The following is a 115,343-nucleotide window of genomic DNA, read 5'->3' as shown; positions in this document are numbered from 1 at the left end:
GCGAATGGGGCAGTTCCAACAACGGTTGCCGCACCAGAAGAAGTATTGAGAACATACAGACGACTTGTACTTCCTAAACCGTATAATTGACCCGTAGCAGGACGGAAATCAATGCCTAAAATCATTTCTCCCGTTTGTAAACCTGTGATTGTTTTGCTAACAGGTGTACCAATATTCATTGGATTGAAAATCAATAAATTGTTAGTTTCATCAATCGCATAAGCCACAGGTGATGTTGGAATTGCCAAGCCAGTGATATTGCCCGTTGGTAAATTACCTAATTTTGTTAATTTGCCCGTTGTTAAATCCACTTGGTGTAATTCCCATTTCCCAGCAACCATTACAGCGGTAAGAGCAACGTCTCCCGCAGGATTAATATCAAAACCTGCCGACATGGTTACATCTACGCCCAATGCTCCAACTTCTACCAATGTTCCATTATTGGGTGGGTCTTGCTTGTAAAGTTTATCAGATTTTGGGTCAATGTCATATAAAACGGTTGTTGCCGCACCCGCTACGTTGTTTGTATAAGCTACTGATTCAATCGTTGGACTTGTTCCTCCATTAATTGCTCCGTCAGTTGCAGCAACGGCTCCTGTTTCTGGATGCAAACGTAAATTTTGTCCTGTGTTTGTAACCAATCTAATTCTATCAACGGTTGGATTGAAGTCAAGACCTACGGCAGTTCCACTGATTGTTGGATTCAGTGCTGCTGCACCGATAACTCTTGCCATTCCTGTTTCTTGATTAATAACGTACAGACGATTCATAGCACTTACTCCGTATAATTCCCCAGTAGCAGGACGGAAATCTATGGCAGTCAAGACATCATTGGTCATTAAACCAGTAATGGGCGTTGTTACCGTTGCCATTTCAGAATTCATGGCATTTATTTTCAGTAATTGTTTGCCATCAGCGAGAGCATAAAAAGTTACGTCTGGTTTAGCAGGCGTAATAACAGAATCGTCTTTTTTGCAAGATGATACAACAGAAGCCATTGCAAAAGCGGCTATCAATAAGGTGATTTTTGGTAATTTCATGTATAAAATCTTTTAAGGTTTAACATTTAAAATAATATACGAGACTATCACGTGTTCGGTTTGCTTCGATTTGAAAAACCTGTAAATTAGGTACTTGGCTGGGAAAGATTTTTTTAGCCAAAGCCTATTCCTTATTTTTGTTAAAACTGAATCAACATTTATGAAACCAACTATTCAAGTACACGATAAACATTTTGAAGTTTTTATTGAAAAATCAGTTATCGAAAACCGTGTTGTTGCCTTAGCAGCAAGTATTAACAAAGATTACGAAGGCAAAAAACCGCTTTTCTTAGCTATCCTCAATGGCTCATTTATGTTTGCCGCTGAACTGATGAAGTCGGTAACGGTTGCCTGTGAAATCACTTTTTTGAGAGTATCATCTTACCAAGCCACCGAGTCGTCGGGGAAGGTGCATCAAATTTTGGGATTATTAGAAAATATTGAAGGAAGAGACGTTGTAGTAGTTGAGGATATTGTAGATACAGGCTTAACCATGATTGAAATTAAACAACAACTAATGGCTCAAAATCCTGCTTCATTGTCGGTAGTGACACTTTTTCAAAAACCAGAAGCTCTAAAACAACCGCTTGAAGTTGAATACGTAGGTTTTGAAATTGAGAATAAATTTGTGTTAGGCTACGGATTAGATTATGATGGTTTAGGCAGAAATTTATCAGATTTGTATGTCCTCTGTAGAGACGTTGCCTGCAACGGCTAATCCAATGTTAATGTTTTGTTAATAGATAATTTCTACAAAAAAGCCTCGTTAAACAGAAAACCAAACAAACCAATACAATGAACAGATTAATAAAAACGCTTACAATGAGTACCTTAATGCTCGCAACAGCTTTTGTGGGCAATGCACAAACTATGGAAAAACCGCTCGTTAAGAAAATCGAAGTAAATGGCAGTGCCGAACAAGAAGTTTTGCCTGACGAAATCTATGTGAGTATTTCTCTTCGTGAATATTTCAAAGACAAAGACAATAAGAATAAAATAGATATTATGGTTTTGGAAAAGCAACTTCAAAAAGCCGTAGAAGAAGCTGGAATTCCGAAAGAAAATTTCTCTATCGGAGCAATCAATGGCTACCGTGAATGGTGGGGAAAAAAGAAGCCAACGACGTTTTTAGAAACCAAAAATTATATCTTGAAAGTGTCAAATTTGTATAAAATTGATGGTATTGTTTCTAAAGTTGAAGAAAAAGGCGTGGCAGGAATTAATATCGACCGTTATGAATTTTCAAAAATAGAGCAACTTCGTCGTGATATTAAAATTAAGGCTTTGCAAGCGGCTAAAGAAAAAGCTAAATATCTTTTGGAAGGCATAGGCGAACAATTGGGAGAGGCAATCGAAATTACTGAAATTGACAATGGTTATACGCCACAACCTGTCTATTCAAACATGATGATGCGTAGTGCCAAAATGGAAATGGCGGCTGATGCAATGCCTGAAAGCACTATTGACGTACAAAAAATTAAAGTTCGTTATGAAATGAAAGCAGTATTTAAGATAAAATAATATGAATTAATCTTATCTTAGTAGCACGATTCTTTGAGTCGTGCTATTTTTATTTATTACCTTATTAGATTTCAACCCAAGACTATGTTTTTAGAAAAAGATTTCACACAGATTCATGAATTAGGAATTGATTTAGAGACTGTTTACCAACAAATCAGCGATTTTAAAGAGGGCTTTCCTTTCATGCAATTACAAAAAGCTGCTACACCAAATGACGGCGTAACGCAGTTATCAGAAGAAGAATTATCAGAATTGAAATCTCTTTATGAAAGTAAGGTTGCTAAATTAAGTCCATTAAAATTTGTACCAGCTTCAGGAGCAGCCACAAGGATGTTCAAATCTTTATTTTCTTTCTTGGAAGAAGGTAAATCAGATAAATCAACCGACCAGTTTTTCGATAAATTATCAGATTTTGCTTTTGCCGATGATTTACAAAAAATAGTTCCAGAAGGTGCTGATAATACAACAGTTGCTGATTATTATCTTACCAAAAAAGGCTTGGAATATGGTTCTCTGCCAAAGGGATTATTGAAATTTCATAAGTACGAAGATGTTTCAAGAACTGCATTAGAAGAGCATTTAGTAGAAGGAGCAAACTATGCAAATAATAACGGAAAAGTAAAATTACACTTCACCGTTTCTCCTGAACATTTGAGCCGTTTCTTGAAATTATTGAATAAAGTTGTGCCTGATTATGAGGCTGCTTATGATGTAAAATACGATATTTCTTTTTCAGAACAACGCCGTTCTACGGATACCATTGCGGTAAATATGGACAATACGCCTTTCCGTGAAAAAGATGGTTCGTTGTTGTTTCGTCCAGCAGGACATGGTGCTTTGTTGGCAAACTTAAATGATATTTCGGCAGATATTGTATTCATCAAAAACATTGATAACGTCGTTCCTGACCGTATTAAACAGCCAACAGTTGCTTATAAAAAAGCATTAGCAGGTGTTTTGTTGAAATACCAAGACCGTATTTTTGACTATCAATACCAACTGAAAGAATGGGCTTCAGAGCCACTTTTGTTAGAGCTTTCGCACTTTTTTGAAGATGAACTTTGCGTGTTGCCTCCAATTGGCTACGAAGGTTTTAATCACAATGAAAAAGTGATGTATTTCCAGAAAAAATTGAATCGTCCTTTGCGTGTTTGTGGTGTTGTGAAAAATACGGGCGAACCTGGCGGAGGTCCTTTCTGGTGTAAAAATCCTGATGGAACAACCTCTTTGCAAATTGTAGAATCGGCACAAGTTGATATGGATGATGAAGCACAAAAGGGCATTTTTAATAACTCAACGCACTTTAATCCCGTTGATTTGATTTGTTCGATGAAAAATTATCGTAACGAAAAATTCGATTTATTGAAATATCGTGACCCTAAAACTGGATTCGTTACTCAAAAATCAAAAGACGGAAAAGACCTTAAAGCACAAGAATTGCCAGGACTTTGGAATGGCTCAATGGCTGATTGGAATACCATTTTTGTGGAAGTTCCTTTGATAACATTCAATCCTGTAAAAACGGTAAACGATTTATTAAGAGACGAACATCAGTAATTAGGGGTTAGGATTTGGGTGTTAGAGTTACCCACCTAAATACGTCTCATTTTATAAGAAACAATTCCCAAAACGTACCATAATGTATCATTGTGGTACGTTTTGATTTTTATTACTGCTGAATTCCATTGGTTCAAACGCCTACGTTTGAACTAATTTGAGCGTCCACGCTCACGTAAACTATGAATAAATCCTCTCTCCGAAAATATTATCTCACAAAACGCAAAACGCTTTCTCACGTAGAAGTTCAGGATAAAAGCGAGCAAATTAAAGACTTATTTTTTCAAGAAATCGACATTGAAACGGTAAAATACTTACACGTATTTCTTCCCATAAAAAAACAAAATGAAGTAGATACATTTTTGATAATCAGAGAATTGCAAAGTAATTATTCTGAAATTAAAATTGTCATTTCAAGAATTATTCCTTCTACTTTTGAAATGCAGCACTTTCTTTTTGATGAAGAAAATCTAACCGAAAATAATTGGGGAATTTTAGAGCCATCTGGAGAAACTTTGGTGGAAATTCAGCCTAATCAAATTGACTTAGTAATTATTCCACTCTTAATTTTTGACCAACAAGGCAATCGAGTTGGTTATGGAAAAGGCTTCTATGATAGATTTTTACAACAATGTCGCCCCGAAACCTTAAAAATTGGCATTTGCCTCGAAGAACCAATCGAACAAATTGAAGATGTAAATAATTTTGATGTAAAAATGGATTTTTGTATTACTTTCTCAAATATTTATAAATTTTAAAATGTTTTAACGTTCTGATAATCAATTGATTATATTATTCGTCTTTAAACTCTAAACGCTAAACGCTAATTTCCCTTTTCTCTTCCAATTTTATAGAGTAATTTTGCGGACTTTTTCAGCAATCGTACAGCCGTGAAAATCAGGATATTAATTTTCTTTTTAGTTTGTTTTTATTCACAGTCATTCGGTCAGATTGAACGAAAAGGGTTATATCCCATAGTGATTAAGCAAAAGATTTTCAGTACACGGTTTATTTATGACCGTCAAATTCTCGAAAATCCATTAGCCTTGCAAATTCCATTATTGCAGGCAAAAGATACAGAAGTAAATGTAGCGTTTTTGACTTTTAAAAAGCAAAGAAAAGCTGTACAAATTATTAATATGCTCTCCGCAGGGTTTTCACTTTATACCGTTTTTAATCGTGAAAAAGTATCCAATGGAGTCTATTGGGGAGCATTAGGAACAAGTGTATTGATTTCGGGTTATCTAAATATAAGGTCGAATCAACATTTGGGAAAAGCGATAAAACGCTACAATGAAGTTATTACAGACAACAAAGTAGGCTTGGTTTTTGATAAATCTTTTAATAATCAAGCGATAGTAGGAGTAGGGCTGGTGCATAGTTTTTGATAATGTAGGACAGGTTTCTAACCTGTCAAATTAGGTGCTACTTCCTTAACAGGTTGGAAACCTTCTTACATTTAACAACTTATTCAATTAAAGTATTTTATATAATCAATTCATAATCAATTAATTACAATGAAAGTAGCAGTAGTCGGAGCCACAGGTTTGGTCGGTGGCGAAATCCTTAAAGTATTGGCGGAACGTAATTTTCCCGTAACAGAACTTATTCCAGTTGCCTCTGAGCGTTCAGTGGGTAAACAGGTTGAGTTTAAGGGTAAACAATATACCGTAGTAGGTTTTGACGATGCTATCAAGATGAAACCTAACGTAGCAATTTTCTCAGCGGGTGGTGGTACATCATTAGCATTAGCCCCAAAATTTGCAGAAGCAGGTATCACAGTAGTTGATAATTCGTCAGCTTGGAGAATGGACGAAACTAAGAAATTGGTTGTTCCAGAAATCAATGCTCACACACTAACGCCAGAAGATAAAATCATTGCAAACCCTAACTGTTCAACAATTCAGATGGTGGTAGTAATGAATCCATTACATAAAAAATACAAAATCAAACGTGTTGTTGTTTCTACGTATCAGTCAGTGACAGGTACAGGAAAAGCAGCGGTTGACCAACTTTTTGCAGAGCGTGAAGGTCGTACAGACGTTCCTGCGGTTTATCCTCACAAAATTGACTTAAACGTTTTACCACACATTGACGTATTCTTGGATAACGGTTATACCAAAGAAGAAATGAAAATGGTGAATGAAACGAAGAAAATCATGATGGATGACTCGATTCAGGTAACTGCAACTACGGTTCGTATTCCTACGATTGGTGGTCACTCAGAATCAGTAAATATTGAGTTTGAGAACGATTTTGATGTAGAAGAAATGAAGAGCATTTTGGCAGCAGAAGAAGGTGTAATTTTACAAGATGACCCTAAAAATGCTGTGTATCCAATGCCAATCAATGCACACGGAAAGGATGAGGTTTTTGTAGGACGTATTCGTCGTGACTTAACGCAACCAAACACCGTAAATATGTGGATTGTAGCTGATAATTTACGTAAAGGAGCTGCTACCAATGCAGTACAAATTTGCGAAGCATTAGCTAAAAACGGTCTTATTTAGTGATTAATAAGGTTTGATTTATTTATGAAGAGACAAAGCACTTTGCTTTGTCTCTTTTTTTGTGGTTTTGAGATAACGAGAGACGAAATTGATTCTTTAAACCTTTTCCTATTTTTTTACGTTAAAACGATACTAAATATTCAGCAAATGGAAAACGAAGAAATTCAAGATAATAAACTCGACCGTATCATTGAAGCCCGCATGAAATTGAAGGCTCGGTTTGAGGAAAAAATGAAATTGACCCCTTCAATGGCGGATGAAAAACCGCAAGGAAAAGGGGCAATTAATCGTCATGGAATGCCAAATACGCCCGTCGGACAAACGCTTACAACCAAATGGCCTGTGTTAGATTTGGGTTATCAACCGAAAATTCCTTTGGATAAATGGCGTTTGATTATTGATGGAGAAGTGGAAAACCCTGTGATTTTGACTTGGGATGATTTCATGGCTTTACCCCAAACGGAAGACGTTTCGGATTTTCACTGCGTAACAACTTGGTCGAAATTGGACATGGCTTGGAAAGGCGTGAGTTTGATTGACTTGGCGGCATTGGTACAACCCAAAGAAACCGCTACGCATATTATGTGTTATGGCTACGATACTTATACAACAAATGTATCTTTGGAAGAAGCCTTGAAACCTGATGTTTTATTAGGGCATACCGTTGATGGTGAGCCACTTGCCTTAGAGCATGGTGGACCTTTACGCATGATTACGCCACAATTGTACGCATGGAAAGGCTCGAAATGGATAAAAAGATTGGAATTTATGCCTAAAAATAAATTAGGTTTTTGGGAGGAAAGAGGCTATTCAAATACGGCTTATCCGTGGAGAAATGATAGATATTCGTAGAGACGTTGCCTTGCAACGTCTTTGGGATTGCGTTGCCTTGCAACGTCTTTGAGATTACATTGCCTTACAACGTCTTTGGGATTACGTTGCAAAATCGTTACATTTTTTTGATAGAATAAAAGAGACGTTGCAGGCAACGTCTCTACATATTTAACTACCGTTTTTTTCTTCTATCAGAATCTCTTGAACTTGGGCGTTTTCCGCCTTTTGATGACCTCGAATCGCCTGATTTATATCTTGAATCTCTGCCTCTTGAATCTTTCGATTTACTTTTTCTCATTTTTTCTTCACCACCGACTAAAATCAAATCCATACTTCTGCGAGCCAAATTACATTCTTTTACTTTTACTTGTAATTTATCGCCAAAAGTGAACACTCGTCCGTTTCTTTGTCCGACAATTCTATAATTTTCACGGTCGTAATCGTAAAAATCGTCTTTCAAATCTACCATTCTGACTAATCCTTCTGAAGCCGTTTCTGTTATTTCTACGAAAATTCCGAACTCCGTAACGCCCGAAATAATACCGTCCCAAACTTTGCCTTCATCCATCAAACTCATGTATTCCACTTGTTTGTATTTGATAGAAGAACGTTCTGCTTCGGCTGCCATTTTCTCTTGCTCAGAACTGTGCTTACAACGTTGTTCCCAAGAGGCACGTTCTAAAGGTTCGCCACCGTCGAGATAATGTTGCAACATTCGATGAGCCATCATGTCTGGATAACGTCTGATTGGACTCGTAAAGTGCGAATAAAATGGAAATGCCAAACCAAAGTGACCGATTGGGTCGGTACTATATTTAGCTTTTGACATGGTTCTAACCGCCAAATTCTCCAAAATATTCTGTTCTGGTTTTCCTTCTACGTCGTGCATTAATTCATTGAAAGAAGCACTTATTTTAGTAGTGTCAGTATCAACTGTATAGCCAAAACGCTTGGCGAAGGTTGAGAAATTTTTGAGTTTTTCTGGGTCTGGAGCGTCGTGAGTACGATAAACCATCGTGTTTCTTGGCTCAGATTTTTTCAAATTAAACACATATTCTGCTACTTTTTTATTGGCAAGTAACATGAATTCTTCAATCAATTTATGGGAATCAACTCGTATTTTTTGATAAATTCCTAAAGGTTTTCCGTTTTCATCTAATTGGAATTTTACCTCTACCGTTTCAAAATTTACAGCACCTTTCGCAAAACGCTCATCTCGTAATTTATGAGCGAGTTGGTTTAAGATGTTGAGTTCTTTTTTGTAATCAGGTGTTAGGTTTTGGGTGTTAGGTTTTGGTGTTTCAACCTCTTCAACTTTCTTCTTTCTACCTTTTTTCTTCGGTTCTTGTTCTATTGAATTGTCCGCATTATTGGCTGTTTTGTCCTCAATGTTATCAACTAACGCCACATTATCAGTAAGAATATGAACATCATCGTTGTTCTCCTCTGTAATCTTTTCTCTATTCTCTGTTAATTGCTCCTGTGCTTCTTCGTAACTAAATCTTTTGTCGGAGTGAATAACAGTTCTTCCGAACCATTCTTTTACGACTTGTGCATTGGGTGTAATTTCAAAAACGGCTGAAAATGTCAATTTATCTTCATTTGGACGAAGTGAACATAGTCCGTTCGAGAGTTTTTCGGGTAACATCGGCACAACTCTATCTACCAAATAAACCGAAGTAGCACGCAAATATGCTTCTTGTTCCAATACAGACTCAGGCGTAACGTAATGCGTAACATCGGCAATGTGAACTCCTACTTCGTAATTTCCGTTTTCCAAGAATTCAAAACTCAAGGCATCGTCAAAGTCTTTTGCATCAACTGGGTCAATGGTAAAAGTGGTTATTTTTCTAAAATCACGACGCTTTTTGATTTCGTTAGCGGTAATTTTTACTGGAATGGCATCGGCAGCTTTTTCAATTTGTTCTGGAAAATGATTTGGTAAGCCAAATTCTGCTAAAATGGCGTGCATTTCAGTATTATTTTCGCCCGATTTTCCTAATACTTCTTTGACGAAGCCTTCCATTTTACGCTCACCTTCAGCCCATTTCGTGATTTTTACAATAACTTTATCACCGTGTTGAGCATCTTTTAGGTCATTTTTAGAAATGAAAATATCGCCAAAAATCTTCTTTGAACTTGCCACAACGAAGGCGTAATTTGGCATAATTTCGATTGTACCAACCAATTCTGCACGTCCTCTTTGTAGAATTTCTATTACTTCGCCTTCGGTACGGTCCGAGCCTTTTTTCTTTTTTGCCCAAACTAATACTTTTACAATGTCGCCGTCGATAGCTCCGTTTAAATCACGGGCATTGATGAGAATATCACCTTCACGACCGTCCACAATGACAAATCCGAAGCGAACATTTACATGGTCGATACGTCCTTCCACAAATTCGGTGGTGGTATCTGCTAAATAATGACCGTCTTGTTGACGAATCAATTTTTTGTCTTTTTGAAGTTCCGTTAATAAATCTCCAAAAAGGTCTTTTGTTTTGCGGTCACGAATGGCAAACGCTTTATGTACTTGGTTCAATGACCAAGCAGTATCTTCATTTAGCTGAAAGAATTCAAGGATTTCAGCCTTAATTCTACTTCTAAAATTTTGTTCTTTTGATGGTTTTAATTCTGTCATTTTTTGTTTTGGTTATTTAGGTGTTAGTGAAATGTTTTGTTGTTTTGAGCAACAGTATCAATTGCTACTATCTCGCAAGGTCGCTATTTATTAGCCAAATTCCAAAATATCAGTCGATTGACGGCAAGAACGGAGTAGATGAGAAGGAATGATTTTGAGGGAAATAATTTGTTTTTTCATTGATAATATACCGAGAAAAACGCTGGCAGGGTTCAAAATCCTGTCAGCGTTAGCCCATATTCAGAATTACCCTATAAAAGGTTCTAAACGTTCCTATCTTACGCATTCCAACGTTTTGCCACTTCTAAAGAATAGTCAATAAACGCTTTTACGGTATTTTCATAAATAGCATTTCCAAGTGAATCTGCGTTTTCATCAAGGTTTTTATGCGTTTCGTGCGACTCGTATATGCGGGGTGAAACGACAGAATATTGATTGCTGAAATTGATAATTTTATTAATCACCGTTGTTAATTCTAAACATGGAACTTTACCGCCTCTGCCACTTGATACACCTGCCAAAGCAAATGTTTTATTGTTGAAAAGGTGAGCAAAATCCTTTGAACCTAACTGATGAAGGGCGTTCAATAAATCGCCATTTACGGTAAAATTGTATTCTGGTGTTACAAAAAATACTAAATCGGCTTTTTCCCAAGCAGTAATCAATTCACTTTGAAAAGTGCTTAAATCATCTTTTTTCACCGTACCACGTCCCACCGATGGAATGTCGTAATGATGAAAATCCACTACGGTAACATTTTCATAGTCAGATGCTTGTAGTGTTTTTTGGATATATTTTGAAAAGCGTAAAGAGTTACTATTTTGTCTTGGAGATGTGGCAATTATGGCAATGTTCATGTTTAAATATTAGTTTTTATTGGGGAATACCTATTGATAACCAAAGCTCGTACCAAAAAGTTACAAGTTATAAAACAAAAGGAAGTCTTCGCTTTGAGCAAAGACTTCCTTTTCTATAATAAATTAATTTCTCTAACTGGTTCAAACGCCTACGTTTGAATTAATTTGAGCGTCCACGCTCACGTAAGCGAAGACACTTTGTTGTACAATTGTGGACAATTATACCAGTTACTTAAATTTACGGAACTATCAACAATTTGTCGCAGAATAAAATTAGACCACAGATTGTACTGATTCAACGGATAAATTTAAAGAAAAATCAGTGTAAATCTGTTTTATCTGTTCTATCCGTGGTCTAATTTTGTCTTGCGACAAATAGTAGATAATTCCGTAAATTAATAACCAAAAACCTCTTCCAAAGTTAATTTCTTAACTTCTCCGTATTTTTTTAGGTCTTCCAAATTCACTTTTTTCTCTGAAGCCACAATACACATATTGTATGGTTTTTTGGCAAATTCAGTGTCTTGAAATTTCTTTAAATCTTCAATCGTTAATTTGTCCAAAGCCTGATAAATCGCTTGACGCTCATCGCCCGAAACGCCTTTGTCTTGATTATTCAAATACGTATTGATGATATTATCTTGGGTGATTCTTTCGGTTTGATAATTTTTCTTCATGCTGGCTTTTGCCGTTTCCAAATTTTTAGGAGATTCTGGAAAAACGTTCAATAATTCGTTCATTCCTGCAATAGATTCATGAATTTTATCGGCTTGCGTTCCTACATAAGCTACCATTCGGTATTTTTCATCTTTGGTACTTGGCGTGAAATAATACGCATACGTTGAATACGCCAAAGCTTTTGATTCACGGATAGTTTGGAATACAATTGATGACATTCCTCCGCCAAAATAATTATTGTACAATTCTACGATTGGCGTTTCTGCTACGCTGTATTTAATGGTTGGACGAACCCAGTTAATTTCCGCTTGAACCATGTCGTAATCTGTAAATAATACAACTGGTTTTTCTGGAGAAGTCGCTTCAAAATTTGCAACAAGTGGTAAGTCAGCTTTGAAAGTAGCAGATGTTTTATGAATACCATTCACCGAAGACGCTAAACTTTCCATTGTTTGTGGGCCGTAATACACAATTGAATGTTTGTACGAAAACAAGTTTTGCAAGAAAGCAATCAACTCATCTGCGGTCAATGCTTTCAACTCTGCATCGGTGAATTGTAAGGTATTTCTTGGGTTTTTCGCCCCAAAAGTTGCGTAAGCAGTTAAGCCTTGCAGAATTGCTCCTTTGTTCAATTTGGCATCATTTCTTTGTTTCAAAAGTCTGCCTTTCAATAATTCTAAAGCGGCATCATCCTTTTTACATTTTGTCATTAAATCTTCAAAAAGACCAACGGTTTTGGCAAAGTTTTCATTCAGACCAGACATTCCCAATGTAATATGGTGGTCGGTATAATTTTGCGTGAAGCTACTTGCCAAACGGTAAAACTCCGTGCTAATTTGCTCAGCGTTCATTTTGTCCGTTCCCACAAATTGTAAATATTGTAAAGCAATTGGTAAGATTTTGCTGTTCCAAGAACCCATGTCAAAACGATATGACATTCTGAATAAATCGTTATCCGTATTTTGAACATAAAATGCGTCCAAATTCCCAATTTTACCTTTCTTCATGTCTTTCGAGAAATCTAACCATTTTGGCTGAATGTTTGCCATTGGGGTTTCATTGACATCTTTCAAAAATGCAGATTGAGCCTCACGGTTTACTTCAACTGGCGTGATGGTTGGCTTGTCAACTTTGCTGATATTTGGGTCAGTTCCTTTGCGTTTGTAAACAATTACGTAGCCGTTGCCACAGTATTTTTTGGCGAAATCCATCACGTCTTGTTTGGTTACTTTGCCCAAAGCGTCGTTAAGTGCTACGCTATTGTTCCAGTTTGTAGCTTTTGAGGCAATAAAACTATCCATCAAACCATACGCACGTGATGTATTATTTTCTAAACCTTGAATAGCAGTTAATTTGTAGTTGGCAGCAATTGCTTTGATGATAGATTCGTCAAAATTTCCTGTTTTTAATTTATCTAATTCTCCTAATAACAAGGCTTTTACATCGTCTAAACTTTGGTCTTTTTTAGGGGTTGCCGTCATCGACCAAGTTGAATAATCTTTGTTCCATTCTGGATTTGAACCTGCCCTTAAAACCTTTTGAGCTTTTACTAAATTAAGGTCAATTAAACCTGCTTTTGAGTTCGACATCAATTCATCCACAATTGTTCCAACGATTTTCTCTTTTGCATTTACCGAACCTAACCAACGCCAAGAAATTGTAAGATTGTCAGGCGTAGGTCCAAAAACTTCACGCATGACTGGAGCGGTGATTGGAGCTTCTGGAGCAGGCTTGTATTCTGTAACTGGCTTGGTAACCATGTACTTAAACGAAGTCTCAATTTTCTTGATAAGTTCATCAGAATTGAAATCTCCTGCCATGATGATTGCCATATTGTTTGGCACGTAATATTTTTTGAAATAGTTACGAATTTCAACCAACGAAGGGTTTTTCAAGTGTTCAATCGTTCCAATGGTTGTTTGTTGTCCGTAATTGTGGGTTGGATAAAGGGCAGCGTTACGAGCTTCCGAAACCTTCCAGTTATCATTGTCAAGGCTACGGTTTTTTTCTTCGTAAACGGCTTCTAATTCAGTATGAAAAATTCTGAGAATTGGATTGCGGAAACGTTCAGCCTGTAATTTCAAGAAACGTTCGAGAGCATTGGCAGGAATATCTTCTGTGTAAACGGTTTGTTCGTACCACGTGAAGGCATTTGTACCTTGTCCGCCCATCGAAGCCATCATTTTATCGTATTCGTTGGCAATGGCAAATTTGGCTGCCTCGCCAGACTTCTGGTCGATTTCCTTGTAAATGGCTTTACGCTGAGTAGAGTCAGTTGTTTTGTTATACTTTTCGTAAAGAGCGTCAATTTGGTCGAGTAATGGTTTTTCTTTTGCCCAATCCAACGAACCGAATTTATCCGTTCCCTTAAAAAGCATGTGTTCTAAATAGTGAGCCAAACCTGTATTAGTACGTGGGTCAGTGTTTGAACCCGCACGAGTTGGAATCAGAGCCGCAATGCGTGGTTCTTTGTGATTTTCACTCAGAATAACCGTTAAACCGTTTGAAAGCGTATAAAAACGGGCTTTCATGGGGTCGTTGCTCACATATTTATACGAATATCCGCCCGAAGTGGCAGTTTTCCATTCATACGTTTTTTGTGCAAATGTTGATGAGAAGCATAACAAAACTGCTAATGCTAAGAGTTGTAAGCGAGCTTTAATCATTGTAAAAGTAGATTTTAGATTAGATTTAATAATGCAATAAAGTGATATTTTTTGAAAAAGTCTTGCTTTTTTTGATAAACGGCTGGATAAATAGAATGTTGTATGGCTATTATTTGAATGTCAATTAAGAAATATTTTACTCTATTGGTTTGATAGAGTAAATAGAATTACTATATTTGTCAAAAAAATGAGTTGTACCCACGCAAAAAATGTTTAACCTCAAGAATATTCAATAACAATATCATCAAATGAATGTAGAATCCCCATCGCAACCAAGAGTTAACCGTGTTGCAAAAAAAAATATTTACTCTTCCAAATTTCTTTGGATTGGCATTCCTGCCTTCTTATTGGTAGGGCTTGCGAGTATTTTGATTTACAACTATCATACATTGTTTTCGGTTGATAAATTAGTAGCAGGCATAAACCAAGACTTTTTTGTTTATTTGTTAATTGGTGTTTTTGCTCAATTAGTTGATGGAACTTTAGGAATGGGCTATGGAGCAACTTCTACCTCATTTTTATTGTCAGTGGGTGTTCCGCCAGCTATCAGTAGTACAGGTGTACACGTTGCCGAAATGTTTACGACGGGAGCATCGGCACTTTCGCATTATAAATTCAAAAATATCAATAAGCGTTTAGTTACTTATTTATTAGTTCCAGGTGTTATTGGTTCTGTGGTGGGGGCTTATTTGCTTTCAGATGTAATCGATGGAAAGATTATTAAGCCATTCATTGCGGTTTATATGATTGTGTTGGCGGTTATGATTATTATTAAAGGTTTAAGAAATAATAATGTTAAAAAGAAAACCAAAAACTTAGGTGTTTTAGCCGCTTTTGGTGGTTTTATGGACGCTATTGGTGGAGGTGGTTGGGGACCAATCGTAACTTCTACGCTTATTGGTCGTGGGCGTGACCCCCGCTATACTATTGGTTCTGTTAATGCGGCTGAATTTGCTATTTCGTTTGCAAGTGGTATCACATTTTTACTTTTCGAAGGCATCAATGGCTGGCAAGTAATTGCAGGTTTAATAATTGGGGGTGTGGTTGCTGCTCCGTTTGGAGCGTTTTTTGTCAATAAAATTCAAAGAAGACCAATGACAATTGTAGTCGGGTTATTGATTATTTATTTGAGTGGACGCACGTTAATGAAAACTTTTTTTTAAGATAAAATTTATTGAATATCAAAAAAGGTCAGCATATTTGCTGACCTTTTTTGATATTATTGCTTACCATAAAGTGAAACTGTTTAATAAGTTTTAAGATAAATTTTATCCTAAAAATGTTTGACTTGGGGAAGTTCTCTCAGAGAGTTAAAATTCCCCAGATAACTTATTAAACACTGTATTCATTACCAAAAGATAAATCATGGAATAGTTTTAGCTCATGAAATATATCTTTCTAAGATTTTCAATCTACTTTTGAAATTATACAAAATTCTCCCTTCTATCATTTACTCTCCCTAAGTAGTTTTCATACAGTCTCATTGAAGCAGTTAATCCCACTAATTTAAAGCCTCATATTTTATGAAGTACCACTTTACGTATTATTCAGGTAAGCCCCGATTGCCAATAATGTTGTTTTTGAGTTTTTTCATTTCTTCTCTTACCCTAAAAGCTCAAACAGAAATAGAAACAGCAAAGCGTTACCTTACAGATAATACTACAAAACATCAATTAATTTCTTCGGATATAGATGAAATGGTAGTTTCCAGTGCATATTTATCGCCCACAACAGGTTGGTATCATGTGTATTTTAACCAAACGTATCAATCTATCGAGGTTTATAACGGAATGCTAAACTTGACCTTGAAAAATGGTCAGGTAGTTTATGTTGCTAATAATTTTGTGCAAAATATTGCTCAAAAAGCAACGATTAATCTAAAAGCAATTAGTTTGACTCCAACGCAAGCTTTGAGTAAAGCTCTGATGAAAGTGGGTTTAACTTCAAGTAATTTACAGGAAATTGAAGTTAAACAACTCAATGGAATAGCTACTCAAATGGCTTTTAAGGATGCTAATATTTCGAATAATCCAATTGAAGTGAAACTTTATTGGCTTCCTGATGATAAGCAAGAAAATAAAGGAACCAAGCCAAAATTAACACTTACTTGGAATGTCAAATTCTTATCAAAAAACCAGCAAAATGGCTGGAATATTCATGTTGATGCTATTTCTGGTGAGATTTTACGACAAAATGATGATGTGATTCATTGTAATTTTGGAACATCCGAACATCTTGAACCCCATGATTGTTTGGAACATCATAGGCTGACAAATGATGAAAAACCACGGCCTTCTGTGGCAGAAAATACTTATCGAGTTTTTGATTACCCTCTTGAAAGTCCCAATCATGGAACAAGAACAGGCGTAATAAGCCCCTATAACAGATTTTTTCCTGCTTTGAGTGGCCCTGGAACTACCAATGGCTGGCATAATGACGGTAGCACTGACTATACAACCACACGTGGCAATAATGTTTGGGCGGTGGAAGATACGAATGCCGATGACGCTACTGGGGCAAGTCCAACATCGGCTACTTTAGAATTTGACTATGCCTACACAAAAGGAGTTTCTACTGCTTCGGGGAATCAGAATGCAGCAATTACCAATCTTTTTTACTGGAATAATGTAATACATGATATTCTTTGGCGATATGGTTTTGATGAACCAAGTGGAAATTTTCAGAATAATAATCAACAAAGAGGAGGCTTAGGAAATGATTATGTTTTTGCCGATGCTCAAGATGGGGAAGGGGTTAATAATGCCAATTTTTATCCCCCTGCTGATGGTATCAATGGACGTATGCAAATGTTTTTATGGAGTAATACAGGGTCACCTTCTTTTCAACCTGATGGAGATTTTGATAACGGAATTATTGCTCATGAGTATGGGCATGGTTGGTCGATTCGACTAACGGGAGGTCCTGCTAATTCAAATTGTTTGGATAATGCCGAGCAAGGAGGAGAAGGTTGGAGCGATTATCTTGCCCTGATGCTTACCACCAATTGGGCTACACTTACACCAACGGTTGCCAATGCAAATATTCCCAGAGGAATCGGTACTTATGTTTTAGGGCAAACAACTTCTGGTGCTGGTATTCGTCCTTATCGTTACTCTTATGATATGGAAAATATAAATGCACCTGTGACGTATGCAAAAGTAGGAGATTCTAATTTTTCTCAACCACACGGAATAGGCTCGATTTGGGCAACGATGCTGTGGGATATGACTTGGGAGATTATTTTACAGGATAACCAAATTGTAAGTAATATTTATGATACTCCTGCCATCATTACCGATTTGAGAGGTAATACCGCAGCATTGAAATTGGTAAATGAAGGTTTGAGGTTGCAACCATGTAGTCCAAGTTTTGTAGATGCCCGAAATGCGATTTTGAAGGCTGATTCATTATTATTTGGAATGCGTTATCGTTGTGCCATTGGGCGTGCATTTGCCCGTAGAGGTTTAGGAATAAATGCCTCGACAGGCGTGTCTGCTAATGACCGAATTATCACAGAAGATTTTACCCCCATCGGAAATATCCCGTTGACTTCTGCAAAATCTATTAGTATTTGTACCAATACGACATTTAATTATACAGCAACTTCATCAACCAATGGCGTATCTTTTAGCTGGACTCGTCCCGCAGTAGTTGGCATCAGTAATGCCACAAACTCTGGAAATACCCCTAATATTAGCGAAATATTGGTCAATACCACCAATGTTCCCATTGTGGTTAAATATTATTTTACATTAAGTCCAAGTGTTTGTCCATTAGCTCCACAATTGGTTTCTGTTACGGTCAATCCGTCGGTAGTACCCACTACGTCATCTTATGCAATATGCCAAAATGGAATCGTGCCGAATGGACAAGGTTTAGTAGTTCCTGCGGTATCAAGTAGTCTTGTCGATGGCTCAATTGTGATAGGTGCTACTTATAGAAGAGGTGGAGGCGATAATGTAACTACTTATGTTACGGAGTCAGCGGGTACATCGGTTTATTATAAAACTTATACTTTTGTCGCTCAAGCCAACGGAGCTGCTACTTTTGAAATTACACAAGCACTTTTAAGTGGTAGTTCAAACACAGATGATACCTACATGACACTTTATCAGACATCATTTAATGCTACCAGTCCTGCTACTAATTTTTTAAGAGGAGATGATGATTCTGGCATTGGACTTTTGTCAAAATTTACCCATACACTTGTTCAGGGAACAACTTATATCATTGTAGTAAGTACCTATACTAACCTAAAAACAGGAAGTTTTAGACTACAAACAAGCATTCCTATTTTCTCTGGAATAAACAGTTGGTTTAAAGATGCCACTGGTGGGGTTTCACTATTCAATGGAGAGGTTTTTAATCCCGTTGGACTGGCTGGCTCAGGCATCGGCAATAGTGCTACCGCAGGAACAAGCACTTTTTATGTCACCAATAATTTATATGGAGCTTGTAGAGTTCCAGTGACTTTTACTATTAATTCTTTACCGACCATTTCGGCAGGTTTAGCGACAAATCCAAGTTTATGTAATACGAATAGTGGGACAATTGCCTTTACTTCTACCAATTTATCAAATGGCTCATACGCCATTGCATATACAGGTGAAGGCTCGCCTAAAAATGTGAATGTTTTTAATAATACTTTTAGTCTGAGTGGCTTGAGAGCAGGAACGTACAGTAATTTTTCAGTAAGCCAATTGGGTTGTGCTGGAAATCATATTTCAGCCAAAACTTTGATAGACTCTTTGCCAACAGATGTATCCAACGTTACAGTTTGTAATAATACAATTGCCTCTTTATCAGCAAATTGTGGTAATAATTCTGTAAAATGGTATGATTCAACAGGAACAATCTTACAACATATAGGCTCTTCATTTATCACGAATGCACTTACAACAGACACAACATTTAAAGTTCGTTGCGAAAATGCCCATTGCCAAAGTGCTTTTATGAATGTATTGATAACGGTAAATATTGCTTCAATTCCTGTTATTCAGGCTGATACTACAATACTTATTGGAAGCAGTATTTCTTTGAAATCAACAGGTTGTACTGGAAATAATAATGTTTTGAAGTGGTACAATTCGTCGGATAATTCCTTGATAACTATGCCAATATCTCCTTCCATGACAACTCAATATTATGCTAAATGTGAAAAAATACAGAACAGCTTCGTTTGCCTTTCAGATAAAAGCAATGTTGTAACGGTCAACGTATTTTCGCTGATAAAAAGTATCATAAGTGGCGATTGGGAAAATCCATTAACTTGGGATATGGGTCGTGTTCCTCAAACAGGAGATATTGTTATTATTGACCAAAACCATACAGTAACTATCAACGGAATAGCTGATGCAAAGAGTATAGAATATAAAAATGCTGCTAAATTGGTGTTTAATACTTTGAATAGTAAGCTGAATGTTGGGCTTTAAAACATTTATTTTAACAAGTTTTTAAGTATTTATTAATATTTATTTAAGTATTAATAATTTCTTGTAAAGGTTTGACGTTTATTTTAGACAACAAAACCTTTACAAAAATGAAAAATCTCCCAATGCTCATGGCTATTGTTATGATAGCTTTTTCACTTACTAATTGCTCAGAAAAGAAAGGGGAAAGTTCTTCCGAATTTGCCGAAACGGATACTTCCATTGTTGACACCCCTGCGGCGGATGCAGGCGTACCACTTTCTCTCGAAGACCGCAAATTTATCCGTACTGCTGATGTTAGATTTAAGGTTAAGAGTGTACAAACTGCCACGAATGTTGTGGAGGATTTGGTGGATAAGTACAAGGGTTTTGTTGTTCGCAACGAATTATCGACTCAGGTTTTTAATATCAATGAAATAGAAATTAGTGAAGATTCGATTTTGAGAAGCAAATCGTATGAAACAAGCAATGAAATTACGCTTAGAATCCCGAATGAATATTTTGAAAAAACGCTTCGGGAATTGCAACCTTTGATGGCATTTTTAGATAATCAAACTGTTTCTGCCGATGATGTGAGTTTGTCGCTAATGAGTAATGAGTTACAGAAAAAACGCTTCACTAAATTTGAAAAAAGATTTGAAAAAAACATTGATGAGAAAGGTAAAAAGCTGACAGAAACTTCATTAGCGGAGGAGAATTTACTCAGTCACCAATCTTCAGCCGACCAAAATCAGTTACTAAATTTAAAACTCAAAGACGAAGTAAATTATAGTACCATCACTTTGCATCTTTATCAGCCAATGGCAATTATGCAAGAAAAATTGCCAAATATTGAAAATATACACGCCTTTAAACCTAATTTATTCCTTAGAATTTGGCAAAGTATTCGTGAAGGTTGGTATTTTTTAGAAGAGATAGTCGTGCTGATTTTCCGACTTTGGTTTGTGGTCTTGTTGGCTTTCGGAGGATTTTGGCTGTACAAAAAACGAGTAAAAATGAATTTGTAACACAGACTTTAGTCTGTCGTCAATCAAACAGGCTAAAGCCTGTGTTACTTAAAATTATCACTCATAATTTTTGCAGAAGAAAGTGCCAACGGAATACCACCTCCTGGGTGAACGCTTCCACCTACAAAATACAAATTTTCTATTTTTGAAGAGAAATTTGCGTGTCTCAAAAATGCCGCAAAACGGTTATTTGATGAATTTCCGTATAAGGCTCCTTGTGCTGAGGAGGTTTTTGATTCAATCGTTCTTGGGTCGAGAATCTCCTCACATTCAATTAGTTCTGCAATATTCTGCCCTAAAATTTTACCAACTTTCTGCAACACATTTTCTTTAGTCTGACGAATAATTTCATCCCAATCTTGCCCTTCATTAGCAGGTGCATTTATCAGCACAAACCAATTTTCGCAACCCTCTGGGGCATCGTCAGTTTTATGTTTTGAAGTAATATTGATGTAAACCGTTGGGTCGTGATAAATTGATTTCTTATCAAACATCGTCCTAAATTCTTCCTGATAATTATCGCTAAAGAAAATATTATGTAAACCCAATTCGGTAAACTGCTTTTTTATTCCCCAATAAAAAATAACTCCAGAACTCGATTTAGGCTGATTTAACAGGAAATTTGGATGTTTTTGGTGCGGTAAAAGTTTGCGATAAGTATGTGTAACGTCCATGTTGGAAACAATGGCATCGGTAGGAATGAAGTTAGCGTTATGAGTTATGAGGTCGTAGTTATGCGTTATTTGGTTAACAGAACCACCTTTCGCATTTCTTATCTCTCTTAACTCTTCACTTATAAACTCTTTTCCCATAACTCTTAACTCTTCACTCGTAACCTCTTTACTCATAACCCATTCACCCATAATCCCTTTACTCATAACTCCTTCACCCATAACTTTTACCCCCGTCACTTTTCCATTTTTCACTACAATTTCCTCCACCTTCGTTTCATAATAAAACTTAACGCCCACACTTTCCGCCAATTTTACCAAAGAATTCGTGATAGAAACCATGCCTTTTTTGGGGAAAAATGCTCCGATATTATACTCCAAATGTGGAATAATATTCAAAGTGGCAGGCGTTTGGTAAGGGTCAGAGCCATTGTAAGTGGCATAACGATTGAAAAGTTGGACAATTTTTGGGTTTTTGAATAACTTTTTATTGGCATCATTCATCGTTCCGAAAATACCTAATTTAGGAAGATTCAAATAACCTTTTAAGGCTTTTCGAGATGTCCATGTAGATAATTTATGCAGAGAATCTTGTAAAAAAAGTCCGTCTAAAACTTCATATTTAAAGGCACTATCTTTTAAAAATTGCGTAATTTTTTCGGCAGGTTCACCTGTGATTTGTTCAACTTCTTCGGCAAATTTTTGAGGTTCAGCCCAAGCTGTTAATCGAGTTTGGTCTTCCCAAAAATACCGACAAACTTCGTTAAGTTGTTCATATTCAAAGAAATCAGCGGGATTTTTACCCACTAATTCAAATAATTCAGTAACTAAATCGGGAAGTGTAAAAAGTGAAGGCCCTGCATCAAAACGATAACCGTTTAGGTCAAAACTACTCAACTTTCCGCCTGCGTAGGCATTGGCTTCATAAACCGAAACCTCAAAACCTTTATGAGCCAAACGAATAGCGGAGGCAATTCCCGCAATACCTGCTCCGATGATAGCGACTTTTTTCATTTTTTATTTTGACTTTATGTAGAGATAACACAAAATTATTTTTTTTGTTAAATTTTCAATTGTTATAAAATGCAGAATGCAGAACAAGGAATTAAGAATGTAGAAGTTTAGTTAAACCCGCTTCTACATTCTCAATTCCTTGTTCTGCATTCTAAAATCTATTTTTACAATTACTAAAAAAACAGCCACTCCATTGCTTTCGGAAATTCTTTGCCCCATTGGTCTTCGCTGTGGTTTCCTTCTGGGTCGAGTGAAATATTGATTTCTGTCTTCTTAACGCCTTGACGTTCAAAGGTTTGTTTTAGTTTTTCAACATTTGGAATCATTGCGGCACTTTCTTGCCCTCCTGCATATACATAAATACGAGTTGGCAAATGCGAGAGGAAATCAATAGCATCGAAGTAAATATTAGGAGAAATCCAGAGAGCGGGAGAGAAAATCATCAATCGTCCAAATGCTTCAGGAAACATCAATCCCGCATAAATACTAATCAAACCGCCCAAAGAACTTCCTCCAATACCTGTCGATTCACGGTCGGGAATGGTGCGATAATTTTTGTCGATGTACGGTTTTAAAGTCTTGGCTAAAAATTGTGCGTATTTTCGTCCTTGTCCTTTCCCTAATTTTGGATTGCTATATGGAGAATATTCTTCAAAGCGTTCATCGCCACCGTGTGCAATGGCTACGACGATAACGTCTCCGTGTTCACGAGCTGCCAAAACGGCTAATTGTTTATCAATACCCCAATTGCCAAATTCAGAACCATTGCCAAAAAGATTTTGGGCATCTTGCAAATAAATAACAGGATAACGCTTGGTTGATTTTTCGTAATTATGAGGCAAAAGTATATAAACGGCACGTTTTTTACCTAACTGCGGTATCTCAAATTCATCAGAAATTAAGCGAACTTCTGGCATAAGATTTTCAGAAAGGTTCTCGCCGTCAAGTCTCCAGTGAGGGACAAAATCATGAAAAACGCCTGTTTTATTCTTAGCGACACGGTTTCCTGTTGGATTTCCGAATTCATCTAATTCCACTTGATTCCAACCACCTTTTGTGTATTTGTACTCAAATGTCTCGGGCAATTTTATATTTTCAGGGAATTTTAAAGCGTATTTGCCATCCTCAACTTTATCTAATCTAAGTTCTTCTTTATCAGGTAGCCAAGCGTTAAAATTTCCAGAAATATACACAGGGCGTTCATCTTCTACTGGCGTGGTTAGTTCAAAGTACAATATATTCTTACTCATTTAATTTATCGTGGTTTTATCAATCTGCAAAAGTACGCAATAATATCTTTAGGTTATCCTGATTTTTACTTAAAACTCATTTTCAAGAATAAGGTTTTAAGATTTTTTTTATTGATGGACTAAAAACGCTATTGTTTGGGCGTTTGGCGGTATGAGTGTTCGGGTATTTATTTGGAAATTTGTAGGGTAAAATACTTATTTGGTTAAAAATCTTCAATTAGTTCGCTTCTGATAAGCAAAACCTTAAAACAAATGGCAGATGTTTTCTCACAACTATATATTCATCTTGTATTCTCACCTAAAAATAGAGAAGCATTAATTAATTCAGATTGGGAAGAACGCTTGCATAAGTATATAACAGGAACGATTCAGGAAAGAGGGCATAAATTATTAGCTATTGGAGGAATGCCTGACCATATTCATATTTTTGTGGGATTAAAACCTGCTGAAGCAATTTCAGATTTAGTAAAAGAGATAAAAGTTGCCTCAAATGATTTTATAAAAAACGAAAAACTGTCAAAATTTAAGTTTGAATGGCAGAATGGTTATGGTGCTTTTTCACATAGTCGTTCACAAATAGATGCAGTTTGTAAGTATATTCTGAATCAGAAAGAACATCATAGTAAAAAGACGTTTCAAGAAGAGTTTTTGAAATTTTGTGATGATTTTGGGATTGAAATAGGTAGGAAAGAATTTTTTGAATGGTTTTAATAGTTAAGAGCGTGAATTTTAAGGTTAAACTTCTCCGAAGTTTCTCGTTCGTTTCTATCGCTTTTGCTACAAAGGTTAAACCTCTCCGAGGTAATTCCATAGACAATTTTAATAATTCAATTAATTAAGTATGCTTCGGAGAAGCAGGACATTTGTAGCTAAGGGAAGAGGTTTTGCTAATGCTTCGGAGAAGCAGAACATTTGTAGCTAAGGGAAGAGGTTTTGCTAATGCTTCGGAGAAGCAGAACATTAAATAGAATAATCAAACAAGAATATAGAGAACAAATTTTTAAATATGAATAATCCAAAAACTTTATTCGACAAAGTGTGGGACGCACACGTTGTTCGTAAAATCGAAGATGGTCCAGATGTATTTCTGATTGACCGCCACTTTATCCACGAAGTAACCAGCCCAGTTGCATTCTTAGGTCTGGAAAGTCGTGGGATTGGTGTCCTTTATTCAGAGCGTACTTTCGCTACTGCTGACCACAATACGCCAACTATTAACCAACATTTACCTGTTCAAGACCCACTTTCTGCAAACCAATTGCAACAGTTGGAAACGAACTCGGCAAAATATGGTATTTCTCACTGGGGATTAGGACACGCTAAAAACGGTATTGTCCACGTAGTTGGACCAGAAAATGGTATCACTCTTCCAGGTATGACCATCGTTTGTGGTGATTCTCATACTTCTACGCATGGTGCTTTTGGTGCAATTGCGTTTGGTATTGGTACTTCGGAGGTTGAAATGGTGCTTTCTTCGCAGTGTATTATGCAACCGAAACCAAAGAAAATGCGTGTAAACGTAAATGGTAAATTGGGTAAAGCAGTTACACCCAAAGACGTTACTTTGTATATTATTGCTCAACTTTCGGCGGCAGGTGCTACGGGTTATTTCGTAGAATATGCGGGTGATGTGTTCGAGAATATGTCAATGGAAGGACGTATGACGGTTTGTAATATGTCAATCGAGATGGGTGCGAGAGGTGGAATGATTGCTCCAGACGAAACGACTTTCAATTATTTGAATGGTCGTGAACAAGCTCCAAAAGGTGAAACTTGGGAAAAAGCAATGGCTTACTGGAAAACCCTTAAAACGGACGATGGAGCTACTTTTGACCTTGAATATACTTACAATGCGGAGGATATTGAACCACAAATTACTTATGGTACAAACCCAGGTTTAGGAACGGGTATTTCTAAAAATATTCCTTTGGCAACTGATGTAATTGACGGTGAAGCAAGTTATAAAAAATCATTGGGCTACATGGGATTTGCCGAAAATGAGTCAATCATCGGGAAACCAATTGATTATGTTTTCTTAGGTTCATGTACAAACGGACGTATTGAAGATTTCCGTGCTTTCGCTTCAATCGTGAAAGGTCGCAAAAAAGCAGATAACGTAACGGCTTGGTTAGTGCCAGGTTCACACATTGTAGAATCACAAATCAAAGAAGAAGGTATTTTGGATATTTTGACAGAAGCAGGTTTCTTACTTCGTCAACCAGGATGTTCGGCTTGTTTAGCGATGAACGACGATAAAATTCCTGCTGGAAAGTATGCCGTTTCAACGTCAAATAGAAACTTCGAAGGTCGTCAAGGCCCAGGAGCAAGAACGCTTTTAGCTTCGCCATTAGTGGCAGCAGCAGCAGCGGTGACGGGAAAAGTTACTGACCCTCGGGAATTTTTATAGGTGTATTTGAGGGAAAGAGGTTACACAGAGAGCCAAAGAGTTTTAAAATGAGAACCACAGAGACAAAATCTCTACGTCTTTCTCATTTTCTCTAAAAATCTCTGTGGCTCTCTGTGTAACCTCTCAACGACAAAGCAATTAATTTCTACAAATCAATTTTTTTAACTACACAAAAATCAACAAATGGAAGTAAATGATATAACCAGAATAATCATTGGTTGTGCGATTGAAGTACATAAACAACTCGGTCCAGGTTTATTAGAATCGGCCTACGAGGAATGTTTAGCTTTTGAATTAGAAGAGAAAGGATTACTTTTTCAACGTCAAAAAGCATTACCAATTCAATACAAAGACATCCAGTTAGAATATGGTTATAGAATAGACCTCTTAGTTGAAAATACAGTAGTAGTTGAATTGAAAAGTGTTGAAGTATTGCATCCAGTGCATGAGGCTCAAACGCTGACATACATGAAATTCTCAGACAAAAAAGTAGGTCTTTTAATTAACTTTAATGTACTTATTTTAAAAAATGGTGTGAGAAGATTTATGAGATAATTACAAATAGGTGAAAAGAGAGAAGTAATTATTCTCAATCAATTAGCCTGTTTTCAAAACAAAATAAAATAATGGCATACGATAAATTTACGGTACTTCGTTCGACAGCAGTGCCACTTCCAATAGAAAATGTCGATACTGACCAAATCATCCCTGCTCGTTTCTTGAAAGCTACGAAACGTGAGGGTTTTGGCGATAATTTATTCAGAGATTGGCGTTATAATAACGACGAATCTCCAAAGCAAGATTTCGTTTTGAACAACCCAACTTACAGTGGAGCAATCCTCGTAGGCGGTCGTAACTTCGGTTCAGGTTCAAGTCGTGAACACGCCGCTTGGGCGATTTATGACTACGGTTTCCGTTGTGTAATTTCAAGTTTCTTTGCAGATATTTTCAAAGGTAACTCATTGAATATCGGTATTTTACCAGTAACGGTTAGCCCAGAATTTTTAGATAAAATCTTTTTGGCAATTGAAGCTGACCCAAAAGCAGAAATTGAAGTAAATCTTCCAGAGCAAAAAGTGACCATTGTAGCATCAGGAGAAAGTGAAGACTTTACCATCAATGGCTACAAAAAGAACAATATGCTCAACGGTTTTGATGATATTGATTATCTACAAAGCATGAAAGGAGAAATTGCAGCATTTGCAGAGAAGAGTCTTTACTAAGAAGTGATGAATGATGAGTTATAAGTGATGACTTTTGTCGTCATTCATAACTCATCACTTATAACTCATCATTAAATATGCGACACATAGAAATAATGGACACGACGCTTCGTGATGGTGAACAAACCAGCGGAGTGTCTTTCTCGGCTTCTGAAAAGCTAACGATTGCTCAGTTACTTTTGAAAGAAGTAATGGTGGATAGATTAGAAGTCGCTTCGGCAAGAGTATCTGCGGGCGAATTTGATGCGGTTAAGAAAATTACCGAGTGGGCGGCTGAAAATGGTTGTTTGGATAAAATTGAAGTTTTAACCTTCGTTGACGGTGAAACTTCAGTCAATTGGATGTTGGAAGCAGGGGCAAAAGTGATGAACCTTCTCACAAAAGGCTCATTAAATCACCTCACGCACCAACTCAAAAAAACACCCGAACAACACTTTTCTGAAATCGCTCAGGTGATTGCTTTGGCTCGTTCTAAGGGGATTTTGTGTAATGTTTATTTAGAAGATTGGAGTAATGGAATGCGTAATTCTCCCGAATACGTTTTTCAATACCTTGATTTTTTGACGAAAGAACCCATCGAAAGAGTGCTTTTGCCTGATACTTTGGGGGTTTTGACACCAAGAGAAACCTTTGATTTCTTGGATGCTATCGTAAAACGTTACCCAAATACGCACTTCGACTTTCATGCTCATAACGATTATGATTTAAGCATTGCAAACGTCATGGAAGCTATTCGTGCGGGTGTACAAGGCTTGCACTTAACCGTAAACGGCATGGGCGAACGGGCAGGAAATGCTCCTTTGGCAAGTACCATAGCGGTAATCAACGATTTTATGCCCGAAGTGAAAACGACGGTAGTTGAAAAATCTTTGTATTCGGTAAGTAAATTGGTAGAGACTTTTTCGGGTTTCAGAATTCCAGTGAACAAGCCAGTTGTAGGTGAAAATGTTTTCACGCAAACGGCTGGTATTCATGCGGATGGCGACAATAAAAAGAATCTTTATTTCAATAATTTAATGCCCGAACGCTTCGGGCGATTGCGTCAATATGCTTTAGGGAAAACCTCAGGAAAGGCAAATATTGAGAAAAATTTGCAAGAATTAGGAATCACTTTAGCCGATGCCGATTTGAAAAAAGTAACGCAAAGAATCATCGAATTGGGCGACCGCAAAGAAGCCGTAACTCGTGAAGATTTGCCGTATATTATTTCGGATATTTTGGATAGCAGTGCCATTGAAGAAAAAGTTATCGTATTGAATTACGTTTTGACACATTCTAAAAATCTAAAACCTTCTGCCACTTTACAAGTACAAATTGGCGAAGAAATTTTTGAAGAATCTGCTCAAGGAGATGGACAATATGATGCCTTTATGAACGCTTTGAAAAAGATATATTGTCAAAAAAATATCGAACTTCCCCAATTGACAGACTATGCCGTAAGGATTCCACCAGGAGGAAAAACCGATGCCCTTTGTGAGACGATTATTACGTGGGTCATTAACGGCAAAACTATGAAAACCAGAGGATTAGATTCAGATCAGACAGTTTCTGCAATTCAAGCGACGCAGAAGATGCTCAATTTGATTTAGAGTTATTGCCTTCGTGGCATAAAATAAACAAAAAATGAAAAAACATATCTTAGTAGTCCCAGGTGACGGAATTGGGCAAGAAGTTACAACCGTTGGTAAACAAGTTTTAGAGAAAATCGCAGCGAAATTCGGACATGAATTTACGTATGACGAAGCACTTATCGGTCACGTAGCAATCGAAGCGACTGGCGACCCGCTTCCAGAAGAAACTTTAGTAAAAATGCGTGCTTCTGATGCCATCCTTTTCGGAGCAGTTGGACACATCAAATACGATAACGACCCACACGCAAAAGTTCGTCCAGAGCAAGGATTATTGAAAATGCGTAAAGAATTGGGTTTATACGCCAACCTTCGCCCAATCAAATTATTTGACGAATTGTTAGAAGCCTCTTCTATCAAACCAGAAATTTTGAAAGGTGCAGATATTCTTTTCTTCCGTGAATTAACGGGTGACGTTTATTTCGGAAAAAGAGAAAGAATCGAAGACGGAAATACCGCTTACGATACCATGATTTATAGCAAATATGAAGTTGAGCGTATTGCACGTAAAGCTTTTGATGCAGCAATGACTCGTGGTAAAAAATTGATGTCAGTTGACAAAGCAAACGTATTGGAATCAAGCCGTTTGTGGAGAGAAACTGTACAAGCAATTGCTCCAGAATATCCAGAAGTAGAGGTTACACACCAATTTGTGGATTCTTGTGCGATGATGTTAATCAAAGACCCAAAACAATTTGACGTAGTCGTTACGGGTAATTTATTCGGAGATATTTTGACGGATGAAGCATCTCAAATTGCAGGTTCAATGGGAATGTTGGCATCAGCTTCAATCGGTGATAGTACAGGTGTTTATGAGCCAATTCACGGTTCTGGACACGATATTGCGGGTAAAGGTGTAGCTAATCCAATGGCTTCTGTTCTTTCAGCAGCATTATTGTTAGACATTTCATTTGGTTTGAAAGCAGAATCAGAAGCAATTATTGCAGCAATTGATTCAGTCTTGAAAGCAGGTTTCCGTACAAGAGACATCGCTTCAAAAGATACACCAAAAGATATGATTTTGGGTACTGATGCTATCGGTGCAGAGATTTTGAGCAGAATTTAATTGAATTAAGATTAGCCAACTTTCAACAGTTGGCTAATCTTATCACTCTATTTCTTCCCTTCCAAACCTTCTTCTTCCATCCATTCTTCAAATGCCTCTGGCGAGTTCATTGCCGAAGGAATCATTACTCTTCTTGAACGTCTTTCGGGAGCTTTTATCTCAAAATTTTGTTCTGATTTTACACCGTTAGCGGTTTCAAAAGTGATTTTGTATTTACCCGCTTTGATGTAAAAAGCTTTGTCTTCACCTTCTTCAACCTTGATAACTTTATCGTCTTTTTTCTTGGTGTCGTTTAAGTGCTTTTCGTAATCTTTTACAGTCGCAGGATTAATAGTATAATCCCACGTAACGGTATTTATTCCAGTTTCGCTATCATCGTTTAATTCTTTCAAAACTAAGCCTTTATCGGTAGCAATTGTTACTTTCGTTTTGCCTGCATTTTTAGTGAAATAAGCAATTGGCAATTCTCTTTTTTCAGGTTCATCATATTTTCTTGAAGCGTCAACTTTACCCCAACGTGAATTAAAATTGATAGTTTTCATCGTAAATAAATGCAAATCTTTATTCATTAACGAATCCGTCAATTGTTGTACTAAATTTACATCAGCAATATAAATTGAACGACCGTGTGTTCCCACAACTAATTCATTATCACGTGGATGAACGATTAAGTCATGTACTGCCACTGCTGGCATATCGCCCGACATACGCATAAATGATTTTCCTTGATTCACGGAAATATACAAACTGTGGTCTGTCCCAACGTACAATAAATTAGGGTTCTTAGGGTCTTCTTTTACTACGTTTATGGGTTCAGCAGGAAGGTCTTCGCCTAATTTTTGCCAAGTTGTTCCGTAATCTGTTGAACGATACACATAACTGTTAAAATGGTCGTCACGGTAGCCGTTTAATGACACATAAACGGTTCCTTCAGCGTGATTTGAAGCGTTTACTCTGCTCACCCATAAATTTTGCGGTAAACCGTCCGAAATTTTCGTCCAAGTATAACCACCATCTTTTGAAACATGAATTAAACCGTCGTCTGTTCCTACATATAAAAGCCCAAATTTTAAAGGAGATTCATCAATGGTTGTAAGGGTTCCGAAAGGTACATCACCTTCTTTTCCACCTTTTGTCAAATCGCCCGAAAGTGCCTTCCAAGTTTCACCTTTATCTAAACTTCTGAAAAAACGATTGCCGCCAAAATAAATAATGTCTTGATTATGACGTGATAATAAAATTGGACTTTGCCAGTTGAAACGGTTTTTTATGTCGCCAATTTCTTGTGGCATTTGGAGATATTTTTGCGAGCCGTTTGAAGTATTTAGTCTGAAATAATTTCCGAACTGAAAACCTGTATAAACCGTCTGATTATCACGAGTATCGACTGCAATTTGCATTCCGTCACCACCCATAATTGACTTGAACGGATAAGCTCCTTCTGCGTACCATTCATAGTTTGGTTTATTCGTCGAAGAACCAAACCAAACGCCATTATCCTGCAATCCAGCGTAAACATTATACGGTTTTGCCATGTCCACTTGCAAGGCATACAATTGCCCAACGGCTGGCGTATTGGCTTTAAACCATGTTTTTCCGTCGTCGTAAGTGATGTTGATACCGCCATCGTTACCTAAAATTTGGTGTTTTGAGTTAGTCGGATTTATCCAAACAATATGGTGGTCAGCGTGAACATTGTCTGCATTCATCGACTTGAAAGTCTTTCCACCATCGTCAGATTTAACGAGTTGGTAACCTGGAATAACAATTTTGTCAGCATTGTCAGGAGCAACGAAAACTGTTCCGAAATAATATCCATACGTATTAAAAACCCAGTCCAAATAGTCTTTGTGCGTGCGTTTCCAAGATTTTCCACCGTCTTCCGAACGATAAACTTCTGCCCCTGTAATGGGCGTATCGAATAAATCATCATTGGCATTTTCCGTGAATTTCACAATATCCATCACTTGGATTTTTCCAGCTTTGATGTCTGCTTTCAAACTCTTGGCATTGTATTTTTCTGGAAAACGTTTTTCGTCTAAATATTCCGAAATTTGATTGTCTGATAAAGCTAAAAATTGCTCTGTATTCATGCTACGCAATTTTTTGGCAGTCAAAAGATTTTCGTCTTCTTTCTTTTTTCCATCGTCAGGACGGTTCTTTTGATTATCCAAAACGGCATAGACAATATTTGGATTTTGCGGAGAAGTCCCCACGCCTACACGCCCATTGCCATCGCCTTGTGGAAAGCCTGAACCTTCACCTGTGATTAATGACCAAGTATCGCCACCATTGGTTGATTTATAAACGCCTGAGGTTTTTCCTGATTCTACAAAATTCCAAGCAGAACGAGTTTTATGCCACATTCCTGCGTATAAAGTATTCGGGTTAATGGGGTCGATTGTGAGGTCAATTCCGCCTGTGTTTTCGTCAATGAAAAGCGTTTGTTTCCAAGTTTTTCCGCCGTCAGTTGTTTTGAAAAGCCCCCGTTCTTTGTTGGCAGAATAAAGACTTCCTAAAGCCGCCACCCAAACCGTATTGGGGTCGGTTGGATGTAAAATCACTTTCCCGATATGGTGCGTTTCGTTCAAGCCTTTGTGTTGCCAAGTTTTGCCGCCGTCTTCGCTTTTGTACATTCCCACGCCAGAATACGATGAGCGTGAAGAATTTGCTTCGCCCGTGCCAATCCAGATGGTTTTGCCGTTGTTTTTCCAGTCAACCGCAATATCACCGATGGTCATAACTGCCTCATTGTCAAACAAAGGCGAAAAGCTAATGCCATTATTTTCAGTTTTCCAAAGTCCACCCGAAGCATAAGCCACATAAAATTCCGTTGGATTTTGGTTATTTACGTCCACATCCACTACACGCCCCGACATAACTGTTGGACCAATTGAACGAAATTTGACATTATTAACTAAAGATTTAGCTTCCAGAGCTTTACGAATTTCCAGAGCTTTGAAACGTTCGGAAGCGGGCGTTGCTTTGAGTGATTGAGTGACAAGAGGAGCGGAGATTTCCTTTTTCTTTTTTTGAGCATTTGCCGAAAAAGTCAAAGCAAGTCCCACACAGAGTAAAATTCTATTTTTCATTTTGTGATTTTAGGTTGATGATTTTTTGTAAAGATAATAGAAAGTAGATTTTTTTATTGATAATTTTACCATACAAGTAAATCCATTTCAATGCAATATTTCCTAATCTTTTTAGCCTTTCTTTGCGGAGCAGTTTTCCCGACTCAGGCAGCCTTAAATACTCAAATGACCAAGAACGTTGGGCATCCAGTTTTGGCGGCTTTTCTGTCTTTTTTTACGGGTTTAATTGCTTTGTTCCTTTATATTCTCATTGCACGAATTCCACTTCAATCGTTAAGTTCTGCCAGAAATGTGCCTTGGTATGTTTGGTTTGCGGGACTTTTAGGGGCGTTTTATATTAGTACGGTCATTGTGCTGATTCCTCGGTTGGGTTTTGCTCTGACTTTTGGCTTAATTGTGGCTGGGCAAATGGCAATTTCCTTACTCTTCGACCATTACGGTATTTTACATACGCCTATTCGGGAAATTTCAATTGGTAGAATTATCGGAGCGTTATTTTTAGTGGCGGGTGTTATTCTAATCAGAAAGTTTTAGGTTAGATGCAACCTTTTACTGATTGAGAGCATCTGATTGATATCATTATTGTCAAACTTATTTAAAATATTTATCATGAAAACATTATTCAAGACCGCATTTGTTTTTTTATTGGTAAACCTTTGCCAATTGGCTACTTACGCTCAGAATTCAGAAGAAATTCGTAGGGTTTCAAATTTTAAAGGCATTCATATTTCCAGCGGAATAGATTTGTATTTAAAACAAGGTTCGACAGAATCAGTGAAAGTAGTAGCCGATAAAGATAGAATGGATAAAATTATTACTGAAAATGAGGGTGGTGTTTTGAAAATTTACGTGGAATCTTCAAAAAGTTGGTTTGATTTTGAATGGAAAAAATCAAAAGCAATGCGAGTGTACGTGACCGTTAAAGACCTTAATGCACTTTCGGCTACGGGTGGCTCTGACATTTATACGGAAAATAAATTGGACTTAATTAAACTTGAAGTAAAAGCTACGGGAGGTTCTGATGTTAGGCTTACTTTAGATGCTGATGAACTAACTTGTTCAACAACAGGAGGTTCTGATGTGATTTTGGCAGGAACTGCTACGGTTTTTAAGGCAACATCAACGGGAGGAAGCGATTTAAAGGCAAGTAACTTAAAAACTAATTTCTGTACAGTTTCTTCAACAGGTGGTTCAGATGCTTATGTTTGGGCTGAAAAAGAAATCAGTATTTCTGCAACTGGTGGAAGCGATGTTTATCATAAAGGTGGTGCAAGAGTGGTAAAATCAAGCTCTACGGGTGGTTCTGATATTCATAAGCAGTAATTTTTAGATGTTAGAGAATAGATTTTTTTAGATGATAGATTATAATAGATTATAGAGAACAGAGTATAGATAGTAGAGAACAACTTTACAAGTTATATTCTCTATTCTCTAACATCTATTCTCTATTCTCTAACATCTATTCTCTTTCCTCTAACATCTATTCTCTAAAAAAATCACTGTTCATAATAATACCCAAAAATAATGTCCATTTCATCATCAGACGTTAGTCCAAATGAAACTTTTTGATTTGATGTATTATTGAATGTAACTACCGAAGTTAGTCCTTCGTTTTTGTTTAAAGATATTGGTGTAATAAAGTTTTTTATTGCTGGATGTTCCCAATCTAAATTTTCATAAACCACTTCTCCGTCTCTTGTTCCCCCTTTTATCTTAATCACAAACTTTTCGCCATATTTGTGTGTATGCGATGTTAACATCACGATTTTCACGCTTTTATCAAAGGTAAAATCTTTGCTGACTATTGTTTTTGTATTGGCAGGTAAGCTAAAATTTGTGTGATTTAAATCAATTGTTTTGACTACATTTTTGACCTTCGCTTTGTCGGTAGTATATAAATTCACGTAGTTTTCACCGTAAAGATTCCCCGTAGTTTTATTGAAATAATGCGGATTCAAATCAATTGAATAATTAGTAGGCAATAAAAGTGCAGTACCTTCTGGGAAAGTATATTCTTGATTAGCTTGTGTACCGCCACCCAAAAAAATATGGTTTGCCATTTGAAAAATGGTTGCTCCATTCAGTGTATTGTCGGCGTTGCGTAAGTCTCTCACTTGGTCAATTATTGGTAATGTTGTTCTATCTCTGAAATCATACAAAACCATGTGGTGGCTATTGGCACGAGATTGTAATTTGATACGATTTACATAAATATCTGCTGTATTTCCAATATTTCTTCTCACAAATAATTCACGTTCAAAATTGGGTTGAATCGTAAATTTGTCAACCTTTAATTGATAACCAGCCACCCCTTCTGATTGTGGAGTGCCGATTGCCTTAAAGTCATCATTTGCTGAAACACTCGGTGTTTTATCATCCAAAAGTTTAGCATCAACGACTTCGCCTGTTTTGGGAGCTCCAGCTTCAATCCAACGACGCACAAATTCAATTTGTCCAACCGTTAAAGCGGTACTTCCCAAAGGCATGGGCGAGCCATATTGTTTTCCACCGTGATGAGATGCGTCCCAATTGAGTTTATGATACAAAAGACTTTCTAAAGATTTGTAAGCCTTTACTCGCAAATGCCCATCGCCTTTTGAAAGTGCGTTTAAGGGAACTACTCCGATTAAGTTTTCATAAGCTACCGACTTCTCTAAAACTAAACCATGTTGTTTGAAAGTAGCATCAGACACCGACGCATGGCAACCCGAAGTAGCACACGTAGGTGTAAGGATTCTATCTTGCATCAATCCAAAACTCGATACAGTAGCAGGTGTTGTCTCATCCACTGAATTTTTGGTACAAGCCGAAACAGTGAGTAATCCTCCCAAAAGTATTGTAATTCCTTGGTAAAATATTCGTTGCATAATTGTGTTAGAGTTGAGTCTGTTTTACTTTGATATAACAATCCAGAAATGGTTTAGTTTTACGGCTATATAGAAATCATAGTTATTGGGCTGACCCAAAATCTATCTTCTCTATCGTGCTAAAATTGTTTAGTTTTACCATTTAGGGATGATAGAAAACATAGTTATAAATTAGAAAAATCTATCTTCTCTATCGTGCTAAAATTGTTTAGTCTTACCATTTAGGGATGATAGAAAACATAGTTATAAATTAGAAAATTCTATCTTCTCTATCGTGCTAAAATTGTTTAGTTTTACCATTTAGGGATGATAGAAAACATAGTTATAAATTAGAAAAATCAATGTTAACAATTGTGCTAAAATGGTTGAGTTTATAATCATATAGAAATCATAGTTCTTAGACTGACCAAAATCTATGTTACCTATCATCCCCACATGGTAAATTAACGTTAACGAAGTTCTCCTGACGAAATATATAACGTAATAATACCGCCGACGAGTGTAGGAATCGCAAAAATCATAAAGTTAATAGACATAGATAATCCAAGTCCGATTAAAACTCCTCCTAAAAGTGGTCCAACAATTGCCCCAATTCTTCCTGCTCCAACTGCCCAGCCCACGCCTGTATTACGTATTTCGGTGGGATAAATACGAGCTGCCACCGAGTATAAACCTACAAATCCTCCTTGAATTCCAAAACCAATCAATCCGAAAAGAATTAAAGTCATTGCTGAACCCGAAAAGAATCCAAAAATTAACATTAAACAAGCGGTTGCTATCAAAAAACCGCAAATCGTTCTTTTCAAGCCAAACTTACTGGATAAATAACCTTGTGAAACAATGCCTAAAAATGCTCCTAAATTAAAAATTGTTCCTGCATAAATGGCTAATTCTACTGATAAACCTGTGGCTGATGCCAATTTTGGAATCCAAGTTGTGAGAAAATATAAACTGGCAAAAGCCATGAAAATAGCAATCCAAAGACGAACAGTTGCCGTTTTTGTTTCAGGTTTTAAAAGAGAAGTTACAGAAGCTTTAATCCTTGAATCATTACTAATATTGGGCAAACTTGCTAATATGGGTAAAGCCATCTTAGTCAAAATTGAATTGGCTTTATTTAGGGCATTTTGTGGTTGTGTTTTCAATAAAAAATCAAGTGATTCAGACAAGAAAAAATAGGTAATTGGCAATGTACATAAGGTAGAAGCTCCTGCTATTTGGAACATCGTTTGCCATCCGTACATAGGAATTACTTTTGCCGCTACCATGCCCGATAAAACGGCTCCAATTGGATAACCCGACATCACGAAACTGACCCAAAAGTCTTTTTGTGGTTTTGGAGCATATTCAGCCGTCAATGTGGCGGTGCTTGCTAACATTCCGCCAATCCCTAATCCACTAATTACTCTGAAAAAGATTAATGCTTCGACTGAATTGGCAAAAATGGTCGAAAAAACGCTTATCCCCATCAATAAGCCACAAATTAAAATCATGGTTTTGCGTCCAATTTTGTCAGCAAATGGGGCTAAAAACATCGCCCCGATTGACATTCCTAAAAGCCCAGCACTAAAAACAACGCCTAATGATTGAGGGCTAATTGACCATGCTGACGAAATGTGTGGAGCAACGTAGGAAATTACCATTACGTCCATGCCGTCGAGCATATTCATTAAAAAACAGATTAAAATAGTGGATAATTGTAAATTTGATAATTTCTGAGATTCCAGAATAGTGGTTGGATGTTGCATAAGATTATTTTTGGGATATAAATAAGAGAATAAAGATACCTTATTTTGCCTAAAAAAATCTATAAAATTATTGATATATTACTATGATTTGAGTTGTTTGGGGAAGCCTGACAGGCTTTAGAAGAGCTGAAGGGAATCAGAGAGAATAGCTTAGTGCTAAAAAGAACCTTATGGCGGTAAGGCTCAGGAATTCATCTACTTAGGCAATTGTTGCTACTTTTTCGTGCTGTTTTTTTGAAAGTTCCTGATAAGAAAGTGTTCTCAACATTCCTATTTTGATTTTCTTTTTCAGTGCTGCGGTCTCAGACTTATACGTGTTATGACCTTTCAATAATTCTTCAGCGATACTCGCTACTAACGCTTCAACTGATTCTGGCGTTAGGATGATTGGAACGTTTTTCATGGGCGGAGTTTTTGGTGGTTAAATAAAACATGGGTTTGTAATAATTTTACAAAGATAATACTCATTGTAATAACTTCATAATCAAGACGATATCATAACATCAAAGTCATTAAATAAGTTTAAAATATGTGTTAATTTTAGCATAAGTTTAATCAATTACTTTCATAAAAACAATTTCTATGTATTGTTCAACTTAAAGTTTAACTAATACTTTACCTAAAGCACCTCCTTTTAAGATTAAATCTAACTTTTCGGGTACTTCTTCCAGACTGATTTCTGTTGCTAATGATTCTAAATCAAGTGGTTTCCAATCATTAGCTAATTTTTGCCAAATTTCTTTGCGTAAAGTCATCGGACATTCGGCAGAGTCAATGCCTAAAAGAGCATTTCCACGAAGAATAAAAGGAAAAACAGAGGTATGCAATTCGGATGAAGCCACTAAACCACAAGCTGCCGCTGCTCCGCCGTACACTAAAGATTTTAATGCAGTTGCCAAAATATTTCCACCAACGGTATCTACTACACCTGCATAAACGGACTTCAACATCGGGCGACCTGATTGGTCGTCAAGTGCTTCTCTCGTTACAATTTCACTTGCTCCTACTTTCGTTAAAAACTCAACCGCTTTTGGTTTTCCTGTTACGGCAGTTACTTCAAAGCCCAATTTTTTTAGGATTGCTACCGATAAAGTTCCTACGCCACCAGTTGAACCAGTCACTAAAACCTTTCCTTTTTCGGGAGATAAACCATTATTTGTCAAGGCATTAATACATAAACCTGCGGTAAAACCTGCCGTTCCATAAATCATGGCTTCTCGCATGGATAAACCTGTGGGCATAGGAACAACCCAACGGGCAGGCACACGAATGTACTCCGCCAATCCGCCAGAAGTATTCATGCCTAAATCATAACTGGTTACAATTACTTCATCACCAACTTTAAAGTCTGACGAATTACTCTCTGCAATAACACCAGTGGCATCAATACCTGGGGTATGCGGATAGTTTCGGGTAACGCCTTTATTTCCGATTGAAGATAAGGCATCTTTATAGTTGAGGGTTGAATAATGAACTTTTACCAAAATTTCCCCCGCAGGCAAATCTCCAACTTGGCGTTCTATGATGTTTCTAAGATATTGTTTTTCAGTATTTTCTGAAATTTGAAGGGCTTTGAATGATGTGTTTTGCATAATATTAATATCTGATTGTTTTGTTTGTCGTTGTTATACAACAAAACCAACTCGGCAAGAGTTGGTTTTGTTAATTCTTGTACTACAAATATGAAAAAAAACATATAAAATGCAATCAGAAACTATCCAATATTACCAAGTATATCGAACAGAGAGGGCGATTTCATCACTCAAAAAATTTGAATAATTAATAATATTAATGGCTGGTTTCCAGTCTAAACTAACTGCCAATGGTACATTTCTTAATTTGGCTTCCAATCCCAATATTCCGTCTAAACCTAATACTGTTCTTTGGTTATTATCTAAATAACTCGGGCGGTTGTCTCCCCATACATAAACGTGACCACCGCCACCAATAAACCAATTGAAATCTCTTGAATTGAAGGCTCTTCCGTGTACTTCATAAAGTCCAGTAAGCCCAAAACCTCGACTACGGAAAGTTCCGATTGCCTCAATGGCTGCATTTCTTTTTACGAAGGTTTTGTAGGTGATTCCATTCGAAAGCCCTAATCTAAGCCCCAAAGCAGATTTATATAACTGAGCATTTGACAAAAAACTAATGCTTAAAAATGAAATCAATAAAATGATAGTGTGCTTTTTCATGTGTTGTGTTGTTTATTCCTCATCAGGTAAACCCTTATATTTTGAAGCCTCAAATATTTTTTGAGCGTCAGATTGTTTCATCAATTCTTGAATGGTCAAATTTTCATTTTCATCAAAATACTTTCCCACAATTCGCCAACCTAACCATCTTCCAATACTTCCAGGACAGTCTTTGCCAATTTCTGGGGTTAATGGTCGTTCTCCAACATATTTGGCTTTTATGGGGTCTTGCGTATTATAAAGTAATTGACTATCAATGAAATGAGCCCAAATGTTTTTCTGAAACTCGTAACTTCCTGCTAATTGCTCGCCAGAATAACCGATGAATAAGGTATCTGCTTTTTTGGGCAACATGGTATGGGCAAAGACGTAACTTTTTCCGTACCAAATCATGTCAGACAATAAGGATTTATCTTTCGGATTTGTAAGATTATACTTCTGTGATAATAAAAGTATGCTAAGGGGAGCAATGGATTCGGGTGTGGCTTTTCGGAGTTGATAATCATAAATATCGGGGATGAATTTCCCCTTTTTGCCCATAAAATAATCCAAACCAATATAAATAGCTGTATCCGAAATGATTAGTTCACGGTTGGGCAAAACGCCTTGACCGAAGAAACCCGAAAAAATGGTATAGATTTTGGGTTCTTTAAAATCAGGATAGTAGTATTTGAGATGTTGGAAAGCAGTACGAAAGTCATTTTCCAAATTTTGATTTCCAAAAAATCCTGCTTCTTGCGACTGATTGTAAAAATCTCGCAAACCTTGATTTTGGACTAAAGGTAAAAGTTGGTCAGCCAATTTATCAAAACCTTCAGGAGTAACTTGAAAGTAATTGGTAAAAAAAGTAGGTTGTTTTTTGAAGAGTGATAATAATTCATCCTTGCTTTTACACACAAATAAATCTTTGTCAAGTCGTTGAATATTTACCGTAACTTTTACGTTATTAACATCGGGGTCGGAACTGCTTTGATTGTCTTGTGTTTGGGTACACGCACATACAAGGCACGTGAAGAGTAAAAAGAGCGTATATTTCATCGTTGTATTGTGCCTTATCCAGACTGTAAGGCAATATTTTATAAGAGTTAATTTTATCGTTAAATTTCAATAAGTACATGGCAAGTGCCAACCTTACTTTCGCAAAATTATGAAGAATAACGTATTCCTAAGTCTTTTTATTCTCCTGATAGGATTCGAGGGCTTTTCACAACGGTATAATGCCGATGCTAATTATGGAGGGAATTATGGAGGAGGTTTTTTCAGTAGATTTTATAAACTGAAAATGGGTTTTAGATTTTCTCCAGGCATTATGATTAATTATGTTGAGGCTTCTAAAAACTTTAAGGGATTTGAGTCAAATGGAGCAAATGTGCGACTGAGTTTAGGACCAATTGCGGATTTTTATATCACCGATAAATACGCTTTTAGCACGGGACTTTGGTACACCGTCAAAAGCGTGAATTATTCTATGCACGGGACTTTTTACGATAATGAACTCTTTAAAACAACGCCATTGACTGCCGATGAAATCAGGGGAACGGAAGCCAATTTTAATTTACAATATTTGCAATTGCCTTTGACGATGAAGATTTTTAGCGATAATATCTTGGACGACACTCCCGTTTATTTGCAATTTGGGGGAACGGTTGATATAAAAATTGCTGAAAAAGCGTTAGACAAAACTCGTAATGCTTTGTTTCAATATCAAGAGCGTTTGGCAAGTTCGCAAAGCATATTCAGTTTTGGCGATGTCGGATTATTATTAGGAATTGGAGGTGAAAAGTCAATCAGTAGAGGAGGAGACGCTTTTTTCTTCGGACTTCAATATCAAAGAGGATTTGTAGAAATTAATAGAAGCCGTACTTTTGGCGATTTAATCACGAAAAATGGGGCGTTTTATTTAGATTTTGGGGTGAAGTTTTAATGAAAAATAGACCACAGATTTTACGGATTATACAGATTTACACGGATAAGGTTTAAAATCGGTATAGTTTAGTTTGGGAAATATAGAAAATTTGTCGCAAACGAAAATAGACCACAGATTTTACGGATTTTACAGATTTACACGGATGGGATTTAAAATCGGTATAGTTTAGTTTGGGAAATATAGAAAATTTGTCGCAAACGAAAATAGACCACAGATTTTACGGATTTTACAGATTCACACGGATGGGATTTAAAATCGGTATAGTTTAGGAAATATAGAAAATTTGTCGCAAACGAAAATAGACCACAGATTTTACGGATTTTACAGATTCACACGGATGGGATTTAAAATCGGTATAGTTTAGGAAATATAGAAAATTTGTCGCAAACGAAAATAGACCACAGATTTTACGGATTTTACAGATTCACACGGATGAGATTTAAAATCGGTATAGTTTAGGACATATAGAAAATTTGTCGCAAACGAAAATAGACCACAAATTTTACGGATTTTACAGATTCACACGGATGAGATTTAAAATCGGTATAGTTTAGTTTGGGAAATATAGAGAATTTGTCGCAAACGAAAATAGACCACAGATTTTACGGATTTTACAGATTCACACGGATTAAAATTAAAAAATCTGAGTAAATCTGTAAAATCCGTACTATCTGTGGTCTATTTTATTTTAAGAAATCTTTACTTAAACTCAATCACTTCGGGCATTAGCATCATTACGCCTTCACGTGCTTTTAAGTCTTTCAATTGCTTTACGTAAGGAGCCAAATCTCCGAATTGTGCTTGTAAGATTTTAGCTTCAGCTTCGTCTCCTTTCTTGTCAAAAAGCTCTTCAAAGAAGTTTTTAGGTTGTGGATAAAATCTTGTTTTGAAGTCGCCGTCTTTCAATTTTGCTTTCTTGGCTGCAATTTTCACGGCATCTTCCAAACCTCCTAATTCATCAACTAAGCCATTTTGTTTTGCTTCAATACCAGACCAAACTCGTCCGCCCGCAAGCGATTTCAATTTGTCGATACTCATTTTACGTCCTTTTGCTGCTTTTGAAGTAAAGGTTTCGTAACCGTTTTCAATGCTTTTCTGAAACCATGCTTTTTCAAATTCATCCATTTCACGAGTAACCGTTGGGAAGTCTGAGTGAGCGTTGGTATTCACACGGTCATTGGTGATGCCTAATTTATTTTTCAAGAAATTTTCAAAGTTGAAAAACTGAGCAAAAATCCCGATTGAACCCGTAATTGTTGTGGGTTGAGCCACAATTTCATCGGCAGCCATTGCCATATAATATCCACCCGAAGCAGCATAGTCGCCCATTGAAGCAATCACAGGTTTTACTTTTTTAGCTAATTCAACTTCTCTCCACATCACATCAGATGCTAAAGCTGAACCACCTGGACTGTCAATTCTCAATACAATCGCTTTTACTTTTTTATCGTCACGAGCTTTACGAAGTTCAGCCACCCAGTCGTCAGAACCAATATTTCCTTTGTCGGCTTTTGCACCAACAATGGCACCTTCGCCCACAATTACCGCAATTTTATTATCAGAATCATTGTAAGAAATAGCCGATTCTGCTTTCAAAAACTTACTTAAACCCACAAATTCAATTTTATCATCTTCGTCAACTTTTACTTCTTTCTTCAATGCAGTTTCAAATTCGTCGTAATAACCTACGTTACTAACCAATTTAGAAGATAAAGCACCTTGTGGTTTATAAGCTGTTAATTCGTTGGCAACTTTCTTTAAATCAGACACTTGTATATTTCTTGATTGAGCGATTTGTGCAAAAATATGGTCGTTTAAAGAATTCAAAAGTGAAGTATATTGTGCTTTGTTAGCATCACTCATATTTTCACGTAAATATGGCTCAACGGCTGATTTGTACTCGCCCACACGGAAAATAACGGGTTTAATATCTAATTTATCCAAAGCTCCTTTAAAGAAACTTACTTCTGCACTGATACCGTTAAAATCCATTCCACCCGATGGATTCAAGTAGATTTTATCCGCAACAGAGGTTACGTAATATCCTTTTTCAGAGAACATTTCTCCGTAACTATAAATGAATTTTCCTGATTTTTTGAATTCGATAAGAGCGTTACGAATTTCTTCTAAAGTTGAATAACCTGCTTGTGGATAATTAGCTTGAAGATAAATTCCTTTGATATGACTATCAGCAGCAGCACGTTTCAAACCATCTCTGAGTTGAACCAAGCCCATATCTTCTGCATTATCGGCAAAAGGTCCACCTAAACTTTTGAAGGGATTTTCATCGTCAGAAGCATTTTCTACGATTGGACGATTGAGGTCTAATTTTAAAACAGATTTATCTTTCAAAGAAGTAGCGTCACTCGAAGAGCCTACTGCTGCTCCAATGCCTGCAAGAATGATAAATCCGACAATAGTAAATAGGAATAATCCTACAATGGTTGCAAATACGTATTTCAGAAATTGTAACATATTATTTTTAAGTTTTGGTTGTACAAATTAAAGTGAATATCGCTATGATTTTACCCACTCATTACTCGTATCTATAACTCAAAAATAAATTATTCAGTTTTGAAAATTGTTTTTATGTGTTCAAAGGGATATTGAATGGATAGGAGGTTTTTATGGCTTAAACTTCTCGTAAACTTCTTTGTCAGTATTGACATCACGCCCCCAAAGCTCAATATAAATTACTGAAGGCATCATGCCACTTTCATCTACTTTTACGAAGACTTTTTCTAAAATTTGCATTTTTCCATTGATAGGAAATAAAGCAATTGGCTCACCTTTACTGTTTTGTTTTACAACAAATCTACGTTTACGATAAGCGAAAAAATACCCATCATAACTATTTGTTTCTCCTGCCATTGGTTTGGTATGTAAACCATAAGCCAATGAGCGTTGAATACCTGTTAGTTCTTGTTTTTTCCCACCTTCTGTATAACGAACCCAATAGGTATGGACAGGATTTTTTGGGTCTAATTTTTTGTCAGAACCTAAGTTTGCATCATAAAGAATGGTATTAATATTAGAACTACGCTGAATATAAAATAATTGATTGGGAGTTTTGGCAGGAATCGGGAATTGCTCAGCAGAACTGGGAGTGGTATTTCTGTTTTTTTGTGCTAAAGTATTGAATGACAATAAAATAGATAAAATAATGATAGTTTTGAAAAATCGCATTTTAATAGAGTCTTTTCTCCTTATGAGTTTTGTATTTTACAAAGTTACGGAACGTTAATTAGTTATTTTAAAATTCAGGCTATAATCATTTTAGAATCAACGTTTGTTTGTTGCTTAATATTTGAATTTTCATATAATCTTTCCTGTCTAAGAAAAGATGACTTACACAGGAAAGACTATACGAAGCTATAATTTGGGATGTTTTAAATGAAAATCGGTAGCGTCTTGATAGATTTTGGCTACTTGTAATAATTTCCCTTCGCCAAATAATTTACCCATAAAAGTGATACTTGTCGGACGACCTTCTGGGCGAAATCCATTTGGTAAAACCACACAAGGATGTCCTGTTAAATTTGTCATCGTCAAGTTTTTACTGGCAAATGCAGGTGACAAATAGACATCTATTTTTCCCAATTTTTTATGAAAATCTTGAATCAATAACGAACGGTGACGATTGGCTTGTATATATTCAACCGCAGGCACAAAACGGGCTGCTCTGAAAGCATTTGGCCAAGCGTTTTTAATTTGACGAACCATCAAGTCATCTTTTCCTGAGCGAGTTAAATCATCAAAGGCGGCTGCTCCTTCAACGGTTAAAAGAAAACTGATGTCATTAGAAGGTAAACTTGGTAATTCCATCGGGATTAATTCTGCTCCCAATTTTTTCATCATTACTAATGTCAAAGAATCCTGTTTTTTGTTTGGATATTTTCCTTCAAAATCATTCTTTAAATAACCAATTTTGATGCCTTTCAAGTCTTTTTTCGTACCGTCAAATTGAAAAGGAGCGTCCATTACGGTTAAATCTTTTCCGTCTTTTCCGTAAATATTATTGAAAACGATAGCACAATCTTCAACTGTTCTACAAATGGGACCTAATTTGTCCATCGACCAACTCAATGCCATTGCACCCGTGCGAGGAACACGCCCGAAAGTGGGACGCAAGCCTGTATCGCCACATTCAGACGAAGGCGAAACAATAGAACCCAACGTTTCAGAACCAATGGCAAAAGGTAAAAGTCCTGCCGAAACTGCCGATGCCGAACCCGCCGAAGAACCCGAAGAGCCACGTTTTAAATTCCAAGGGTTTTTGGTCATTCCGCCAAACCAAACATCGCCCCAAGCTAATTCTCCCAAAGTAAGTTTTGCACACAAAACTGCTCCTGCCTTTTCTAATCTTTCCACCACAACGGCATCATAATCAAGAACTTGACTTTTGTAAGGCACTGAACCCCAAGTAGTTTTGTAGCCTTTTTTTGCCAACAAATCTTTTGCTCCGTAAGGAATTCCGTGTAATAAACCACGATATTTTCCTGAGGCAATTTCTGCATCGGCTTTAGTGGCTTGAATGAGTGCTAAGTCTTCTGTTAGCGTTATGACACATTGTAGTTGTGTGTCATATTTTTTGAGTCTTTCCAAAAAGAACTTGGTTAACTCGACTGATGATATTTTTTTAGTGCGAATCAGCTCCGCCAATTGTCGGACACTGTAAAAAGCTAAGTCATTTTTGTCTTTTGGTAAAGAAACGCTCGTTAAAACCGAAGCTTTAAAATTTGAATTACCCTTTTCAAATTCAAAACCTACGGGAAGTGGATTGAAAAGTAGGGCAGGAGCAACTTCGTTTTTGAGTTCTACTTTGCGAATATCCTCAAAATTTTTGCGAGTATCCGTTAATTCTACAAGCATCGAATCCGCCTCGGCAGGCGTGAATTCTAAACCCATAATTTTTTCGGCATTTTTAATAATTTCTACGGTAAGGTTTTGATTTTCAATGCTTTTTGTAATGAATGCACCCATTGCCATACTGACCAAACAAAGAGTAGGAAGAAGTAAATGTTTTTTCATGTGTTTGTTGAGTTTTGATGTTTTTGTAATATTACACCATAATCGAAGGCATTGTTTAGTATCTTTGAAAAAAAATAATAAATCAAAATCCTCAATATTATGTACGAAATTTTTCAACTTATTCACAAGGCACTTTTCTTTATTGTGATGATATTAGGTTTGGCTGTTTTGGTGAAAGCCGCAATGGGTCTTAGTTCAAAATCAGCATTTACAGAAACTGACCGCAAATTGGGTCTTTTCTTCTTGATTTCGAACCATACACAATTATTGATTGGCTTGGTTTTATATTTATTTTTAAGCCCTTTTGGATTAAAAGCATTTACAGAACTTGGTTCGGGAGTCATGAAAATTGCGGAATATCGTAAAATTGCGGTTGAACATATTTTAACGAATATCATTGCCATCGCTTTAATTACAGTCGGTTATTCTACAAATAAGAGAGCCATTGATTCAGCGGTAAGACACAAAAATGCTTTGATTTTCTTCGGTTTAGGACTTGTACTTTTATTGAGTCGTATTCCTTGGGATAAATTATTCTAAACGGTGAATGGTGAACGGTAAAAGGTAAATGGATTTGACGGTAATTTTTCCGTGTCTCTGTTTTGAAAACTACCGTTCGCCGTGTACCGTTCAACCTTTTACCGAAAAGCCATGAGCGAAGTAAAAACCATACTCAAAGACTACAAACTCCGTCAAACAGATTGTCGGGAGGAAATCTTACAAGTATTCATGAGCAAGCCTCATGCACTCGCTCATGCGGATGTGGAAGGACAATTAACTGAACAGTTTGACCGAGTAACCGTTTATCGAACCCTAAAAACGTTTTTAGATAAAGGGATTATTCATAAAGTTTTAGATGATGAAGGTGGCGTGAAATATGCGATTTGTAAAGCAAATTGTCATACCGAAGACCATAAACATCATCATGACCACGTACATTTTAAATGTATAACTTGCGGGCTAACGACCTGTTTAGACCACGTAACCATTCCAAGTATTATCCTACCAGAAGGTTATCAGCGTGTTGAAACCAATCTTTTAGTACAGGGCGTTTGTAAGAGTTGTAACTAACAATAAATGTGAAATCAGATGGAAACGATACAAAAAAGTACCTCAATAAACGCTGATAATTTCATTAAAAAATGGAAAGAACGCAAAAAACAAAATGAACAAGAGAGTAAAGAATTTGCCCTAACACCAGAATTTCAAGAATTAAAAAATAGACTTCGGGAAAAAAATGCAAAAAGAGGAATTGTCATACCAAGGATATGAATTTGAATTTAGAGGAGGGAGAAGTAATAGCTATTTTTTTGAAACTGATAAAGAAATTTTTTACGAAGTAAGATTTACCCCAACAGATTATTTGTTTAACGAAGTATTGTTTAAATGAAAATACTTACGAGTTTTCAATTATCGTTGCAGACAACCCTACAAGTAAAAACCCAATATTTGACGCAAGAACCTCTTATACAATTGCTGGAATTTTTAGAGATTTTTATGAGCAAAGCGATGAATATTTAACGATTTATATTTGTGATTCTTCTGACGAAAGGCAACTTGTTCGACATAGAAAATTTAGACAATGGTTTTTGTATTTTACTAATGATGATTTCCTGAAAATGGATGCCATTATTGAAGATGAAAATCATCAATTGTTTCCTGTCTCAATTATCTTCAAGGAAAAAAATCCTTATAAGGTAGAAATTTCTACCGCTTTCTTAAAACTGATAGAAAGCTATAACAGAGGGAAATAGCTTTTATAAAATTCCTTCAAAATCAAATGATACAAATTATTCCAGCCATTGACCTTATTGATGGCAAATGTGTTCGTCTTACACAAGGCGATTATTCTCAAAAAACAATTTATAACGAAGACCCATTAGAGGTTGCGAAGTCTTTTGAAGATGCAGGTATCACTCGCCTACATTTAGTGGATTTGGACGGAGCGAAACAAAAGAAAATTGTTAATCATAAAGTGCTTGAAAGAATTGCTACTTATACCAAACTTCATATTGATTTTGGGGGCGGCGTACAATCAGATGAAATGATTGAAATTGCGTTTAATTCTGGAGCAAAACAAGTGACAGGTGGAAGTGTTGCCGTAAAAAATCCAACATTATTTGAAGGTTGGTTGAAAAGTTACGGAGGTGAAAAAATCATTTTAGGGGCAGATGCTCGTAATGAAAAAATTGCTATTTCGGGTTGGGAAGAAGCTACTACGACATCAATTTATGATTTCGTGGGTGAATATATAGAAAAAGGAGCAAAATATGCCATCTCAACGGACGTTGCCAAAGATGGTTTATTGCAAGGCCCAAGTTTTGATTTGTACCAAAATTTACAAGACCAATTTCCTGATTTACAAATTATTGCCAGTGGTGGCGTCGCTGTTTTTGATGATATTGTGAAGTTGAACGACATGAATGTTTTCGGGGTAATCGTCGGGAAAGCCATTTATGAAGGAAGAGTTACGTTGAAACAATTGGCAGAGTTCATGTAATACGGGATTTTTTCCCGTAAAAATCAATTTTGTACCCAAACACGGGAAGGATTCCCGTGCTACATAAATGCTTACAAAAAGAATAATTCCCTGCCTTGACATAAAAGATGGCAGAACAGTAAAAGGAACAAATTTTATTAATCTTCGTGATGCTGGCGACCCCGTAGAATTGGGAGCGATTTATGCAGAACAAGGAGCTGATGAGTTAGTGTTTTTGGACATCACCGCAACGGTAGATAACCGAAAAACATTGATTGACTTAGTCAGAAATGTAGCCCGAAACGTAAATATACCCTTTACCGTTGGCGGTGGTATTTCATCAATTGAAGACGTTTCAGCTTTATTAAATGCAGGTGCAGATAAAGTTTCTATTAATTCATCGGCAGTTAGAAGACCAGCATTAATTGATGAATTGGCTCTAAATTTTGGCTCGCAGTGTATCATTGTAGCCATTGATACTCGTTTTGTTGAAGACGAACACATTGTACATACACACGGCGGACGTAAGCCAACCGAATTACGGACTATTGCATGGGCAAAAGAAGTAGAAGATAGAGGAGCAGGAGAAATTCTTTTGACATCAATGGATACCGACGGTACAAAAGCAGGTTTTGCCAATGAGCTAACTTCTATTATTTCAGCTAATTCATCCATTCCAATTATCGCTTCGGGCGGTGCAGGAACGATGGAACACTTTTATGATGTTTTTACAGAAGGAAAAGCCGATGCAGGACTTGCTGCCAGTATTTTTCACTTCAAGGAAATAGATATTATTGATTTAAAGACTTATTTGAAGGAGAAAGGCGTTGCGATAAGATTATAATTTAAGGAAGTAATCACAAAACCTTTAAGGGTTTTAATTAATATGAACATAGATTTCAATAAACAAGGTGGGTTAATTCCTGCCATCATTCAAGATGCCAAAACAGACAAAGTGCTGATGCTTGGGTACATGAACCAAGAGGCTTTTGAAAAAACTCAGAAAGACGGAATCGTTACGTTTTTTAGTCGTTCAAAACAACGTCTTTGGACGAAAGGTGAAACGTCAAATAATTTTCTTCGTGTGGTAGAAATTACCAATGATTGCGATGAAGATACGCTTTTAATCAAAGTTAATCCTGATGGACCAACGTGCCATACAGGTGCGGATACTTGTTGGAATGAGAAAAATAATCCTGGACAAGCTGGATGGTTAAATCATTTGAAAGCCGTAATTCGTGATAGAAAGAATAACCCTTCGGAAAAATCATATACTGCGAGTCTTTTTGAGAAAGGAACTAATAAAATCGCCCAAAAAGTAGGAGAAGAAGCCGTTGAATTAGTAATTGAAGCAATGGATTCAAACGATGATTTATTCAAAGGAGAAGCCGCCGATTTATTGTTTCATTACTTAGTTTTACTCGAACAAAGAGGTATTGATTTTGATGAAATTATAGAGGAACTTCGTAAAAGACACAAATAAAACCTTCAAATAGTTATGGTAAATTTTATTATCAAGTATTTAATTATTGCCGCAGTAATAATGTTTGGTACGAAATACATTGTTGGCATTAAAATTGATAGCTTCCAAACTTCAATTTTGGTGGCTTTAGCCATGGGTTTCGCTAATACATTTGTCAAGCCAATTTTAAAATTTATCAGTTTCCCTATTACTATTCTTACGCTTGGACTTTTTTTGCTGGTAATTAACGTAATTGTCGTGTATGTGGTTGCTCATTTTGTTCAAGGCTTTACTGTTCAGGGCTTTATCCCTCCATTAATCTTTAGTTTTGGACTATCTTTTCTTTCAACTGTATTAGGATGGTTTTTAGATAAAGATTGATTTCTTGAAAAAGTTCAAGTAAAAACTTTAAATTCTCAATAAAAAGCGTGTTTAAAACGGTATAAACCTATTTTAAACACGCTTTTTATTTACACGAACACGGAATATTTCTATTTTTTATTTTCAATAAAGCCCTTTCTCCTGTTTTGAATTAAATAATAAATTTAGATGAAATGGCTTAACTCATTGTTTTTCAATAATATAGATAAAAAATATTTTTCGATAAATGTTTGCATATATGATTTCAAATTTTATATCTTTGTACACCAAACAAAAAGTTGGCATACTTTTTGAAAATCCTTACTTTGTGAAGTTATTCCTATTAAGCCATGATTTGGTATAAGAAAAATTTTCACGTTAAGATTGCTTGACCGTAACCGCCATGAAAGTCGAGAATCCAAGTTTGTTTAAAGTTATAATATTCAATCTTGTTTTCGTTCCAAGTAGTTACGTTTCTCAATGCTTAATTGTGGAAATTTTTAAACTTATAAGAGTCATGAAAAACTTTACCTTAATGATGCTACTTTTTGTAGTATTCTCTGGCAAATCACAAAAGAGTGTATTGGTGCCAACCACTTTTTCTGATAAAGATAAAGCATTAATTGCAAGTGTATTAGATGGGGATAGTGAATTGAGTCTTCTGGTAGATAAAGATAAAGCCAGAGCAAGTCGTTTTAAAAATATGACTGTTGATAGAGATTCAACGTATTATGATGTAGAATTGCCAGCGTCTTTTCCTGATGGACAAGATGGATTGAAAAAATTCATTAGCCAAAATATTGTACGTCCGAAAGGCTCAAAAGGAGAAACTGTTTTAGTTAGATTTATGGTTGAACGTTACGGAGAAATCAGTAAAGTTCATGTTTTAGCCAGTAGCTCTGACCCACAATTAAGTGCCGAAGCCATCAAAGTGGTGAAAAAAATGGGTTCTTGGAATCCTGCAAAAATTCAAGGAATTGAGGTAGCATCGTATTATGTGTTGCCAATCAAATTCTAAGTAGTCGAAAATCCTTACTTTAAATAAATATCAGTAGTCCTCATGTACATTGTACGTGAGGACTTTTTGCTTATTGATGCCTTTTATTTTGGCACGCCTCTTTGAAAGGTCACTTCGGTAGCCATGCCCATCGCAGAGAAACGCAAAACCATAGATTGGGCATCTGATTTTTCTTGTAATGTTTCACAATGCTTTCCTTTTTCCAAAAAATAAACATAATATTCTTGATTTCGGTCAGCTAATTGTTGTACATCTGGTCTGCCCAAATAGTCGTCAATATCGTTGGAACTAACGCCTTTAATTTCTTCTTTTAAAGACTTTAATTTGTCGATATTTTGGGTGCGTTCTCCCAAACAACCACCTTTGTCGGCTTTCCATTTTTCAAGGTCTAATCCCTCTAATTTAGGTTGTTTGGTACAGGCAGTTGCCAAGCATATTATTGGTAATATGTATTTTATTTTCATTAGCTTAATTTTGCTTTTTTAACATTCGCAAAGGTAAGTAAAGCAAAGTAAGCTTTATTGTTTGACCATCTATTTATAAGTAGAATTCGTTGTGAGATGGATTATTTTTTTAGTGTAATGGCAATAACACCGTTGGCACCACGAGCTCCATATAAACTACAACTTGCTGCATCTTTCATGACTGCTACCGACTTGATGTTATTTGCATTGCATAAATAGTAAACAGTAGAAAAGTTACTCATTGCTTGACCGTTGACTAAAAATAATGGTTCTATATTTGATACAAACGAATTAACGCCTCTAATTGTAACGCTTGCACTTGCTCCAGTTCCTGTAATATTTACACCAGCAACTTGTTGAAGATAGTAGTCCATTGTGGCATTTTGCATCGTATTATTTTCTTCTATAACTACGGTAGAACCTGTATTGTTTCTGGAGTTTTGACCTTCCCCATACATTGCTGTACTATTATTTGTATTAGAGCTTGAAGTAACGTTTTGTTTGCTACAACTCAACGTTAATAGTAGTATTGATAAAAAGATACCGTTTTTATATAAGAGTTTCATGATGCTATTTGGTTAAATTGTATAAAAATAATATAAGTAAAGATAAGATTTTTTATATATTTTAATCCAAATTTTACAATCTTTTTAGAGTTTGCTTAACCGTTCGCCTGCACGTTCTAAGGTTTCATCATCTTTGGCAAAGCAGAACCGTAAAATTTTATAGTCATTTTTCTGATTATAAAATACTGAAACAGGAATACTTGCTACACCAATTTCACGGGTTAATCTGATGGCTAAATCATAATCACCTTCATCTGTAATATTTTGATAATTAACACATTGGAAAAAACTGCCGTGTGCGGGCGTGTACGTAAAACGTGAAGATTTAATACATTCTAAAAACTTATCTCGTTTCTCCTGATAGAACTTTGGAATGGATAAATAATTATCGGGTTCTTGCAGAAAATCAGCCAAAGCGTATTGAATAGGCGTGACTGTGCTAAATGTTAGCCATTGATGGACTTTCCTAAATTCTTCGGTAAGAGCTTTTGGAGCGAGACAATACCCGATTTTCCAACCTGTTATATGAAAGGTTTTTCCGAATGAACCGCAGATAAAACTACGTTCCTGTAAAATAGGATTTCGAAGCAAAGACCAATGTTCTCTTTCGTCAAAAATAATGTGTTCGTAAACCTCATCGCCAATCAAAAAAATGTTGCTATCTTTCACAATATCAGATAATTGTGTTAAATCTTCTTCGTTCAAAACCGTTCCCGTTGGATTATGTGGCGTGTTTAAAATTATTAGTTTTGTCCGTTCCGTAATTTTAGATTTTACAATGTTCCAATCAATTTTATAGCCATTTTCGGGCGTGAGAGTCACATATACGGGTGTGCCTCCATTGAGCGTAATGGCAGGAGCATAAGAATCGTAACAAGGTTCGAGCAGAATAACTTCATCGCCCTGATGCACAACGGCTACAATAGCAGCGTAAAGAGCTTCCGTTGCTCCCGAAACGACGGTAATTTCCGTATCAGGATGATAATTTACTTGATAAGCATCACTAATTTTCTGAGCAATTACCTCACGCAAGGGCTGAATACCCGCCATCGGGGCGTATTGATTCATACCTTTTTTGAGATAATGCGTAACTAAATCGGTCAATTTTGGAGAACAATCAAAATTAGGAAAACCCTGAGATAGGTTTAATGCACCGCAATCTGCGGCTAATTTTGACATGACGGTAAAAATAGTGGTTCCTGTGTTGGGTTGTTTTGAGGTGATGTTCATTCGTAATTTTTATCTGTTAAAACCATTCAAGGCAGCCATGTTCAATAATGCCTTTCACCACAAAATTATCATCAAAAATGACCATATTTGCTTGATAGTCAGGTTTTATTTTTCCGAGATAATGGTCTGCTTTTAGCACTTGAGCAGGATAAGTAGATGCCATTCGTAGAGATTCTTCAAGGGAAATACCAACCTGTTCCACACAATTTTTAACACCCTGCATCATGCTCAAAGCTGAACCAGAAAGAACGCCTTTGATATCAGTATAATGTGTTCCTGCATGAATAAATTTATAATCACCCGAAACATCATTGGTTACGGCATCAGTGATGATGAATAGTCGTTTACCCATTACTTTTTTTGAAATCCTAAGGCTATTAAAATCCACATGAATTCCATCGGGAATAATACTTGACCAAACGTCAGAATCGTAAGTTGCTCCAACCAAACCTGCTTCACGACTTTGGAATTGTGACATAGCATTAAACAAATGTGTAACTCGTTTGATGCCTTTCCCAAAAGCACTCATTGCTTGATGATAGGTGGCAGAACTATGACCCGCCGCTACAATAATATTACTATTCAAAAGCATTTGTAATTGCTCATCTGTAAATTCTTCGGGAGCGATAGTCATATAAGTAGGCAAACCATTACAGGCTTCAATAATCGTTTTTAGCTCCTCATCGGTAGGTTTTCGGATAAATTCTGCTACGTGAGCTCCACGCTTTGGAAAACTAAAAAAAGGACCTTCAAGATGTAAGCCAATCAAGCCTTTTCCTCCATTTTTCAGATAATCTTTGGCTACTTGAATAGCTTCTAATATTTTATCTAAAGGGGTTGAAGAAAGAGTTATTTGAAAATAAGAAGTTCCTTGACGACGAATTTCAAGATAGGTTTTCCGAATTGTCTCTTCGCTTGTTTTTGAGTTGTACAAGCTTCCGCCACCCCCATAAATTTGGATGTCTATGAATGAAGGAGCTATGTTAAAGTGTTTTAAATCAATAACTTGTAAGTCTGGATAGATTTCTTCAATGTCTTCTTCTTCAATAAACTTACTAATTCTATCACCTTCTATTAATATGATTTTATCGTGAATAATCTCTTCTGAAGTGAATATTTTTCCATTTTTTAGTGCGTACATAAGATGATTTAATAAGGTTTTAAAGTAAATGTTTTTGTGTTCTGATTCTAACTCTAAGTTAAGGGTTTTGCCTAATAGTTTTCTGCTTTACTACATCAGAATAAAGTTTTGATGTAGTAAAGCAGGAATTATCCTTATCTTTGACGATTGAAATGAACGATTATTTTATTAATTACCATGAATATTTTTGAAAGACAACAAGGACACATGAGAGAAATTTTGAAGGCTGAAATAGAAAGAGGACAAGCTTTTTTGACAGAAAATAAAAAAAGACCAGAAGTTATCGAAACTGAAAGCGGTTTACAATATGAAGTTATTGTAGAAGGAACGGGGGCAAAACCAAGTGGGCCAAGAGCAAAAGTGCTTACACATTATCACGGAACGACTATCGACGGAGTTGTTTTTGATAGTAGTGTTTTGCGTAACGAACCAATAAGTTTTGGCTTAAATCAAGTAATTACGGGCTGGACAGAAGGTTTGCAATTAATGCCAACTGGTAGTAAATATAAATTGTATCTTCCTCATCATTTGGCTTATGGCGAGCGTGGTGCAGGTGCTGATATTCCTGGAGGAGCAACTTTGATTTTCGAAGTTGAATTATTGAAAACGAATTAATACAGGTGTTAGAATTAAACCCAATGTTGTTTAGTTAAGAGAATTTATGAAACTTCCCGAAAGTTCTAAAACTTTCGGGAAGTTAATCAAAGGCTTTAAAAATGAATAAAATCATTTTTAAAGCCTTTTTTATAGTCAATGTCTTAATTTCTACCTTTATATGCAGGCTTCTCTATGCTTGTACTTCCGTAAGCAGGACAATTGTTTTTTCTTGCACATGATGCCAATGAAAGCACTGCTAATAATCCAAAAATGATGGTCGATTTTTTCATGATTCAGTATTAGTATGGGTTGTGTAAGGATTAATTACACAACAAAATTACGAAAAACCTTTTTAATTATTGTTCTACAAGTAATTAATTTTCAATTGGTTAGTGCTAATACACTTTCTTCTCTCTTTGTTATTGTTCGACCAATGAGAATTTCTCAGCCAACTCCATATCTTCTTGACTAATTACTAATATTTTCTCTTCTTGCTCTTGCACTTTGTCGCCGTAGCCCAAAATCGTCATCATTCCTTCTCTGCCTTGTTCGTCGGCAAATAAGCGAGTTGTGATGGTTCCGTCTTCCAATCTGTCCACAATTACGTGTTTTGGAGCTGGAATCAAACAGTGTTGAATTCCACCGTAGCCACCCAAAGATTCTTGGTACGCTCCTGTATGGAAAAAACCCACAAATTGACGCTCTTGACCTTCTTCGTAAATTGGTAAATATAAATCTGAACTGTGTGCTTCGGTATTATAGAAATCCATCGAGTCGCAAGTCAAACCACCTAAATTTACTTTTTGGTATGGACTTCCCCAGTTATTGACAGGCAACATGATGTATTTTTGGTTCATTCCCCACGAATCTGGTAATTGCGTAATAAAAGAACCGTCAATCATGTACCAAAGCTCTTTATCGTTTTGTAATTTTTGGTCGATGATTTCATATAAAACGGCTCCACTTTCACCAACAGTATATGACCCAAATTCTGTAAACAAATTCGGAACTGGAACGTTATTTTTATTACAAATCCATGAAATAGATTCAACGATTTCATCAATCATCGACTGATAATCATAATTGAATTGTAGCGAAGTTTGAATTGGTAATCCACCACCTAAATCAATAGAATCAAGGTCTGGACAAACCTTTTTCATTTCGCAATATTTATAAATAAAACGGCTCAATTCTGACCAATAATAAGCACTATCTTTAATGCCTGTATTGATAAAGAAATGTAACATTTTTAATTTATAACGTTCGCTATTTTGGATTTTGTTTTTGTACAAATCCATGACATCAGAATATCTGAGTCCAAGACGTGATGTATAAAAAGCAAAGTCTGGTTCTTCATCCGTTGCAATACGAATTCCTAAATTTACCGTTTCAGCGGTTACCGATTTATCATAAAAATCAATCTCTTTTAGGTTATCTAAAATGGGAACGCAATTAAAGCCTTCGTTGATTAACTCGCTGATATACTGTGTATAAAGGGGTAATTTATATCCGTTGCAAAGAATATAAGTTGACTTAGAAATTTTATTTTTTGAATATAAATCTCTAATAATTGAAATATCAAAAGCTGATGATGTTTCGAGGTGAACATTGTGGCTCAAAACCTCTTCAACAATAAACTTGAAGTGAGATGATTTTGTACAATAACAATAAGTATAATTTCCTTTGTAATTGTACTTTTTGATGGCATTCTTGAAAAGTCTTTTTGAGTTTTCTATATGCTCACCAATTTTGGGAAGATACGTTATTTTGAGGGGCGTACCATACTGTTTGATAATGTCCATTAAAGGTACATTATTGAACAAAAGTTCATTATCTTGGTCAATATTGAATTCTAACGTTGGGAATTCAATCGTTTGGTCAATCAGGTCAATGTAGTTCTTCATCCTAAGCTAAAAAGCATAAATTGTTTGTTAGTATAGCTTACGGCATTTTGCGTTCAGCTACTGGATTTTAATGTTTTGTGATACAAATTGTTACTGAAATAGACAGTCGATTGCTGGTAACCGATTGCCAAGTATTCCCACAAAAAGCGTGCAAAAGTGCAATAAAAGTATGACCTTTGCAAGTAAATAAATTGTATTTATTTTATATTTAACGTTCTGATTGTAAAATTAGTTTATTGAGAGTGAAATGCAATTGACGAATGCGATTCTATACTCTACTTATCGCTATTCGCTTATCGCAAATTCGCTAATTTTTTTTATGCAAAAAATTCACTTCATTGCCATTGGCGGTGCTGCCATGCACAATTTAGCTATTGATTTACACAATAGAGGCTTTGTCATTACGGGTTCAGATGATGAAATTTATGAACCTTCACGAACATTATTGGCGGATAAAGGATTATTGCCCGCTGAAATGGGCTGGTTTCCCGAAAAAATCACGGCTGATTTGAGCTGTGTAATTTTAGGAATGCACGCTCGTGCGGACAATCCCGAATTGGCAAAGGCTCAAGAATTAGGCATAAAAATTTATTCTTATCCTGAATTTATTTATTCACAAAGTCTTCATAAACAAAGAGTTGTCATTGCGGGAAGTCATGGGAAAACAACCATAACTTCGATGATTTTACACGTTCTGAAATTCCATAATCGTCAGTTTGATTATATGGTTGGAGCAAGAATTGAAGGCTTTGACACGATGGCGAAACTCTCGGATGCACCCGTTATCGTGATTGAAGGAGATGAATATTTATCGTCGCCAATTGACCGTCAGCCTAAATTTTTGCATTATCATCCACACGTAATGTTGATGTCAGGCATTGCTTGGGATCATATCAATGTCTATCCAGATTTCAACGATTACGTTCATCAATTTGAACTTTTAGCCGATGAATTACCCAAAGCAGGAAGTTTTATTTATGATGAAACAGATGCTTTAGTAGCCAAAATTGGCTCGGTAGAACGTGAAGCAATAAAACGATTACCTTATCAGGCTCACGCAAGCAAAGTGCTTGATGGTAAAACATTCTTGATTTTACCGAATAAAAAAGAAATTGAAATAGAAGTTTTTGGAGAACATAATCTCAAAAATTTGAACGGTGCAAAGTTTGTTCTTTCTCAAATTGGCATTGAAGATGAAGAATTTTATGCAGCCATTCCATCATTTAAAGGTGCGGCAAAACGCTTGGAATTAGTTGGTCAAAATGAAGAAACCGTTATTTACAAAGACTTTGCTCATGCTCCTTCTAAGGTTGAAGCAACGACCAAAGCAGTAAAAGCCCAGTTTCCCAACCGTCAATTAGTGGCTTGTTTAGAATTGCATACCTTTAGTAGTTTGAATAAAGATTTCTTGGGAGAATATGCCAATAAACTCAATTCAGCGGATGTTCCAGTAGTGTATTTTAGTCCAAAAACCTTAGAACATAAAAAATTACCAGCCATCACGCCCGAAGACATTAAAGTACATTTCAACAATCCAAATCTTCATGTTTTCACGGATAATGAATCGCTGAAAACTTTCCTTCTATCACAGCGATGGCGTGGCTCGAATTTACTGATGATGTCGTCAGGGACTTTCAATGGGTTGGATTTTGGGAGTCTGGCAGGGGAGATTCTTCAATAAAATCTTTACAAAATAATTATATATTGAAGTGGAAATAACAGATTTAGAAGAATTAACTATGCATTATGGAGATTTTACGGATGCAAAAATTTATAGAATCGTATTTGAGCAGAATGAATATAGGACAGATGTAGTTTTACATCTTAGTACTCGCCTATTAACGTCAACGCAAGTTCAATATGATAGTATTATTTTAAAACTAATTGATGCAAAGGATATTAAATTTATTCAGCACTTTCAAGGCGAAAATTTTTACCCTTGGGCAGGAAATGTTTTAAAGTTTGAAGACAGGTATATTTTTGATTTTTCACCTTTCGATGAAAATTTAACATCTGTTGAAGAAATAAAGAAGTCAAACTTTTACATTATTTGTCAAAATTTTTTATTGGAAAGTAGTCCTAAGTGTTCGGTTTTATCGTAATTAATAATCTAAAATTGCTTTGAGTAAAACAGTAAAAAGTAAATTGACTGCAAAAAAAGAAAAATGTAGGTGAATTGGTTAATCAAAATACCCCTGATAGTAAATTCAAAGAATTATTACCACTTTTAGAACCTTTCTGCCGTCGTCTGTGTCTTCACAGACGACTTCATCGAAAATTTTAGTATAATGAAATTCAAAATCCTCCCATCCGATACCCTTTTACCTCATTTCTCTATACAAGAAGATGAGTTGGGAAAACGTATGGCTAATTTTCAAGGATTTCAGAATACTATTCAAGATTTTACTTTTTATACATCCAGTTCTGTGGTGTATTCTTCCAAAATTGAGGGCGTTGAAATTGAGTTAGATTCTTACTTAAAACATAAATTATTGGGTGTTAAATTTTTGGTGGATTATACCAAAAAAGCCGATGATTTATTTGAAGCCTATTCGTTTGCGAGAAGTAGAATTTTGAATGAAAAAAGCCTTTTAGAAGCTCATAAATTAATCACTAAAAACTTCCTAAGAGCCTCAGAAAGAGGACGATGGCGAGTTTCGCCTATGTTTGTAATGGGTGGAGAAAGAATATTGTACGTTGCCACCAATCCCGAACAAGTGAAGGGGGAACTTGTAAAATTTTTTGCCGATTTATCATTGCTTTTGAGAACAGAATTAAGCATTCGAGAGACGTTTTTTTATGCTTCGTTATTACATCTCATTTTCCTAAATATTCATCCGCTGAATGATGGAAATGGACGTACTGCAAGACTTTTAGAAAAATGGTTTTTAGCTTCAAAATTAGGCGATAAGGCTTGGCAAATCCCCTCAGAAAAATACTATTATCAAAACAAAAACGAATATTATCACAATCTACAACGCATTGGTTTTGAATACGATACAATGGATTATTTAAAAGCCTTACCTTTTGTAAATATGCTTGTAGCTTGTGTATAATACGAACTTTTAGTTCGTTCGTTAAAAATAAATTCCGATGCGGAAGCGTCGGGCAACAAAAAAATGAACCGTATTAAACAACTTTTCCAAGAAAAAACAAATAACATTCTTAACGTTTATTTTACCGCAGGTTTTCCTAAAATAGACGATACCACCGTGATTTTAAAGGCTCTTCAAGATGGCGGAGCAGATTTGGTAGAAATCGGAATGCCGTATTCTGACCCTGTGGCGGATGGTGAGACTATTCAGCAGTCAAACCAAGTGGCTTTGGACAATGGAATATCAGTAAAATTGCTTTTTGAGCAATTGGCAGGAATCCGTGAATCTGGTATTACCGTTCCTGTTTTATTGATGGGTTATGTAAACCCTGTGATACAATTTGGCGTTGAAAATTTCTGTCAAAAATGCCAAGAAGTTGGCGTGGACGGCTTGATTTTACCCGATATGCCAGCGAGTGTTTACGAAGAAGAATACAAAGCAATTTTTGATAAATATGGCATTTTAAATACCTTTTTGATTACGCCACAAACTGCCGACGAAAGAATTAGACACATTGATAACATCTCGGATGGTTTTATTTACATGGTGTCTTCGGCAAGTACAACGGGTGCCAAATCAGGTATTTCTACTGACCAAGAGGCGTATTTTGCTCGTGTAAATGCTATGAATTTGAAGAATCCTCGCTTAATTGGCTTTGGAATTTCAGATAACGAAACCTTTAAAAAAGCAGCTTCACAGGCAGCAGGAGCAATTATTGGTAGTGCTTTTATCAAATTGATTGGTCAGTCGGTAGATTTAGCAAGTGATATTAAGGCTTTTGTGAGTAGTGTGAAAAATAGCTAAATTTTGACCAATGGATTTTGGAAAACTTTCAAAATATGATGTAGAAAAAACAGATTTTACCTTGAAACCCGATAATGCTTTTAATGCCAAAGCATTGTCGGGAACAAGGGTTATAAATCCTGTCATCAAAGTAGGTTGCCCCGTTTGGTCGAATAAAGATTGGAACGGGAAAATATACTCTCACAATGCTAAAACGCCTGATTTTCTGAAATTATATTCACAACAATTTAACACAATTGAGCTGAATGTTACGCATTATCAAATTCCAAATGATGAAACAATTGAGCGTTGGAAATCTGAATCAAGTCCTAATTTTACTTTTTGTACAAAATTTCCCCAAGTAATTTCTCACGATAAATTATTGCAAAATGCCGATGGTTTGACGGATGAATTTTGTCGCCAAATCTTGAAATTAGACAATAAATTAGGAATGCCCTTTTTACAATTAGCTCCTTATTTTACGCCCAAACAGTTTCCTGTTTTTGAGAAATATTTGAGACAATTGCCTGAAAATCTGAAAATTGCGATTGAATTTAGAAATGAAGATTGGTTCAAAAATGAAATGATTTGGCAAGATGCTTTAACACTTTTGAATAGTTTGGGACACGCAACGGTAATTACTGACGTGGCTGGTAGGAGAGATGTTGCCCATCAAAGTTTATCCATACCAAAGGCGGTTATTCGTTGGGTTGGTAATGAACATCCTTCTGACTATCAACGGATTGATGAGTGGGTTCAAAGAATCAAATTATGGCTTGAAAATGGTTTAGAAGAACTGTGGCTTTTTGTCCATATTTGTGAAAATACCATTGCCCCAGAAATGGCTAATTACTGGATTCAACAGCTTAATTTGCATTGTGGATTGACGATTAAAGAGCCGAAGTTTTTGCCTAAAGTCGAGCAAATGAGTTTATTCTAAGTAAAATGTAAATTTAAAAGTACCAAATATTAGTCGCTGAACTTCCCGAAAGTTTGTCCAAGTCAAATGTGGTACATTATTTTTGCAATTACCCTTAAAAACAAAATAGCCAACTTCAAAAAGTTGGCTATTTTGTTTTTATCGTTGTTTCATCAATTTCGCTTCAATTGTCTGTTGTGTATGAGGAACGGCTCTGAGGCGTTCTTTCGGAATTAATTTTCCCGTATCAATACACACGCCATACGTTCCGTTTTTGATACGGATAAGGGCATTTTCTAATTGCGTAGCAAATTTCTGCAAACGTGCTGCTAATTGGCTCATGCTTTCTTTCTCTGAACTATCAGCTCCGTCTTCCATCAATTTTGAACTTCCACCTGTTACGTCAGTACCTGGGTCATTACGTTTATGAAGTGCTTCACGAATGTAGTTTAATTCAGCTCGAATATCGTCCAATTTTTTAGTGATTAATTCCTCAAACTCTTTAAGGTCTTCACTCGAGTATCTGGTTTTTTGTTCTACTAATGTCTCCATCTTAACTTTCGAATAGGGTTTATGGGTTCAAAAATAAGGATTCTGTCGACTTTGAAATCGTCTGTCCGTAAAAATTTTCATAAAGATAAAATCAAATTATTTTAAATATCAATATTTCAAGAATTAATTAAATTTTTTTAAAATTTTATGATTTCTTAATTCGTGTATTTTACCAATGATTATTTGGTGAAATCACCAATCTCCCATAAAGTTAAAAAGTAAAATACAAAAACACTTCAAATTTGTGCTTTTTGCCTGAAAATCAAGTATTTCTACTTAAAATAAAAACACTTGATTTATTCATTTCAAAGGTTGTAAGTTTGTGCAAATCATCAATAAACGCATCTAAAATGGCTTGTTTGTAACCTTTGGTCTATTAGTCGAAAAGTTTTAATAATAGATAACGACCGTCTTGAATTATGATAATTTATGGATTCCCATTTTCAAATTTCATGAATTATTTATTTAGGAGGTAACAAATAAGCGATTGCAGATGGTTTTCTTTAAACATGACATACATAGAACCTGCTCCAATTAAGGACAAAGAAAATCCATTGGAATCCATGATGCAACGCTTTGATAAGGCGGCTGAACTTTTGGGAATTTCCGATGAAATGTATTATATCTTGAAAGTACCAGCTCGTCAAGTGACCGTTGGACTTCCTATCACAATGGATAATGGCTCGATTCGAGTTTTTGAAGGGCATCGAGTTTTACATTCCAATATTTTAGGGCCGGGAAAAGGCGGTATTCGTTTTGACCCAGATGTTAATTTAGACGAAGTTCGGGCTTTAGCTGCATGGATGACGTGGAAATGTGCCGTTGTGGATATTCCTTATGGTGGTGCAAAAGGCGGAATTGCTTGTAACCCACGTGAGATGTCGGCAGGAGAAATGGAACGCCTTATGCGTGCTTATACCGTTTCGATGTTGGACGTTTTTGGTCCTGACAAAGATATTCCTGCACCCGATATGGGAACTGGGCCACGTGAAATGGCTTGGTTGATGGACGAATATTCAAAAGCGAAAGGAATGACGGTAAACGCAGTAGTAACGGGCAAGCCTTTGGTTTTGGGTGGTTCATTAGGGCGTACCGAAGCAACAGGGCGTGGTGTGATGACTTCGGCTTTGGCAGGAATGGATAAATTGAAAATTAATCCCTACAAATCAACGGCTGCCGTTCAGGGTTTCGGAAATGTAGGTTCGCACGCAGCGGTATTGTTGCACGAGCGTGGCGTGATGGTAAAAGCTATTTCGGATATTTCGGGAGCGTATTATAACGAAAATGGGATTGACATTGAAGGGGCAATAAAATATCGTGATTTGAACAAAGGAACGTTAGAAAATTTCCCAGGAGCTGAGAAAATCACCAATGAAGAATTACTTACGCTTGATGTGGACGTATTAGTTCCTGCGGCAAAAGAAGACGTAATTAATAATGAAAATGCTCCTTATATCAAAGCGAAAATGATTGTTGAAGGGGCAAATGGCCCTACTTCGGCATCAGCAGATGATATTATTAACAACAAAGGAATTTTGGTTGTACCTGATATTTTGGCAAATGCAGGAGGCGTAACGGTTTCGTATTTCGAGTGGGTACAAAATAGAATTGGGTATAAATGGACTTTAGACAGAGTAAACCGCCGTTCGGATAGAATTATGAAGGATGCTTTTGATAAGGTATTTTTGACTTCTCAACAATTTAATGTGCCAATGAGAATTGCAGCGTATATCGTAGCGATTAAAAAAGTTTCGGATACTTATAAATTTAGAGGGGGATATTAACAGTTGGTTATTGGGGATTGGTTACTGGTTATTAGTTTATCTCAAATTAGTAAAGTAATCAAATCCCCAATAACTAATAACCAGTAACCGATAACTGATAACTGTTAACTGATATGGCTATTTCTTTCAATAAATCAATATTTTGTTCAATCCCATTTCCTACCACAATGACATCAGCACCTGCGGAAAGAGCGTTTTTTGCTTTTTTTGCGGTATTAATTCCCCCACCCACGATTATTGGCGTATCAACTGATTGTCTGACTGCGGCAATCATTTCTGGAGAAACAGGGTTTATCGCTCCCGAACCTGCATCAAGATAAGTTAATTTTAACCCCAACATTTCACCTGCCATTGCGGTGCAAGCCGCAATCCCCGCTTTGTCGTGCGGAATGGGTGTTGTATTTGAAATATAAGAAACCGTTGTTGGTTTTCCGCTATCAATTAACATATAGCCTGTTGGGAGGATTTCTAAGCCACTTTTTCGTAAAAGAGGAGCGGAAATAACGTGTTGACCAATTAAAAATTCTGGATTTCTACCTGAGATGAGCGACAATAATAAAATAGCATCTGCTTGATTATCAATGTGTAAGCTATTTCCTGGAAATATAATAACAGGGATATTCGTTTGTTTTTTGATTTGGGTAATAACTTCTGAAATTACATAATTGGTAATCAGACTGCCACCCACAAAAATATAATCAGCACCGTATTCCGTGCAGAGATTCAATAGATTTGAAAAGTTATCAAGATTTACCTTGTCGGGGTCAATCAATACGGCAAAAGATTTTTGACCTTGAGCTTTTCGTTTGTAAAGGTTATTTAGTAGATTTTGGGTCATTATTTTCTTTTAAAATCGCCAACGCTTCCATGATTTTGTCTTTGGCAATAGCCATTACAAAGGCAATCATATAGCTTTTGATTGACGAAACTAACCACGATTCTTTATCTTTTTCTTTCTTAACAACTACTGGTAAATTCGGATTTTCAACCACAACTTGGGCTGTCTTTTTCTTTTTTGAATCGGAGGTAAACAAACTAAAAATCACATAAACTCCTGCCAATGCCGTACCCACAATGAGGGCGGTTGTGCCAATACGTGCGGCTTCAGATTTGAGGTCATTTACTTGACCATCAATCGTTTTTTTATATGCTTGTGCCTCTTTATGTAGTTGTATTTTACGTTCTGAGGTCTTTTTCGGACTTACTGTTGGAAACATAATTGTAATGGTTTGAATCTCTGTATAAGATAAAAACTATCCAAAAGTACAAAAATTGCCTTTTCGATGGAAAAAAAGTTTCGATTAACGCTTGTAAACAGGTTTTAACAATTAGTATTCTTCATCTTTCAGAATATCATCTTCCTGTTGTGCTGTTGGCAAAAAACGTTTTAAAATCAAAAATGCAATGCCTATAATGATAGCTAATAGGATAGTAACAATCAAAAAACCGAGATAGTTGCTTGCTAAAATATGGTTCAAAAATAAAGCCAATGTTAGCAAAACAAAAATGAAAAACATTGCTCCTGACAATACCAAAATAGCAATAATCGCTACTTTTTTGATGGTATCTTCAATTCTTTCTTGAACCTCAACCTTTGCAATTTCGATATTGGTTTGGACGTATTTGTACAGATTGTCAACCAATCCGTTTGGGTCTAATATTTTCATCTGATTAAATGTATAGTTATTTTCAAAGGTATCAGATTGAGACACATAGTCGGAACGTCTAAATTTCTTTAAACTTCAAAATTCTTTCAGATAGCCGTTTCATGGAATAAAATTAATTAAAAAAGCGTATCCCACAGCAAATATCCATTCAAACTAATGATAATGACGGCAATAATCCAAGAAGTAATCTTCAATAGATTTGAGTTTACAAATTCGCCCATTTTTAGTTTATCGCTCGTAAACATGACTAACGGCACAACCGCAAAACTCAGTTGAAGTGACAAAATAACCTGACTCAATACCAATAACTCTCCTGTGCCTTGTTCTCCATAAAGAACCGTAACAACAAGGGCAGGAATAACGGCTACTAAACGAGTAATCAAGCGTCTGAGCCAAGGTTTTAGACGAATATTCAAAAATCCTTCCATCACAATTTGTCCTGCCAATGTACCCGTTAGCGTAGAGTTTTGTCCCGATGCCAAAAGAGCAACGGCAAAGAAAATTCCTGCAAACTTTACGCCCAAAACGGGGTCAAGTAAATGATAAGCGTCATGAATATCAGCAACATTTTGATTTCCCGAATGATGAAATGTAGCTGCCGCCATAATTAAAATGGCTGCGTTGATAAAAAAGGCAAGCGATAAAGATAAAGTAGAATCAATCGTTGCGAAATATATTGCCGAACGTTTACCTTCTGAGTTTTTTTCAAAATTTCGAGTTTGTACAATACTTGAATGAAGATACAAATTATGAGGCATCACGGTTGCTCCCAAAATCCCGATAGCCACATAAAGCATCGCTGGATTGGTTATAATTTCGGGTTTCGGTAAAAGATTACCAAATATTTGAGAAACAGACGGTTGAGAAACAACGATTTCATAAGCAAAACAACAAAAAATCATGAAGATTAATGAACCAACAATGCTTTCCAAAGTTCGAAAACCCTTTCCTTGAAAATAGAGTAAAACCAAAACATCCAATACTGTAATGATTACGCCAACTGTTAGAGGAAGTCCAAACAATAGATTAAGAGCAATGGCAGAACCAATAACTTCGGCTAAGTCGCAGGCAGCAATGGCAATTTCGCAGAGAATCCAAAGAATGATTGCAGTTGGTTTTGAATACGCATTTTTACAAGCTTGAGCTAAATCTTGCCCTAATACAATGCCTAATTTTAAAGAAAGATGTTGAAGTAACATCGCAAAAAGATTAGAAATTAGAATAACCGAAATGAGTGTGTAGCCAAATTTTGCACCTCCAGCAATGTCAGTTGCCCAATTTCCAGGGTCCATATATCCAACCGCCACCATTAATCCAGGGCCAGTATAAGCCCATAATTTACGCCAGAATGAGCCATTTTTAGGTACATTTATCGACGCATAGACTTCTGGTAATGAATGATTTGTATCGTTATTTTCTATTTTCATTTTTCATCAATCAATTTGTATTACTGTAAGTTACGCAAAAGTATTTTCAAATATATTCAATTCAAAACATTTTTTTAGACTAATCTAAAATTTATTTATTATGTTGAAAAATAATATCTTTGTCATAGGTAGGTATTAGGTTGTAGGTATGAAGTATTGAGTAGTAATCTGTTTTCTACTTTATAGTTCATCATTCATACCTCATAATTCATACCTAAATCCTAAACACGAAGTCATGATTTCATTTACTGAAGAAAATTACTTAAAGATTATTTACAAACTGTCTGCTGAAACTGAAAGCGAAATCAGTACGAATGCAGTTGCTGAGCTAACACAAACGAAGGCAGCTTCTGTAACGGATATGTTACGAAAACTGTCAGAAAAACAGTTGGTTAGTTACCAAAAATATCAAGGAGTTCGACTAACTGAAAAGGGGGAAGAAGTGGCGTTGAAGGTTATCAGAAAGCACCGTCTTTGGGAAGTTTTTTTAGTAAATAAATTAGGTTTTAATTGGGATGAAGTTCATGAAATTGCGGAAGAGTTGGAACATATCAATTCGGAGGAATTGGTACAACGTTTGGATGATTTTTTAGATTGTCCACAGTTTGACCCACACGGAGACCCCATTCCTGATAAAGATGGGAAAATGCCAGAATTGGGCTATAAAAATCTATCGGGTATTGCTGTAAATCAGCCAGTGGTAATGATGGGAGTGGCACAACATTCAACGAGCTTTTTGCAATATTTAGCAAAAATTGGTATGAATTTGGGCGTGAATATTACCATTTTAGAAATTAATGATTTTGACAAATCAATGACCATAAATAATGGAGGAAACTCAAATTATTTTATTAGTAATGAAGTTGCCAAAAATATATTGGTCAAAAAGAAATAAGAAATTTGACATAACAAAAAAAAGACCTAATAAAGCCGCCACTTTATTAGGTCAAAAAATTTGCGTTGTTAAAACGCATGACAAAAATATGAAAAGTGAGACTTAAATCAAGGTCTTTTGAAGTAAAACTTATGTAAATAAAGGAAAAATTACATGAGTAAAGAATATAAACGATAAATATGTCGAAAAAAAAGGATGAAATTGTATAGAGAATGTTTTTCTCGCACCATAAATTATATTTTTATCTACTATATTGACAAATTTAAGTTAAACCCAAAGAATAAGTAGTTAATCTAAGTATTTTAGGTCGTTAACTTCATCTTTTAAGTTCACTCCGCTTATTTTCTTTGTTTTCATTTCAGTCAAAAGATACAATATTTTTTGTGAAGCGGCTTCTGAACTCATGCCTTCAGGACGAATGTTGGACACACAATTTCTGCTTTCGTCAGTTACTCCTACTCGTGGGTGAAGTGTGAGATAAGCCCCCATACTATTGGGAGAAGTTAGACCAGGACGTTCTCCGATAAACACAACGACAATCTTTGATTTTAGTAAAAATCCAATCTCATCTGCAACTGCTACTCGTCCTTGTTCTACAAGGCAGATAGGAGCAATAGTCCAATTTATTTTCTTGAGTTTTGCTATGATATTTCCTAAGACATTTGTGATGTTTTGATTAATTGCTTCAGCAGAAAGTCCATCAACAACGACAAAACAAATGTCTGATTCTTCTACGTTTATTTCCTGTAAAATCTTCCGAGAATCTTGGCTCAATGTTCGTCCCAAATCAGGTCTTTGTAAATATTCAGAACGATTCTCTACCCTGCTTTTAAGAGTAATAATTGGCGAGTCTAAAATTATTTTTAGTGATTCTTGTAATACTGGAATATCCAAAACTGAATAAACGGCATCACGAGCTTGGGCGTGGTCTGCCTGAAATTTTAAAAGTTCAGTCGTTGGAAAACTATGTCCTGCACGTCCACGAGCAATACGAGCGGGCGTATAATTTTGGAGAAATTGCCAATGGTCAATTTGCATGAAATTGGAGTTAAGTTTCGGAACTATAAACTATTTGTCGCAGACAAGATTAGACCACAGATTTAACAGATTAGACGGATTTACACTGGGACGCACAGTCAGATTATTCTTGATTTTATCAGACTGTGCGTCCCAGTGAAAATCTGTATTATCGGTGGTCTGATTTTATCTTCCGACAAACTCTTTACAGTTCCGTTAGGTTTTGGGGTGAGGAATGCAATCTATACGGTCATAAATATTGAAACGACTCCTTAATTTTAAAGAATTAAGAATGATATTCAAATATAGTGATTTTCGTGGAATCTTGCCTGAGTCATTATGGATAACAACGGATGAAAATGGTTGGCTTGAGTAGATTTTCTTTGTATATTTGACGAATTTCTTAACAATAAAAACACTGCAACTATGCTCGCTAAAACCTTCGGAAGTGCCGTTCACGGCGTTGATGCTACAATAATTACTGTGGAAGTTAGCGAAGGACAAGGACAACATTTCTACATTGTGGGACTGCCAGACGGAGCAGTCAAAGAGTCGGAACAGCGTGTGGAATCTGCCATTAAACAAGTCGGATATTTTTTCCCAAGAACAAAAGTCGTGGTTAATCTTGCCCCTGCGGATATTCGTAAGGAAGGCTCTGCTTATGATTTGCCCATTGCTTTGGGTATTGTTCACGCTTCCGTTCAAGCCAATTTGAAAGAATTGGAAAACTATGTAATTATGGGAGAATTAGCCCTTGATGGTTCACTTCGCCCAATTAAGGGAGTTTTGCCAATTGCCATCGAAGCTCGTAAAAGAGGATTTAAAGGTTTTATTTTACCAACTGAAAATGCAACGGAAGCATCAATTGTGAATAATTTAGACGTTATTGGCGTAAAAAATCTAAAGGATGCGATTGACTTTTTACGTGGTTCTCTGCAAATTGAACCTTTAATTACGGATACAAGAGATATTTTTGCCAGTTCCCAAAATGATTACGATGCCGACTTTTCGCACGTGCAAGGACAGGAAAATATCAAAAGAGCCTTAGAAATTGCAGCCGCAGGTGGACATAATGCTATTATGATTGGACCTCCAGGAGCAGGGAAAACGATGCTGGCAAAGCGTATTCCATCAATTTTACCACCACTTACACTGCATGAAGCTCTGGAAACTACCAAAATTCACTCAGTTGCTGGAAAATTGGGAACAAAAGCAACCTTAGTTTCTACTCGTCCGTATCGCTCGCCACACCATACTATTTCAGATGCTGCTTTGGTAGGAGGAGGGAGCAATCCTCAACCTGGAGAAATATCCTTGGCACACAATGGCGTTTTGTTTTTAGATGAATTGCCAGAATTTAAAAAATCGGCTTTGGAAGTGATGCGTCAGCCCTTGGAAGATAGAAAAGTGTCGATTTCAAGAGCAAGATGGGCGGTTGAGTTTCCATCAAGTTTTATGCTCATTGCCAGTATGAACCCTTGTCCGTGTGGATATTATAATCATCCTGACAAAGAATGTGTTTGTGGACCAGGAGTTGTTCAGAAGTATTTGAATAAAATATCAGGGCCACTATTAGATAGAATTGATTTACACGTGGAGGTAACGCCTGTAAAATTTGAACAATTATCGTCCAATAGAAAATCAGAATCATCGGAACAAATACGTGAAAGAGTTATTAAAGCACGTGAAATACAAACTCAAAGATTTATAGATTACCCAGAAATATATTCTAATGCCATGATGCCATCGCAAATGGTGAAAGAAGTTTGTGTCATAAACGATGTCGGTAATTTATTGCTTAAACGAGCCATGGAGCGTTTGCAATTATCGGCTCGTGCTTATGACCGTATTTTAAGGGTTGCTCGTACCATTTCAGACTTAGCTGGTACTGAAGATATTAGAACTGAACATATTGCTGAAGCTATTCAATATCGTAGTTTAGATAGAGAGAATTGGGCGGGATAGTTTTGTTGATTACTTGATGTGTAATAAACATCGAACATCAAGTAATCAACACCTAAATTAAAACATCTTATTCCAACCGAAACGAATGAGTAATAACATTCCGACAAAGCCAATGGCAATGTAATGAAACGGAACGTAAGTAATGGCGTAAATGCGTAGTCTATCTACAAACCACATAATGCCAATCATGGCAAAAACTAAGGTCACAAATCCCGATAATTTCCCGAAAGCAGGCACGTATTCAAAAGGAATATTTCGTTTAATAATGATAAGCGTTCCGACCATCGTGATGATTGGTAAAATCTGGGTAATCAGATTCATATCCCAAATACTTTGACGCTCAAAGAGAAATAAATACATATTCAAGGTAATTGCAAAAATGCCTGGAATACAAGCTAAATAAGCCAAAACGGCATAAAAATGACGGTTTGGACTTTGTTGTGGAAGCGTATTGGGATTTTGCCAAATGCTAATCAGAAATGTCAATAAGGGTACACACAAAAGAAACCACAAAAGTAAAGAAGGATTAGCGGAAATATTGGCAAAAATGTCTCGTAAAGTCATTGTGGGAAAAGTTTAATAATTTTGGTTAAATTGCTCATCTAAAAAGATTTTAGCATGAAAACTATTATTTGATAAAAACAAAAGTATGAAAATTGATATTAAAGATTTTGAATTTTTGGGCAATAAAAAATTCGACATAAAAAAATCTGATACTAAAATTAAGGATTTTTATCAATCGGAAGAAGATTATAATACACTGATGGCTGAACTCCGTGATGAAATGGATAAACACCAAAGCTTGATGTATGCCCACGACCGTTATTCAATGCTTTTGATTTTTCAGGCATCTGATGCAGCGGGTAAAGATGGAACAATTAAAGCAGTATTGTCAGGTGTGAATCCAGCAGGAGTAGAAGTACACAGCTTTAAACGTCCATCAGAGCAGGAATTAGCCCATGATTTTATGTGGAGAAATACCCTCAAAATGCCCGAAAGAGGCAAATTGAATGTCCATAATCGGTCTTATTACGAAGAAACTTTGGTGGTAAAGGTTCATCCCGAAAACTTGACAAATTATCAAAAAATTCCCGTTGAATTTACCAAAGACTTGGATAAAGTTTGGGAGCAACGTTATGAAGATATTTGTAATTATGAAAAATATTTATCTCGGAATGGAACAGTAATTTTGAAATTTTATTTGAATATCTCCAAAGAAGTACAAGCTGAACGTTTGATTGAACGCATAGAAGACCCAACCAAAAACTGGAAATTTGAGGAAGGAGACGTAAAAGAACGTGATTTTTGGAAGAAATATCAGAAGGCTTACGAAGAAATGGTCAATGAGACGGCTTCAAAAAATGCACCTTGGTACGTAATTCCTGCCGATGATAAAAAGAATATGAGATTGATTATCAGTACGATAATTCTGGAAAAAATGAAAGAATTAAAAATGGAATATCCAGAAAATACACCTGAGCGTCAAGTAATTTTGCAAGGATTAATCAACCGAATTAATGAACAGAATTTAGAGTAGTTGTTGATGAGATTATGAGTTAAAAGTTTATCAGTTAGGGGTTTAAGAGTTTATGAGTTGAGGGTTTTAAATTTGCTTTCGGCACATTATCAAATAAGGTCGTATCTTTGCAGTATAAATTTTAATAATCAACAGAAAGCCAATAGCTTAAAGCCGATAGCCAATAGCTATTTTAGAATACCATGCGACTGAATTTCAAAGACTTAATTATATTCGAAAACGACGATTATATCCTTATCAATAAACCTCCTCATGTAGCATCTTTAGACGAACGTCAAGCTGATAATTCCCTGAGTATCTTGCGAATGGCGAAAGAATATGCCGATGATGCACAGTTGGCTCACCGTTTGGATAAAGAGACTTCAGGTGTGTTGGCAATTGCTAAAAATCCAGCTTCGTATCGTCATCTTTCTATGCAATTTGAGCATCGTCAGGTAGCCAAAAGATACCATGCCGTAACCAATGGCACACACGATTTAGACATGATTTCGGTGTATTTGCCCATCGCTCAAAAACGTGATGGAACGCAAGTAGCCATTGACCGTCAGAAAGGAAAAGAAGCCGAGACAATTTTTAATACCCTAAAAGTTTACCGAAATCATACTTTGGTAGAATGTATGCCTATTACGGGACGGATGCACCAAATACGGATTCACTTAGTTTGTTTGAAAGCTCCAATTGTTTGTGACCCCACGTATGGCGGAGAAATGATTTATTTGTCGGATTTAAAACGAAAGTTTAATCTCAAAAAAGAAACAGAAGAACAGCCTTTGATGAAAAGAGTGGCATTACACGCTCGTTCGTTGACCTTTAAGTTAATGAATGATGAAATTGTCACGATAGAAGCACCTTATCCAAAAGATTTTGACGTTTTGGTAAAGCAGTTAGATAAGTTTTCGTAATTTTGTAAGAGTAGCTGGCTTCGTAGTTCAATGGATAGAATGTGGGTTTCCGGTACCTAAGATGAAGGTTCGATTCCTTTCGAGGCTACAATGTAAATCCTAATTGTCTAATTATTAGATGATTAGGATTTTTTATTTTTAAATCATTTTCAATTCAAAAATGTACAATCTAAAACAGGCATTATTGCAACTCGAAAACCCAGAAAGAGCTACTCAAATGGCTCGGTATTTCAAAACGGGAAAAGGGGAATATGCCGAAGGGGATGTATTTCTCGGTTTGTCTAATCCGCAAGTGCAGGCTTTGGTAAAGGAATATTGGAAGAACATGGCTTTTGCTGATATTCAAGAGCTTCTTGATGATAAAATCCATGAATTGCGTTTTGCTGGCTTGTTGGTTTTAGTCTCAAAGTTTCAAAAATCTACTGAAATTGAGCGTCAAGAAATCGTCTATTTTTATCTCAAAAACGTAAAACAAATCAATAATTGGGATTTGGTGGATTGTTCTTGCTATAAAATTTTGGGTAAATTCTTGGTGGATAAAGACCGCCAGATTTTGTATGATTTAGCCGAAAGCGGACATCTTTGGTCGGAGAGAATAGCGGTAGTTTCTACGCTCGAATTGATTCGGAATGGACAGTTTTCGGATATTTTTCAATTATCTGAAAGATTTCTCTCTCACTCTCATGACTTGATGCACAAAGCCTGTGGTTGGATGCTGAGGGAAGTTGGCAAACGAGATGAATTGGCATTGGAAGAATTTTTGGATGAACACATCCATCAAATGCCCCGAACGATGTTGCGTTATGCCATTGAACGGATGGAAGAAGGGAAGAGATTGGGATATTTGAAACAGTAAACAATTAACAGTGAACAGTTATCAACAAACTGAGAAGTTTGAGAACTTGAATAGAAACTGTTTACTGTTAATTGATAACTGTTTACTGAAAATTATCCAATTGCCATTTTTACTAAATCAGCCGTGTTTTTGGCTTGGGTTTTCTTCATCATATTGGCACGGTGATTATCAACCGTTCTGATACTTAGAAACAGTTTATCTGCAATTTCACGACTATTATAACCTTGTACAATCATACCCAGAATTTGTTTTTCTTTAGGTGTGATTTTTTGGAAAATAGGACGATTTTTATCGTCTTGTACCTCAATGGTTGTTTTGGCTAATAGTTCATCTATAATTACTTCTGAAATTTCGGGGGGGAAATATTTTCTACCTTCCGACACAACCTTAATCGCTCGCATTAATTCTTCTTTGCCTGTGTCTTTTAATAAATAACCACTTGCTCCATTCTCAACTGAATTGACAATATATTCTCGATTATTGTGCATTGAAAATATTAGAATTTTTACTGAAGGATAATCTGTTGAAATAATTTTTGCTGCCTCAATACCATTCATTTTAGGCATCGTTAAGTCTAAAATAACGACATTTGGCAATAATATTCCAATTTTTTCAACGGCATCCAAACCGTCAGAGGCTTCTCCAATTACCTTTACATCCTCTTCATCCTCCAAAAGCATTTTCATGCCTTTTCTTACAACATCGTGGTCGTCCGCTAATAATACAGTGATTGGGTTCATAAGTTTATTTTTGTTTTAGTTTGCAATTTGTTTACAGTCAGTATTTTATATCAACTTTTCGTATTTTGTCCATCCAAAGGGATGCTTACATTGATAGTTGTACCTTTGCCAATTTTTGATTGGATTTTGAATGAACCATGCAGTAATTCAGCTCGTGCTTGCATATTTTTTAATCCACTTCCACCAACTGTTTTTCTTTTTTTAGGGAGCTCAAATCCTTCTCCATTATCTATAATAGCTAATTTTACAAAGTTTTCGTTATTGGTTATTTGAACGTTGATTAAGGTCGCTTTTGAATATTTCACGGCATTATGAATTGCTTCTTGTGTAATTCGGTATAAACAAGTTTCAACTCCTTCCGACAAACGAGGAAGTTTAATTGATTGAAAGTCAATTTTAATTTCAGACATTTTAGAAACCTGTTCGCTCAAAATTCTTATTGCTGGCACAACTCCAAAATCACTTAAAACGGATGGGGCAAGATTGAACGAAACTGTTCGAGTGGTTTCAATTGTTTCTTGAATTAACTTTTGTAATTCTTCAAAAGATTTTGCCTGTTTTACATTGGCAAAATTAAAACTTTTTACTTTCTCACTATGTAAGCGTAAACCCGTTAACATTTGCCCGATTCCGTCGTGGAGGTCAGCCGCTAAACGTCTTCTTTCGCTTTCTTGTCCTTCAATCAAAGACGCTGCTCGTACTTTTTCTTCGGCTAATTGAAGTTTATATTTTTCCTCTGTGGCTTGTACTAATGCTTCACGAGTTTTGATGAGCGTTTCGTTAGTTTGGCGAAGATTACTTTCTGAATCCGTCAGTTTTTTGATGACTAATCGAATATTATTTGCCATCGGGCGGAAAATAAATGCTCCTTCTAAAACTAAAATACTGAATAACAAAATGAATAAAAAAAGCTCAACTTTCTTGGTTGTATCTACCCGATTTCTGGATTCTAAATCATACTGAAATACAATTTTATTCATAATTTGCAAAAATGCTCTTTCATTTACAAGTATCTGATTAAGAGAATGTTGTAAGACTTCCTGTTGATTATTTACAGGCTTCTGAATTGCTTTATTTATATTTTTTGCATTTACTAAAATTACCCTAAAAATAGGGTCGATTTCCCGAAACATACTGTCGGTCTTTTCGCTATTTCTTACGGTATAACTTTTGCCGTCGGTTTTGAGGTTTTTGTTTTTTAATCCTTCGTGACTTTCTTCCCAAAGTGATATTATATCTTTAATGTCATTTGAATAATACTCAGCATCAGCTTGAAAAACCTGTGGACGGCACAACAATATTGCCGTTTTTGATAATCTTTGGCTCAACATTCTTTGTCGTCCAGCAATATTGACCACGTGCGAATCATCAAGCAAAGAATTCAAAAATACTTGAATTAGTATTTGCCCTATTAACGACAATAACGCTACCGCTAAAAGTGCGATAACGTATAGTCGTGTTAATCTTTGAAATATTTGAGTATCAAGTGGGTTTGAGCCTTGATATGTGAGTTTATTATATATTTTTTTTATCATAGGACGGCTATGTAAAAAGTATCATGTACTAAATTCTAAGTATTTGGAGAAATACAAACCATTCTGGGACATCTATACTTGATACTTAGGACTTTTACACTACTCCTTATTATTCCATTCCAATAAAAATTTGTCCGTTTTCTACTTTTACAGGATAAGTTTTAATTACGTAATCATCACCACTTAAGCATTCGCCTGATTTTAAAGAGAATGTTTTTTTGTGGAATGGACAAGCAACTTTTGGTTCTGCTTCAGCACCCGTTGAACCAATCATTCCTCTTGATAGAGCCATTTGCTGACGGTGTGGACAAAGGTTTTGAGTTGCATACCATTCGCCACGTCTGGCAAAGTTATAAATCGCTACTTGTTCGCCTTCAATTAAAGCACAAGCACCACCATCAGCAGGAATATCTTCTGTATTGCACGCTAAGTGCCACGTTATTGTTTGTTCTAAAACCATTGATTTATTTTATTTGTGATTTAGTGATTTAGTGAATGATGATTGATGAAAAAACACTCAATCATCATTCACTAAATCACAAATAAAAAACTATTTCCATTCTGCGGCTTTTACCATTTCACGCATTGGTTCAAATTTAGCATTGGGGTCTTTTACTTTCGGAGCGTTTACGAAGTGTGTAAAACGCTTACGTAATTCTGGATTATCAACAACTTCTTTCCACTCGCATTTGTAAGCCTCTACCAAAAGATTCATTTCTGAGTCCCAAGTTTCGCCCATGCCCAAAACATCGTCAATCACTACTGATTTCAAATAATTGATACCGCCTTCCATTTTGTCTAACCACGGAGCAGTACGAGTTAATGGCTCGGCAGTTTTGATATAAAACATCAAGAAACGGTCAATGTATTTTAAACAAGTTTCTGAATCAATATCGGTTGCTAATAATTCTGCGTGACGTGGTTTTACACCACCGTTTCCGCAAACGTATAAGTTCCAACCTTTTTCAGTAGCAATAATTCCGAAGTCTTTTGATTGAGCCTCTGCACATTCACGAGTACAGCCCGAAACCGCTGATTTTAATTTATGTGGTGAACGTAAACCTCTGTAACGCTCTTCAACTTCAATGGCAAAACTTACGGCATCTTGTACTCCAAAACGGCACCACGTTGAACCAACGCATGATTTTACCGTTCTCAATGATTTTCCGTAAGCATGACCCGACTCGAAACCTGCGTTCACTAATTCTTCCCAAATCTCAGGTAAATCACTCACATGAGCTCCAAATAAATCTATTCTTTGTCCACCCGTAATTTTGGTATAGAGATTATATTTTAAAGCGACTTGTCCGATAACAATCAATTTCTCAGGTGTAATTTCTCCGCCTGGAATTCTTGGAACAACCGAATAAGTACCATTTTTCTGAATATTTGCTAAGAAACGGTCGTTAGAATCTTGGACGGTAGCGTTGCCTTTTTCCAAAATCATTTCGTTCCATAAACTTGCAATAATTGAGGCTACTGCTGGTTTACAAACTTCGCAACCATCGCCTTTCCCTAAATTATCTAAAACGTCATTATAGGTTTTATAACCTTTAATTTTCACTAAATCGAATAATTCTTGGCGAGTATAATCAAAGTGTTCGCAGAGAATATTTCTTACAAAAACACCTTGCGACTTCATCGTTTCATTGATTAAGTCCTTCACCATTGGTACGCAACCACCGCAACCCGTTCCTGCTTTTGTGCATTTCTTGATGCCGTCGAGCGTAGTAACTTGATTTTCTACAATTTCATGACAAATTGCTCCTTTCGTAACGGCTTCACAAGAACAAATCAGAGCTTCGTCTGGCAATGCCATCACACCCGATGCTCCGCCTTCTGAACCACCTCTTGAACCCAGCATCAAATCTTCAGGGTCGGCAGGAAGAATAGTTTTGTTTTTGGTGTTTTGCAAAAGCATATTATATTGTTCTGCATCACCTACCAAAACGCCACCTAATAAATATTTGCCATCATTTGAAATATTGATTCTTTTATAGATTCCTTTTGCCGAATTTTCAAATACAATTGTTTGAGCATTTGGTTCTTGAATGAAGGCATCTCCAAAACTTGCTACGTCAACACCAATTAATTTTAATTTGGTTGACATATCAAAAGGCATAAATTCTTTTTCGCCACCCACAATTTTAGTAGCAACTACTTCAGCCATTTCATAACCTGGAGCAACTAAGCCATAAATCATGTGGTGAGCCAAAGCACATTCGCCAATGGCAAAAATATTTGGGTCAGACGTTTGTAAAGCATTATCAACCACAATTCCCCCACGAATACCCACTTCCAAACCTGCCACTCTTGCCACTTCGTCACGTGGTTTAATACCCGCAGAAATCACAAGCATATCAACATCTAAACGTGAACCGTCTGCAAATTGCATCGCTTCAATTACGCCTTCTCCTACAATTTCTTGGGTATTTTTATTCAAATGAATTTGTAAACCAAGCGTTTCCAATTTTGCTTGTAAAACTCTTGAGCCTGCCTCATCAATTTGTCTTGGCATCAATCTCGATGCAAATTCTATCACATGAACTTCTTTTAAGCCTAAATCTAAAAGAGCCTTTGCTGCTTCCAAGCCTAAAAGACCGCCACCGATAACAGCACCTTTTGTTGCTTTTTTGGCGTGGTTTTGCATCAAGTCCAAATCTTCGATGGTTCTGTAAACGAAAACGCCATCTTTTTCAACGCCTGGAATTGGCGGTACAAATGCACCCGAACCCGTAGCCATTACTAAATAATCGTAACCTTCTACAATACCATGATGTGAACGAACTGTTTTGGCATCACGGTCAATATCCACAATTGGGTCAGATAATATTAAGTTGATGCCATTTTCTGCATACCACGAAGCAGGTGCCATTGTCAAATCTTCAACGGTTTTTCCAGCGAAGTATTCTGATAAATGAACACGGTCGTAAGCAGGTCGAATTTCTTCACCGAAAACAATGATTTCAAATTCTTTAGCTATGTCTTTGGTTATAAGTTTTTCACAAAATTTATAACCAACCATTCCATTTCCAACGACAATAATTTTCTTTTTCATATTAAGATTTTGTCAAAATGATTAATAATAAGAAGGTATTAAGTATTTTTTTGAAGCGACCTAAATAAGTAATATTTTAATATTGAGTATAAATACTTATTAAATATTTCCCTGTCTTAATTACTCATGCTTCCTTAGTTATTTAGGTTACGTATATCTTCAAATTGAGTGTTTATAACTATTTCAAGATAAAATTTAACAATTCAATAATTGTATTTATTTTATAACCTATTTCAAATAAATTTCCTTTAAATGCTTGATTTATGGTTCAAATTTAAACCTAAAAATTGGTATTTTACAATTATTTTGAAAAAATTAATTAAAAAATGAACTTAAATTTTGGATTTTAACATTTTTATGCAACTTTTGTATCGAAATCAACACTAAGTATTTACAATCAGTTGAAAATAGAGTAAAAAAACTCAAGAATATGAATATTCCAAGATTAACTTTAATTGGTGCTGGCCCTGGAGATATTGAGCTAATCACACTAAAAGGAATAAGAGCTATCAAGTCGGCTGATGTGATTTTATACGATGCTCTTGCCAATGAGGAATTATTAGAATACGCTCGTCCTGATGCTTTAAGAATTTATGTAGGCAAACGTTTAGGCAAATATGTTTACACTCAGGATGAAATTAATTATAAAATTGTAACGCTTGCTTTGGAATACGGACACGTGGTGAGATTGAAAGGTGGTGACCCATTTGTGTTTGGTAGAGGCTTTGAAGAAATAGAATATGCCAAAGCTTTTAATGTAGAATGTGAAGTTGTTTCGGGAGTAACCTCTGCCATTTCAGCACCTGCTTCGGTGGGAATACCAGTAACAAGTAGAGGTTTTTCAGAAAGCTTTTGGGTGATTACGGGAACGACCAAAAAAGGAGAATTGTCAAGAGATATTGCATTAGCCGCTCAGTCAAGTGCTACAATCGTAATTCTGATGGGAATGAGTAAGCTAAGTGAAATTTGCGAAATATTTGCTCAAAATGGAAAGTCAGAAACACCAATGGCAATTATTCAAAACGGAACTCGTAAAAATGTAAAGTCAGTAGTTGGAACGGTTTCTACAATTATTGAAAAATCAGTTTCTGAAAAAATATCAAATCCAGCCGTTATCGTAATCGGTGAGGTGGTTAGTTTAAGTGAACAATTCAATGAACAATTAATAATTAATAATTATCAATCGAGAAAGTAAGCAACAGAATTTCAATCTTGTTTACAACCTATTAATTATTAGCTGAAAATATTTCCCTTCAACAAAAGGTTGAAAAATGTCTCTCGTGGGGGCGAGAAGATGTTAAATTTTAGAGTCTCTGAAAACAGATACTCATTTCAAAAGCAATTATGAATACTTTAAACAAACCTTTAGACAAGCTTAAAATATTTTCATTAGAAGGTGTTCAAATGAAAACTTTTCATGTTACTTGGCTAACTTTTTTCTTCTGTTTTTTTGCATGGTTCGGAATGGCTCCTTTAATGAAAATTGCAAAAGACCAATTGCACCTTACTAAAGACCAAGTTGGCAATATTCAAATTGCTTCAGTTTCGGCAACTATTTTAGCTCGTTTATTAATTGGTCGTTTAGTTGATAAATTTGGACCAAGAATTATTTATACATGGTTATTAATTGTATGTTCTGTTCCAGTAATGTTTATTGGTTTAAGTAATAGCTATGAAAGCTTTTTGATGTTTCGTTTAGCCATTGGCGTTATTGGTGCATCATTCGTAATTACGCAATTCCACACTTCAGTAATGTTTGCACCAGTCATCAAAGGTACTGCCAATGCAGTAGCAGGAGGTTTTGGTAATGCAGGAGGTGGAGCAGCCAACTTCTTTATGCCAATGATTGCTTCGGGTTTTGTAGCATTAGGATATTGTACAAAAGAAGACAGTTGGAGATATGCTATGATTTTTCCAGGTGTAATGTTATTAGTTTGTGCTGTTTTATATTTTAAATATACAAAAGACACACCAGCAGGAAACTTTTCTGAAATCGAGGTAGAAGAAAAAACCAACGAAAATACATTCATGGTTGCCTTGAAAGATGTAAGAACATGGATTTTGACTATCTCTTATGCTGCTTGTTTTGGTGTAGAAATTACGGTTGACAACTTTGCTCCAATATTCTTTACAGATACTTTCGGGGCGAGTTTAGCAGTAGCAGGTATGGCAGCAGGTATTTTTGGATGGATTAACCTTTTTGCTCGTCCATTAGGAGGTTATGTTGCGGATATAGTTGGTAAAAAATACGGTTTCAATGGTAAGTCGATGTTATTGTCAGTCTTATTAATTGTAGAAGGAGTTGTAATCATTTGGTTTGCACACGCTGGTAATTTGACAATGGCACTTGTAATGATGTTTATATTTGGACTTAGCTTGAAAATGGCAAATGGTGCTACGTATAGCTTAGTTCCGTTTGTGAATCCAAAAGCAGTAGGTAGTGTAGCAGGTATTGTAGGAGCAGGAGGAAATATTGGAGCAATGTTAATCGCTTTTATGTTTAAAGCAAAATCTTTGAAGTTCTCAAAAGATGTTGTTGAAGACGGCGTGACTAAAACTAAAGATTTGATTGACTATACTGACGCATTCTATACATTAGGTATTGGGATATTAATTGTCGGAATTATTGTATTAGTTTTCAGAACTATCACTGCTAAAAATGATGAGACAAAAGCAGGTAAATCTGAATTGGAAGAAGAAAAATTAGTAGCTTAATTTTTATAAAAAAGCCCAAACAAGATGGGGGTCTTGTTTAGGCACAAATTGCTTAACTCTGTTAAAATTTCACAATCAATCACAAATGTATGAAAAAATTTCACATTTCTAAATTAGCCCTATTCTTATTTTTGAGTATTTGTACTCAATTCACAACGAAGGCTCAGTTTACATTGCAAGGGCAATTGAGAACTCGGACTGAGGTACGTAACGGACTTGGTAATTTAGTACCAAACGATTCAAAATCAGCCGCATTTACGTCACAAAGAACAAGATTAAACTTTGGTTACAAGTGGGATAGAGTTCTTTTTGGAGCTGCTGTTCAGGATGTTAGAGTTTGGGGACAAGACGCTTCGTCTATCTCAAATGCCGATGGTGCAAAGTTAATGTTGCACGAAGGTTGGGCAGAAGTTACGCTTGCTAATAAAGCCGATACAACGGTAAAATTTAAAGCGGTTGACTTATTAACGGTTAAAATTGGTCGTCAGGAATTGATTTATGATGACGTTCGTTTAATCGGAAATTTAGACTGGTTACAACAAGGTCGTCGTCATGATATGGTTCTTTTGAAAGCGGTACATAAAGGATGGCAAGTAGATGCAGGTTATGCTTTCGGTCAAAACTCTGATGGTTTCGGCGTTGTTGGAACAGGATATGTACCTGCCAATGTAAATGCTTTCACTCGTACATCAACTGGGGTTTTAGTACCAACACCAGCAGGAATTATTCCATTGACAGTAGGTGGAGGAATTGGAGCAAATAGCGTAAAAACAGGTGGTGCATTGGCATGGATTAACCCTCCATCTACCAACGGAGCATCTCAAGATTATAAATCTTTCAAGAGCGTATATATTAGCCGTAAGTTTAATCAAACTAAATTTTCGGGACTTTTCTTCCAAGATGATTTTGGTGCTTATCGTTTAGACTCAGTGGGAAGTGCTGCTACGGGCTATGTTTACGGTAGAAGATTTTTACCTTCAAGTACAGCCGATGCTTTCGATTATTCACAATCAAGAAGTCGTACAACTTATGGTTTAATGGTTAATCACACTTTAGGAAATGCTTCTGGATTTGGTAAGGTTGCTTTACAGGGTGCATATTACGGACAAACTGGTAAAGACCGTGAAGGTAATGATATGGATGCTTTTCACTATACATTGTCTGCCACATACCAAAAAAGCAAATGGGCATTTACTTTAGGATATGATGTTCTTTCAGGAAATGACGGTTCAAGTGCTATGAATAATTACAAAGCTTCAACAGGGAAAAATAATCGTTTTGACCCATTGTATGGAACACCACACCGCCACTGGGGATATATGGACTACTTCTATGTAGGTACGAACTCACCAGCAGGAGGTTTGAATAATGGTTATTTGAAAGCAAAATACACAAGCAATGCCTTAACATTTGGTGTTGATTATCACTCATTCGCTTTGAATAAAGCAACAACAAAAGGTGACGGAACGCTTGTTGGAACAGATTTAGGAAATGAAATTGATTTCTTATTGAATTATAACATGAATAAGTTTACAAATATCGAATTAGGATATTCTGTAATGATGGCAACCGACAATATGACTTTTGCCAAAGGACAAGCAACTACGGATGCCGCAGCTAAGAATTTTGATAAAACAGGAACTTGGTTGTATTTGATGATTAACATTCGTCCAGATTTCTTTTACGCAAAACCTGTGGCGATTAAGTAATTACAGTAAACAATTAACAGTAAGCAGTTATCATTAAATTTAGAACAGTCTATTTTGGGCTGATAACTGTTTACTGATAACTGCAACAAGTTTCCAATTTTCGATGGGGGTCGAGTTTTGGGGATATTTATTAACTTTTTAAACAAAATGTTTATGCAAACTCTGTTAAAAAAATCAGTGTCTCTTTTGTGCCTTATGGTACTATTCACGGCAGTTTCGGCTTTCAAAATTAATCCGCCTGCCAAAAAAATTAAGTTAGGATTTATTCCTCTTACAGATTGTGCTCCATTAGTAGCAGCCAAAGAATTAGGTCTTTTTGCTAAATATGGTGTTGACGTAGAACTTTCAAAAGAAGCCTCATGGGCTAATATTAGAGATAAAGTATTGAATGGAGAATTGGACGGTGCTCACTGTTTATTCTCAATGCCACTTTCAGTTTATACAGGTGTAGGTGGAAAAGCAGGTTCAGAAATGAAAATTGCTATGGTTTTGAATAATAACGGACAAGCTATTACACTTTCAAAAGATTTTTGTGGATTAGTAGGTTTCAAGGAAGTAAACAAAGCTGCTGCTGCTGTTAAAGCTGTTAAAGCTCGTAAAGAAGTAACTTTTGCGATGACTTTCCCTGGTGGAACGCACGATATTTGGTTGAGAAACTGGATGGCTGCTGCTGGAATTAATCAAAAATCAGTAGGTATTATCACTATTCCACCGCCACAAATGGTTGCGAATATGAAGGTTGATAACATGGAAGGTTTTTCAGTTGGTGAGCCTTGGAATGGTGTTGCAGCGGCTCAAGGTGTTGGTTTTACACACATCGCATCTCAGGATATTTGGAAACACCACCCAGAGAAAGCATTAGTGGTAAATTCAAAATTTGCAGCTGAAGATAAAGAAGATTTGAAAAAAGTAATGAAAGCGATTATTGAAGCTTGTAAATGGTTGGACAACATGGGAAATCGTAAGAAAGCTGCGGCATGGCTTACAAAACCATATTATGTAAATGCTCCATTGGCTGCTATTGAGTCTCGTTTATTAGGTTCAAATGACTTAGGTTGTGATTTGGGCGTTCAGAAATACAAAGATGATTACATGACTTTTTACAACAATGGTGTTGTGAATACTCCTCGTAAATCTCACGCTATGTGGTTTTTGGCTCAGTATGTTCGTTTTGGTTATTTAAAAGCTGAGCCAAACTACAAAGCGATTGCAGAAAAATTGATTCTTGATGATTTGTTTGCTGAAGTAGCAAAAGAAATGCAAGTACCTGTTCAACCAGATATGAAGCCTTTCAAAACTACTTATGATGTGAATTTTGACCCTGCCAATATTGATGATTATCTAAAGGCAACGAAAAAGTAGGACAGGTTTCCAACCTGTCGTTGTCAAAGGTAAAACAGGTTTCCAACCTGTTTACAGTCAATAAAATATATCATTTAAAAGAGTGACAGGTTGAAAAACCTGTCCTACTCAATAGAATCATGATAAAGAAATCAGCAATCAATATAGCCTACTTTCTCGGAAGTATGGCAATTTTAATAGCACTTTGGCAATTAGTTTCAATAATCACCAAAGCCGAAATACCAAGTCCAGTTTCGACATGGGTAGTTTTTAAGGAATTAATGGTTGAACCATTTTATGATAGAGGACCAAACGATAAAGGAATAGGAAATAACTTATTTAGTTCAATTGGTAGAGTATTTACAGGGTTTTTGTTAGGTAGTATTATTGCCATTCCGATGGGAATGTTGATGGGAGCTTCTAAAATAGGTATGAGTCTTTTAAATCCTATTGTACAAGTTTTAAAACCTGTTTCGCCATTAGCATGGTTTCCTTTGGGGCTTTTAGCGTTCAAAGATTCAGGTGGAGCAACCATTTTTATCATCGCCATTACGTCTTTATGGCCAACGGTAATTAATACAGCTTTTGGTGTGTCGAGTATTCCCCAAGACCATAAAAATGTAGGAAAAGCATTTGGTTTTTCAACTTGGAAATACTTAACAAAAATCGTTATTCCTTATGCTTTACCACATATTTTTACAGGCTTACGTCTTTCAATTGGTATTGCATGGGTAGTAATTGTAGCAGGTGAAATGTTATCTGGTGGAGTAGGAATTGGATTCTTTGTTTGGGATAGTTGGAATGGTCTTTCATTAGAAAAAATCCTTGTAGCCATTCTAATTATTGGTTTGGTAGGATTGATTTTAGACAAAGGCTTTAATGCTTTACAAAATTTATTCTCTTGGGAAGGAAAGTAGTTATTTGTTATTAGTTACTGGTTATTTGGGAATTAGAAAGTATTAAATTTTCCAAATAACAACCAATAACTAATAACCAGTAACCAATCACCAATAACCTTTACAACACATGACAAACATCGAAAATTCAGTCAAATACGTTGATTCAGCGAATGACTTTCATAAAATAAATGCCAATGAAACTTCAGTTAGTATCAAAGATGTAACTGTTTCATTTAAAGGCTCAAAAGGAACATTTACCGCTATAAAAGATATTAACCTTGACATTAAAAAAGGTGAAATTGTAGCACTTATTGGTCACTCAGGTTGTGGAAAATCAACTTTAATGAACACCATTTCTGGCATGGTTCTGCCTTCAAAAGGAGAAGTTACCGCAAATGGAAATATTGTAAAAGGCCCAGGCCCAGATAGAGGAATTGTATTCCAAAACTATTCTCTTTTGCCTTGGCTCACAGTTTATAAGAATATTTATGAAGCAGTTGATTCAGTTTTTAAAGATAAAACATCAACTGAAAAACATGAGTTGGTAGAAGAAAACCTGAAAATGGTAAACCTTATCCAACACAAAGATAAATTACCAGGACAACTTTCTGGAGGAATGAAACAACGAGTAGCCATTGCCCGTGCATTTGCAATCAACCCAAGTATTTTGTTATTGGATGAACCTTTCGGAGCTTTAGATGCCCTTACAAAAGGTACCATGCACATTGAATTATTGAAACTTTGGAATTTAGATAATCGTAATAAAACAATCATTATGGTTACTCACGATATTGAAGAAGCTATCTTCTTGTCGGATAGAGTAGTAGTAATGAATAATGGTCCAGAAGCTACAATTAAGAAAATTGTGGACATCAATTTGCCAAGACCACGTAACAAAAAAGACATTGCTCACGACCCAGAATATATTAAGGTTCATGATGAATTATTGAATTTGTTATTTGATAAGTTTTCTATTGAAGATTAACCCTGAAACCATATATTATTGTCAACACTAAAGAGGACGAAACAAGCATTTGCTTGACGAAACATGGAATTCTTATTTTCCAGTTTCCTCTATTTCTGTGGTTGAAAACAAAAAACCCGAAGTTTTAAACTTCGGGTTTTGCACCTAACAGAATGGCGGTAATGATTAGGTATGAAGTGTGAATGGTTAGCGTATTGATTGCTTGAAATGTAATTTATTCTGAAAGCTATCTTTATCAGAAGCCGTTAGATTAAATAAAACCTATAAACAAACATAAATAAATAAAATTGATTTTACAAGAAAAGTACAAAATAATATTAAAAAAGTTTAATAAAATAGAACAGTGTAGTACAGTTTGTGTGTAAATACTACAATATTGGAAGTAAAATAGGCTCCAAATGTTTAGTATAACAAAAAAGCCCGAATGTCTGGCGGAACATTACGGGCATAATGGAAAGATTGAAAACCCTTCCTTTGTCTGAAATTTAAGCATGTTGTAATGGAATCTGACAAAGTAAAGACCAAATAATTATATAAAAGTCACATAATATAAACAATTATTTATTTGATTATGAGCAGTTTAAATAATAATACTCAAACTAAATATAAATCTACCTGCTCATATTGTGGGGTTGGATGTGGCGTTGAAATTACTAAAATTGACAACGGCAAAATTTACGTAGAAGGTGATAAAGACCACCCTTCAAGTAAAGGGATGCTTTGCTCAAAAGGGATGAATTTGCACTATACAGTCAATGATAAGACGGATAGATTGTTGTATCCAGAAATGCGTTTTAACCGAAATATGCCTCTTCAAAGGGTAAGTTGGGATACCGCACTCGACCGTACTGCCGCAATCTTTAAAGCAATAATCCAAAAATATGGACCAGATGCCGTAGGCTTTTATGTATCTGGACAATGTTCTACCGAAGAATATTATATCATCAATAAACTAATCAAAGGTTTTATTGGCTCAAACAATATTGATACTAACTCTCGTCTATGTATGTCATCGGCGGTGGTAGGTTATAAACTCACTTTGGGCGAAGACTCTGTGCCAGTTTGTTATGACGATATTGAATTGGCTGATTGCTTTTTTGTAACTGGAGCAAATCCTGCATGGTGTCACCCAATTATTTGGCGACGAGTAGAGGCTCACAAACAAGCAAATCCAAATGTTAAAATTATCGTAATCGACCCAAGACGTACTCAAACGGCGGCTCAGGCAGATTTACACTTACAACTCAATCCTGGAACTGACATTGTTCTGACTAATATCATTGGTAGAATTCTGATCGAAAACAACTGGATTGACCAAGATTTTATCACTAATCACACAGACGGTTTTGAGGCTTACCGTGAGCAAGTTTTTACCAAAACACTTACGGAAGCCGCAAATATTTGTGGACTTGCTGAAAACGATATTCTATTAGCTGCTCAATATATTCATGAGTCAAAAGGGTTTCTTTCAATGTGGACAATGGGCTTGAATCAGTCCGTTGTTGGGGTTAATAAAAACCTGTCTCTCATTGATTTACACCTAATTACGGGCAGAATTGGAAAAGAAGGAAATGGTCCTTTTTCATTGACAGGACAACCCAACGCAATGGGTGGACGTGAAGTGGGTGGTTTAGCAAATATGTTGCCCGCTCACCGAGATTTATTAAATCCTGCTCACCGTGACGAAGTACAGGCATTTTGGGGAGGCACAAAAATTTCGGATAAACCAGGGTTTTCGGCAACCGAAATGTTCCAAGCCCTTGCCGATGGCAGAATGAAAGCTATTTGGATTGTAACTACCAACCCAATGGTGAGTTTGCCAGATATAAATATGGTAGAAAAAGGACTTCAAAATGCCAAATTTGTGGTTGTCCAAGATATTTCTAACCGTTCTGATACTGTAAAATATGCCGATGTGGTACTTCCAGCGGCAGCTTGGGCAGAGAAAGAATCTGTTTTTACCAATTCGGAAAGAAGAATTACCTTTTTGCCAAAAGTAGTGGATGCTCCAGGTGAAGCCTTAGACGATACCGAAATTATTAAAAGATTTGCTCAAAAAATGGGCTTTGGAGAATCTTTTAACTATTTGAATAACAGCGAAATATACGACGAACATTGCCTTTCAACCAAAGGCACAAATATAAATATTACAGGGCTAAATTACGACGTTTTGAAAGAAAAACGGAGTGTACAATGGCCTTATACCGATAATCAGACTTCTGGTTTCGGAACAAGACGCTTGTTTACAGACAGCAAGTTCTACACCTTAAATTCTCGTGCTAAAATCCATGCCGTTCCTGATGAAAATTTATCAGAGAAGTTAACAGAAGATTTCCCATTAATTCTGACTACGGGTCGTATTCGTGACCAATGGCATACCATGACCAAAACAGGGAAGGTCAATAAATTAAATCAACACATTGCTCAACCTTACGTTGAAATCCACCCGAATGATGCCAAGAAAAGAGGTATTTTAGAAGGTCAAGTGATTGAAATTGAAAGTGTTAGAGGCAAAAATCAAGTAAAGGCACAAATCACAGAAGATATTAAAGAAGGCGTTTGTTTTATGCCAATGCACTTTGGGAAAATCTTAGGAAATGCCTTCGGAAGAACCAATAGTTTGACAAATACTTTGGTAGATGCACGCTCAAAAGAACCCGATTTCAAGTTTTCAGCCGTACAGATACGTGTGTATGTAAAACCTGTGGAGAAAATCGTGATTATCGGAGCTGGTTCTGCGGGATTAGGATTCATTAATTCGTACCGAAATCTTAATAAAACGGACGAAATTCATGTGTTTTCAAAAGAAATTTATCCGTTTTATAACCGTGTAATGTTGCCCGATTATATTTCTGGAGCTCAAGAATGGGAACAATTGGTAAAATTACGTGAAGACCAATTCTCTGATGCTAATATTCAGGTTCATAAGGGTTTAGAGATTGTAAATATTGATAGAAAGAATAAAATTATTGTTGATTCGGAAGGCAATGAACATACTTATGACCGTCTGATTTTAGGAATGGGTTCACGAGCGTTTATGCCTCCGTCTGTTCCAAAAATTCCTGGCATTTTCAATATGCGTTCACGTTTGGATGCGGATAGTATGAAGCCATTTATGAATAGTGAAAACCCTCATGCTTTGATTGTAGGAGGTGGTTTGTTAGGCTTAGAATTGGCGGCATCATTGCGTGAAATTAACGTAAAAGTAACTATTGTTCAGCGTATTAGCCGTTTTATGGATAGACAATTAGACCAATTAGGCTCTGATTTGCTCCATGAAGAAATCGTAAATTTGGGCATTGACGTTTATTATAACGATGAAGTTTCAGCCTTTTACGGAACAGATAAATTTGAAGGTGTACGTTTAAAATCAGGACGCAAAATTGATGCTCAAGTAGCCGTTTTTGCTATCGGAACATCGCCAAATGTAGAAATTGCTCGTGCCGCAGGTTTAGAAGTGAATCGTGGGGTGGTTGTGAATGATTATTTGCAAACTTCTGACTCAGATATTTTTGCCGCAGGTGAAATTGCTCAATGGCGTGGCGAAATGTGGGGAATTACAGCGGCTGCCGAACAACAAGCCGACGTAATTGCCAAATATATTGCAGGCGATTGGGCAAGTTATTACAAAGGCTCATTGTCAGTAAATATTATGAAAATTCAAGGGGTTCAATTATGTTCAATGGGAATCATTGAAACACCAAAATCGCCTGATTATGAAGAAATTATCTTTATTGACAAGGCAAAAAGATATTACAAAAAATGTATCATTCACAACGATAAATTAGTTGGAGCAACCTTGATTGGAGATAAATCGGAATTCTTAGAATTTAAAGATTTGATTGCCAACGGAATTGAATTGTCAGATAAACGTTTAGAATTACTCAGAAGTGGTAAAAAAGCTGACCCAGTGATGGGAAAATTGGTTTGTTCATGCAATAACGTAGGCGAAGGGAATTTAAAGTCTTGTATTGCAGGAGGTTGTAAAGATTTTACAGCACTTTGTGCAACCACAGGAGCAGGAACAGGTTGTGGCAGTTGTCGTCCAGAAGTAAGAGCAATTTTGGAGAAAAGCTTATCAGAAGAATTAGTAGAGGTTGCGTAAACCGTTTTTGAGCATCGGAATAATAGATACTTTCGTATTCCGATGCAAACACATCGGTTAATAAAACAAATAGGGAAGCAATCTCTCGATAAACTTCCCTAATATTGATTCTGAGGTTAAAATCATAGTGACATTAATTTTAAGTATGACTAACGAATAGCCACTACGATGTCACGATTTACAGTTTGATTAGTTTTGATTTCAAAAGTTTTAGAATCAATTACATCAACGTTTGAGCTAACAACCTCGATAGTATATTTACCGTCGTTCAAGTTAGAGAAATCAAGAGTTTTAGCGAATTTAGCGTCTTTTGGGCTAATATATTCACGGTAGATTTCGTTTTTGTCAGCATCAACAACAAGTACAACTACTTTCTTGCTTGCTACGTTTTCTACCCAAATATTGAAACTCAATGATTTACTTACTTGAGAAATTTTAGTTTTTACAGAAGCAGTTGCTTCGTCGTTTGTTGTTCCTGCGAATGAAGTTAAGTTCGATGTGCAAACCATAGCTATCGCTACGATAAATGCTTTTACTGTGTTCTTGTTCATGATATTAAATGTTTTATTATTTATGGGAAATTTAACTTGTTTTTAGTCTATTAAAACTATAATGTTAAACACCCGATTGATAGATTTATTTGTTAAACTAAATTTGTATATTTCTAAGAATTTATTTTTCTGAAATCTAAAATATTTTTAACTCGAACGTTACTTTGCTAAAGATATTTATTTGTCAAAAAATGAATTCACAAGGTTACAAAACTTGTTTTTAAATTCAATTAAAAGCTCAGAAATACATCTGTGTCAATCGTTTGACGATGTAAACTTAGAAAATAGTTTTTGATTCGCAAGCACAAAAGGAGTAAAATTTTAACTTTTTCAAGAAAGTTCTTCTAAAAAAAATCATATTTCACGAAATAATACTATTCTGAAAATCAGATTTATATTAATTGTTAGAAAAGTGATATGTAAAAATTGTCAAATACATTATTCTGATTTTCAGTATATTAAGTAATTATTACTAACTTTGGGGTAAGGATAACGATTTAATAATGTAGAATATTAACCAGAAAAGTATCATGAAAGACTATTCGTTATTAAAAATAAACTTGATGGGAGGAATTGTTTCTCCAGGTACTTTACAATACATACTTTCCGCAGCTCGTGAAGCGGGTGTAAGGGATATTAGTTTTGGAGCAAGGCAACAATTATTAATGTATGTAAAGGCTGAAACAGTGCGTGGTACAGGAATATTTGATTTAAAGAATAAATTGGATATTTCTAATATTGACTTTGAGGTCGATTCAGATGATTTTCCTAATATTATTTCTTCTTATTGTGCAGAAGAAGTATTCCCGACGGGGCAATGGATTTCGGAAGGTATTTATAAAGATATTTTTGATGGCTTTGATTATCAGCCCAAACTAAAAGTCAATATTTCTGATTTTCAGCAGTCCTTTACACCATTTTTCACAGGTAATCTTAATTTCATTGCTTCAAATACTCAAAATTTTTGGTACTTATATGTACGTCCAAAGCAAACGAACAGAATTTTTCGTTTCCCGATTTTGATTTATACTTTAGAAATCCCTAAAATTTCTAAAAGAATCGAAGAAGTAATTTGGAATAATCCAGAAATGGACGAAAATGAAGTGTATGAAAAAGTAATTGCCCAAGGAGAAATTATCTCGCAGGTGATTCCAGAAGACTTGAAACTTCCTAAATTTTCATTGCCGTATTATGAAGGTTTTAATCGCTACGGGGATAAAACTTGGTTAGGGATTTATCGTAGAAATGAAACTTTCTCGGTAGATTTTCTTCAGGATATTTGTCAAGTTTGTCTTGAAACAAAAGTAGGTCAAATTTGCATTACACCTTGGAAGTCGCTGATTATCAAAGGTATTGAGAAGAAACATCGAAATCTTTGGGATGAGCTTTTGGGTAAGCATACCATTAACGTGCGTCATGCCGCCAACGAATTGAATTGGCAAGTAGAAGACCTTTCGCCAGAAGGATTGGCTTTGAAAAAATCAATTATTAGAGAATTTGACGATGAGGATGTTCGTACTTTTGGTTTGAGTTTTGCCGTACAAACTCGCCCCAAATCAGAAGTTTTTGGTTCTGTTGTGATTAAAAAACGCAATATTTTCAATGGACTTTCAAGCGTTTTTGATATTTACCATACCGTTGATTTTAACCCAAATACTCGTGAGTTAATACTTTTTGAAAAAGGTGTCAATAAAGCCCATGTTCCAGAAATTTTGCAACGACTTTCAAAGCGTTTTTATGCTTTAAGTTCAAAGCAAGAAGTTACGGTGGTTAAAGAAAAAGAGCGTAAAGCTTCTGATTTACAATTGATTAAGGTGCATCAATGCAAAGTTTGTTTTACCGTTTATGATGAACGTTTTGGCGATTCAGTCAATAATATTGCGGTAGGGGTGAAGTTTACAGATTTACCGAATGATTATTGTTGTCCAGTTTGTGAAGCAGCCAAAGAGGAATTTGCAGAAGTGAAAGTGGATGCGTTATTGGTGTAGATTTTGAGAATAAAGATATTAAAACGGCAATCTTCAAAAGGTTGCCGTTTTTGTTTTACACACCCATTTTACGTTGAAAATAAGGCTTTAAAACTCGTTTGTCAATGAAAAATAAAACAACTAAGGCATTGATTATTAGGAATAAACGAGTGAAATCTTTGTCTTGTAAAATTCTTAATGGCTTGCTCAAGTCAACTTGGACTGCTTGGCTATTTAACATTGGTAAAGCTGCAATAAATAGACAAACTAATGAAATTGTCATTAATATTAAGAAATAAAACGGCAGTTTACTTGTTTTACGAACGTTTACAACTTCTTGCGAAACCTCCCAACGGTCGATGAGTTTATCGGTAAAATCTACGGCAGTTTTTTCTATGCTCACATCCATTAATAATGCGTGAGTTTGTGCGTATTCGTTGAAAATAGCTTGATATTCGGCATTTTCAACAAGCATTTTATGGTGCTGACGCATTGTTTCTTCTGAAGCAATACCGTCAAGAATATCAAAAATATCTTCGTCTTTCATGTTTTTAGTAGGACAGGTTTCCAGCCTGTCAATAAAATTATATTGATTGACAGGTTGGAAACCTGTCCTACTTTATATTAATGTTTTTACTTCGCCTCCTAAAATCTTTTTCATTTCTTCTGCCAGCTTTTTTCTGGCTCGACAAAGTTTTACTTTTATCGTTTCGGCAGAAACTCCTACTACTTGGGCTATTTCTTCTAAAGATTGTTCTTTTAGATAAAATAAGGTTATTATCGTAACGTCGTCGGGCGGTAAATGATTGAGGGCTTGCTGAATATATTTTCTTTGTTCCTTGATTTTTAGGTCATTGTCGGTATCGGCTGAAACAAATTGAGCTGATTGTGAGGCTTCAATATCTTCTGTATGGATTCGATTTTTACGCTTAAACATCAATGCGGCATTGAAGACAATTCTATAAAACCAAGTTGTGAACTTTGATTCTTGATTAAAATTTGGCAATGCCTGAAAAGCTTGAATAAAGGCATCTTGAGCAATTTCTTCGGCATCTTCACGTGTTCCTGCAATTTTATACGCCACCGTAAACGCATAGTCTTTATGGCGATTAGCAAGGTCTTTGTACCCCGACTTATCGCCAGACAAAATACGTTCAATGATAGAATTATCTGTTTCGTTGGTCTTCACATTTGTTTAGATGCTGGTTTGCTTGGAAAGGTTACGGAGAATTTAATTTTGTTTGCACTATGATTTTTATGATTGTAAGATTCGAGTCATGGAAATCCTTTAATCTCTTAATCCAACAAATCATAGTTCATCTATTTTGCACTATGATTTTTATGATTTGAAGATTATAAGATTCGAGTCATAGAAATCAACGGCGGAAACAGGCTTTTATATTTCATTCACTTACAATCAAAAGCCCCCCTTTCTCTCGAAGTTTTATATATTCTATATTCTCTAATTGCCTCGCTATTAACTTTTTAGGATTCCCTACTTGCTTTAATCCATAAATATGATTGAGTATAATTGTATCATTTGAACAAGTTACATTCATTTCAAAAATGGAATCAAAACCCGAAAAATTGCTCAATTCATAGGCATTTTGAGGGATTTCATTTTCTTCATAAAAACCGTAAACAAAGAATAACTCTCTATCAAATTTTATTTTTTTATCGTATCTAAATCCTGTAAATTCTATTTTGGTTAATTCCGTTTTACAGTCTGGTAATTTGTAGTGTGTGAAAATATATTCTGGCACAAAAAAAGTGTATAGAATAGACAACACAAAAAGGAACGTTAATCCAATTGTTACAGTTTTAGTATTAAGATATTGCTTCATTATTTCTAATTTCTTGGCTGATACCGTCCCGTGGCTGTGTCTCCCGACCAGCCATCGTGCGACAGCAACGCCCTTTTCAAACAAGTTATCCAATCTTTGCAAATAATACAAAAAAGAATAGCACGCTGATAACGCTGATTTTCAAACGCTGATTTTCGCAGATTAAAATCTGTAAAAATCGGCGTTACGAAGTATCTGCGTCATCTGCGTGCTATTTATCACACTTACAGACTGAAGTCTGTGTTACACTACTGTTATCCAATCTTTGTAAATAAAGCAAAAAAGAATAGCACGCAGATAACGCTGATTTTCAAACGCTAATTTTCGCAGATAAAAATCTGTAAAAATCGGCGTTACGAAGTATCTGCGTCATCTGCGTGCTATTTATCACACTTACAGACTGAAGTCTGTGTTACACTACTGTTCTGATTTTCAATTCATTCAATTGCTTGTCGTCAATCGTTGATGGTGAATCAATCATTACGTCACGTCCTGAGTTGTTTTTCGGGAAGGCGATGAAGTCACGGATTGAATCTGAACCACCGAATAATGAGCAAAGACGGTCGAAACCGAATGCTAAACCTCCGTGTGGTGGAGCTCCGTATTCAAAAGCATCCATCAAGAAACCGAATTGGTGTTTTGCTTCTTCGTCCGAGAATCCTAACACTTCAAACATTTTGGCTTGTAAGTCTTTTTGGAAAATACGAATTGAACCTCCGCCCACTTCTACACCGTTGATTACTAAGTCGTAAGCATTGGCTCTAATTTTTCCTAAATCTCCCGATTCCAAATATTGAATATCTTCTGGTTTCGGACTCGTGAATGGGTGGTGCATGGCAAACCAACGGTCTTCTTCTTCACCGTATTCCAATAACGGGAAGTCGATAACCCAATGAGCAGCGTATTTTTTAGGGTCACGAAGTCCCAAACGATTACCCATTTCTAAACGTAATTCGTTTAATTGCTTACGAACTTTGTCACCGTCTCCAGGAAGAATTAAAATCAAATCTCCTTTCTCTGCTCCGAAAGCCTCAGCCCATTTCTTCAAATCTTCCTCCGAATAGAATTTATCAACCGATGATTTTAACGTTCCGTCGTTGTTATAACGGAAGTAAATCAAGCCTTTTGCTCCAATTTGTGGACGTTTTACAAATTCCGTTAATTCATCAACTTGCTTACGAGTGTATTCTGCACAACCTTTTGCATTGATACCCACAACCGTATTAGCAGCATCAAAAACGGCGAAATCTTTACCCGAAACTAAATCAACTTCTTCGCTTTTCAATTCAACAAACTTCATATCAAAACGAATATCTGGTTTGTCTGAACCGTAATATTTCATCGCATGAGCGTAAGTCATACGTGAAACTTCGCCTAAATCCATTCCTTTTACTTTCGTGAAAAGATGACGAATTAAACCTTCAAACATATTCAAAACGTCTTCTTGTTCGATGAAAGACATTTCGCAGTCGATTTGCGTAAATTCTGGCTGACGGTCAGCACGTAAATCTTCGTCACGGAAACATTTTACGATTTGGTAGTAACGGTCGAAACCAGAAACCATCAATAATTGCTTGAACGTTTGTGGCGACTGTGGCAAAGCGTAAAATTCACCCGGATTCATCCGTGAAGGCACCACAAAATCTCTTGCTCCTTCAGGCGTTGACTTAATCAACACAGGCGTTTCTACTTCGATAAAATCTTGATTATCAAGATAATCACGAGTAAAACGAGCTACTTGGTGACGTAACTGTAAGTTGGCACGAACAGGATTACGGCGTAAATCAAGGTAGCGATATTTCATACGTAAATCATCTCCACCGTCGGTATCATCTTCGATTAAGAATGGAGGTAATTTCGCTGGATTTAAAATACTTATTTCAGAAACTCTAATTTCAATATCTCCCGTAGCGATTTTGTCATTCTTTGAAAGACGTTCAACCACAACTCCCGTTGCCGAGATAACAAATTCACGTCCGAAAGTACGAGCTAAGTCTAAAACTTCTTTAGGTGTTTTGCCTTCTTCGAGCATTAATTGCGTGATACCGTAGCGGTCACGAAGGTCAATCCAAATCATACCTCCCTTGTCACGGGTGCGTTGTACCCAACCGCACAATGTTACGGTTTGGTTTACATGAGCGAGGCGGAGTTCGCCGTTATTATGTGTTCTGAGCATACTTTTATTACCGTAGGACAGATTTCCAATCTGTCTCATTCACGAGTTATTACAAGCGAAAGCCTGTGTTACGTCTAATTTTTCACAAAAATACAGAATTGCTCAATACATTCATAAATTTTTAAAGAAGTCGGGGAGTTATTGAAAATTGGGGATTGGTTGATTGGGGTTTGGGCTTCCTTGTTTATCTCTAAAAATATAGCGTGAGATTTGAGATTCAACAACTTTTAGAAAGTTGTTGAATCTGCTTTCTTATAAATAATAATGAGTGCTTATTAGATTTTTTGTTCTTAATAACCTATATTATCGCTACAAATATCTTAACCATTTTTTCTCAGGATGAGCCAGTTTGTAAGCTCCGTACCATTTACACAATGGATAAAGTGCCACAATTAGTCCAAACCAAATAGCGTAAATCATTGGTAATTCTACGCCCGAAAGCCCTTTGGGTTTGCCAAATTCAAATGTTCCAAAGACAAAATCTTTCCAAGAATAACCTTGTAAAAACATCAAACCAATTGTCAGAAAACGAATGGAATACCAATGAATTAAATAATAAAACAGAGGCACTTTTCCATACACCTTCACAATATCAATAAACTTGTTTTTCATGCCTTCGGTCAATGCCAAAATGGAGATAGAAATTCCTAAAGTTATCAATACGTAAAGCAACGAAGGCGGATATTTAGTAACATTTATGAAGGATAAAAACGTAAAAAGAGCATCTTTTTGTACCGACCATTTTACGGGGTCGCCGTAAATATTCGAGAATCTCAGTACGATAAAAAGTGTAATCATTCCCGCACTTAATTGCCAAAGTCGTTTTTGTCTGTCGGGTTGTTCTAAAAATTGTCCAAAGCCAAAACCCGCCAACATAATGCCCAACCAAGGAATAATTGGATAGCCAATCACGAGCATGGTATTGGGCAATTGAGCTGCTCCTCCGCCAAATAAAAGCGAAGCAATGAAGTTTAAAGCAGGATTTTGCCCCAATGAAATTCCTTGCAAGGCATTATGTCCAAAAATGATTATTAACCCAATAATTCCGAGTGTCTTGGGTTTTAATTTCAGTAAAAATGAAAGAATTATGAAGCTAAAACCGATGGCAGCAATGACTTGAAAAAGGAAGGTTCTAAACTGAATATCAGACCAAATGGCAAAGGTGATAACGGTAAATTCCAGAAAAATTAACCATAAACCTCTGGTCAACAAAAAACGTCTGCTTTCAGCGATATTTTGCTGTTTTTGAAATGAAAAATACGCCGATGAACCCGACAAAAACACAAATGTAGCGGCACATAAATGCGTTATCCAACGGGTAAAAAAAAGCCCAACGGTAGTCTTCGTGAGGTCAGTGGGGTCTTGCAAACCTGTGCTGATGTACATTAAATCACGGATATGGTCAATTGCCATGATGAGCATGACTAAACCTCTTACAAAATCAATGGTTTGGATTCTTTTCATCGTTTTGAGTTTATTAAGCTGTTTACTGAACTATAAAGGATTAGACCACAGATTTAACAGATTCGACGGATTTACACTGGGACGCACAATCAGATTATTCTTGATTTTACCATAGAAATCGTCCCAGTGTGAATCTGTATTATCCGTGGTCTAATTTTATCTTGCGACAAACTCTTTAAAGTTACGTTTGTTTATTATATTTATTTCGATATTCAATCGGTGTCATTCCAGTTACTTTTTTGAAAATATCTCTAAACGCCTTCGTATCGGTATATCCTACATCAAACATGACTTCGTTGATATTTTTTCGGCTACTTTCAAAACTTCTTTTGGCGGCTTCAATTTTTACTCTTTGGGTATATTCAACGACGGTATTATTGGTAGCTTTTTTAAATCTTCGTTCAAAACTTCTGCGACCGATGGCAAATTTTTCGGCTAATTGTTCAACCGTAATTTTCTCTTGAAAATGCTCTTCAATATATTCTTGGGCTTTCTTGATTTCTTCATCTTTGTGGTCTTTTTGCCCTTGAAACATCATAAACGAAGATTGACTGTCTCTGTCAATATCAATCGCAAAATATTTCGCCGCCAAAATTGCCGTGTCTCGGTCGGTGTATTTTTCCACTAAATGCAACAGTAAATTCCAGTAAGAATTTGCACCTCCACTCGAGTAAATGCCTTGGTCTTCGGTAATGATACTTCCATCAACCAATTCAACTTCTGGAAACATCGCTCTAAATTCATTCCCAGAATTCCAATGTGTAGAACATTTTTTGCCGTTCAATAAACCCGTTGAACCCAATAAAAATGCCCCAATGCAAAGGGAAGCCACTTCTGCTCCGTTTTTGTGTTGTTCCACAATCCAAGGAATTAGCTCTTTATTCATTTCGATTGCCGTTGGTAAATCACCACTAAGGGCAGGAATGAAAATCAAATCGGTCTTTTGTACCTCACTCAAAAGTTTATCAGCATGAACAGAAAATAAACTATTCCCTAACTTTATGTTTTTGGAGTTTGCAACCAATTCTACTTTAAATAAAGCGGATTTTCCTGATACTTGCAAAAACTGGTTCACCGCCTTAAACATATAATTTGGGTCGGCAACTGCTTCTATGACAGCCGTTTCAGGCACTAAAATAGAAATGTGTTTCATAAATTGGGGTTTGAGATTGGTATTTAATCATTAGCATTTCAAAACGCTAATATTCAGTCCTTTACATTTATTTTTTAGATTTTTTTAGCACAAATTATTTCAACGAATACTTAAAAATTTTGATTTCAAAATATATTTTACAAATATTAAAGGCTTATTTCAGAAAACAAAGAGCTTGTCGTAATTAGCCCCTAAGGTTGTCGTTTTTACACCATAAATAAACGAATTATTCCTTATAATTTTGTAGGGTTAATCAAATCTAAAACTAAGAAAATGGAAAAAACAATCATCACTGTTGAATCTTCTATCAATGCTCCTCTCACAACCGTTTGGGATTGTTGGACAAACCCCGAACATATTAAAGGTTGGACTTTTGCTTCCGACGATTGGCATTCACCTATCGCCACTAATGACTTACAAACAGGCGGAAAATTCCTGACCCGCATGGAGGCAAAAGATGGTAGTTTTGGCTTTGATTTTGAAGGTACATATACTTTGGTTGAACCCTTGAAAAAGATTGAATACGTATTGGCGGATGAACGTGAAGTGAAAATTGAGTTTATCGAAACGGGAGATACAGTACAGATTATTGAGAAATTCAATCCAGAAAATGAAAATCCAATTGAGTTACAACAAGACGGTTGGCAGGCAATTTTGAATAATTTTAAGAAATACGTTGAATCGAAATAATATCATGACAAATCAAATTTATCCTTGCCTTTGGTTCGACGGTCAAGCAGAAGCCGCTGCCAATTTTTATTGTTCTATTTTCAAGAATTCAAAAGTTACAATGGCATCACCAATGGTGGTCAATTTTGAATTAGACGGAAAGAAGTTCATGGGCTTGAATGGAGGTCCAATGTTTAAATTTACGCCTGCCATTTCTATTTTTGCTACTTTTGAAACCATTGAAGAAACCAACGAAGTTTGGGATAAACTCTTTGAAGGCGGAAAAGCATTAATGCCCATCAACAAATACGATTGGAGTGAACAATACGGTTGGCTACAAGATAAATTTGGTTTGACCTGGCAAATTAGCGTTGTCAATCCATCAGCAACACCACAAATTAAGCCTTCCATGTTATTTGTCAATGAAAAATTTGGCAAAGCACAGGAAGCGATTAATCTCTACACTTCGATATTTGAAGATTCTGCCATTGATTTATTAGTGCCTTATCCAGAAACAAACAATGTCATGTATGCTGAATTTAACCTCAAAAAACATGATTTTATTGCGATGGATGGGCCAGGAAATCATGCTTACACATTCAACGAAGCATTTTCATTGGTGGTAGATTGTCAAAATCAGGAGGAAATTGATACTTATTGGAATCAATTAACAAGCGATGGCGGGCAGGAAAGTCAATGCGGTTGGTTGAAAGATAAATTTGGGGTTTCGTGGCAAATTATTCCAACGATTATTGGCTCTTTAATGAGCAATCCAGAAAAAGGACAAAAAGTTATGCAGGCAATCATGCAAATGAAAAAATTGGATATTGAAAAACTCATAAATGCTTAACCATGAAACAAATTCATTCATATTTAACTTTCAACGGAAATTGTCGGGAAGCAATGGCTTTCTATCAAACGTGTTTGGGTGGAGAACTTTATTTTCAAACTATTGGAGAATCGCCGATTGCTGATAAAATGCCTCTACAAATGAAAGACTGTATTTTACATTCAACGTTAAGAAACAGTGCTTTTGTCATCATGGCATCAGATATGGTGGACGACAACGGATTGATTAAAGGCACGAATGTTTCACTGATGCTCAATTGCGGTAGCGAAGAGGAGATTCAAAATACGTATCAAAAATTAGCTATTGATGGACAAGCTACTCATCCACTTGAACATACTTTTTGGGGTGCATTATTTGGTGGGTTAACCGATAAGTTTGGGGTTCAATGGTTATTGAATTTTGATAAATCGCAACAACAATAAACCGAACAAACACACGTATGTAGTAATTTTTAGACTATTTACTCTTACGAAAAAATAACGAAACTATTTTTCGCAGACAACCCTTTATAGTCCCGAAAAATAATTAAAATACTGATTTCAAACGGATATTTTGCTGAAATATTAATGCCTTAATTTATTGAATATGGATACAATAAAAGTCAATAACATCGATGAATATCTTTCTTTACAATCCGAAAAAGTAAGGTTAGTTTTGGAAGAGCTTCGACAAATAATTAGAGATACTGCTCCCGAAGCCGAGGAAGTCATTAGCTACGAAATTCCTGCCTTTAAATACAAAGGAATGTTAGTGTATTTTGCGGCGTACAAAAAACATTGTAGTCTTTTTGGGGGAACTGGCGGATTAACTGAGCAAATGAAGGAGGAATTAAAAGATTATAAAACGTCGAAAGGAACGATTCAATTTACCCTTGAAAAACCCTTGCCAAAAGAATTAGTGGAGAAGATTGTAAAAATCAGAATGAAACAGAATGAGGAAATGCAAATAGCGAAAAATCAGAAAAAATTAACCAAAAAATAACCATGAAAAAAGACAAAATTATCTTCTGGGTAACCACAACCATTATTTTCTTATTTGAGGGCGTTATGCCTGTTCTTTTTCGCAACGACGAATCAGGAAAAGTAGCGATGCAACATTTGGGCTATCCCGTATATATGGGTACATTATTGTTGCTGTTCAAAGTGCCTGGAGCTTTGGCGTTGATTCTTCCGCAAGTACCAAGTCGTATTAAAGAATGGGCTTATGCAGGTTTTTTGATTGACTTTTTGGGAGCTTCGTTGAGTTACTATTTTGTGGACGGCTTCATTGGCTTTACCTTTTTGCCATTCTTTTTCATTGTGCTTTTAGCGATTTCTTATATCTATTATCACAAGTTGAAAGTTGATTGAATATTTGTAGAGACAAGGTATTGTTAGACAAGGCATTGTTAGACAAGGCATTACGAGACAAATTAGACAAGGCATTGCCTTGTCTCTACCAAATTTATACCTGCAATTTATAGCCTACGCCATGCAAGGTAACAATCTGAACCGTTGAATCTGACGATAACATTTTGCGTAAACGAGAAACAAAAACATCTAAACTCCTTCCGACCGTAATTCCTTCATCTTCCCAAACTGATTTCAAGATAAAATCTCGCTCTAATAATTGATTCTTATTGTTAACAAAAAGCCTCAATAATTTTGCTTCTCGGTAAGTCAGATTATGCAGAATATTGCCCGAAAAAAGCGTTTGATTGGTAAAATCAAACGTTGAATTACCAAAATTGATTGAATCCGATGATTCCTTTTCAACAGTAATTTCTGGCTCAATATTATCCTTTGTTTTTTTTCGATTCCAGAAGATAAAGCCAACCAAAAACAAGCCCCAAAGTGGAATTAACCACAACGGTTTTGGGGTAACTTGAGCCGTTTTTTTCGTAAAAACTACCTGTAAATCGTAGCACGTTTTATCTTGTTTTCTCCCAATACAAGGCACATTTTTATCTTTTTTGAAATCAAAAGAATTATAACCCAATTCAAGTTCTCCGTCTTTACAATCCAAAACAGAAACATCATAAATATCTTCAATATGATGAATCTTGAAGGATTCTTCTAATAATTTGGGTAATAAATCGTAATTAAAATTCTTCTCTATACGAATCTTAAAAGTGAATTCATCAAGCATTTTCATAGGTTCAATTCGAGACGTAGAATCGCCCGAAGCTTTGAGCAAATGATGAACGGTTCGGCGTAAAGCAAGGTTTACTTTTTCGGAAAAATGACTGTTTTTTGAATTACCCGCAACGTCAATCAGCCTATCGAATGACAACATCGAAAGGCTGAAAAATAAGATGATAAATATCCATTTTGATTTTGTCATAAACGTTTAGCAACCATCTCGATTATTATTTCTATTGATAAGAAAATTACTCATAAATTTAACCAGATTATTCCTCAAAAAGAATACTCTTCCAGAGGTCTGAAACTTTTTATCAATCGGTTCAATTATGAGTTCATCTCCTAAATTGGCGAATTTCAAAACCTTAGAAATTTCAATTTCAGACAATTTTTCTGCCGAAGCCGACCCTCCCAAATGTACGATTTTATTATCTCTTCTCAGATACACTCTAAAAGGAATTGACATTGTTTTATTGCTCATTGCATCTTCAGCAATCATGGTAATAATTCCTTTGGTACTAAGCGAAAACTGCTCATAATTAACTGGTTTTCCATCCATCAATAAGGGATTACTGATTATTTTCTCATTATTTCTCGCCAGTGATGTGACAAATAGCACCGAGAACACGATGCCGAAGATTGATTTTTTCATAAGTCATTTATGTTTAAAGTACCAAAATTTCATTGTGTGGAAGAGCGTAATCATCACTCAATGTCAAGATAATGATATGGTCACCCTTTTTACATTTTTCTAAAACTTTTTGAATTTCCATCTTCTTTAATTTTTCTTTTGAAACCAACATAAGCGTTCCTGTTTCTTTATCTTTAATAGCGATTTGGAACAAAATTGGCTCAATCGGTTTATTCTCGGGGGACGATAGCTGAATGGTACTGACCGTTAAATCTCCTTTCGCAGTGATGTCAATCGTACATTTTCCAGAAGGGGAATATTCATTTACGAGCATCTTTGTGTTCAAAAAGATAGCTGAACAATTGCTGAAACTCTTTTGTCCAAAATTTAAAAAACTTATCAGACAAATACTAATTGTAAAAATAAGATGGGTGATTTTTCTCATGACATTAATGTTCTATTGGTTGAAACAAATGTAAGGTCAAAGGAAGGTGAATCAGAAATAATAGCCGTAAAACAATGTAAACGAAATGTAAAAGTTTGAAATAAACAAGATTTTAAAGTAAAAAAGGCTTCCTGTTTTAAATAGGAAGCCTTTTTTACTTTTATTTACCAAGCCACCGTAACGGCTCCTTGTTTGCTTTGTATGCCTTGTTCTGGGAAATATTCGGGAACATACGTAATCACCCATGCAAAGGAATCTGGTTTTACCAAAGTGCCTTTGTATTTCCCATCCCAACGGTCTTCAGGATGTTTTGATGTAAAAATGAGTTCTCCCCAACGGTTAAAAATCTTCAAATTGTATTCCCGAATATATGCAGGGAACACTTGAAAATTATCATTCAGATTATCGCCATTGGGCGTAAAAATATCAGGAACTAAAATACTTGGGTCACAACGGTCAATGACATTAGTCTGAGCCGTTATTGGACAACCGTAAGTATTCGTCACCAATACGGTATAAGTTCCAACGGTACCAACTGAAATCTGTCGAGTCGTTTCTCCTGTCGGCGACCATTTATAAGTCAAGCCTACACCTCCACCCGCATCTACACGTACAGGCAAAGTTGATGGAACACAAAGTGGTATTTCTGAACGTAACGAAACTGAGGGTATCGGTAATAGATTAACGACAACGGTATCTGAGCTTCTACAAAGTCCTTTTGTACCCATTAAAATGTACGTTCCTGACCTTTCGGGCATAATGGTTGGCGTTGTTTGTCCGCTATTCCAACGGTAGGTTACATTCGCTTGTGGACTACTCACGCCAATTAAATCAGTGCTATTTCGACAAAGACTTTTATCAGGCCCTAAGTTAAAAACTGGAGCATCCAAAACCGTAATTTCTCGATTAGTAACGCCTGTACAACCATTTTGAGTAAGTTCGTATTTTACGGCATAAACACCAATGGCAGATACTTTAAAAATACCATTAGCGTCCACATTAGAACCTTGCCAAGTTCCTCCGCTTGGGCTACCCACCAACTGTGTTGAATTGGGCGTTAAACATAATCTACTCGGAGCAGTGATACTGACTCTGGGTGAGGGCTTAAAAGTAACTTGAGTTCTTGCCGAGCTTATACATTTTCCATCTGTTGAAGTTATCGTTACAATGTATAAACCCGTTTGCGAAACATCAATATTCAAAGTAGTTGCACCTGTACTCCATCTGATACTTCCATCAGTATAATTTACAGGACTCAGCGTAATTTTCTCTCCTTCGCATTTGCCCGTTGGTGCAGGTAATAGTGAAATATCCGTTCTTGCAATTTTATTCAAAATGACATTATTACCGATAAATTTACAACCGTCTTTGTCAATAAATTCTATAAAATACGTACCCGCAATCAATCCTTTGATGACATATTTGCCCGTTGAAACAAAGATTGAAGCCATCGCTCCTTGCATCAAAATAGCATCAGTACCTCCCTGACGAAGAATAAAATCTACGGGTCTGAATGGACTATTTGCGTTGACAGTAATATTAATAGCTCCGTCACTAATGCAAGTTACAGCCGTTGGCACAAGGGTAATTTGTGGATTGGGTGTATTTATAGCATTCAAAATAATAGCCACCGTTGTGTCGCAAGTAACATCGCTTCTGATAGTTACCCTATAACTTCCTGCCCTCAAAGCCGTGATTCCATCGAGCGTTGAATTGGCAATTAATACCCCATCTTTATACCAAACAAAACTATACGTTCCTGTGGGAGTTAGTCCTACAATTTTAATAGTTCCATCGTTAGCTAAGCAACCCGTCGGCGAAGTTCTATTAACTGAAAAAGACATTTTCGGGCGTATTCTCACATTCACATTATCAGTAGTTGTACAAACCGTTGCACCAATTGGCGTGGTAACGGTCACGGAATAAGTTCCTGCCGTTGAAACAGTAATTTTAGCGGTTGTCGCTCCTGTACTCCATAGAAAAGTTGAGCCAGTTCCTGCTGCATTAGAAGCATCCAACACAATGGGCGAACCTGCACAAATGAGTGTATCTGCACCCAAATTAAGGGCTTTTGCTTGGGCAAGCGTTACCTGTACTGAATCTATGCCAATACAACCTCTACTTTCAACCAAAACAGCATAATTCCCTGATTGAGTAACTGCCAAAGTCCGTAAGCTATCTCTCGACAAAAATTGTCTATTCCGAAACCAGAAATAATTACTACTATCCAACGTTACTTTTGAGTCGAGCGTAACACTTCCTGCACACAAATTAAGGTCTGGGCCTAAATCAGGTTTGGGTAATGGCAATACTTCAAAGGCTTGCGGAGGTAACATGGTATCGGGTTTACAACGGTTTCCCATATTTACAACCACATAATATTTACCAGGTGCATCAAAAGTATAAGACGTTTGTAAACCACTATCACCTTCTCCACCTTGAATAGTGGCAATCGGCGACCCGACGGGTTTGCCATCAGCAGGGACTTCACCTCTATAAAAACGCCAATCTGTTTTAGTATTTTTCAATTGTTCTCCGCACAAATGATTCGTTTGGAAATTTGTAGGTGAACCCAAACAAGTATCAGCAGCGGTAATGCCTACACCTTCATTATTTTCATTGATAACATTATAAGTCGTAGGTAAACCCAATTGGCTTATTTTACCATTGAGGTCAAATCCTTTACGGTCATAATAATCAATACTTAAACTTTTAGTGGAAATGGTATCATTCGGAATTTTAATTACCCCCAAAGTTGTACTCCCTTGAATGGCAAGATAAATTCTGCCATCGGGCCCCAACTGAACAGAGCCATAATATTCTTTTTTAGAAGAATCAATTAGCACTTTTGAATTGGCGATAACGGCTGAATCTCCATCAGTTAAATCAAACCGCAATAATGACGAATATGAATTAGGATTCTTAACTGTATCTGCCTTCATGGTAGCAAAAAGCGTTTTACTATCAGGCGAAAACTCAACGCCATAAACCGTTGGCGGTGCAGGGCCTAAATCAATAACCTTTTTATTTTTCAATTCTCCCGTAGAATCCACAAAGTCATAAACTTCAATTAAATTCCTTGCTCCACCTGGAATGGCAACGGCAAATTTTGTTCCGTCTTGCGATACTTTTATGTAACCTTCCCCTTTGGCAACACTATCAATTCTTGACCCTATCTGAACAATTTTTGAAATAGAAACACCGTTTTTTGTAACCCTTCTCAAACGAATAGTGTCCGTTCCATAATCATGCGAAATGACCCAATAAGTTGAATCTTTTTTCACAAAATGAGAAATCAATTGTTCTGTTGAAGGCACATCATCTAAAACCACATTTTTTTCAATAACCTTTCCTTTTCCTTTATTCTGACGAATATCCACCACACTGTAACTCAACTGTTTCGTTCCGTTAATATCAGTAGTCGTGAAAACATAATAAATGGACTGACACCCCTGACAACTCGGCTGAGGAACAATCACTGCCGACTGTGTGGATACATCACTCCCTGCCAAAACATCTGGTTTCAACGAAGCCATTTCTATTCCATCTTTATCATAAATCTTCCGTCCATCGGTATAGAAAAGTAGATTTCCATTAGGGTCAGCGATAGATGAAACTCCTTCTGTGGTATTGAGTTTACCTTTATCATCTGCCGAAGGCGTACCCGAAGAGAATTTTATACCTGCATTATTTCCAAAATACCAATAATTTTCAGCAGGTTTAGGCGGTGGTGGCACACAGAGTTTTACATTGATTTTATTTTGTGCCGAACAGCCCGTTGTAGAATCGGTCACTTGCACCGAATAACAACTGGTCGTATCCGCCCGAAGTGTTTGCGTAGAGTCACCTTTAGGATACCAGGTGTACTTATATTTTGGTTCAGCTCCACCATTTTTATAAGGGTCAAGCGTCAAGAAATCGCCTTTACAAATCGTTGTATCTTGTTGAGCAGCAGAGTTTCCTAAATAAAATGCCGTTGGAGGATTATTAATTGTAATCGTCTGTGTATAAACTTTCGGAACGCCTCCTTCTGTACGAGTAAGCGTAACGGTTTTCACGCCTGCCGTTGAGTAAAGGTGAGCAGGATTTTTGAGTGTTGAGGTATTTTTCATACCACTAACAGGGTCACCAAACTCCCATCTCCAAGCCGTTGCGGGGGTTAATAAAGTATCCCTAAAAATAGTAGCCGCCGTTGTATCCGAACATTCAGAAATACAAGTTTTTCGAACCTTAAAAAACTCCTGAGCATAAACATTGCTTGATAATCCCCACGACAGAAATATCACGGAGAAAATCAAAAAATATCTTTGTATGCTACTAAATCTTATCATTTTTTCGTTTACTAAAAAAGGTTTTAGATTTTAGAAATTTGTCATTGAATACTATTAACTGGAAATCGGTATAAACACATTCATCTATTCTAATCAATAAGACAATACGTTTAATTAAATGGTTGTATTGTCTTGATGTGAAGTGGCATTAAATTTGCTTGTTTTACGTTTTAAAGTCCTTAAAAAAGTCTGTAAACCTTTGAAATTAACGTAATTTAAGTGTAAAAATTTTTAAAGGTTATTAAATTATACTATTTTAAATTGAATAAGTACATTCCTGAGTAGTTTACGTCAAAAATTAAACCGATTTTAGTGTCTAAATGTTAAATTTAACACAAGGTAGATGTCTAAAACGTTCCTAATACCATGTTGAAAAAAGGATTTTTACTGTTTATTAGCGTAATCTCTTGGAGTTTTGCTCAAGCCCAAGACCCGCAATATTCCCAATTTTATGCTGCTCCTTTGTATCTGAATCCAGCGTTTGCAGGTTCGGCAATGGCTCCACGTGTAAACTTCAATCATCGCAATCAATGGCCATCATTGAGTGCAAACTTTGTAACTTCCTCTATTTCAGCCGATATGTACTTTGATAAGTTCAAAAGTGGCGTAGGAATTTTATTAACAACCGACCGACAATTTACTAATTTGACCACTACTGACATTGGGGCAGTTTATTCATACCACTTGAAAATTAGTGATAACTTAACGGCAAAATTAGGCGTTCAAGGGTCTTATGTAAATCGTGGAATCAATTTTGCAGATTATACCTTTGGCGACCAAATTAATACGTATTTATCAACAGGAAATTACCCAAGAATTTCTACTGACCAAATTTTGCAAGGTGGAAACAATGTAACACCGCAACTAAAATATTGGGATTTTTCAACGGGAGCATTAGTTTATTCTGAACAATTCTGGATAGGAGCATCTTTACATCATATCAATCAGCCAACGCAATCATTCAACGACAAAGACGCTCGTTTGCCCATGAAAATTGGCGTTCAGGCAGGTTATAGAATTCCTTTGGCAGATTACATGATTGGGAATAATTTGGGCGATGCCATCGAGCGTGAAAAAAGCATTACCCCAGTGGTTCATTACAAGCGTCAGGGTGCGTCAGACCAATTGGATGTAGGTGCTTATTTGACTTATTCGCCCCTTGTTTTGGGAGCTTGGTATAGAGGAATTCCTTTAAAAACATACACAAAAGACGATGTAAGCATTATTAGTCATGATGCAGCGGTATTTTTAGTTGGTTACAGACAAGATAACTTTTCAATTGGTTATAGCTATGATGCCACCATTTCAAGATTAGGTTCAACAGGTGGAGCTCATGAATTATCACTTTCATATACCTTCTCAGATTGGATAGAACCACGCAAAGCTCCACGCCCACGTAAAGGAGAATTGAAATGTCCTAAATTTTAAGGAAAAGGCTAAAGAGAAAGGTAGGAAGGAGAAAAGGGTGTAGGAATACAAAAACCCATTCTCCTTCCTACCTTTCTCTTTTTCCCATTCCTCCTCTCGCTTTATCCATTTTAGCACTTTGAAAAGTGTCTTTAAATCGCTAAATTTGTTTAAAAGGCTTTTCCTTACCAAACATTTTAAACATTTACAACTTGACCTTTCAGGATTTTAATTTTGACGAAAAACTTTTAGATGGCTTGTATTCAATGGGTTACAGCAAACCTACGCCTATCCAATCACAAGCTATTCCTTTGATACAAACTGGTAAAGACTTAATTGCGTGTGCCCAAACGGGTACGGGTAAAACGGCGGCTTTTCTATTACCTATCCTAAATAAAATCATCAATACGCCTGAAGATAAAAGGCGTTTGAATACGCTCATTATTTCACCAACTCGTGAATTAGCAACACAAATTGACAATCAGGTTGAAGGTTTGGGGTATTTCACGGGGGTTAGTTCCATTTCTATTTATGGTGGAGGCGACGGTGCAGCATGGAATCAGCAACGAAAAGCCTTAGAAGAAGGAGCAGAAATTATCATTGCAACGCCAGGACGATTGATTGCTATTTTGCAAATGGGAGCGATAGATTTTTCTCATTTACAACATCTGATTTTGGATGAAGCTGACCGTATGCTGGACATGGGTTTTTATGATGATATTCTCAAAATCATTAAATATTTACCCATCAAACGCCAGACACTACTTTTCTCGGCAACGATGCCTCCCAAAATTAGAAAATTAGCTCATAGTATTTTGGTTGAACCTGAGCAGTTGAATATTGCTATTTCAAAGCCATCAGCAGGCATTTTACAGCAAGCATATTTGGTTTATGATACTCAGAAAATTGCCTTATTAACGCATATTTTGAAAGAAAACAATTGGGGGAGTGTCATTATTTTTGCATCAACCAAAGAAAGCGTTAAGAAATTAGATACCGAATTGCATAAAATTGGACTGAAAACAAAAGCTTTTCACTCAGATTTGGAGCAGAAAGAAAGGGAAGAAATCATGCGAGATTTTAAAGCAAAATCTCTTCAAATATTAATTGGAACAGATATTCTTTCTCGTGGAATTGACGTAGAAGGAATCAGCTTAGTCATTAATTTTAATACTCCTCACGACCCCGAAGATTATATTCACCGCATCGGAAGAACTGCCAGAGCCGAAACTACGGGAACTGCCATTACGTTTATCAACGACAAAGACCAACGTAAATTTGCAGCCATTGAAGAACTCATCGAAAGAGAAATACCTAAACTTTCATTACCCGCAGGCATGGGCGATGCTCCAACCTATCAACCACAAAAAAGAGTAAGTTCTGGTGTCATTCATAAGAAAAAAACGTATCACAAAAAGAAGACAGGGACAAATACGGTGAAGAAAAGTTAATCAAAAAGTATTGAGTCCTAAGTAAGAAGTAATGGGAATTTCCTTGATAGGCAATTCCCATTACTTCTTACTTAGGACTTTTTATAATTTCATACTCTAATTTTCTACGGCAATTGATACTTCTGAAAAAACGCCCAAATCAAATCATTCGCATTAATTGCCGTTGATGGAGCATCAGCCGCTGTTCTATTATGCAAGCCACCAGGCCATGAATGTCCTCCGTCGTAAGTGAGATAAAACTCTATACTACTATTATTACAACTTCCCCATTTGGTAATTGAATATTTGGTAAAATTAGTCACGGTTTTAGTAGTTGTATTACATCCATTATTGGCAACCCAAGTATTTAATCCATTCTGAATTGGAGGAAAATAAAATCCAAAAATTCCAATTCCGCCACCCATTGGCACTTTTTCATCTAATTCTGAATGTATTTGTAAAATCGGCACAGGTCTTGAAGGTTTACAAGGTTGCGTAGTTGCCTGTGTTCCTGCCACTGGAGCAATTGCCGCAATTTTATTAGAAAGTTCACAAGCTAAACGATAAGACATCATTGCACCGTTCGACATCCCTGTTGCATAAACCTTCTTTGGGTTGATTTTGGGATATTTCTTCAATAATTCATCAATCAATAGACTGATAAACTTTACATCATCAATTTTTTTCTCTACGGCATAGTCACAACAAGTACCTGCATTCCAAGTTCTTGCACCCAAAGCCCCATCACTTTGTACTCCTTCTGGATACACAATGACAAATTTAGCACTATTGGCTTTTTCTGTCAGTAAATAATCGCTTTCCATTTGTGAGGCTTTTCCACCTCCTCCATGTAGGGCAAGCACCAATGAAAAACCAGTTGATTCGTCATAATTGGGAGGTAAATTAATCAAGTAGGTTCGTAATCTACCATCAACAGTCATACTTCCTTCTACTCTCAAGGTAGTAGGCGTTGGGTTTGTAGAGTTTGCTTTGTTGCAGCCTGTAAGTAACATCATAAGGCTTACAATAGATAAGAGTATTTGTTTCATCTGAGGGTTTAAATTATGTTTTGTGGATTAGACTTTGCTTTGTGTCAAAAGTTTATTTTAATAAGATAACTTTTGCAATTATCAGGCGAGATTTGACATTTTGTCTTCTAAAAATCAAAACATAAACGAATCTCTAACACACTTAGTAAAAGCCAAATTGTATATTTGTAATCATATTCACAAACTCCTGCCGTATGTTCGTACTTACAGAAACCAACTCAATAGCCAACCATTTTATGGCAGAATTGCGAGATGTAACTATTCAAAATGACTCGATGCGTTTCCGTAAAAACATGGAACGTCTGGGAGAAATTTTAGCTTACGAAATCTCCAAATTGCTTCCGTACCAACCCGCAACGGTGCAAACACCTTTGGCAATTGCTACTACGCATTTATTGAGTCAACAACCTGTTTTAGTAACTATTTTACGAGCAAGTTTACCTTTTCATCAAGGTTTTTTAAATGTTTTTGACAAAGCAGAAAATGCTTTTATCGGAGCATATCGTGGCAAACATCGTGCCGATGAAACTTTTGATATACAAATGGATTATTTAGCCTGTCCAGATTTGAGCGACAAAACCATCATTATGATTGACCCCATGTTGGCAACGGGAAAATCACTTTTAAAATCCTACGAAGCATTATTGGCTCACGGAAAACCTGCCAGAACTATCATTGTATCAGCAATTGCTG

Annotated in this window: 101 protein-coding genes and 1 tRNA gene (2 of these 102 cut by a window edge); 57 read left to right on the top strand and 45 right to left on the bottom strand. The window is 36.2% G+C overall.

Annotated features, from left to right (window positions below; translation table 11 throughout):
* Nucleotides 1-1,040: the 5' portion of a DUF4394 domain-containing protein gene (locus VB796_RS11580; RefSeq protein ID WP_323346706.1), read on the bottom strand. 472 nt of this gene lie to the left of the window's left edge; the window shows 1,040 of its 1,512 coding nt (coding positions 1-1,040); it begins with the start codon at nucleotides 1,038-1,040; its stop codon lies off the left edge, out of view.
* Nucleotides 1,041-1,200: 160 nt separating this feature from the next.
* Here VB796_RS11580 and hpt point away from each other — a divergent pair, with 160 nt between their 5' ends.
* The 7 genes from hpt to VB796_RS11545 all read left to right on the top strand — a co-directional run bounded on the left by hpt (nucleotide 1,201) and on the right by VB796_RS11545 (nucleotide 7,480).
* Nucleotides 1,201-1,758 carry a hypoxanthine phosphoribosyltransferase gene (gene hpt, locus VB796_RS11575; RefSeq protein ID WP_323346705.1) on the top strand — a complete coding sequence of 186 codons (558 nt, stop codon included), beginning with the start codon at nucleotides 1,201-1,203 and terminating at the stop codon, nucleotides 1,756-1,758.
* Between the two features lie 77 nt (nucleotides 1,759-1,835).
* Nucleotides 1,836-2,561, top strand: coding sequence for an SIMPL domain-containing protein (locus VB796_RS11570; protein ID WP_323346704.1), 726 nt, complete (start codon nucleotides 1,836-1,838; stop codon nucleotides 2,559-2,561).
* Between the two features lie 84 nt (nucleotides 2,562-2,645).
* Complete coding sequence (locus tag VB796_RS11565; RefSeq protein WP_323346703.1) at nucleotides 2,646-4,118, top strand: DUF4301 family protein; 1,473 nt, start codon at nucleotides 2,646-2,648, stop codon at nucleotides 4,116-4,118.
* Between the two features lie 182 nt (nucleotides 4,119-4,300).
* The gene (locus VB796_RS11560) at nucleotides 4,301-4,876 is read left to right on the top strand and encodes a 5-formyltetrahydrofolate cyclo-ligase (RefSeq protein WP_323346702.1); all 576 of its coding nucleotides are present in this window, start codon (nucleotides 4,301-4,303) and stop codon (nucleotides 4,874-4,876) included.
* A gap of 219 nt (nucleotides 4,877-5,095) precedes the next feature.
* On the top strand, nucleotides 5,096-5,506 hold the full coding sequence (locus VB796_RS11555; protein ID WP_323346701.1) for a hypothetical protein: 411 nt from the start codon (nucleotides 5,096-5,098) through the stop codon (nucleotides 5,504-5,506).
* Between the two features lie 129 nt (nucleotides 5,507-5,635).
* Complete coding sequence (locus tag VB796_RS11550; protein ID WP_323346700.1) at nucleotides 5,636-6,628, top strand: aspartate-semialdehyde dehydrogenase; 993 nt, start codon at nucleotides 5,636-5,638, stop codon at nucleotides 6,626-6,628.
* A 147-nt stretch (nucleotides 6,629-6,775) separates the two neighbouring features.
* Nucleotides 6,776-7,480 carry a sulfite oxidase-like oxidoreductase gene (locus VB796_RS11545; RefSeq protein ID WP_323346699.1) on the top strand — a complete coding sequence of 235 codons (705 nt, stop codon included), beginning with the start codon at nucleotides 6,776-6,778 and terminating at the stop codon, nucleotides 7,478-7,480.
* A 154-nt stretch (nucleotides 7,481-7,634) separates the two neighbouring features.
* On the opposite strand, the gene VB796_RS11540 is transcribed toward VB796_RS11545, so the two are convergent.
* From VB796_RS11540 to VB796_RS11530, 3 genes are all read right to left on the bottom strand, one after another.
* The gene (locus tag VB796_RS11540) at nucleotides 7,635-10,100 is read right to left on the bottom strand and encodes a ribonuclease R family protein (protein WP_323346698.1); all 2,466 of its coding nucleotides are present in this window, start codon (nucleotides 10,098-10,100) and stop codon (nucleotides 7,635-7,637) included.
* Nucleotides 10,101-10,378: 278 nt separating this feature from the next.
* Nucleotides 10,379-10,957 (bottom strand): NAD(P)H-dependent oxidoreductase, encoded by a 579-nt coding sequence (locus tag VB796_RS11535; protein ID WP_323346697.1) that lies wholly within the window; start codon nucleotides 10,955-10,957, stop codon nucleotides 10,379-10,381.
* Nucleotides 10,958-11,352: 395 nt separating this feature from the next.
* The gene (locus VB796_RS11530; RefSeq protein ID WP_323346696.1) at nucleotides 11,353-14,301 is read right to left on the bottom strand and encodes a M16 family metallopeptidase; all 2,949 of its coding nucleotides are present in this window, start codon (nucleotides 14,299-14,301) and stop codon (nucleotides 11,353-11,355) included.
* A gap of 248 nt (nucleotides 14,302-14,549) precedes the next feature.
* Here VB796_RS11530 and VB796_RS11525 point away from each other — a divergent pair, with 248 nt between their 5' ends.
* The 3 genes from VB796_RS11525 to VB796_RS11515 all read left to right on the top strand — a co-directional run bounded on the left by VB796_RS11525 (nucleotide 14,550) and on the right by VB796_RS11515 (nucleotide 20,737).
* Nucleotides 14,550-15,464: a sulfite exporter TauE/SafE family protein gene (locus tag VB796_RS11525; RefSeq protein ID WP_323346695.1), complete on the top strand. Its 915-nt coding sequence runs from the start codon at nucleotides 14,550-14,552 to the stop codon at nucleotides 15,462-15,464.
* Nucleotides 15,465-15,824: 360 nt separating this feature from the next.
* A complete protein-coding gene (locus VB796_RS11520) occupies nucleotides 15,825-19,733 on the top strand; it encodes a M36 family metallopeptidase (RefSeq protein ID WP_323346694.1) in 3,909 nt (1,302 codons plus the stop codon).
* Nucleotides 19,734-19,840: 107 nt separating this feature from the next.
* Nucleotides 19,841-20,737 carry a DUF4349 domain-containing protein gene (locus tag VB796_RS11515; RefSeq protein WP_323346693.1) on the top strand — a complete coding sequence of 299 codons (897 nt, stop codon included), beginning with the start codon at nucleotides 19,841-19,843 and terminating at the stop codon, nucleotides 20,735-20,737.
* Between the two features lie 44 nt (nucleotides 20,738-20,781).
* On the opposite strand, the gene VB796_RS11510 is transcribed toward VB796_RS11515, so the two are convergent.
* Together VB796_RS11510 and VB796_RS11505 are read right to left on the bottom strand one after the other, a co-directional pair.
* Nucleotides 20,782-22,422, bottom strand: coding sequence for a phytoene desaturase family protein (locus VB796_RS11510; protein WP_323346692.1), 1,641 nt, complete (start codon nucleotides 22,420-22,422; stop codon nucleotides 20,782-20,784).
* Nucleotides 22,423-22,595: 173 nt separating this feature from the next.
* Nucleotides 22,596-23,672, bottom strand: a complete 1,077-nt coding sequence (locus VB796_RS11505) for an alpha/beta hydrolase (protein WP_323346691.1) — start codon at nucleotides 23,670-23,672, stop codon at nucleotides 22,596-22,598.
* A 252-nt stretch (nucleotides 23,673-23,924) separates the two neighbouring features.
* Between VB796_RS11505 and tnpA the strand changes: the two genes are divergently transcribed.
* The 6 genes from tnpA (at nucleotide 23,925) to leuB (ending at nucleotide 29,996) form a co-directional block, all read left to right on the top strand.
* On the top strand, nucleotides 23,925-24,383 hold the full coding sequence (gene tnpA, locus VB796_RS11500) for an IS200/IS605 family transposase (RefSeq protein ID WP_323346690.1): 459 nt from the start codon (nucleotides 23,925-23,927) through the stop codon (nucleotides 24,381-24,383).
* Between the two features lie 295 nt (nucleotides 24,384-24,678).
* The gene (gene leuC, locus VB796_RS11495) at nucleotides 24,679-26,079 is read left to right on the top strand and encodes a 3-isopropylmalate dehydratase large subunit (protein WP_323346689.1); all 1,401 of its coding nucleotides are present in this window, start codon (nucleotides 24,679-24,681) and stop codon (nucleotides 26,077-26,079) included.
* Nucleotides 26,080-26,262: 183 nt separating this feature from the next.
* The gene (locus tag VB796_RS11490) at nucleotides 26,263-26,634 is read left to right on the top strand and encodes a GxxExxY protein (protein WP_323346688.1); all 372 of its coding nucleotides are present in this window, start codon (nucleotides 26,263-26,265) and stop codon (nucleotides 26,632-26,634) included.
* Between the two features lie 71 nt (nucleotides 26,635-26,705).
* Nucleotides 26,706-27,302, top strand: a complete 597-nt coding sequence (leuD, locus tag VB796_RS11485; RefSeq protein WP_323346687.1) for a 3-isopropylmalate dehydratase small subunit — start codon at nucleotides 26,706-26,708, stop codon at nucleotides 27,300-27,302.
* A 77-nt stretch (nucleotides 27,303-27,379) separates the two neighbouring features.
* A complete protein-coding gene (locus VB796_RS11480) occupies nucleotides 27,380-28,891 on the top strand; it encodes an alpha-isopropylmalate synthase regulatory domain-containing protein (protein ID WP_323346686.1) in 1,512 nt (503 codons plus the stop codon).
* Nucleotides 28,892-28,925: 34 nt separating this feature from the next.
* Nucleotides 28,926-29,996, top strand: coding sequence for a 3-isopropylmalate dehydrogenase (leuB, locus tag VB796_RS11475; protein ID WP_323346685.1), 1,071 nt, complete (start codon nucleotides 28,926-28,928; stop codon nucleotides 29,994-29,996).
* Nucleotides 29,997-30,043: 47 nt separating this feature from the next.
* On the opposite strand, the gene VB796_RS11470 is transcribed toward leuB, so the two are convergent.
* Nucleotides 30,044-33,088 (bottom strand): WD40/YVTN/BNR-like repeat-containing protein, encoded by a 3,045-nt coding sequence (locus tag VB796_RS11470; protein WP_323346684.1) that lies wholly within the window; start codon nucleotides 33,086-33,088, stop codon nucleotides 30,044-30,046.
* A 90-nt stretch (nucleotides 33,089-33,178) separates the two neighbouring features.
* Here VB796_RS11470 and VB796_RS11465 point away from each other — a divergent pair, with 90 nt between their 5' ends.
* Together VB796_RS11465 and VB796_RS11460 are read left to right on the top strand one after the other, a co-directional pair.
* Nucleotides 33,179-33,622, top strand: a complete 444-nt coding sequence (locus VB796_RS11465; RefSeq protein WP_323346683.1) for a DMT family transporter — start codon at nucleotides 33,179-33,181, stop codon at nucleotides 33,620-33,622.
* Nucleotides 33,623-33,697: 75 nt separating this feature from the next.
* Nucleotides 33,698-34,411, top strand: coding sequence for a head GIN domain-containing protein (locus tag VB796_RS11460; RefSeq protein ID WP_323346682.1), 714 nt, complete (start codon nucleotides 33,698-33,700; stop codon nucleotides 34,409-34,411).
* Between the two features lie 173 nt (nucleotides 34,412-34,584).
* Here the strand turns inward: VB796_RS11460 and VB796_RS11455 are convergent, their stop codons facing one another.
* The 6 genes from VB796_RS11455 to VB796_RS11430 all read right to left on the bottom strand — a co-directional run bounded on the left by VB796_RS11455 (nucleotide 34,585) and on the right by VB796_RS11430 (nucleotide 40,936).
* Nucleotides 34,585-35,955 (bottom strand): hypothetical protein, encoded by a 1,371-nt coding sequence (locus VB796_RS11455; RefSeq protein WP_323346681.1) that lies wholly within the window; start codon nucleotides 35,953-35,955, stop codon nucleotides 34,585-34,587.
* A 449-nt stretch (nucleotides 35,956-36,404) separates the two neighbouring features.
* Nucleotides 36,405-37,703, bottom strand: a complete 1,299-nt coding sequence (locus VB796_RS11450; protein WP_323346680.1) for an MFS transporter — start codon at nucleotides 37,701-37,703, stop codon at nucleotides 36,405-36,407.
* Between the two features lie 199 nt (nucleotides 37,704-37,902).
* Nucleotides 37,903-38,106, bottom strand: coding sequence for a hypothetical protein (locus VB796_RS11445; protein WP_323346679.1), 204 nt, complete (start codon nucleotides 38,104-38,106; stop codon nucleotides 37,903-37,905).
* Between the two features lie 193 nt (nucleotides 38,107-38,299).
* Nucleotides 38,300-39,295, bottom strand: a complete 996-nt coding sequence (locus tag VB796_RS11440; RefSeq protein WP_323346678.1) for a YhdH/YhfP family quinone oxidoreductase — start codon at nucleotides 39,293-39,295, stop codon at nucleotides 38,300-38,302.
* 132 nt (nucleotides 39,296-39,427) lie between these two features.
* Complete coding sequence (locus VB796_RS11435) at nucleotides 39,428-39,898, bottom strand: hypothetical protein (RefSeq protein ID WP_323346677.1); 471 nt, start codon at nucleotides 39,896-39,898, stop codon at nucleotides 39,428-39,430.
* Between the two features lie 12 nt (nucleotides 39,899-39,910).
* Nucleotides 39,911-40,936, bottom strand: a complete 1,026-nt coding sequence (locus tag VB796_RS11430; RefSeq protein ID WP_323346676.1) for a gliding motility protein — start codon at nucleotides 40,934-40,936, stop codon at nucleotides 39,911-39,913.
* A 109-nt stretch (nucleotides 40,937-41,045) separates the two neighbouring features.
* On the opposite strand from VB796_RS11430, the gene VB796_RS11425 reads away from it, so the two are divergent.
* Nucleotides 41,046-41,822 carry a hypothetical protein gene (locus VB796_RS11425; protein WP_323346675.1) on the top strand — a complete coding sequence of 259 codons (777 nt, stop codon included), beginning with the start codon at nucleotides 41,046-41,048 and terminating at the stop codon, nucleotides 41,820-41,822.
* A 702-nt stretch (nucleotides 41,823-42,524) separates the two neighbouring features.
* Here VB796_RS11425 and sppA read toward each other — a convergent pair.
* The 3 genes from sppA to VB796_RS11410 all read right to left on the bottom strand — a co-directional run bounded on the left by sppA (nucleotide 42,525) and on the right by VB796_RS11410 (nucleotide 46,856).
* On the bottom strand, nucleotides 42,525-44,300 hold the full coding sequence (gene sppA / locus VB796_RS11420) for a signal peptide peptidase SppA (protein WP_323346674.1): 1,776 nt from the start codon (nucleotides 44,298-44,300) through the stop codon (nucleotides 42,525-42,527).
* Nucleotides 44,301-44,450: 150 nt separating this feature from the next.
* A complete protein-coding gene (locus VB796_RS11415; RefSeq protein ID WP_323346673.1) occupies nucleotides 44,451-45,011 on the bottom strand; it encodes a DUF4833 domain-containing protein in 561 nt (186 codons plus the stop codon).
* Nucleotides 45,012-45,197: 186 nt separating this feature from the next.
* On the bottom strand, nucleotides 45,198-46,856 hold the full coding sequence (locus VB796_RS11410; protein ID WP_323346672.1) for an amidase: 1,659 nt from the start codon (nucleotides 46,854-46,856) through the stop codon (nucleotides 45,198-45,200).
* A 99-nt stretch (nucleotides 46,857-46,955) separates the two neighbouring features.
* On the opposite strand from VB796_RS11410, the gene VB796_RS11405 reads away from it, so the two are divergent.
* From VB796_RS11405 to VB796_RS11370, 9 genes are all read left to right on the top strand, one after another.
* Nucleotides 46,956-47,396: a cytochrome B gene (locus VB796_RS11405; protein WP_323346671.1), complete on the top strand. Its 441-nt coding sequence runs from the start codon at nucleotides 46,956-46,958 to the stop codon at nucleotides 47,394-47,396.
* Between the two features lie 111 nt (nucleotides 47,397-47,507).
* Nucleotides 47,508-47,927, top strand: coding sequence for a Fur family transcriptional regulator (locus tag VB796_RS11400; protein WP_323346791.1), 420 nt, complete (start codon nucleotides 47,508-47,510; stop codon nucleotides 47,925-47,927).
* 18 nt (nucleotides 47,928-47,945) lie between these two features.
* Nucleotides 47,946-48,128, top strand: coding sequence for a hypothetical protein (locus VB796_RS11395; protein ID WP_323346670.1), 183 nt, complete (start codon nucleotides 47,946-47,948; stop codon nucleotides 48,126-48,128).
* Between the two features lie 86 nt (nucleotides 48,129-48,214).
* Nucleotides 48,215-48,610: a DUF6169 family protein gene (locus tag VB796_RS23780; RefSeq protein ID WP_416233524.1), complete on the top strand. Its 396-nt coding sequence runs from the start codon at nucleotides 48,215-48,217 to the stop codon at nucleotides 48,608-48,610.
* A 26-nt stretch (nucleotides 48,611-48,636) separates the two neighbouring features.
* A complete protein-coding gene (gene hisA, locus VB796_RS11390; RefSeq protein WP_323346669.1) occupies nucleotides 48,637-49,356 on the top strand; it encodes a 1-(5-phosphoribosyl)-5-[(5-phosphoribosylamino)methylideneamino]imidazole-4-carboxamide isomerase in 720 nt (239 codons plus the stop codon).
* Between the two features lie 67 nt (nucleotides 49,357-49,423).
* Nucleotides 49,424-50,179 carry an imidazole glycerol phosphate synthase subunit HisF gene (gene hisF, locus VB796_RS11385; RefSeq protein WP_323346668.1) on the top strand — a complete coding sequence of 252 codons (756 nt, stop codon included), beginning with the start codon at nucleotides 49,424-49,426 and terminating at the stop codon, nucleotides 50,177-50,179.
* A 42-nt stretch (nucleotides 50,180-50,221) separates the two neighbouring features.
* Nucleotides 50,222-50,818, top strand: a complete 597-nt coding sequence (gene hisIE, locus VB796_RS11380; RefSeq protein ID WP_323346667.1) for a bifunctional phosphoribosyl-AMP cyclohydrolase/phosphoribosyl-ATP diphosphatase HisIE — start codon at nucleotides 50,222-50,224, stop codon at nucleotides 50,816-50,818.
* Between the two features lie 15 nt (nucleotides 50,819-50,833).
* The gene (locus VB796_RS11375) at nucleotides 50,834-51,178 is read left to right on the top strand and encodes a phage holin family protein (RefSeq protein ID WP_323346666.1); all 345 of its coding nucleotides are present in this window, start codon (nucleotides 50,834-50,836) and stop codon (nucleotides 51,176-51,178) included.
* Between the two features lie 496 nt (nucleotides 51,179-51,674).
* Complete coding sequence (locus VB796_RS11370) at nucleotides 51,675-52,175, top strand: TonB family protein (RefSeq protein WP_323346665.1); 501 nt, start codon at nucleotides 51,675-51,677, stop codon at nucleotides 52,173-52,175.
* 83 nt (nucleotides 52,176-52,258) lie between these two features.
* Here VB796_RS11370 and VB796_RS11365 read toward each other — a convergent pair whose 3' ends face one another.
* The 4 genes from VB796_RS11365 to nagA form a co-directional block, all read right to left on the bottom strand.
* On the bottom strand, nucleotides 52,259-52,639 hold the full coding sequence (locus VB796_RS11365) for a hypothetical protein (protein WP_323346664.1): 381 nt from the start codon (nucleotides 52,637-52,639) through the stop codon (nucleotides 52,259-52,261).
* A 101-nt stretch (nucleotides 52,640-52,740) separates the two neighbouring features.
* Nucleotides 52,741-53,205, bottom strand: coding sequence for a TonB-dependent receptor plug domain-containing protein (locus VB796_RS11360; protein WP_323346663.1), 465 nt, complete (start codon nucleotides 53,203-53,205; stop codon nucleotides 52,741-52,743).
* A gap of 84 nt (nucleotides 53,206-53,289) precedes the next feature.
* Entirely contained in the window at nucleotides 53,290-54,435 is a 1,146-nt protein-coding gene (locus VB796_RS11355) for a methionine aminotransferase (RefSeq protein WP_323346662.1), read from the bottom strand.
* A gap of 16 nt (nucleotides 54,436-54,451) precedes the next feature.
* Nucleotides 54,452-55,576: an N-acetylglucosamine-6-phosphate deacetylase gene (gene nagA, locus VB796_RS11350; RefSeq protein WP_323346661.1), complete on the bottom strand. Its 1,125-nt coding sequence runs from the start codon at nucleotides 55,574-55,576 to the stop codon at nucleotides 54,452-54,454.
* Between the two features lie 177 nt (nucleotides 55,577-55,753).
* Here nagA and VB796_RS11345 point away from each other — a divergent pair, with 177 nt between their 5' ends.
* Nucleotides 55,754-56,191 (top strand): FKBP-type peptidyl-prolyl cis-trans isomerase, encoded by a 438-nt coding sequence (locus VB796_RS11345; RefSeq protein ID WP_323346660.1) that lies wholly within the window; start codon nucleotides 55,754-55,756, stop codon nucleotides 56,189-56,191.
* Between the two features lie 143 nt (nucleotides 56,192-56,334).
* Here VB796_RS11345 and VB796_RS11340 read toward each other — a convergent pair whose 3' ends face one another.
* Nucleotides 56,335-56,463 carry a hypothetical protein gene (locus tag VB796_RS11340; RefSeq protein ID WP_262509845.1) on the bottom strand — a complete coding sequence of 43 codons (129 nt, stop codon included), beginning with the start codon at nucleotides 56,461-56,463 and terminating at the stop codon, nucleotides 56,335-56,337.
* Nucleotides 56,464-56,592: 129 nt separating this feature from the next.
* Nucleotides 56,593-58,077, bottom strand: coding sequence for an arginine decarboxylase (locus VB796_RS11335; protein WP_323346659.1), 1,485 nt, complete (start codon nucleotides 58,075-58,077; stop codon nucleotides 56,593-56,595).
* 319 nt (nucleotides 58,078-58,396) lie between these two features.
* Here VB796_RS11335 and VB796_RS11330 point away from each other — a divergent pair, with 319 nt between their 5' ends.
* The 5 genes from VB796_RS11330 to VB796_RS11310 all read left to right on the top strand — a co-directional run bounded on the left by VB796_RS11330 (nucleotide 58,397) and on the right by VB796_RS11310 (nucleotide 62,895).
* Nucleotides 58,397-59,758 carry a UDP-N-acetylmuramate--L-alanine ligase gene (locus tag VB796_RS11330; protein WP_323346658.1) on the top strand — a complete coding sequence of 454 codons (1,362 nt, stop codon included), beginning with the start codon at nucleotides 58,397-58,399 and terminating at the stop codon, nucleotides 59,756-59,758.
* A gap of 28 nt (nucleotides 59,759-59,786) precedes the next feature.
* Nucleotides 59,787-60,179 carry a hypothetical protein gene (locus tag VB796_RS11325; RefSeq protein ID WP_323346657.1) on the top strand — a complete coding sequence of 131 codons (393 nt, stop codon included), beginning with the start codon at nucleotides 59,787-59,789 and terminating at the stop codon, nucleotides 60,177-60,179.
* 186 nt (nucleotides 60,180-60,365) lie between these two features.
* Nucleotides 60,366-61,133, top strand: coding sequence for a Fic family protein (locus tag VB796_RS11320; RefSeq protein WP_323346656.1), 768 nt, complete (start codon nucleotides 60,366-60,368; stop codon nucleotides 61,131-61,133).
* Nucleotides 61,134-61,196: 63 nt separating this feature from the next.
* Nucleotides 61,197-61,976: a tryptophan synthase subunit alpha gene (gene trpA, locus VB796_RS11315; protein WP_323346655.1), complete on the top strand. Its 780-nt coding sequence runs from the start codon at nucleotides 61,197-61,199 to the stop codon at nucleotides 61,974-61,976.
* Nucleotides 61,977-61,986: 10 nt separating this feature from the next.
* Nucleotides 61,987-62,895, top strand: coding sequence for a DUF72 domain-containing protein (locus VB796_RS11310; RefSeq protein WP_323346654.1), 909 nt, complete (start codon nucleotides 61,987-61,989; stop codon nucleotides 62,893-62,895).
* A 138-nt stretch (nucleotides 62,896-63,033) separates the two neighbouring features.
* Here VB796_RS11310 and VB796_RS11305 read toward each other — a convergent pair whose 3' ends face one another.
* A complete protein-coding gene (locus VB796_RS11305) occupies nucleotides 63,034-63,426 on the bottom strand; it encodes a TraR/DksA family transcriptional regulator (protein ID WP_323346653.1) in 393 nt (130 codons plus the stop codon).
* A 509-nt stretch (nucleotides 63,427-63,935) separates the two neighbouring features.
* Here VB796_RS11305 and VB796_RS11300 point away from each other — a divergent pair.
* On the top strand, nucleotides 63,936-65,210 hold the full coding sequence (locus VB796_RS11300; protein WP_323346652.1) for a Glu/Leu/Phe/Val dehydrogenase: 1,275 nt from the start codon (nucleotides 63,936-63,938) through the stop codon (nucleotides 65,208-65,210).
* Between the two features lie 73 nt (nucleotides 65,211-65,283).
* Here the strand turns inward: VB796_RS11300 and VB796_RS11295 are convergent, their stop codons facing one another.
* The 4 genes from VB796_RS11295 to VB796_RS11280 form a co-directional block, all read right to left on the bottom strand.
* The gene (locus tag VB796_RS11295; protein WP_323346651.1) at nucleotides 65,284-66,048 is read right to left on the bottom strand and encodes a geranylgeranylglyceryl/heptaprenylglyceryl phosphate synthase; all 765 of its coding nucleotides are present in this window, start codon (nucleotides 66,046-66,048) and stop codon (nucleotides 65,284-65,286) included.
* On the bottom strand, nucleotides 66,026-66,427 hold the full coding sequence (locus VB796_RS11290; RefSeq protein ID WP_323346650.1) for a hypothetical protein: 402 nt from the start codon (nucleotides 66,425-66,427) through the stop codon (nucleotides 66,026-66,028). The genes VB796_RS11295 and VB796_RS11290 overlap by 23 nt, the downstream gene beginning before the upstream one ends.
* A 111-nt stretch (nucleotides 66,428-66,538) precedes the next feature.
* On the bottom strand, nucleotides 66,539-66,877 hold the full coding sequence (locus VB796_RS11285; RefSeq protein ID WP_323346649.1) for a phage holin family protein: 339 nt from the start codon (nucleotides 66,875-66,877) through the stop codon (nucleotides 66,539-66,541).
* A gap of 116 nt (nucleotides 66,878-66,993) precedes the next feature.
* Entirely contained in the window at nucleotides 66,994-68,304 is a 1,311-nt protein-coding gene (locus tag VB796_RS11280) for an Nramp family divalent metal transporter (RefSeq protein ID WP_323346648.1), read from the bottom strand.
* 235 nt (nucleotides 68,305-68,539) lie between these two features.
* Between VB796_RS11280 and VB796_RS11275 the strand changes: the two genes are divergently transcribed.
* The gene (locus VB796_RS11275; protein ID WP_323346647.1) at nucleotides 68,540-69,199 is read left to right on the top strand and encodes a metal-dependent transcriptional regulator; all 660 of its coding nucleotides are present in this window, start codon (nucleotides 68,540-68,542) and stop codon (nucleotides 69,197-69,199) included.
* 288 nt (nucleotides 69,200-69,487) lie between these two features.
* Here the strand turns inward: VB796_RS11275 and eutC are convergent, their stop codons facing one another.
* The gene (gene eutC, locus VB796_RS11270) at nucleotides 69,488-70,237 is read right to left on the bottom strand and encodes an ethanolamine ammonia-lyase subunit EutC (RefSeq protein ID WP_323346646.1); all 750 of its coding nucleotides are present in this window, start codon (nucleotides 70,235-70,237) and stop codon (nucleotides 69,488-69,490) included.
* Between the two features lie 405 nt (nucleotides 70,238-70,642).
* On the opposite strand from eutC, the gene VB796_RS11265 reads away from it, so the two are divergent.
* Nucleotides 70,643-72,181, top strand: coding sequence for a YifB family Mg chelatase-like AAA ATPase (locus VB796_RS11265; RefSeq protein WP_323346645.1), 1,539 nt, complete (start codon nucleotides 70,643-70,645; stop codon nucleotides 72,179-72,181).
* Nucleotides 72,182-72,238: 57 nt separating this feature from the next.
* On the opposite strand, the gene VB796_RS11260 is transcribed toward VB796_RS11265, so the two are convergent.
* On the bottom strand, nucleotides 72,239-72,745 hold the full coding sequence (locus tag VB796_RS11260) for a hypothetical protein (RefSeq protein ID WP_323346644.1): 507 nt from the start codon (nucleotides 72,743-72,745) through the stop codon (nucleotides 72,239-72,241).
* A gap of 85 nt (nucleotides 72,746-72,830) precedes the next feature.
* On the opposite strand from VB796_RS11260, the gene VB796_RS11255 reads away from it, so the two are divergent.
* The 4 genes from VB796_RS11255 (at nucleotide 72,831) to VB796_RS11240 (ending at nucleotide 75,476) form a co-directional block, all read left to right on the top strand.
* Complete coding sequence (locus VB796_RS11255) at nucleotides 72,831-73,718, top strand: PPK2 family polyphosphate kinase (RefSeq protein WP_323346643.1); 888 nt, start codon at nucleotides 72,831-72,833, stop codon at nucleotides 73,716-73,718.
* Between the two features lie 182 nt (nucleotides 73,719-73,900).
* Nucleotides 73,901-74,620, top strand: coding sequence for an RluA family pseudouridine synthase (locus VB796_RS11250; RefSeq protein ID WP_323346642.1), 720 nt, complete (start codon nucleotides 73,901-73,903; stop codon nucleotides 74,618-74,620).
* 16 nt (nucleotides 74,621-74,636) lie between these two features.
* Nucleotides 74,637-74,708, top strand: a tRNA-Arg gene (locus VB796_RS11245).
* Between the two features lie 72 nt (nucleotides 74,709-74,780).
* Entirely contained in the window at nucleotides 74,781-75,476 is a 696-nt protein-coding gene (locus tag VB796_RS11240; protein ID WP_323346641.1) for a DNA alkylation repair protein, read from the top strand.
* 92 nt (nucleotides 75,477-75,568) lie between these two features.
* Here VB796_RS11240 and VB796_RS11235 read toward each other — a convergent pair whose 3' ends face one another.
* The 4 genes from VB796_RS11235 to nirB all read right to left on the bottom strand — a co-directional run bounded on the left by VB796_RS11235 (nucleotide 75,569) and on the right by nirB (nucleotide 80,809).
* Nucleotides 75,569-76,216, bottom strand: coding sequence for a response regulator transcription factor (locus VB796_RS11235; protein ID WP_323346640.1), 648 nt, complete (start codon nucleotides 76,214-76,216; stop codon nucleotides 75,569-75,571).
* Between the two features lie 50 nt (nucleotides 76,217-76,266).
* On the bottom strand, nucleotides 76,267-77,751 hold the full coding sequence (locus VB796_RS11230) for an ATP-binding protein (RefSeq protein WP_323346639.1): 1,485 nt from the start codon (nucleotides 77,749-77,751) through the stop codon (nucleotides 76,267-76,269).
* Between the two features lie 109 nt (nucleotides 77,752-77,860).
* Nucleotides 77,861-78,211 carry a nitrite reductase small subunit NirD gene (gene nirD, locus VB796_RS11225; protein ID WP_323346638.1) on the bottom strand — a complete coding sequence of 117 codons (351 nt, stop codon included), beginning with the start codon at nucleotides 78,209-78,211 and terminating at the stop codon, nucleotides 77,861-77,863.
* Between the two features lie 90 nt (nucleotides 78,212-78,301).
* Nucleotides 78,302-80,809: a nitrite reductase large subunit NirB gene (nirB, locus tag VB796_RS11220; RefSeq protein WP_323346637.1), complete on the bottom strand. Its 2,508-nt coding sequence runs from the start codon at nucleotides 80,807-80,809 to the stop codon at nucleotides 78,302-78,304.
* A gap of 430 nt (nucleotides 80,810-81,239) precedes the next feature.
* On the opposite strand from nirB, the gene cobA reads away from it, so the two are divergent.
* The 7 genes from cobA to VB796_RS11185 all read left to right on the top strand — a co-directional run bounded on the left by cobA (nucleotide 81,240) and on the right by VB796_RS11185 (nucleotide 92,563).
* Complete coding sequence (gene cobA, locus VB796_RS11215) at nucleotides 81,240-82,004, top strand: uroporphyrinogen-III C-methyltransferase (RefSeq protein WP_323346636.1); 765 nt, start codon at nucleotides 81,240-81,242, stop codon at nucleotides 82,002-82,004.
* A gap of 149 nt (nucleotides 82,005-82,153) precedes the next feature.
* Entirely contained in the window at nucleotides 82,154-83,524 is a 1,371-nt protein-coding gene (locus VB796_RS11210; protein ID WP_323346635.1) for an MFS transporter, read from the top strand.
* A gap of 89 nt (nucleotides 83,525-83,613) precedes the next feature.
* Nucleotides 83,614-85,233, top strand: a complete 1,620-nt coding sequence (locus VB796_RS11205) for an alginate export family protein (protein ID WP_323346634.1) — start codon at nucleotides 83,614-83,616, stop codon at nucleotides 85,231-85,233.
* 153 nt (nucleotides 85,234-85,386) lie between these two features.
* Nucleotides 85,387-86,595, top strand: coding sequence for a CmpA/NrtA family ABC transporter substrate-binding protein (locus VB796_RS11200; RefSeq protein ID WP_323346633.1), 1,209 nt, complete (start codon nucleotides 85,387-85,389; stop codon nucleotides 86,593-86,595).
* A gap of 119 nt (nucleotides 86,596-86,714) precedes the next feature.
* The gene (gene ntrB / locus VB796_RS11195; protein ID WP_323346632.1) at nucleotides 86,715-87,491 is read left to right on the top strand and encodes a nitrate ABC transporter permease; all 777 of its coding nucleotides are present in this window, start codon (nucleotides 86,715-86,717) and stop codon (nucleotides 87,489-87,491) included.
* 109 nt (nucleotides 87,492-87,600) lie between these two features.
* Nucleotides 87,601-88,458 carry an ABC transporter ATP-binding protein gene (locus VB796_RS11190; protein ID WP_323346631.1) on the top strand — a complete coding sequence of 286 codons (858 nt, stop codon included), beginning with the start codon at nucleotides 87,601-87,603 and terminating at the stop codon, nucleotides 88,456-88,458.
* 571 nt (nucleotides 88,459-89,029) lie between these two features.
* A complete protein-coding gene (locus tag VB796_RS11185) occupies nucleotides 89,030-92,563 on the top strand; it encodes a molybdopterin-dependent oxidoreductase (protein ID WP_323346630.1) in 3,534 nt (1,177 codons plus the stop codon).
* Nucleotides 92,564-92,712: 149 nt separating this feature from the next.
* On the opposite strand, the gene VB796_RS11180 is transcribed toward VB796_RS11185, so the two are convergent.
* Entirely contained in the window at nucleotides 92,713-93,114 is a 402-nt protein-coding gene (locus tag VB796_RS11180) for a hypothetical protein (protein WP_323346629.1), read from the bottom strand.
* Between the two features lie 530 nt (nucleotides 93,115-93,644).
* Between VB796_RS11180 and VB796_RS11175 the strand changes: the two genes are divergently transcribed.
* Nucleotides 93,645-95,102: a rubredoxin gene (locus VB796_RS11175; protein WP_323346628.1), complete on the top strand. Its 1,458-nt coding sequence runs from the start codon at nucleotides 93,645-93,647 to the stop codon at nucleotides 95,100-95,102.
* 55 nt (nucleotides 95,103-95,157) lie between these two features.
* Here the strand turns inward: VB796_RS11175 and VB796_RS11170 are convergent, their stop codons facing one another.
* The 6 genes from VB796_RS11170 to VB796_RS11145 form a co-directional block, all read right to left on the bottom strand.
* Nucleotides 95,158-95,628 carry a hypothetical protein gene (locus VB796_RS11170; protein WP_323346627.1) on the bottom strand — a complete coding sequence of 157 codons (471 nt, stop codon included), beginning with the start codon at nucleotides 95,626-95,628 and terminating at the stop codon, nucleotides 95,158-95,160.
* Nucleotides 95,629-95,700: 72 nt separating this feature from the next.
* Nucleotides 95,701-96,270, bottom strand: a complete 570-nt coding sequence (locus tag VB796_RS11165; RefSeq protein WP_323346626.1) for an RNA polymerase sigma factor — start codon at nucleotides 96,268-96,270, stop codon at nucleotides 95,701-95,703.
* 214 nt (nucleotides 96,271-96,484) lie between these two features.
* A complete protein-coding gene (locus tag VB796_RS11160; RefSeq protein ID WP_323346625.1) occupies nucleotides 96,485-96,925 on the bottom strand; it encodes a hypothetical protein in 441 nt (146 codons plus the stop codon).
* A gap of 412 nt (nucleotides 96,926-97,337) precedes the next feature.
* A complete protein-coding gene (aspS, locus tag VB796_RS11155) occupies nucleotides 97,338-99,101 on the bottom strand; it encodes an aspartate--tRNA ligase (RefSeq protein WP_323346624.1) in 1,764 nt (587 codons plus the stop codon).
* Nucleotides 99,102-99,410: 309 nt separating this feature from the next.
* The gene (locus VB796_RS11150; RefSeq protein ID WP_323346623.1) at nucleotides 99,411-100,565 is read right to left on the bottom strand and encodes a DUF1624 domain-containing protein; all 1,155 of its coding nucleotides are present in this window, start codon (nucleotides 100,563-100,565) and stop codon (nucleotides 99,411-99,413) included.
* A gap of 181 nt (nucleotides 100,566-100,746) precedes the next feature.
* A complete protein-coding gene (locus VB796_RS11145) occupies nucleotides 100,747-101,718 on the bottom strand; it encodes a GlxA family transcriptional regulator (protein WP_323346622.1) in 972 nt (323 codons plus the stop codon).
* Nucleotides 101,719-101,991: 273 nt separating this feature from the next.
* Between VB796_RS11145 and VB796_RS11140 the strand changes: the two genes are divergently transcribed.
* The 5 genes from VB796_RS11140 to VB796_RS11120 all read left to right on the top strand — a co-directional run bounded on the left by VB796_RS11140 (nucleotide 101,992) and on the right by VB796_RS11120 (nucleotide 104,586).
* Entirely contained in the window at nucleotides 101,992-102,408 is a 417-nt protein-coding gene (locus tag VB796_RS11140; protein WP_323346621.1) for an SRPBCC family protein, read from the top strand.
* A gap of 4 nt (nucleotides 102,409-102,412) precedes the next feature.
* Entirely contained in the window at nucleotides 102,413-103,237 is an 825-nt protein-coding gene (locus tag VB796_RS11135) for a VOC family protein (protein WP_323346620.1), read from the top strand.
* 2 nt (nucleotides 103,238-103,239) lie between these two features.
* Entirely contained in the window at nucleotides 103,240-103,659 is a 420-nt protein-coding gene (locus VB796_RS11130; protein ID WP_323346619.1) for a VOC family protein, read from the top strand.
* A gap of 163 nt (nucleotides 103,660-103,822) precedes the next feature.
* Nucleotides 103,823-104,218, top strand: coding sequence for a DUF1801 domain-containing protein (locus tag VB796_RS11125; RefSeq protein WP_323346618.1), 396 nt, complete (start codon nucleotides 103,823-103,825; stop codon nucleotides 104,216-104,218).
* 2 nt (nucleotides 104,219-104,220) lie between these two features.
* The gene (locus VB796_RS11120; RefSeq protein WP_323346617.1) at nucleotides 104,221-104,586 is read left to right on the top strand and encodes a DoxX family protein; all 366 of its coding nucleotides are present in this window, start codon (nucleotides 104,221-104,223) and stop codon (nucleotides 104,584-104,586) included.
* 94 nt (nucleotides 104,587-104,680) lie between these two features.
* Here the strand turns inward: VB796_RS11120 and VB796_RS11115 are convergent, their stop codons facing one another.
* The 4 genes from VB796_RS11115 to VB796_RS11100 form a co-directional block, all read right to left on the bottom strand.
* Nucleotides 104,681-105,559, bottom strand: a complete 879-nt coding sequence (locus VB796_RS11115) for a winged helix-turn-helix domain-containing protein (RefSeq protein ID WP_323346616.1) — start codon at nucleotides 105,557-105,559, stop codon at nucleotides 104,681-104,683.
* Nucleotides 105,560-105,565: 6 nt separating this feature from the next.
* Entirely contained in the window at nucleotides 105,566-106,009 is a 444-nt protein-coding gene (locus tag VB796_RS11110; RefSeq protein WP_323346615.1) for a hypothetical protein, read from the bottom strand.
* A gap of 13 nt (nucleotides 106,010-106,022) precedes the next feature.
* Entirely contained in the window at nucleotides 106,023-106,322 is a 300-nt protein-coding gene (locus VB796_RS11105; RefSeq protein ID WP_323346614.1) for a hypothetical protein, read from the bottom strand.
* A 275-nt stretch (nucleotides 106,323-106,597) separates the two neighbouring features.
* Nucleotides 106,598-110,764, bottom strand: a complete 4,167-nt coding sequence (locus VB796_RS11100; RefSeq protein ID WP_323346613.1) for a gliding motility-associated C-terminal domain-containing protein — start codon at nucleotides 110,762-110,764, stop codon at nucleotides 106,598-106,600.
* Between the two features lie 366 nt (nucleotides 110,765-111,130).
* On the opposite strand from VB796_RS11100, the gene VB796_RS11095 reads away from it, so the two are divergent.
* Both VB796_RS11095 and VB796_RS11090 read left to right on the top strand, forming a co-directional pair.
* Complete coding sequence (locus VB796_RS11095; RefSeq protein ID WP_323346612.1) at nucleotides 111,131-112,192, top strand: type IX secretion system membrane protein PorP/SprF; 1,062 nt, start codon at nucleotides 111,131-111,133, stop codon at nucleotides 112,190-112,192.
* Between the two features lie 191 nt (nucleotides 112,193-112,383).
* Complete coding sequence (locus VB796_RS11090) at nucleotides 112,384-113,622, top strand: DEAD/DEAH box helicase (RefSeq protein WP_323346611.1); 1,239 nt, start codon at nucleotides 112,384-112,386, stop codon at nucleotides 113,620-113,622.
* 104 nt (nucleotides 113,623-113,726) lie between these two features.
* On the opposite strand, the gene VB796_RS11085 is transcribed toward VB796_RS11090, so the two are convergent.
* Nucleotides 113,727-114,650, bottom strand: coding sequence for a PHB depolymerase family esterase (locus VB796_RS11085; protein ID WP_323346610.1), 924 nt, complete (start codon nucleotides 114,648-114,650; stop codon nucleotides 113,727-113,729).
* A 194-nt stretch (nucleotides 114,651-114,844) separates the two neighbouring features.
* On the opposite strand from VB796_RS11085, the gene upp reads away from it, so the two are divergent.
* Nucleotides 114,845-115,343, top strand: the 5' portion of a protein-coding gene (upp, locus tag VB796_RS11080; protein ID WP_323346609.1) for a uracil phosphoribosyltransferase. It continues 146 nt past the right edge of the window; only the first 499 of its 645 coding nucleotides appear in the window; it begins with the start codon at nucleotides 114,845-114,847; its stop codon lies beyond the right edge, outside the window.

The sequence above is a fragment of the Arcicella sp. LKC2W genome (assembly GCF_034931005.1).
GTDB lineage: Bacteria > Bacteroidota > Bacteroidia > Cytophagales > Spirosomataceae > Arcicella.
Note: the sequence above shows the minus strand (reverse complement) of the source record. Positions and strands in the feature narration are given on the sequence as shown.

What these genes read in the sequence shown, in the direction of transcription:
- hpt (WP_323346705.1), top strand. Translation starts at nt 1,201, where the DNA reads ATGAAACCAACTATTCAAGTACACGATAAACATTTTGAAGTTTTTATT.
- VB796_RS11570 (WP_323346704.1), top strand. Translation starts at nt 1,836, where the DNA reads ATGAACAGATTAATAAAAACGCTTACAATGAGTACCTTAATGCTCGCA.
- VB796_RS11565 (WP_323346703.1), top strand. Translation starts at nt 2,646, where the DNA reads ATGTTTTTAGAAAAAGATTTCACACAGATTCATGAATTAGGAATTGAT.
- VB796_RS11560 (WP_323346702.1), top strand. Translation starts at nt 4,301, where the DNA reads ATGAATAAATCCTCTCTCCGAAAATATTATCTCACAAAACGCAAAACG.
- VB796_RS11550 (WP_323346700.1), top strand. Translation starts at nt 5,636, where the DNA reads ATGAAAGTAGCAGTAGTCGGAGCCACAGGTTTGGTCGGTGGCGAAATC.
- VB796_RS11545 (WP_323346699.1), top strand. Translation starts at nt 6,776, where the DNA reads ATGGAAAACGAAGAAATTCAAGATAATAAACTCGACCGTATCATTGAA.
- VB796_RS11540 (WP_323346698.1), bottom strand. Translation starts at nt 10,100, where the DNA reads ATGACAGAATTAAAACCATCAAAAGAACAAAATTTTAGAAGTAGAATT.
- VB796_RS11535 (WP_323346697.1), bottom strand. Translation starts at nt 10,957, where the DNA reads ATGAACATTGCCATAATTGCCACATCTCCAAGACAAAATAGTAACTCT.
- VB796_RS11530 (WP_323346696.1), bottom strand. Translation starts at nt 14,301, where the DNA reads ATGATTAAAGCTCGCTTACAACTCTTAGCATTAGCAGTTTTGTTATGC.
- VB796_RS11525 (WP_323346695.1), top strand. Translation starts at nt 14,550, where the DNA reads ATGAATGTAGAATCCCCATCGCAACCAAGAGTTAACCGTGTTGCAAAA.
- VB796_RS11520 (WP_323346694.1), top strand. Translation starts at nt 15,825, where the DNA reads ATGAAGTACCACTTTACGTATTATTCAGGTAAGCCCCGATTGCCAATA.
- VB796_RS11515 (WP_323346693.1), top strand. Translation starts at nt 19,841, where the DNA reads ATGAAAAATCTCCCAATGCTCATGGCTATTGTTATGATAGCTTTTTCA.
- VB796_RS11510 (WP_323346692.1), bottom strand. Translation starts at nt 22,422, where the DNA reads ATGAAAAAAGTCGCTATCATCGGAGCAGGTATTGCGGGAATTGCCTCC.
- VB796_RS11505 (WP_323346691.1), bottom strand. Translation starts at nt 23,672, where the DNA reads ATGAGTAAGAATATATTGTACTTTGAACTAACCACGCCAGTAGAAGAT.
- tnpA (WP_323346690.1), top strand. Translation starts at nt 23,925, where the DNA reads ATGGCAGATGTTTTCTCACAACTATATATTCATCTTGTATTCTCACCT.
- leuC (WP_323346689.1), top strand. Translation starts at nt 24,679, where the DNA reads ATGAATAATCCAAAAACTTTATTCGACAAAGTGTGGGACGCACACGTT.
- VB796_RS11490 (WP_323346688.1), top strand. Translation starts at nt 26,263, where the DNA reads ATGGAAGTAAATGATATAACCAGAATAATCATTGGTTGTGCGATTGAA.
- leuD (WP_323346687.1), top strand. Translation starts at nt 26,706, where the DNA reads ATGGCATACGATAAATTTACGGTACTTCGTTCGACAGCAGTGCCACTT.
- VB796_RS11480 (WP_323346686.1), top strand. Translation starts at nt 27,380, where the DNA reads ATGCGACACATAGAAATAATGGACACGACGCTTCGTGATGGTGAACAA.
- leuB (WP_323346685.1), top strand. Translation starts at nt 28,926, where the DNA reads ATGAAAAAACATATCTTAGTAGTCCCAGGTGACGGAATTGGGCAAGAA.
- VB796_RS11470 (WP_323346684.1), bottom strand. Translation starts at nt 33,088, where the DNA reads ATGAAAAATAGAATTTTACTCTGTGTGGGACTTGCTTTGACTTTTTCG.
- VB796_RS11465 (WP_323346683.1), top strand. Translation starts at nt 33,179, where the DNA reads ATGCAATATTTCCTAATCTTTTTAGCCTTTCTTTGCGGAGCAGTTTTC.
- VB796_RS11460 (WP_323346682.1), top strand. Translation starts at nt 33,698, where the DNA reads ATGAAAACATTATTCAAGACCGCATTTGTTTTTTTATTGGTAAACCTT.
- VB796_RS11455 (WP_323346681.1), bottom strand. Translation starts at nt 35,955, where the DNA reads ATGCAACGAATATTTTACCAAGGAATTACAATACTTTTGGGAGGATTA.
- VB796_RS11450 (WP_323346680.1), bottom strand. Translation starts at nt 37,703, where the DNA reads ATGCAACATCCAACCACTATTCTGGAATCTCAGAAATTATCAAATTTA.
- VB796_RS11445 (WP_323346679.1), bottom strand. Translation starts at nt 38,106, where the DNA reads ATGAAAAACGTTCCAATCATCCTAACGCCAGAATCAGTTGAAGCGTTA.
- VB796_RS11440 (WP_323346678.1), bottom strand. Translation starts at nt 39,295, where the DNA reads ATGCAAAACACATCATTCAAAGCCCTTCAAATTTCAGAAAATACTGAA.
- VB796_RS11435 (WP_323346677.1), bottom strand. Translation starts at nt 39,898, where the DNA reads ATGAAAAAGCACACTATCATTTTATTGATTTCATTTTTAAGCATTAGT.
- VB796_RS11430 (WP_323346676.1), bottom strand. Translation starts at nt 40,936, where the DNA reads ATGAAATATACGCTCTTTTTACTCTTCACGTGCCTTGTATGTGCGTGT.
- VB796_RS11425 (WP_323346675.1), top strand. Translation starts at nt 41,046, where the DNA reads ATGAAGAATAACGTATTCCTAAGTCTTTTTATTCTCCTGATAGGATTC.
- sppA (WP_323346674.1), bottom strand. Translation starts at nt 44,300, where the DNA reads ATGTTACAATTTCTGAAATACGTATTTGCAACCATTGTAGGATTATTC.
- VB796_RS11415 (WP_323346673.1), bottom strand. Translation starts at nt 45,011, where the DNA reads ATGCGATTTTTCAAAACTATCATTATTTTATCTATTTTATTGTCATTC.
- VB796_RS11410 (WP_323346672.1), bottom strand. Translation starts at nt 46,856, where the DNA reads ATGAAAAAACATTTACTTCTTCCTACTCTTTGTTTGGTCAGTATGGCA.
- VB796_RS11405 (WP_323346671.1), top strand. Translation starts at nt 46,956, where the DNA reads ATGTACGAAATTTTTCAACTTATTCACAAGGCACTTTTCTTTATTGTG.
- VB796_RS11400 (WP_323346791.1), top strand. Translation starts at nt 47,508, where the DNA reads ATGAGCGAAGTAAAAACCATACTCAAAGACTACAAACTCCGTCAAACA.
- VB796_RS11395 (WP_323346670.1), top strand. Translation starts at nt 47,946, where the DNA reads ATGGAAACGATACAAAAAAGTACCTCAATAAACGCTGATAATTTCATT.
- hisA (WP_323346669.1), top strand. Translation starts at nt 48,637, where the DNA reads ATGATACAAATTATTCCAGCCATTGACCTTATTGATGGCAAATGTGTT.
- hisF (WP_323346668.1), top strand. Translation starts at nt 49,424, where the DNA reads ATGCTTACAAAAAGAATAATTCCCTGCCTTGACATAAAAGATGGCAGA.
- hisIE (WP_323346667.1), top strand. Translation starts at nt 50,222, where the DNA reads ATGAACATAGATTTCAATAAACAAGGTGGGTTAATTCCTGCCATCATT.
- VB796_RS11375 (WP_323346666.1), top strand. Translation starts at nt 50,834, where the DNA reads ATGGTAAATTTTATTATCAAGTATTTAATTATTGCCGCAGTAATAATG.
- VB796_RS11370 (WP_323346665.1), top strand. Translation starts at nt 51,675, where the DNA reads ATGAAAAACTTTACCTTAATGATGCTACTTTTTGTAGTATTCTCTGGC.
- VB796_RS11365 (WP_323346664.1), bottom strand. Translation starts at nt 52,639, where the DNA reads ATGAAAATAAAATACATATTACCAATAATATGCTTGGCAACTGCCTGT.
- VB796_RS11360 (WP_323346663.1), bottom strand. Translation starts at nt 53,205, where the DNA reads ATGAAACTCTTATATAAAAACGGTATCTTTTTATCAATACTACTATTA.
- VB796_RS11355 (WP_323346662.1), bottom strand. Translation starts at nt 54,435, where the DNA reads ATGAACATCACCTCAAAACAACCCAACACAGGAACCACTATTTTTACC.
- nagA (WP_323346661.1), bottom strand. Translation starts at nt 55,576, where the DNA reads ATGTACGCACTAAAAAATGGAAAAATATTCACTTCAGAAGAGATTATT.
- VB796_RS11345 (WP_323346660.1), top strand. Translation starts at nt 55,754, where the DNA reads ATGAATATTTTTGAAAGACAACAAGGACACATGAGAGAAATTTTGAAG.
- VB796_RS11340 (WP_262509845.1), bottom strand. Translation starts at nt 56,463, where the DNA reads ATGAAAAAATCGACCATCATTTTTGGATTATTAGCAGTGCTTTCATTG.
- VB796_RS11335 (WP_323346659.1), bottom strand. Translation starts at nt 58,077, where the DNA reads ATGAAGAACTACATTGACCTGATTGACCAAACGATTGAATTCCCAACG.
- VB796_RS11330 (WP_323346658.1), top strand. Translation starts at nt 58,397, where the DNA reads ATGCAAAAAATTCACTTCATTGCCATTGGCGGTGCTGCCATGCACAAT.
- VB796_RS11320 (WP_323346656.1), top strand. Translation starts at nt 60,366, where the DNA reads ATGAAATTCAAAATCCTCCCATCCGATACCCTTTTACCTCATTTCTCT.
- trpA (WP_323346655.1), top strand. Translation starts at nt 61,197, where the DNA reads ATGAACCGTATTAAACAACTTTTCCAAGAAAAAACAAATAACATTCTT.
- VB796_RS11310 (WP_323346654.1), top strand. Translation starts at nt 61,987, where the DNA reads ATGGATTTTGGAAAACTTTCAAAATATGATGTAGAAAAAACAGATTTT.
- VB796_RS11305 (WP_323346653.1), bottom strand. Translation starts at nt 63,426, where the DNA reads ATGGAGACATTAGTAGAACAAAAAACCAGATACTCGAGTGAAGACCTT.
- VB796_RS11300 (WP_323346652.1), top strand. Translation starts at nt 63,936, where the DNA reads ATGACATACATAGAACCTGCTCCAATTAAGGACAAAGAAAATCCATTG.
- VB796_RS11295 (WP_323346651.1), bottom strand. Translation starts at nt 66,048, where the DNA reads ATGACCCAAAATCTACTAAATAACCTTTACAAACGAAAAGCTCAAGGT.
- VB796_RS11290 (WP_323346650.1), bottom strand. Translation starts at nt 66,427, where the DNA reads ATGTTTCCAACAGTAAGTCCGAAAAAGACCTCAGAACGTAAAATACAA.
- VB796_RS11285 (WP_323346649.1), bottom strand. Translation starts at nt 66,877, where the DNA reads ATGAAAATATTAGACCCAAACGGATTGGTTGACAATCTGTACAAATAC.
- VB796_RS11280 (WP_323346648.1), bottom strand. Translation starts at nt 68,304, where the DNA reads ATGAAAATAGAAAATAACGATACAAATCATTCATTACCAGAAGTCTAT.
- VB796_RS11275 (WP_323346647.1), top strand. Translation starts at nt 68,540, where the DNA reads ATGATTTCATTTACTGAAGAAAATTACTTAAAGATTATTTACAAACTG.
- eutC (WP_323346646.1), bottom strand. Translation starts at nt 70,237, where the DNA reads ATGCAAATTGACCATTGGCAATTTCTCCAAAATTATACGCCCGCTCGT.
- VB796_RS11265 (WP_323346645.1), top strand. Translation starts at nt 70,643, where the DNA reads ATGCTCGCTAAAACCTTCGGAAGTGCCGTTCACGGCGTTGATGCTACA.
- VB796_RS11260 (WP_323346644.1), bottom strand. Translation starts at nt 72,745, where the DNA reads ATGACTTTACGAGACATTTTTGCCAATATTTCCGCTAATCCTTCTTTA.
- VB796_RS11255 (WP_323346643.1), top strand. Translation starts at nt 72,831, where the DNA reads ATGAAAATTGATATTAAAGATTTTGAATTTTTGGGCAATAAAAAATTC.
- VB796_RS11250 (WP_323346642.1), top strand. Translation starts at nt 73,901, where the DNA reads ATGCGACTGAATTTCAAAGACTTAATTATATTCGAAAACGACGATTAT.
- VB796_RS11240 (WP_323346641.1), top strand. Translation starts at nt 74,781, where the DNA reads ATGTACAATCTAAAACAGGCATTATTGCAACTCGAAAACCCAGAAAGA.
- VB796_RS11235 (WP_323346640.1), bottom strand. Translation starts at nt 76,216, where the DNA reads ATGAACCCAATCACTGTATTATTAGCGGACGACCACGATGTTGTAAGA.
- VB796_RS11230 (WP_323346639.1), bottom strand. Translation starts at nt 77,751, where the DNA reads ATGATAAAAAAAATATATAATAAACTCACATATCAAGGCTCAAACCCA.
- nirD (WP_323346638.1), bottom strand. Translation starts at nt 78,211, where the DNA reads ATGGTTTTAGAACAAACAATAACGTGGCACTTAGCGTGCAATACAGAA.
- nirB (WP_323346637.1), bottom strand. Translation starts at nt 80,809, where the DNA reads ATGAAAAAGAAAATTATTGTCGTTGGAAATGGAATGGTTGGTTATAAA.
- cobA (WP_323346636.1), top strand. Translation starts at nt 81,240, where the DNA reads ATGAATATTCCAAGATTAACTTTAATTGGTGCTGGCCCTGGAGATATT.
- VB796_RS11210 (WP_323346635.1), top strand. Translation starts at nt 82,154, where the DNA reads ATGAATACTTTAAACAAACCTTTAGACAAGCTTAAAATATTTTCATTA.
- VB796_RS11205 (WP_323346634.1), top strand. Translation starts at nt 83,614, where the DNA reads ATGAAAAAATTTCACATTTCTAAATTAGCCCTATTCTTATTTTTGAGT.
- VB796_RS11200 (WP_323346633.1), top strand. Translation starts at nt 85,387, where the DNA reads ATGCAAACTCTGTTAAAAAAATCAGTGTCTCTTTTGTGCCTTATGGTA.
- ntrB (WP_323346632.1), top strand. Translation starts at nt 86,715, where the DNA reads ATGATAAAGAAATCAGCAATCAATATAGCCTACTTTCTCGGAAGTATG.
- VB796_RS11190 (WP_323346631.1), top strand. Translation starts at nt 87,601, where the DNA reads ATGACAAACATCGAAAATTCAGTCAAATACGTTGATTCAGCGAATGAC.
- VB796_RS11185 (WP_323346630.1), top strand. Translation starts at nt 89,030, where the DNA reads ATGAGCAGTTTAAATAATAATACTCAAACTAAATATAAATCTACCTGC.
- VB796_RS11180 (WP_323346629.1), bottom strand. Translation starts at nt 93,114, where the DNA reads ATGAACAAGAACACAGTAAAAGCATTTATCGTAGCGATAGCTATGGTT.
- VB796_RS11175 (WP_323346628.1), top strand. Translation starts at nt 93,645, where the DNA reads ATGAAAGACTATTCGTTATTAAAAATAAACTTGATGGGAGGAATTGTT.
- VB796_RS11170 (WP_323346627.1), bottom strand. Translation starts at nt 95,628, where the DNA reads ATGAAAGACGAAGATATTTTTGATATTCTTGACGGTATTGCTTCAGAA.
- VB796_RS11160 (WP_323346625.1), bottom strand. Translation starts at nt 96,925, where the DNA reads ATGAAGCAATATCTTAATACTAAAACTGTAACAATTGGATTAACGTTC.
- aspS (WP_323346624.1), bottom strand. Translation starts at nt 99,101, where the DNA reads ATGCTCAGAACACATAATAACGGCGAACTCCGCCTCGCTCATGTAAAC.
- VB796_RS11150 (WP_323346623.1), bottom strand. Translation starts at nt 100,565, where the DNA reads ATGAAAAGAATCCAAACCATTGATTTTGTAAGAGGTTTAGTCATGCTC.
- VB796_RS11145 (WP_323346622.1), bottom strand. Translation starts at nt 101,718, where the DNA reads ATGAAACACATTTCTATTTTAGTGCCTGAAACGGCTGTCATAGAAGCA.
- VB796_RS11140 (WP_323346621.1), top strand. Translation starts at nt 101,992, where the DNA reads ATGGAAAAAACAATCATCACTGTTGAATCTTCTATCAATGCTCCTCTC.
- VB796_RS11135 (WP_323346620.1), top strand. Translation starts at nt 102,413, where the DNA reads ATGACAAATCAAATTTATCCTTGCCTTTGGTTCGACGGTCAAGCAGAA.
- VB796_RS11130 (WP_323346619.1), top strand. Translation starts at nt 103,240, where the DNA reads ATGAAACAAATTCATTCATATTTAACTTTCAACGGAAATTGTCGGGAA.
- VB796_RS11125 (WP_323346618.1), top strand. Translation starts at nt 103,823, where the DNA reads ATGGATACAATAAAAGTCAATAACATCGATGAATATCTTTCTTTACAA.
- VB796_RS11120 (WP_323346617.1), top strand. Translation starts at nt 104,221, where the DNA reads ATGAAAAAAGACAAAATTATCTTCTGGGTAACCACAACCATTATTTTC.
- VB796_RS11115 (WP_323346616.1), bottom strand. Translation starts at nt 105,559, where the DNA reads ATGACAAAATCAAAATGGATATTTATCATCTTATTTTTCAGCCTTTCG.
- VB796_RS11110 (WP_323346615.1), bottom strand. Translation starts at nt 106,009, where the DNA reads ATGAAAAAATCAATCTTCGGCATCGTGTTCTCGGTGCTATTTGTCACA.
- VB796_RS11105 (WP_323346614.1), bottom strand. Translation starts at nt 106,322, where the DNA reads ATGCTCGTAAATGAATATTCCCCTTCTGGAAAATGTACGATTGACATC.
- VB796_RS11100 (WP_323346613.1), bottom strand. Translation starts at nt 110,764, where the DNA reads ATGATAAGATTTAGTAGCATACAAAGATATTTTTTGATTTTCTCCGTG.
- VB796_RS11095 (WP_323346612.1), top strand. Translation starts at nt 111,131, where the DNA reads ATGTTGAAAAAAGGATTTTTACTGTTTATTAGCGTAATCTCTTGGAGT.
- VB796_RS11085 (WP_323346610.1), bottom strand. Translation starts at nt 114,650, where the DNA reads ATGAAACAAATACTCTTATCTATTGTAAGCCTTATGATGTTACTTACA.